We start from the raw sequence: 115,343 nt of genomic DNA on the forward strand, positions 1-115,343 counted from the left end.
GGTCTGGATGGCTCCTCCAACTGGAGATTCACCACCCATCTTGCAAACATGCCGATTTACTGGGAGCTGACCGAGAAGGGCGTTACCACCGCAACCTCTCTGGACGGAACCTATGTTGGAAATTACAAGAACCTGATTGACCTTTACTTCACAGATTCTACCTGCGACCCGGCTCTTCTGAGCGGTAAGACCGGCGACGACTCTCTTGCAGAGTTCTGTGACGAGATGGCAGTATTCTACCAGAACGGTACATGGGCATGGACCGAGGATGGCGATATCGCTTCTATGAACATCGCATTCCTGCCGCTGTACACAGGCGTTGAAGGTGAGGAAAATATCGGTGTCTGCACAGGTACAGGTAACTACTGGTGCATCAACAAGAACTCCAGCGAGGAAGATATCCAGGCAACACTTGACTTCCTTGAGTGGGTAGTTTCCTCTGATGAAGGAAAAGATACTCTGGCAGGCAAGATGGCATTCAACGTACCGTTTGACACCTTCGCAGATTATGAACTGGCTAACCCGCTGTTTGTAAGCGCAAACGCATACGAAGAAGCAGGCAAGACCGCAGTTTCATGGATCGGTACCGAGAATCTTCCGACTGAGAACTGGAAATCCGAACTGGGCTCCGCTCTGATCGAGTACTCCCAGGGAACCGCAGACTGGTCCGTTGTTGAGAAAGTATTTACCGAAGACTTTGCTACTGAGTGGGCAAACAGATAAGTAAATCCGGAATAAGACGATAGGATAGAAAAAAGAAAAGAATAGCTGTAACCTGGCTATTCTTTTCTTATAAAGAGGTAATACAGGTGAAAGCCCGCGGATTGCCCTGCGCCCTGCACGGAGAACGGGTCTTCATAGCGAATAAGGAGAATGTATCATGGAAAAAGCGTTAAAGAAATATTTACCGGTTTTCACATTCCCCACAGCAATCGCGTTTCTTATCGGTTTTATTGTACCGTTTGTTATGGCTGTTTATCTGAGCTTCTGCTCCTTTACAACAGTAAATGACGCGAAATTTGTGGGAATCAGCAATTATATTGAAGCAATTAAGGACCCGGTATTTTTACACTCGGTAGGCTTCTCGGCAATCTTTACGGTTGTCACAGTAATTCTGATCAATGTGCTGGCGTTTGCCGTTGCACTTGCTCTGACACAGAAGATTAAAGGCACCAACCTTTTCCGTACCGTTTTCTTCATGCCGAACCTGATCGGCGGTATCGTACTCGGTTACGTATGGCAGCTTCTGTTCAACGGTATTCTGGCATACTTCAACCGTACCCTGACGTACAGCTCTGTGTACGGCTTCTGGGGTCTGGTAATCCTTCTCTGCTGGCAGCAGATAGGTTACATGATGATTCTGTACATCGCCGGTCTGCAGAACATTCCGGGCGATATGCTGGAGGCGGCGCAGGTGGACGGCGCGACCGGCGTGCAGCGTCTGTTCAAAATCATTATCCCGTCCATGAGACCGACGATTGTAATCTGTACCTTTATGTCTCTCACAAACGGCTTTAAGCTCTTCGACCAGAACCTCGCGTTAACAGCGGGCGAGCCGTCGCACGGCACAGAAATGGTGGCGCTGAATATTTACAACACCTTCTACGGCAGCACGGCGACATACCGCGGCGTCGGACAGGCGAAGGCAGTTATCTTTGCGGTTGCGCTTGCACTGATTGGCGTACTGCAGATGAGACTGACCGCGGGAAAGGAGGAGTAACAGCAACATGAAATCGAAAAAAGCAAATTACAAGACAGTCCTCACGGTGGTATTCAGTATTATTTCGGTGCTGTATGTATTCCCGATCGTGCTGGTTATTATCAACTCCTTTAAGAAGAAAACGAGTATCAACCTGAGACCGTTTGAGCTTCCGACCGAAAAATCCTTTGTCGGGCTGGACAATTATATTAATGGTATTGAAAAAGTTGAATTTTTCAAGTATTTTGGATATAGTTTATTTATCACGGCGGCGTCTGTTATCGCGATCCTGCTGTTCTGCTCCATGTGCGGCTGGTATGTGACCCGTGTGAAAAATGCCTTTACAAAAGCGTTGAAGTCTGCGGCGATCTTTTCTATGGTAGTGCCGTTCCAGATGATTATGTTCACGCTGGCAAAGACGGCGGATACGTTGCATCTGAATACGCCGGTAGGTATCGTCGTTGTGTACCTGGGCTTCGGCGCCGGTATGGCGATTTTCATGTTCTCCAATTTCGCGCAGAGTATGCCTATCGAAATTGAGGAAGCGGCAAATATCGACGGTTGCAATCCGCTGCAGATGTATTTTAAAGTAATTCTGCCGATTATGAAGCCGACCTATGTATCGGTAGGTATTCTGGAAATCATGTGGATCTGGAACGATTACCTTTTGCCGTATCTGGTACTGGATATTAAGAAATATAAGACGATTCCTATCGTTATCCAGTATCTGAAGGGCGGATTCGGTTCTGTGGATATGGGAGCGATTATGGCATGTATCGTGCTTGCGATTATTCCGGTAATCGTTATTTATGTAATCTGCCAGAAATACATTATCGAAGGTGTTGCGGCAGGCGCAGTAAAGGGCTGATTACGAACCGGGCTATCCGGCGAGAGCAGACCTGTAACCTGGAAACAAAGGGGGAAAGGGAATGAAAAGACAATGCGGTATGCTGCTACCGATAGCCAGTCTGCCATCTGAATACGGAATCGGGTCTTTCTCAAAAGAGGCATATGCTTTTGTGGATATGCTGCATGAGACGGGGCAGAGCCTCTGGCAGGTTCTGCCAATCGGACCGACGGGCTACGGGGATTCTCCCTATCAGTCGTTTTCCACATTTGCGGGCAATCCGTATTTTATCGATCTGGAGCAGGTGATCCGGGACGGGCTTCTGACGGAAGAGGAATGCCAAAGCTTTGACTGGGGCAGCGATCCGGAGATAATAGAGTATGACAGAATTTATGCTTCCCGCTTTCAGATTCTCAGAAAGGCGTACGGGCGCTATCATACAAAGGAAGACAGGGAGTTCCTGGAATTTCAGCAGAAAAACAGCTTCTGGCTGGAGGACTATGCGCTGTTTATGGCGATTAAGGACAGCCGCGGCGGACAGTGCTGGGCGCAGTGGGATGAGGATATCCGGATGAGAAGACCGGAGGCGGTAAAGAAGTACAGGGAAGAGCTGGCGGAAGATATTGCATTTTACATGTTTGTGCAGTATCTGTTCCAGAAACAGTGGCTGGCGCTGAAACGCTACGCAAATGAGCGGCAGGTAAAGATTATCGGAGATATTCCCATCTATGTGTCTTTTGACAGCGTGGATGTGTGGGCAAATCCGGAGCTGTTCCAGCTCGATGAGGCGCATATGCCGGTGGCGGTTGCCGGCTGCCCGCCGGATGCTTTTGCGGCGGACGGACAGCTCTGGGGAAATCCGCTGTATGCATGGGATTATCACAAAAAGACCGGGTACCGCTGGTGGATCGACAGAATGCGGGCCCTGTATGAATTGTTTGATATTGTGCGCATCGACCATTTCCGCGGCTTCGACCAGTATTACTCCATCCCGTACGGCGATAAGACGGCTGTCAACGGGCACTGGGAGCAGGGAATCGGCGCGGATTTGTTTAAGGAGATTAAAAAGGCGCTGGGCGATACGGAAATCATTGCGGAGGACCTCGGCTACGTGACGGATTCTGTCCGGCAGCTTCTGCGGGACACCGGCTATCCGGGCATGAAGATTCTGCAGTTTGCATTTGATTCGCGGGAAGAGGGCTGCTATATGCCGTATAAATATCCAAGAAATTGTGTGGTTTATACGGGTACGCACGACAATGACACCGTCCGGGGATGGTATCAGAGTATCAGCGAAAACGACCGCGCGCTTGCACAGCTTTATATGAACAATAAAAACACGCCGGACGAACAGATTCACTGGGATTACATCTGCTGCGCGCTGGCGACGGTGGCGGACATCTGCATCATACCGGTACAGGACTATCTTGGACTTGGAAGCGAAGCGAGAATCAATATTCCGTCGGTTCCTTCGGGAAACTGGAAATGGCGTATGAAAAAAGAGGCGTTTACGCCGGAATTAAAGAAGAAAATCCGGTCCCTTGCCGAAGTGTATGGAAGATATTGACGCTTCCTGAAAAAAAGTGTATAATAATAAACAGGTTCTGGTGCTGTGCTTCATGGTATGGAAGTACAGCACTGTTTTATCTTAGAAAAATCTGGAAAATTCTTGTTATTTTATTTGGAAGGGACGACGGTTATGGGGGCTTTGACAATTAAGGATATTGCGAAAATTTGCGGGGTAAGTGTTACCACGGTGTCGAGAGCGCTGAATAATTATCCGGGTATCAATCAGGAGACGAAGGATAAGATTATGGAGGTCGTCCGTGAAAAGCAGTTTATACCGAATAACAGCGCGCGAAATCTGAAAAAGCTTGAGAATCATTCCATTGCCGTTCTGGTAAAGGGGGTAGGAAACCCGTTTTTCCAGCCGATGATTGCGACGCTGGAAAAATTTGTACATAAGCAGAAATATACGTTTATTTTGCAGAGCGTCAATGATAATGAGGATGAAATAGAGGTGGCTTCCCAGCTCAGTCTGGAGAAAAAGCCGAAGGGGATTGTTTTTCTCGGCGGTTACTTTAAGCATACGGAGGCGAAGCTGCGGCAGCTCGACCTCCCCTGCGTCATCTGCGCGGTCGGAAGCATTGATGAAAAGAGCAGCAATGTCTGCTCCTCCGTGCATGTGGATGATATCCGGGAGAGTTACCGGATCGTAGATTATCTCTGCAAGGCGGGGCATAAGCGGATCGCTATTTTTGCCGCCACGCGGGAGGATAAAAGTATCAGTGCGCTCCGCCTGGAGGGATACCGCCGGGCGCTGGCGGACAATGGGCTGCCGGTGTGCGAGGAGCTGATCCGCTACAGCAATGAGGGCGAAAATATTTATTCGATGGAGCGCGGCTACCATGATATGAAGAAGCTGCTGAAAGAGCGGGATGATTTCACCGCGATCTATGCGATTTCGGATAATATGGCGATGGGAATCTGCCGGGCGCTGAAGGAAGCGGGGAAACGTATTCCGGACGATTATTCCGTGGCGGGCTTTGACGGTCTGGATATGTCGTCGTATTATATCCCGACCATCACGACGGTGAAGCAGCCGGTCCGCGAAATGGCGGAGGCGGCAGCGGAGATTCTGTTCGACACGATAGAAAACGGACGCGGCGTCCAGCATCGCACGTTTGAGGGCGAGATGCTGATACGCGAGTCTTCCAGAGCGATTAATTAAGGCATCAGACCTTTTTTGCCCGGTATTCCTTCGGGCTCATCTGATAACGTTCTTTAAATTTCCGGCAGAAATAGCCGGCGCTGGCAAAACCTGTTTCCTGGGCAATCGCGGAGACAGGTTTTCTTGTTGTATAAAGCAGACCGGCAGCCTGCGTCAGGCGGTACTGAATCAGGTACGCCACGGGGGAAAGATGAATGCCGGAGTGGAAAATCTGCAGGGCGCTGCTTTTGCTGACAGAGGCGGCGGAGGCGATCTGCTCCAGGGTGAGTTCCGTCCGGTAATTGTCGTGTATGTACTGCATCATTATCTGAAGCCTTGCCTGGCGGTGGTCCGGCCGGGCGAGCGCTTTTTCGCCGTCCGGGATATCCAGATTCCGGACAAGAATATCCCAGAGCTTCAGAAGCAGCCGGAGCGTGGCAAGCTCCGTGTCCGTCTCCTGCTCCTGCAGACGGTAAATCTGCGCGAGAATATCAAGAATCTGCCCCTGCCATGCAATCTGCGGGGAAAAAAGCTGCCAGGAAATCCGGGAGTGCAGGACGGGCAGAATGTATTTCTGATATATCAGACTGTTTTCCGGGGCAAGCAGACCGGGCGAAAAAACAATATTTGGAATCAGAGCGCTGGCGGTGGCTTCGAAGCGGTGCAGCACGCTGCTGTTGATAAACATGCCGCATCCGGCTGGAACCTTCAGCATGTCCGTTCCGGCATAGCAGATAGCGGTGCCCTCCACAACGGAAATAAATTCCAGTTCATGGTGCCAGTGCCAGTCCATGCAGTGAAAATCAAAATCCCAGATATTTTCCAGATAATAGGCGAACGGGTAAGCGGCATTTCCGTGCTGTACTGTTTCTTTAAGGGTGTCATCGGTCCTGATAGATGTCCAGTTATTCATGGCGGTTTCCTTTCTGTGCGGAAGTCATAATGCATTAGTATTGTACACGCCAGCCTCAAACACCTGCTGTTTGAGGCGTGAGAACGTGATTCAAGTGTGAGCAAATCCCATTCGCGAAGCGAATTTTAAATGGATTTGCGAAGGTTACTGCGAACGGAGTGAACAGTAACAATTTTGTGATATTGTACCATAAATATGTGATTCTGTGCAATGATTTACCGGAAAAAATGCGATATAATCTCAGAGATTTGTAACAGGACGGCGTATTTGCGCTGCCTGACCGGAAAGGAGAAAGTGTTTATGAAAAATGAGTATAACAAAACGATTACAGCCTGCTTTACAGCATATATTGTGCAGGCGATCGTAAACAATTTTGTTCCGCTTTTATTTCTGACATTCCAGCGGAGCTACGGGATTCCGCTTTCGCAGATTACGCTGCTGGTGACGTTTAATTTTGGCGTGCAGCTTCTGGTGGATCTGCTTTCGGTAAGCTTCGTTGATAAAATCGGCTACCGTGCGTCCATGATTATTGCACATGTGCTGTCGGCGGCGGGGCTGGCTCTGCTGACCATTCTGCCGGAGGTGATGCCGACGCCGTTTGCCGGCATTCTTATCGCGGTGATGGTCTATGCAATCGGCGGCGGACTGCTGGAGGTTCTGGTGAGTCCGGTGGTGGAAGCATGCCCGTCCGACAACAAGGAAAAGACGATGAGTATGCTGCATTCCTTTTACTGCTGGGGACATGTGGGGGTCGTGCTGCTGTCCACGGCGTTTTTCCAGGTATTCGGCACTCAGAACTGGAAGGTGATGGCGCTGTTGTGGGCGATTGTTCCGGCGTGCAATGCGTTTGCGTTTACGCGGGTTCCGATTGCGAGCCTGATGGAGGAGGGCGAAAAGGGTCTGACGATCAGAGAACTCTTTGGCATCAAAATTTTCTGGGTGCTGCTGATTATGATGGTCTGCGCGGGGGCGAGCGAGCAGGCGGTGAGCCAGTGGGCGTCGACTTTTGCGGAGAAAGGACTGGGTATTTCCAAGACGCTCGGCGACCTGGCGGGACCGATGATGTTTGCCATTCTCATGGGAGCTTCCAGAGCTTTTTACGGGAAGTATGGCGACCGCATCAATCTGGATAAGTTTATGATTTACAGCAGTTGTCTTTGCATTCTTTCCTACCTTGGCGTATCGCTGCTGCCGGTTCCGCAGCTCAGTCTGGCAGCCTGCGCCATCTGCGGGCTTTCCGTGGGTATTATGTGGCCGGGCACCTTCAGCAAGGCGTCGGCGGCTCTGCCGCGGGGCGGGACAGCGATGTTTGCACTGCTTGCGCTTGGCGGAGACCTGGGCTGCTCCGGCGGACCGACGCTGGTCGGCATGGTATCCAGCGCGCTGGGTGACAATCTGAAAATGGGTATTCTGGCAGGCATCATTTTCCCGGTGCTTCTGCTGACGGGCGTTGTGCTCTGCCGGAAGATGTGCAGATAACGGTCGCAGACCTGTGACTGGATGACTGAACAGTTACGAAAATAGCAGGAGAGGGCAGGATGACTGCCCTTTTAATTTTTGCCCATAACATCGATATTGATAGTAACTATTTATTTATAAATAATCATATATCATCTTGACATCATCATAAAAACATGATAAAGTATCTATACATTTCAAAGAGTCCTGGTTTTCGCCACACATACCAGAGGTTATTAAAAAGCAACAGAATATGTTTAAGGAGGAAGAGGAATCATGAAGCCTGGTAAATTCATGAGGCGCCGTATGCTTGCCGGTATTCTGGCAGTGATGATGGCGGCCGTTTCCGCCACCCCTGCGCAGGTGGCAGCGCAGGGGCTGGCAGGAATAGAGACAGAGAGAAAGGGAGAGACAGAAACAAAGCAGGAGACGGCAACCGGTTTGTGGGAGAGTGAAACAACCTCCGTACCGGGTACGGAACGGAGAGAAGGAGAGACAGACGGCAGTCCGGATACAGGGCTGTGGGAAGGCGAGACGGGCGCTATTCCGGATACAGAAATGGGGAAAGGAGAAGCGGGCGGTGCCCCGGATACAGAGATGGGGAAAGGAGAAGCGGGCGGTGCCCCGGATACAGAAATGGGAAAAGGAGAAGCGGGCGTCGCACCGGATACAGAAATGGGAAAAGGCGAGGCCGGCGGTACTCTGGATACAGGGGTGCAGGAAGGCGAAACGGGCATCATACCGGATGCGGGGCTGCAGGAAGGCGAGACAGGCGGCAGTCCGGATACGGGGCTGTGGGAAGGAGAGACAGGGAATAATCCGGATACGGGACTGTGGGGCGAGACAGGCGGCACTTCGGATATGGAGCTGCCGACAGAGCCGGGAACGGAGACCGCGGCGGATGTTGTGCTTGCCGACACAAATGGAGACGCCAGGGCCGCCGTTTTCCTGCAGGATGGCGGGACATTCCCGGAGGGAACCAGCTTCCGCCTGCTGTGTGTTGAGGATATTATCGGGGAAACGGAAGACAAAGAGACGCGCTGTCGTAAGCTGAAGGAGGAACTGCTGGCAGCCTGGAGCGATGCACTGCCGGAGAAAACGGCAGAAAATGTGCGGACATTTCTCCCGTATTATCTGTTTTTTGCCGACGCGCAGGGAAATGAAATTACGCTTCCGGGCGAGGTGAAAATCCGTCTGACGATTTCCAAAGAAGCTTTCCGAAAAGAGGACAGTGATACCGGGAAAGGCGGTGCAGAGATAGGCGGCGCAGAGAGCAGTGGTGTAGAGATAGGGGGTGCAGAGATAGGCGATGCAGAGAATGATGCGGCAGAAGGCACAGAAACCGGAGCGGGCGGTGCGGCGGCATTTCCAGCGGATACAGAACAGGCGGCAGAATTTTCCGTTGCCTGGCAGGGAAAGCTGGATGCGTTCCGGGAGATTTCAGAAAAAGAAATGATACTGGATGAGGAGGCGCATGAAGTCACCTTTATTTTCCGGACGAAGGAAGCAGGCTGGTTTTCGATTTTAGAGACGTTTGAAAAAACAGAAACCCAGGAGGGGACAGTAGAAAGCGGAGAACCGGGGGAGAGCAATGGAAAGGAAGACCTGGGAGAGGCAGAAGGAACAGGACAGGGAGAGACAGAAGAAATTACGGAGAACAGAGAGGAATCTACAGAAGAGACGGAAGAAACTACGGAGAACAGAGAGAAGTCCACAGAAGAACCGGAAGTGATGGCGGATCCGGAAACCGGAGAGGAGCCGGGCATCGGTCTTGAAAGTCTCTCCGGAATACAGCTTTTTGCCGTGGCAGGTTCCCTGGCGCCCAGCGGCACGCTGGTGACGGCGTCCGGAAGCGGCTTCCGGCTGATGAGTACCGCAGAGCTGGATGGCGCCTGCAGGACGGCATGCTGGTACAGCGGAATTTCTTCTTTTGTCCCGTTCAGCGCGGCGGGGAGCTCGGTAAAGGCAATGAGCGGCAGCGCGAACGGAGGCGCATATATCTTTTATCCGACAGACAATACTGCCGCCGGAAAATTTGGCGGTATTTATCAGAAGGTTCTGTTTCAGGAGGGTGTCTGGTATGATTTGAAAATGACCGTATCTTCTTATACGAACAAAACATGGGCGGGGAGCGACGGTGCGCAGGTGGCATCGTATCCGCCGATCGGCTTCAGTCAGAATAAGATTGCCTGGTGGCTGAAGCCGACGATGGGAGAGTACGTGTTAAAGATGGAATATTTCCGTCACGGCGATGCAAAGCAGACGCCGGTTGCGCTGAACAGCCGTTTCCAGTGGTGGGAAATAGACAATTCCCAGAGATTCGGCATCCGCGTGGAAAACGGCAGCATTGCCAAAAAGTTTTACCAGTCGGCAGGCTCCGCGGTTTACTATAAATCGCAGGCGGCAAAGGCGGACGGAAAGACGTATCTGTTTTTAACTGCGACGGAGGATATGCTGGCGAATGACCCGAAGGGAAATGTAGGATTTGTTTTGCAGAATTGCTCCAGATATTACGTTGCTGTCGGCTACCGGGATCACATCCAGGACAGTTCGGACTACCGGGTGAGCAAGGCGACGATTGAGAAATGGAACACCTCTCTGAAAAACGGAAAGCCGGACGAGGTGACGCTGGGGATTCTGGTGCAGACAGGGCTGGATGTGCCAAACCCGCCGGACCCGTCGTATCCGAAGAAATATGTGTCAAACGACGGCGCCTCCTGGGCGCAGTCCAATACACTGCCGGGGACGACGGCGGAATATTATTATAAGATTGAACAGTACATTCCGTGGCAGACGCCGAACAATTATTATGAGCAGATGGTTCTGGAGGATGTGCTTCCTGTGGGAGCAGATTACGTGGGTCCTGTGACGATTACCTGCATGGAAAGCGGGCAGGATGCCTCCGGAAGCTTCCGGTGCGTGCAGAAAAATGATACGGTAAGCATTACGCCAGTCAATCTGAAAAATGAATCGCTGTACGGGAGAACCTATGCCTTTGTATTTAAGGTGCGGATGAATCCAGAGGAGCTGCAGCCGGAGCAGACGCAGAATACGGCGGTCTATAAGGTGATAAACAGTGCGGCGCTTGCGTATAAGCACAGCGGGCAGACTGCCGTTTCGATGGCGTCAAATAAGGTCACCACACAGGCAACGGTGCAGCGGCAGGCGTTTCCGGCTCCGGTAAAGGGATTGGACGGGCAGGAAAATCTGCGGGAAAAAGAGCTTTCCGGCGACGGCGAAGCGATTGTATTCAGCATTTTTCAGACAGTCCCGCACAACGAAAAAGCATGGCAGCCTGTGCAGATGATACTTACAGACGAGCTGGAGCCGTGTCTGGAATATGTTTCCGCGGAGGTTTTCTGTAAAGGAACAGGCGGTTACACACCGGCCCCGCAGTGGAAAGCGCAGGCTCAGGGACAGAGCATCACAGTTTCCGGAAACTTTCAGACGAATCCGCCGGCGCCGGATAACCAGACCCTGCGGTTTGATATTACCTGTCGTCTGAAAAAGGATTATGATATGAAAACCTATGCGCAGACAGCCGGAAACCGGCGCTGGTATGTCGTGCCGAATAAAGCGCGCATGAAAGTTGTCTGGGCAAAGGGCAGTCCGTCGTCTGAGGAAAAGGAAACAAATGAAGTGAAGGTAAAGCTTCTGGCGGGTGCGGTGGAGGCGCAGCTTCGCATTACGAAGGAGATAGATGCCGCCGATATTGTATGGGCGCATGGAAATCCGACGTTCACCTTCTGCATAAGCGGGGAGGATGTGCTGGGAGGCAGGCATACCTGGTACCGGACCGTAGAATTTACGCCGGGCAGTGCGCAGGCGTCGGGAGGTACGCAGACGCCCGGCAGCACGCAGGTAGCAGGAGGTACGCAGACGCCCGGCAGCACACAGGCGTCGGGAGGTACACAGACGCCGGGAGGTACGCGGGCGTCGGACAGCACGCAGACAACGGCCGGAAAGACGTCGCTGTCGGTCTTACTGACAGTGCCGGCGGGATGGTATACTGTTTCCGAAGAAAAAACGATGCGTTACCGGCTGCAGAGCATCCACAGTCTGGAAAATGGGATTCTCTCAGGAGAGACCGCCGTCTTTGATGTGAGCGGGGGACAGACCGGAAGTGCCGTATTTTATAATCAGAAAACGACGGATGAGAAAGAGAGCCACAGTGCTTTTGTAAAAAATGAAATAAAGAAGTAGGGCATGTCGGGCACGCCGTGGAAAATATCTGTCGGGCACGCCGGGAAAAATATCTTGCATGATTATACATTTTCGTGTAATATGGAAAAGAATTACAGAGTTTCCTGCTGACACAGCTTACGGTGATATGCGGTAAGAGGTGCTCTGTGCATATGAGGAGGTGCTTTTTATGCAGGATGTTGAAATGACGAGTATTGAAAATCTGAAAAGTGACTGGGATAGTCTTGAAAGTGCGCTTTTGCACGGACACCGCATCGACCCGAATCTTTATGTCGAGTATGATGTAAAACGGGGTTTGCGTGATTCTGCCGGCAAGGGTGTGCTCACCGGACTGACGGAGATTTCCGACGTAGTGGCGTATGATTTGGTCAACGGACGCCAGATTCCTGCGGAGGGGGCACTGTACTATCAGGGAATTAATGTATATGATATTGTCAAAGGATTGCAGGGACGCAAGTACGGCTTTGAGGAGACGGTTTATCTGCTGATTTTCGGCAAGCTTCCGACAAAGCAGGAGCTGGATATGTTCCTCGGCGTGATGTCCGAGCTGCAGGAGCTGGGCGGTCGTTTTGTGCGCGATGTGGTTATGAAGGCATCCAACGGAAATATGATGAATGCCATGCAGCGCTGCGTACTGACGCTGTATACCTACGATGAAAATCCGGAGGATATCTCCGTGAGAAATGTTCTGCGCCAGTGTCTGGAGCTGATTGCCAAGCTTCCGCTTATTGCGGTTTACTCGTATCATGCCTACCGTCATTTCCGCAAGGACGACACGCTGCTGATACGGAATCCGAAAAAAGGACTGTCACTGGCGGAAAACATCCTTCTGATGCTGCGTCCGGACGGAGAATATACCGAGCTGGAAGCGAAGGTGCTTGATATCGCGCTGATTCTCCATGCCGAGCATGGCGGCGGAAATAACTCCACCTTTACGACGCATGTTGTCACGTCCTCAGGAACTGACACCTATTCTTCCGTGGCGGCTTCTATCGGTTCGCTGAAGGGACCGCGTCACGGCGGCGCCAACCTCAAGGTGCAGAATATGTTTGCCGATATCAAGGCGCATATTTCCGACTGGACCAACGAAGGGGAGGTTGCGGATTATCTGAGAAAGATACTGAATAAAGAAGCCTTCGACAGATCCGGTCTGATTTACGGAATGGGTCATGCCGTATATACGCTGTCCGACCCGCGTGAGGTTATTTTAAAAAGCTTTGCGAAGGACCTGGCGCAGGAAAAGGGCATGATGGAGGAATTTGCCCTCTATGAGCTGGTAGAGCGGCTGGCGGGGCAGCTTGTCATGGAACAGCGCAGGCTTTTCAAGAATGTCTGTGCAAACGTCGATTTCTACAGCGGATTTGTATATTCCATGCTGGACATCCCGCAGGAGCTGTTTACGCCGATTTTTGCAATCGCGCGTATGCCGGGCTGGAGCGCGCACCGGCTGGAAGAGCTGATTAACGCCAACAAGATAATCCGTCCGGCGTACAAATATGTCGGCACCCACACCGATTTTGTGCCGGTAGAAGAGCGCGTGTAATGCTCCGGATGCTTTGGCTGCAGTAATATGCCGGAGCAAATACTGGTTCTATGCCGGTGGAGAAGCGCGTATGACAAAAAATTATCAAAGTTGACAAGCGCTCTGTCTTGTGTTATGGTTAATAAGGTTAGTGGTTATGCCGTCGGACGGCGGAGCCATCATCATAAGTGAATATGTGCAGGCTGATATAGCCGGGAGAAAGGTATACCTTCCCGAAGGAGTAACACTCACAGGGGTCTGGTGTCCGGGTAGCAGGGCATCGGGCAGGACCGGATATGGACTGCACTCTGGAGAACCCCACAAAGAGGTGGGTGCCGAAGGTGCAAAGCACACTGTGCTAATCTCTCAGGCGAAAGGACAGAGAATGCAATCAGATTACTGATTTTATTTGATTATTTCAGGCGGGAGAATAAGGTTCTTCCGCCTTTTTGCGTTGCCATGCATCCGTAGGGAGCTGCCGGTGGCAGGTGCAGTCGGCGGAAACGGAAGACTGTACTGCGGCGGTGTCCGCGCGCAGGGCGCATTCTTTTTGTGCCGGGGCTTTTCAGAAGGAGGCGGCTGCCTGGATATGCGGCGGCAACAGGCGGGACGGGTTGTACTGTTGCAGACGGCGTATACGGTACTGCGGCTGCAGATTATGAAAAAAGGAAAGAGGGAAAAACATTATGATTGAGGTAATTACCAATGTGAACAGTTTTGTAAACGGTCTTGTCTGGGGATGGCCGGCGCTGGTGCTTCTGGGCTTTGTCGGCGTGCTGATGACGTGTATGACCAAATTTTTCCAGATATCCCATTTCGGGCACTGGATGAAGCATACCATCGGTGCGATTTTCGGTGATAAGCACGTAACAAAGCACACGCAGGACCATTCGATATCGCAGTTCCAGTCGCTGTGTACCGCGCTGGCGGCCACGGTCGGCACCGGAAATATCGTCGGTGTGGCAGGCGCGATTGCAGTTGGCGGTCCGGGCGCGGTGTTCTGGATGTGGCTGATTGCTTTCTTCGGAATGATGACCAACTATTCTGAGAACGTGCTTGGTATCCTGTACAGACGGAAAAATACAAAAGGTGAATGGGCAGGCGGCGCCATGTATTATCTGCGCGACGGTCTGGGCAGCAAAAAGGGCTGCAAAACCATCGGCGTGGTTCTTGCCGCTCTGTTTTCCTGCTTCTGTCTGCTGGCGTCCTTCGGAATCGGAAACATGAGCCAGGTAAACAGTATGGTAACCAATGTATACACGGCATTCCATATTCCGCAGATCGTAACGGGAATTATCCTGTTTGTAGCGGTAGCGGCGGTAGTGCTTGGAGGTCTGAAGCGCATTGCCTCCATCACAGAGAAAATCGTACCGTTTATGGTAATCATTTATCTGTTAGGCACACTGGTTATTATTATTATGCACGCGGGTACGATTCCGGCAGTGTTTGCATCTATCTTCCAGGGAGCCTTCGCACTGAAGTCGGCTGCCGGCGGTGTGGTCGGCGCAGGTATTGCGATGGCGATGCAGATGGGCTTCAAGCGCGGTGTATTTTCGAACGAAGCCGGTCTTGGTTCTTCTGTTATGGTGCATTCCAGCTCCAACGTAAAGGAGCCGGTGCGCCAGGGAATGTGGGGCATTTTTGAGGTGTTTGCCGATACGATTGTTGTCTGCACACTGACGGCGCTGACTATTTTAAGCTCCGGCGCCATTGATCTGACGACGGGTGCCATGACGGAGGCGGCGGAGGCAGTCGGCTCCAGCTCTCTTATGAGTTATGCTTTTGAGCAGACCTTCGGACGTCCGGGCGCATGGTTTATTGCGATTGCGATTCTGCTGTTTGCATACTCCACGGTACTTGGCTGGAGCCACTACGGTTCGACTGCCTGCCAGTATCTGTTCGGGGAAAAATCCGTTACGGTATACCGCATCATTTTTGTGATTATCGTGCTGGCGGGTTCTGTTATGGAAGCGCAGCTTGCATGGGATATTTCTGATACCTTCAACGGAATGATGATGATTCCGAACCTTATCGGCGTGCTTGTTCTGTCGCCGGTCGTAATGAAATGCACAAAGAACTATGTGGACCGCCGTATACGCGGCAAAAAGGTAAAACCGATGCTTTCCATGTTCGAAGATATCCAGGCGGAGCAGGAGCGGTCACTCTCTGAAGATGACTGACAGAGTGATGCACGCGGCAGAGGCTGCGCAGCAGGAAGGCGGCTCTGCTGGAGAAAATTGATGATACATAAAATGCCAGGGGCACATGACCTCTGGCATTTTTCAGAATTACCGTTCTATATTTTTGCGCCGCACGGCTGGCATTTTACAGTCCGTGCCTCATACGACTACCGTTTTTCAATTCTTACCACGCCAGCGCCGGCGGCATTGATTCCGGTATGGCAGGCGATGCTGCAGGAGAGCGGACTGTAGCGGATATTGTAATCCGGGAAGGCATCCTGCACAGCCTGCCGCCAGCTTTCGGCATCCGCGGGATTTTCGAAGGTTCCGGCGGTCGCCACGACGAGCTGCCCGTGCGGGATATCGGAAAAACGTGTCCGGATATCGTTCTGCAACGCTTCAATCATTTTCTTTTCGCATAATTTCATCCCGCGCATTTTGGCAAAGGAATCCAGCTTGTCGCCCTGGATGGTGAGCACGGGCTTCAGGTTGATGACCGTTGCAAAAGCAGCGGCGGCGGGAGTGATTCTGCCGCCTTTTTTCAGATACTCCAGAGAATCCACGCTGATGTAGATGCTGGCGTCGTATGCGTGCCGCTCCAGCCGGTCTTTGATTTCTCTGCCGGTCAGCCCGCAGTCCGCCATATATTTTGCATCGAGAACCGACGTTTCCAGAGTGACAGAAATGCGGTGATTGTCCGCAACGTAAACCCTTCCGCCGTAATCCTCTGCGAGCGCGGCGGCATTGTGGCAGGAGCCGCTCAGTCCGCTGGACATGGGAATATAGACAATCTCGTCGTAGCCCGATGCAAGGATGGAATTCCAGAGATCCGTCACAAAACCGGGCGAGGGCTGGGAGGAGGAAATATCCAGATGACGGCGCATGGCGCGGTATAAATCATCGTGCGTGATGCTTTTATATTCCAGATACGTATCCTCTCCGATGACAACGGGCATGGGAATGATAAAAATGCCCAGTTCTTCTGCTTTTTCCAGGGAAATACCGCTGTTGGTATCGGTTAAAATGGCGGTTCGCATAAATGTTGTTTCCTCCATGTTTCACACAAAAATAGTGTACTTTGTTCCGGGTATTATGATACAATAAACGTGAGACAAGTGTATCATGTTGCCGTGGGCTTCGCAAGAACGCAATGTGAGACAATTTCCGGAAAAACGTATCAGATGTTACTGCGAAGGGAATAAACAGCAACTATCAGATGCAGCAGGGCGGTGGTCCGGCCGGACGTTGTCAGACGGAGGAGATATGGATAAAAGAACACAGGAGAACATGCGCGTAAAAATGTGCATTACCGATGCGCTGTTTGATTTGATGCAGGAGAAGAGTATTTCTGATATCACCGTGACGGAGATTATCCGCAGGGCAGGCGTGGCGCGGGCGTCCTACTACCGGAATTACGATTCGAAGGAGGACGTGCTGGTAACGCTGATACGGGACGTTCTGGAGCATTTCCGGCTGACGATGGATTATGACCTTGCCGATGGCATCACCCGTGAGCATGTGGCGCGCTGCTTCGCATTTTTTAAAGAGTTTGGAACGTATGCGCTGAATCTTTACAAATCCGGTTTTGCCGCGCTGATGCTGGAGGAGCTGAACCAGTTTCATGAAATGATTGCCGGCACGATGCCCGCCAGCTCCATTGAGCGCTATGAACTGTATATGTATATGGGCGCGCTGTTTAATACGGCGATGAGCTGGCTTCAAAGCGGGGCGAAGGAAAGTCCGGAGGCGATGGCGGAAATGTTCTGCCGCTGCGCGCGGGCGCATCCGCAAGTCAGGACTTTGCATTCACTGCAAAGTCCGTAAGAAAGTGATACAGGCGTGAGCAAATCCCATTCGCGGAGCGAATTTTAAATGGATTTGTGAATGTTACTGTGAACGACGTGAACAGTAGCACTTTTTCCTTACAGTTCCTGCCGCCGGAAGCATACAATTCTTGCAAATGCTATCCGGAAATGTTAAAATGAAAAAGCAATGTTATTTCAGAAAGGATGGTCGGATTATGTATACAGCATCGCCCGGACGTTACCAGTCCATGCCTTATCACCGCTGCGGAAACAGTGGGCTGAAGCTGCCGGCAATATCGCTGGGGCTGTGGCACAATTTTGGCGACACGGCTTCTTATGATAATATGAAGCAGCTCTGTTTTACCGCATTTGATAATGGGATTACTCATTTTGACCTGGCAAATAATTACGGTCCTGCTCCGGGCAGCGCGGAGAGCAATTTCGGACGTATTCTGAAAGAAAATTTCACGGCTTACCGCGACGAGCTGATTATCAGCACAAAGGCGGGGTACGATATGTGGGAAGGACCTTACGGAAACTGGGGAAGCCGCAAATATCTGCTGGCGAGTCTGGATGCGAGCCTCAGGCGCATGGGACTGGAGTATGTGGATATTTTCTATCATCACCGCATGGACCCCGGCACCCCGCTGGAAGAGACGATGGGAGCGCTCGCCCAGGCTGTTTTTTCCGGCAAAGCGCTGTATGCGGGGCTTTCTAACTATGACGGGGAAACGCTGGAGCGCGCATCCGCGATTTTGACGGAGCTGCACTGTCCGTTTATCATCAATCAGAACCGGTATTCCATTCTGGACAGGACGATTGAGCAGAACGGATTAAAGGAGACGTCAGCCAGACTGGGAAAGGGAATCATTGCTTTCAGTCCGCTGGCGCAGGGGATGCTCACCGGCAAATATCTGAACGGAATCCCGGCGGACAGCCGTATCCGGACAGACGGGCGGTTCCTTGGGGAAGCGGCGCTCACAGAGGAGCGGATGTCGCAGATACGGAAGCTGAACGCAGTGGCAGAGGAGAGAGGGCAGAGCCTTACGGAAATGGCGCTTAGCTGGATTCTGCGCGACGGCATTGTGACCAGCGTTCTTATCGGCGCATCCAGACCGGCGCAGATTCTGGAAAATATCCGCGCCGTGCAGAATACGTCATTTACGGAGGAAGAGCTGCGCAGGATAGATGGGACGATTGGAGACAGAGGATGAAATCATATACGCATAAATATACGCCGGAGTATCCGATCTCGGTAAGACCGATGGGGGAAATCGCCGGATTTCCGGTGCGTCCGGGCTCTTTTGAGATGAACGGAGCGACTGCGCTGCCGGTCGGCGTAAACTTTACCATTCATACACACGACGGCACTTCGGCGGAGCTTCTGCTGTTCCATAAGGGCGAGGACGAGCCCTATGCGGTGCTGCCGTTTCCGGAGGAATACAAAATCGGGGATGTGTATTCGATGGTCGTATTCGGGCTGGATATTGAAAAATTTGAATATGCCTACCGCATCGACGGTCCGTACCAGCCGGAAAAGGGGCTGCTGTTTGATAAAAACAAGATTCTGCTCGACCCGTATGCGCGTGCCGTCACCGGGCAGGGCGTATGGGGATGCCCAAGTGAGAACCACTACCATGCCCGTGTCGTAAAGGACGTTTTCGACTGGGGCGAGATGCGTCAGTCAGACCGGGAAATGAGCGATCTGATTATTTACGAACTGCATGTGCGGGGATTTACGAAGCACGAATCCTCCGGCGTGGAGCACAAGGGCACCTTTGCCGGACTGCGCGAGAAAATACCGTATCTGAAGCAGCTTGGCATTAACGCGGTAGAGCTGATGCCTATTTTCGAATTTGACGAGACTATGTCGGTACGGGAAGTGGATGGAAAACGTCTGCTGGATTACTGGGGATATAATACGGTCAGCTTTTTTGCGCCGAACAGCAGCTACGCGTCGACCACGGAATACAACCGGGAGGGCACGGAGCTGAAGGAGCTTATCCGGGATCTGCACAACAACGGCATTGAGGTGATTCTGGACGTCGTGTTCAACCATACGGCGGAGGGAAACGAACAGGGACCGTCCTTTTCCTTCAAGGGTTTTGACAATAAGGTGTATTATATGCTGACGCCGGACGGAAATTATTATAACTTCAGCGGCTGCGGCAATACGCTGAACTGCAATCATCCGATTGTGCGGCAGATGATTCTGGAATGTCTCCGTTACTGGACGATCAGCTACCGCGTGGACGGCTTCCGGTTTGACCTTGCAAGCATTCTGGGAAGACGGGAGGACGGTTCGCCGATGAACAATCCGCCGCTTCTTGAGCTGCTTGCGAATGACCCGGTGCTCAGCAATGTCAAGCTGATTGCGGAGGCGTGGGATGCGGGCGGCATGTACCAGGTGGGAAGCTTTCCGGCAAGCTGCCGGTGGGCGGAGTGGAACGGCAGATACCGCGATTCCATCCGCGGCTTTCTGAAGGGAGACTGCTGGGAGTGTGAGACGGCAGCCTGGAGCATCTGCGGTTCCGGCGATTTATATGGCGGATTTTATCAGGAGCACAACGGCCGCTATGCCGGCTATAACTCCTGCATCAATTTTCTTACCTGCCATGACGGTTTTACACTGTACGATTTGTATGCTTACAATGAAAAGCACAATGAGGGCAACGGCTGGGGCAACACCGACGGCAGCAATGATAACCGGAGCTGGAACTGCGGGGCGGAGGGAGAGACGGACGACCAGGCGGTGCTGGATCTGCGCTTCCGGATGATACGAAATGCCTGCGCCGTGCTGATGTGCAGCCGGGGAACGCCGATGTTTCTGGCGGGTGATGAATTTGGCAATACGCAGTATGGAAACAATAATGCATACTGCCAGGACAATGAAATTTCGTGGCTCGACTGGAGCCTTCTGGAGAAGAACCGGGACCTTTTTGAATTTTTCTGCTTTATGACGCATTACCGGCAGGAGCACACGGTCATCAGCCGGAAGCTGCCGGATGCTGTCTGCGGGATGATGGCGATGCATACGCACGAGACGGATGCGGATAAGGAAACTGTTCTGAATAATGACAGGGCATTCGGCGTCTGTTTTGCGGGCTATGACCGCAAAAAGGGCGGGGATGATATTGTTTATGTGGCGCTGAACACATACTGGGAGGACGTGACGATCACGCTCCCGAAGATAGGCAGCAACCGGGGCTTCTGGTATCTGAGCGTGAATACCGCCGGCGACGGAAGAGGCCGCTATTTTTACCGGAAAGAGGAAGAGGTAAGGATTAATCACGAGTTTGTTATGCGTCCGCGGTCTGTGGCTGTTTTTACGGGAAGGACGCTGTAAAATTAAAAGGAAAGAAAAGGGAGGAACATTTTATGAGAGGTGTTGAAACACGAATCAGGGAAATCCGTCACCGGATTTTCCGCGAAGTAGCGCGCATGGCGTACCATACCGAGTGGTCGGTGGAGAAGAGAATCGAGGAGCTGCCATACGAGATTATTCCGGGGGAAGTCGGCAATTTCCGGAACGACGTATTCCTGGAGCGTGCTATTGTGGGGGAGCGTCTGCGTCTTGCGATGGGACTTCCGTACCGCAGTGCGGCGGAGCATGCGCCGCTGTCGGATAATATTTCGGCGGCGGACAAGGCGGAGACGTATTATACGCCGCCTCTTATCAACATTATTAAATTTGCCTGCAACGCCTGCCATGAAAAGCGCGTGTTTGTGACGGACGGCTGCCGCGGCTGCCTTGCGCATCCCTGCGTGGAGGTCTGCCCGAAGGGGGCTGTGACGCTGGAGCGCACCAACGGGCGCTCGGTGATTGACCAGGACAAGTGTATCAAGTGCGGAAGATGCGCGGATGTGTGTTCCTATCACGCTATCATTGTGCAGGAGCGTCCGTGTGCGGCGGCGTGCGGTATGGATGCCATCCACACAGATGCAAACGGAAAGGCGGATATTGATTACGAAAAATGCGTATCCTGCGGCATGTGTCTGGTGAACTGTCCGTTCGGAGCGATTGCGGACAAGTCGCAGATTTTCCAGGTAATCCGTGCGATCCAGACCGGCGAGCGTGTTTATGCGGCGGTTGCGCCCGCGTTTGTCGGACAGTTTGGACCGAAGGTAACGCCGGGCAGACTGCGTGCGGCGATGAAGGAGCTTGGCTTTGCGGATGTCTTTGAGGTGGCGATCGGAGCGGATATCTGCGCGGTGCAGGAGGCGGAGGACTTTGTAAATGAGGTTCCCGAAAAGCTGCCGTTTATGGCGACCTCGTGCTGTCCGGCGTGGTCCACGATGGCGAAGAAGCTGTTCCCGAAGCATGCAAACTGCGTTTCGATGGCGCTCACCCCGATGACGCTGACCGCGCGTCTGATCAAGAATCAGAACGAGCGCGCGAAGGTCGTATTTATCGGACCGTGCGCGGCGAAAAAGCTGGAGGCTATGCGCAGCGATATCCGCAGTGATGTGGATTTTGTGCTTACCTTTGAGGAGATGGCGGGCATCTTTGACGCGAAGCATATTGATATCGAAACGATTCCGGAGGACCCGGAGGGCGTCAACGACGCTTCCACAGACGGACGTAATTTTGCGGTATCCGGCGGTGTGGCGCAGTCGGTTGTAAACGTAATCAAAGAAAAGTACCCGGATAAGGAAATTAAGATTGCAAATGCGGAAGGTCTGAAGGATTGCCGCAAGCTGCTCACAATGGCAACGAAGGGCAAATATAACGGCTATCTGCTGGAGGGTATGGCGTGTCCGGGCGGATGCGTGGCAGGAGCCGGAACCATGCAGCCTATTAAAAAATCACAGACGGCAGTAAATCTTTATGCTTCAAAAGCAAACCATAAGACGTCAAGCGAGACAGAAGCGGTCAAGGAGCTGGAGAAGCTGGTAGATTAAAAAGAAAAATTTAAGAAGAAATATACAGGCATGATAAAGAGCCACCCGATAACTGATTTCTTATCGAATGGCTCTTTATGAATTTGAGACTTCCATTGGACTGTACCTTCTCTTTCTGAGATTTTTCCTTTGGCGTTTTCGATTTTATCCTTTTATGAATCTGCTTTTTATACGTTTGTTTTTCCTGTATTCGCAGATTTTATTTTTCATAACTCAGATAAAATCTTTTCTATGGTATTTTTTTAAAAGGTTTTGTTCCTTTATTATTTAAAGAATGTCCTCCTTTTATTTTCTGGGAAACCGGATTCCTTTTCCACTTCTTTCTGTATGCTAAAGATTAATTTTTATTTCCAGAAAAACCGGCTTTTTTAAAATCTGCATTTCCACTTAGGAAACGAATCTTTTTCGAAGTACACTTTTTCTTTTTTTAAAACCAACCTTTTTCTGAGATTCTGCTTTCTGTGAAATCCACTTCCCATTTAAAGCTTTCTCTTTTAGAGAGTTCTTTAATTTTTAAAGGATTCTCTTCTTTAATTTTCTTTTTTTAAAAGGTTTTTATCCTTTGTCATTTATTTTTTTGAAAGGTTTGTTTCCTTTTCCGGTTCGTTTTTTTAAAAGGTCGATTTCCTTTTTGAGGGTGTTACTTTAAGTTTTCGGTGGTCCGTCCTCCTTATCTGTTGTTTTTGTATTTGTTTTTGTTGAGATTATAATAACAGATAAAGAATGGTTTGTCAACAGGAAAATTGAAAAAAATTAAAAAAAGTTTTTGAAGACAGATTAGAGTGACGGAATTGCATAAATTATCAGAAAATATTAAAAAGTACGGAATATAAAAATAGTTATAAAAATTCCTTCGGCGTGTCATGCGCCGAAGGATTCTGAGAAATGAACCTCTGCCGGTTTCTTATAAAAAGCTATATACACAGTATCCCGCATAAATCAGCAGCAGCGCAAGTCCCTGCAGGCGGTAGCCGCGTTTCTTTACGAAGAACGGCACCGTGAGCACCAGCATGACAGCCATTGAAACTGGCACATCGATGAAGGTGGTCTGACGATCTACCGCAAAGCCGGAGATAGTGGAGGGAATGCCGATGACAAGCAGCAGGTTTAAAAGGTTTGCGCCGAGCACGTTCCCCAACCCCAGGCTGGCATAGCCTTTGATGAGGGAGGTGATGGTGGTGACGAGCTCCGGCAGTGAAGTGCCGAGCGCAATAAAGGTGACAGCAATCACGCGCTCCGGTACGCCCAGATTTTCGGCAATGATGGTACCGTTGTCTACCAGCAGCCTTGCGCCGATAAACAGGGCAATGGCAAAAAATACCAGCATGAGCAGCGCTGTGGGCAGCGGGGTGTCATCCTCCTCCTGTTTCTGCAGGGATGCTTCCGCAGAACCACTTCCGGCAATCCGTATGTAGCCGATTGTGTAAATCACAAAGCCGGCCAGCAGGATAATCCCGGTCAGACGGGAAACGCCGCCGGTAAAATACTGCACAGCGAACAGGAAGATGCTGAACAGGAAAAACAGCCCCACGTTCCAGGTAAAGGACTTTTTGTCGATGCCCCTGGAGGGACGGCAGAGCTGGCTGATGCCGGCAATCAGCGCCGTGTTGCAGATAATGGAGCCGTATGCATTTCCGGTGCAGATGGAGGCGGAGCCGTTAAGCGCGGCGGTAGTAGACACGAGCACTTCCGGAAGGGTAGTGCCGATGCTGACAATAGTTGCGCCGACCAGGATTTCGGACATGCCGAGCCGTTTCGCAACGATGACCGCGTTATCGACAAATTTGTCGCCGCCGATGCAGATGATTGCCAGACCGAGAATAAACAGTATAACGGGAATAAGCATGGTGGATTCCTCTTTTCTTTTTTTAATAAAATTGCCTGCGGCTCTGAAATGGACAGACCGCAGGAATACCTTGTTTATTATAATAAGAAACGTATATTTTTGCAAGGGCTTCCGGGGTAAAATGTTTGTAAACGTTTGTAAAAAATAGACAAAAACAAAAGGCAAATTTCTACTGGTATACTAGTAGACAGTTGTGGACAGACAGGGAAGCAGTATGGTAAACTGATAGTATCAAACAGCAGTTGTTCAGAACGGCTGCGGAAAAATTACTGGAAAAGGAGAAAATAACTATGAAAATGACATTTCGCTGGTATGGCGAGGGACGCGACAACATCACGCTGAAGCAGATCAGACAGATTCCGGGGATGTCCGGACTGATGGGTGTGCTGGATGAGAAGGCTGCAGGAGAAGTCTGGGAAGAGGACGAGATCAAGGCTTATGTTGAGCATGTACATGAGGCTGGTCTTGAGTGCGAGGTTATCGAGAGTGTAAACGTACACGAGGATATCAAGATGGGACTTCCCACCAGAGACAAGTATATCGAAAATTACTGCACCACCATCCGCAATCTTGCAAAATACGGCGTAAAGGTAATTGTTTACAATTTCATGCCGGTATTTGACTGGCTGCGCACCGACCTGGCCCGCGTGATTCCGGAGGATGGCTCCAACAGTCTGTATTTCGATGAAAAAGAGCTGGGCGACATGACGCCGGTTGACATCGTGCGCAAGACGATCGAGGACTGCAACGGATTTTCTCTTCCGGGCTGGGAGCCGGAGCGTCTGGCGGAGCTGGAGACTACGCTGAAGCGTTACGAGTCCATCACGCCGGATGATCTGAGAGCAAATTACAAATATTTCCTGGACGGCATTATTCCGACCTGTGAGGAGTGCGGCGTGGTAATGGCATGTCATCCGGACGACCCGGCATGGCCGATTTTCGGTCTTCCGAGAATTGCTCACAGCCAGGAGGACTATGATAAGATTGTCGCTCTGCATGATTCACCGTGCAACACGCTCTGCCTGTGCACCGGTTCTCTGGGTTCCAATCCGGACAACGATATCCCGGCAATCATCCGTCACTTCGGCGAGATGAACCGCATCGGCTGTCTGCACGTGCGCAACGTAAAATACCTTGGCTACCACAAATTCCGCGAGGCGGCACATCTGTCCAGCGACGGAGACCTTGACCTGTACGAGATCATGAAGGCGGTATATGATACATGCCCGGATACCTACATCCGTCCGGACCACGGCAGAATGATCTGGGACGAGGTCGGACGTCCGGGATACGGTCTGTATGACCGTGCACTCGGCGCTACCTACATCAACGGTCTGTGGGAAGCAATCTGCAAGGAAAATAAGAACAAATAAATGCGTCTGCTGGAACGATATCCAAGGGAGAACGGAAGAGAATACGCGCTCCGCGTGATCAAAAATAATATCATCCGGCTGGAGCTTGCGCCGGGAAGCCGCGTCAGCGAGAAAAATCTTGCCGATGAAATGGGGCTTTCGCGCACGCCGGTGCGGGAGGCGCTGATCGAGCTTGCCAGGGGCGGAATCGTGGAAATTTATCCGCAGAGAGGCAGCGTGGTGTCGCTGATCGACTACTCGCTGGTGGAGGAGGCGCGCTTTATGCGCGGCGTCATGGAAAATGCGGTGATAAAGCTTGTCTGCGAAATGGCTTCGCCGGCGGATATTTTAAAGCTGGGGGAAAATCTGAAGCTGCAGGAATTTTATCTGGACAGCGCGGATAATGGCAGGCTGATGGAGCTGGATGACGAATTCCATAAGCTTTTGTTTGATATCGCGCAGAAGAGCCGGAGCTATCTGCTGATGCAGAATCTGACGCTGCATTTTGACCGTGTGCGCAACATGGCGCTCTCGGCGGTGAAGGAGCTGAAAATCGTGCAGGACCATCAGGCAATCGTGGAAGCCGTCCGCAGACACGATGCCGCGGAGGCGGGTGCTCTGATGGAGACGCATCTGTCCCGGTACCGGATAGACGAGGAAGCAATCCGCCGGAAATATGATGCAAAATTTTTTAAGTGACATTACAGCTTCCGGGTGCGCAGCAACCGGAAGGCATCAGGAAAACAGATATTTTAAATGGGACTGCTCAGGCAGTCCCGTTTTTGAAACGTGGAAAAAGGAGGCGGCGGGATGGACAATGGGAGCCTTTTTAAAATCGGAGACGTAGCGCGGATGTTTCATATAAGCGCCGGAACGCTGAGGCATTATGAAAAAGCCGGGGTTCTGGAGCCGGAATATGTGGATGAGAAGACGGGCTACCGGTATTACAGCACGCGGCAGTTTGAGTGCCTCAATACGATCCGGTACCTGCGCGCCCTGGACATGCCGCTGGAGCAGATCGCGGATTTTCTCAGAAACCGCGATGTCGGGCGCATCCAGGAGCTGCTCCGGCAGCAGAAGGAGACGGTTATCAAAAAGCAGCAGGAGCTGCAGATTATCGAGCGGAAGATTGACAACCGTCTGAAACAGCTTCAGGATGCGCTCTCTTCAGAGCTGGAGGTTATCCGCATGACGGAAATTGCGCCGCGCCGTATCGCGTGGATCCGTAATCAGCTTTCCCCGCAGACGTACCTCGATCTGGAGACGTCGATCCGCGAGCTGGAGCAGGAACAGGGGGACGCGGTGGTTTTTCTGGGCAAGGTCGGCGTCGGAATCGGAAAAGAGCATCTTCTCAGGAAAGCATACGACCGGTACGATATGGTATTTCTGCTGCTGGATGAGGAGGATGTCTACAACGGTGCCGTGGAAGAGCTTCCGGCAGAGATCTGCGTGACAATCCGTTTCTGCGGAAGTCACCGGGACGCTCCGGCGTATTATCAGAAGCTGGAGGCGTACATCGCGGAAAACGACCTCTGCATTGCGGGATTTTCGAAAGAAATAACGATGATTGACGATGGCTTTACCAGTAACACAGACCAGTTTGTGACCGAAATACAGATTCCCGTGCGGCGGAAAAAAGCGGGCGGGACGGAGCACAACTAAAATCGGCACTATATAAAATAGAATAAGTTTTCTTGCTTGCGCAAATCTCTGCTGCCTGTTCAGAATGGTCAGCAGAGATTTTTATATCTTTAGAAAATAATACTTGCAAAAAGATAATTTATCATATATAATATAGGACTACAAAGAAAATGAACTTGACATACGTGCTGATACGTGCAATAATAGAAGGAGAAATAAGTGAAAACATCGGAATTAATAAGAATGTTAAAGAAATATGATTGCTTTTTTGTTGAACACGGAAAGGAACATGATAAGTGGCATAGCGTGATAACTGGAAAAGATTTCCGGATTCCGAGCCACAGAGGAAAGGAGATTCCGATGGGGACGGTAAGCCGTATTTTAAAGGATGCTGGTCTGAAGTCATAATTTTTGCTGTAAAACAGAGAATCTGATAATCATGGAAGGGAGAAAAGAATGACAAAATATGTGTATCCGGCTATATTTACACCTGAAAAAGAAGGAGGCTTTTCTGTAAATTTTCCGGATTTGGAATCGTGTTATACGTGTGGAAAGGATATAAAAGACGCTTTGCTGATGGCAGAGGATGTACTGGCGTTTGTTTTGTATGATTATGAGCGTGAGAATCGAGAGATTCCGGTGCCGTCGGACAGGGAAACGTTTACACTGGCAGAAGGAGAATTTGTAAACTATGTGTTGTGTGATACGATGGAATACCGCAAAAGAAATAATAACAGAGCAGTAAAAAAGACACTGACAATACCGGAGTGGCTGAACGAGACAGCAGTGGCGATGGGATTGAATTTTTCACAGATTCTGCAGCAGGCATTGCTGGACAAAATTAATTCAAAACAATAGCTGCTGCGGCGGATGTCCGGGAATGGCGAAAATATACATCTGTTTTTTGGGACATAAAAAAGAAATGGTTGACATTTAAGAAAAATAAGCGATTGACTTCCGCCCGTCTCTTTTGTATTATAAAAAGAGTTAGGAAAGGCTAATTGGCAAAGCAGCGGGGAGAACAGCCTGGAATGTCCGGGCTGTTCCGGGTAGAGACAGAAATGGGGCGGGATTGTGACACAGACCAGAAACGTGAGCTGGCAGGACGATAAAATAAATATGGCGGTGTATGAGCCGTTTCCGGGGGTGCAGGTGATGAAGGTTTCCGTGCGGGCGCCTGGCTTTATAGAGGAGCGCAGGAAAAGTAACCGGCTGGAAATCAATTTCTGTGTAAGCGGCAGGTTTGAGTGCGAGTTTACAAAACGGGACATCGCTATATTAAAGCCGGGCGATATGGCAATCAGCCTGTTTGACGGGGAGAACGGAATAAACTCATACTCCCGGTTCCCGATGGATTTCTACGAGGGCATCAGCATACTTCTGGATTGTGATATTGCTGAAAAATGGCTGAAGGAGCATCTGGAGATTTTTGACATCCATCTGCAGATGCTAAGAGAGCGGCTGCTGAAAGCGCACTGGTACTGGGCGGGAGAGGCGGGAACCCGCTGCGAGCACGTATTCCGGGAGCTTTACGACAGTATAGAATACGAAGAGACTGCCTATATCCGGCTGAAAACGGCGGAGCTTTTTATGCTGTTGTGCCGGTCTGTGCAGCCGCAGCGGGAAAACGGTTATCTTCCGGGAGGACAGGTGGAGCTGGTGAAGCATATCCGGGACCATATGATCACAGACAGCGACGGTTACTCCTCCACAGAACAGCTCGCCAAAGAGCACGGGATGACGTCCGCGCAGCTTCAGAAGCTGTTCCGGGAGATTTACGGGATGCCGATCTACCGGTATCTGAAGGAATACCGTCTGGAGCGGGCGGCAGTAGAGCTGATAAACACCAGCCATCCGGTGATGGAGGTTGCCTTAAACGCAGGCTTTACCAATGCCAGCAAATTTTCAGAAGGATTCCGGAAACGGTATAAAATGACGCCTACCGCATACCGGAAGCAGTATAATTTAAATAGAAAACGGGATAGTTCTGTGAAAATGGAGTAGAAAAAGGAAAAACGACTGCGTATAATGTTCTTCGAAAGTTAGTAATACCTAACCAAAAGGAGGACATCTATATGAAAAAGAAAAATCTGGCGTATTTACTTTGCAGCGCAATGATGCTTACCGCGACGGCGGGATTTACGGCAGGCGCAGAGGAGACGGAAACCGAGGCTGTTCTGGAGGCGGAGAGTGTCCAGGAGACAGAGGAGGCGCAGGAAACAGAAGCTGCGCAGGATGCGGACTTCCTCAGTAAGATACAGGGCAGCTATATCGAACTGTTTCCGGAAATGGCAAAAGAAGAATACCGTGATATCTGGCTGGAAGAGACCGGAGCGATTGTCGGGGAGGACAAGGCGGAGGAGACTACAGATATGCTGCTTGGCATGTGCATGGCGGAAATTTACGGGCAGGAAGCCATCGACGCTTATGCAGAGGACCCGGACAGCATGGCGTTTGACTGCTACTTCCTCGGTGGCGTCAGCGAATTTATAGTAGACGGGGATACCATCAGCGGCGTTGACGAAGAAGGAAACGAGGTTTTCAGCCATACATACGATTATCTGGAAACAGATGAAAACGGATTTTATCTTTATCAGAGTGAAGATGCAGACTCTGGACAGTTCACTTATTTCGCCTTCGCGCCCGATACGATGGACGAGACCTGGCATCTGGAATTCCGTTACGCGGAGGATTTAAGCGATCTGGCAAGCTGGTATGAAGGCGCGTACGCATATTGGAATGTAGGGGCAATCGCGGCGGATTACGACGCGGAAGATATGGAGGATGTCATTCATCTGTTTGCGACAGAAAATCTGGAGTAAATGCTGCGCCGGAATGATACCGGCTCCTGACATAAACTATATCGCGGACAATCTGTATGAAAAATTGAAATAGAATCCGCCCGCCATATGTCATCCGCAGACGATAGGCAGCTTTTGCAGATTTTGCGAGCAAGCGGCAGCAATTTTGTCCGACCGGCTTTTATGGAGGCAAAATTGCTGCCAATAAGCGGCGCAGCAAAATCCCAAAAGCAACGTGTCTGCGGATGACATATGGCGGGCGGATTCTTTACGGAAAATTTTCATACAAATTATTCATATGGATGCGCACGCAAATGCAGAAGAAAAATATACTTATGCATTTGCGGCGCCCAATCCCGCAAGGCGGGCTTTTTTTGATTACAGATTAAATCCGAAATATCTCACAGCATTGTTATAGCTGATGCCCTTGATGATCTTTTCCAGCGCTTTTTCATCATCCGGATATTCTCCGTTTTCCACCCAGCCGCCAATCAGTTCGCAGAGAATGCGGCGGAAATATTCGTGGCGCGGATAGGAGAGGAAGCTTCTGGAATCTGTCAGCATACCCACAAAATTGCTGAGCATACCGAGGTTTGCCAGCGATGTCATCTGTTCCATCATGCCGGTCTTGTTGTCGTTGAACCACCATGCGCTGCCCTGCTGGATCTTGCCGATAGCGGAGGAATCCTGGAAGCAGCCGATGATGGTGCCGATTGCCGCGTTGTCCACCGGATTCAGGGAGTAGAGAATCGTCTTCGGAAGCTCATCGGTGGAGGCAAGCGCGTTCAGAAAATCAGCAAGCTGATCCGCCGGGGTATAATTGCTGATGCAGTCAAAACCGGTATCGGGACCGATTTTGCCAAACATGCGGGAATTATTATCGCGCTTTACGCCATAATGAAGCTGCATTACCCAGTTCAGACGATGATATTCCCTGCCGGCAAAAATCATAAAGGCGGTCTTATACTTTGCAACCTCGCAGGCGGAAAGCGTGCCGCCGGAGAGACGTTTTGCAAAGATTTCTTCAATCTCCTCATCGGAAGCCGGAGCGTACATCACATAATCAAGACCGTGGTCGGAAACGCTGCAGCCTCTCTCATTGAAGTATTCCATACGGTTTACGATCGCCTTCTTTAAATCAGCGAAGCTCTTAACCGGAATGCCGCTCACTTCGGAAAGCTTTGCAACGTAATCCGGGAACGCCGGTTTCTCGATGCCGGAAGCCTTATCCGGACGCCATGCCGGGAGCACCTGCACATCGAAGGTCTCATCTGCCTTGATTTTTTCATGCCATTCCAGAGAATCTACCGGGTCGTCGGTGGTGCATACGAGTGTGACGCCGGAGCGTTTGATCAGCTCGCGTGCGCTCATATCCGGCTGTGCCAGCTTTTCGTTGCAGAGATTCCATACCTCTTCCGCAGTATCGGCGCAGAGATGACCGGTATAGCCGAAGTATCTCTGCAGTTCCAGATGGGACCAGTGATACAGCGGATTGCCAATCAGTTTTTCCAGCGTCTCCGCCCATTTCTGGAATTTCTCGCGCGCCGGAGCGTCGCCGGTGATATAATACTCTTCTACGCCGTTTGAGCGCATCTGACGCCACTTGTAGTGGTCGCCGCCGAGCCACACCTCTGTGATATTCTCGAAATGCTTATCCTCCGCGATCTCCTGCGGATTCAGATGGCAGTGGTAGTCGAGAACAGGCATAACCTCAGCGTAATTGTGATACAGTTTCTTTGCGGTTTCTGTGGAAAGCAGAAAATCTTTGTCCATAAATGGTTTCATTGCAAAACCCCTCCTTGAAAATATTTATATGCGTTCCGCGGAAGCGTATCAACAGGCGCTTCCGCTTGCGCGAAGAACCCTGCGGGCTCTTGCTGCCTGGGAGAAAAGCTGCCGCACGGAATCATCCGTGTTACTGTTCAAAGTAACTCATCCGTACCCTGCAGAGCGGCTGTTATCAGAAGAAATCGGTCGTTCCACGCTGCAGGATATTTGCGGAGAGCATGGTCTTGCCGGGGGCAGGCTTGCCGTCCAGCACGCTCATCAGCGCGGCGACTGCGTTGTTGCAGCAGAATTCAAGCTGATTATCTATTGAAGTAAGCTCCGGTTCGCAGCAGATGCCGAGCTGCGAATTGTTGTAGCCGATGATAGCAAACTGCGATGGAATGTCAAAATTCATAGCCTTGGCGTATTTCAGCGCTCCGATTGCCAGCTCATCATCCCCGGCGATGACCGTGTCGAACGTGAGCCCCTCGGAAGCAAGGGAGAGAAGCTTTTCCTTTGTCTCCGGAATGCTGCCGTTAAACAGCACGATGCGCCGGGAGTCGAGCGGGAGAGAGGCGGCTGCGAATGCCTCCTTAAAGCCCTCCAGCTTGCGTCTGCCGCTGTAGGAATCCGCGCGGTAGAGGAAAAGAAGCTCCTGCCTGCCGTGCTCCAGACAGGCAGAGGCGGCCTGCTGGATAATTTCCTGGTCGTCGCAGAGCGAGCAGTAAACATTCGGCGCTTTCAGATAGCCGTTTAAAATAATGATGGGCACCTCGGCGGCGGCCTCGATGATGTAGCGGTTGCGCTCCGGCACCGCCTCGATAAAGCTGGAACCGATTAAAATGACGGCGTCCACTTTTTTGGCGAGCAGCCGTTTCAGATACTCCGTACGGGTATCGTAATCGGGACCGGTACAGCTTAAAATGGCGTCATAGTGGTTGGCGCGCAGCGCGCGCTCCAGATAATATACTGCGCGGGAGAAAAACTGGTCGGAAGAATCCGCGCAGAGCAGTCCGATAGTCTGCATGGTATTTAAACCGAGCCCGCGCGCAAAAGCGTTCGGCGTATAATCATTTTCTGCGATAATGTCCAGGATTTTCTGCCGGGTCTTTTCGCTGACGCGGGCATTTCCGTTCATGACACGCGACACGGTGGCAATGGAAACACCGGCTTTTTTCGATATATCGTAAATATTCATAAGCAACCTCCGGTATCTGGAATGCCCGCGGCGGGCATGGCGCATCCATTTCTGCCATCTGACGCATGACTGGATGAGTAAGAAATGTAAGCGCTTACACAAAACTGTTTTTCTGACTTAGTCTATATTATACAATAGAAAAAATAAAATAGCAATGCGTTTCTGCGGATTTTAGAAATTTCCTTTAAAAACATAAATAATGCTTGACGTTTGCCGTTAAGGGAATTATAATGATTGTAAGCGCTTACATGGGCGAAAAATTAATCATAGAGACCACCGGATTTTATCCGGAAAGGGAAAGGAGAAAGGTATGCAGTTAAACGAACAGGGTTTGACAAACAGACAGGAATGGCTGGATAAGGGGTATAGCCTTCCGGAGTTCGACCGCGAGGCGGTTAAGGCAAAAACAAAGGAGGCGCCGCGCTGGATTCATTTCGGAGCGGGCAATATCTTCCGCGCATTCCAGGCAAATGTGCTCCAGGGACTTCTGAATAAGGGAATCTGGGACAGCGGTCTGGTAGTTGCAGAAGGCTTTGACTATGAAATTGTAGAAAAAATGAATATTCCGCACGATGGCTACACCGTTCTGGTGACGCTGAAGGTGGACGGCACCGTGGAAAAGACCGTGGTAGGCAGCGTTGTGGAATCTCTTACGGTAAATCCGCAGAATACGGCAGATTTTGACAGACTGAAAGAAATCTTCCGCGCAGATTCCCTGCAGATGGTCAGCTTCACCATCACAGAGAAGGGCTACAGCCTGGTGAACGGAGCAGGCGAGCTGCTTCCGGCAGTGAAGGCAGACATGGAAAAAGGACCGAAGCAGGCGGACAGCTACATCGGAAAGGTAGCTGCGCTTCTTTATGAGAGATATCTGGACGGACAGAAGCCGGTTGCTATGGTGAGCATGGATAACTGCTCCCACAACGGAGACAAGCTGTACGCGGCAATCGACAAGCTGGCAAGAGTATGGGCGGAAAACGGCGTTGCAGAGGCAGGCTTTGTAGATTATGTAAACGATAAATCAAAGGTAAGCTTCCCGTGGACCATGATTGATAAAATCACACCGCGTCCGAATGCAAAGGTAGAAGAGATTCTGAGAGCAGACGGACTGGAGGAGCTTGAGCCGGTTATCACCTCCAAGAATACCTATATCGCACCGTTTGTAAATGCGGAAGAGTGCCAGTATCTGGTAATTGAAGATTCCTTCCCGAATGGCAGACCGAACCTGGAAGAGGGCGGCATCATCTTCACCGAGAGAGAAACCGTGGATAAAGTAGAGAAGATGAAAGTCTGCACCTGCTTAAACCCGCTGCATACCTCACTGGCTGTTTACGGTTGTCTGCTTGGCTATGAGCTGATCTCTGAAGAGATGAAGAACCCGGTTCTCAAGAAAATGGTTGAGACCATCGGTTACAAGGAAGGTCTTCCGGTAGTTGTAAATCCGGGCATCCTGGATCCAGAGAAATTTATCGGCGAAGTTATCAATACCAGACTGCCGAATCCGTTTATGCCGGATACACCGCAGCGTATTGCAACGGATACTTCACAGAAGCTGGCGATCCGTTTTGGCGAGACAATCAAGGCATACGCAGCTTCTGACAAGCTTAACGTGGCAGATCTGAAGCTGATTCCGCTTGTACTTGCAGGATGGGTACGCTATCTGATGGCAATCGACGATAAAGGAAATGCGTTCACACTCAGCCCGGATCCGCTTCTGACTACCGTTTGCCCGCATGTAGAGGGCATTAAGCTTGGCGAGACAGAGGGCGTGGAAGAGAAGATCCGTCCGATCCTGGAGAATCAGGCAATCTTCGGCGTAGATCTGTATGCACTTGGCATCGCTCCGCTGGTAGTTTCTTACTTCAAGGAACTGATCGCAGGACCGGGAGCTGTAGCTGCAACACTGGAGAAATACGTAAACGCATAGTATGATGTCAGGGCGCTGGATGCGCCGCAATCTGCAGGCATCATATCCGGGGGTTTTTGCCCCGGCATTATATGATAAAAATAGAAACGGCAATGCCATATCAGGGAGGAAAAAATGAATTTAAATTTAAGACCGGCAAATGAGTGCAAATTTGATGCAGTATCTCTGGGCGAGGTTATGCTTCGTCTTGACCCCGGTGAGGGAAGAATCCGCACCGCACGTTCGTTCCGTGCATGGGAAGGCGGCGGAGAATATAATGTAGTGCGTGGTCTGCGCAGATGCTTCGGCATGAAAACGGCTGTCATCACAGCGTTTGCAGACAACGAGGTTGGTAAGCTGATGGAGGATTTCATCCTGCAGGGCGGCGTTGATACGTCTCTTATTAAATGGATGAAAACAGACGGTATCGGCAGAATCTGCAGAAATGGTCTGAACTTCACAGAGAGAGGCTTCGGTATCCGCGGCGCGGTTGGATGCTCTGACCGTGCAAACACCGCAATCTCCAAAGCCACACCGGAGGATTTCGACTTCGATTATATCTTTGGCGAGCTGGGCGTGCGCTGGCTGCACACCGGCGGTATCTACGCGGCACTTTCCGAGCAGTCCTGTGAGACTGTTCTGGCAGCGATCAAGACAGCGAAGAAGTATGGTACCGTAATCTCTTACGATCTGAACTATCGTCCGTCCATGTGGAGCGCGATCGGCGGACAGGCAAAGGCGCAGGAAGTAAATAAAGAAATCGCGAAATACGTAGATGTTATGATCGGCAACGAGGAAGACTTTACCGCTTGCCTTGGCTTTGAGATCGAGGGCAACGACGAGAATCTGAAGGAGCTGAATCTGGACGGTTACAAGAAGATGATCAACGAGGCTGCAAAGACCTACCCGAACTTCAAGGCGGTTGCTACCACGCTTCGTGAGGTTAAGACGGCTACTGTAAACGACTGGAGCGCGATCTGCTGGGCAGACGGCGAGATCTACAAGGCAAAGGACTACAAGGGACTGGAGATCATGGACCGTGTAGGCGGCGGCGATTCCTTTGCATCCGGTCTTGTATATGGCCTGATGACCACCGGCGATGCAGAGCTGGCAGTAAACTACGGCGCAGCGCACGGCGCACTGGCGATGACCACACCGGGCGACACCACGATGGCAAGCAAGAAGGAAGTAGAAGCGATCATGGGCGGCGCAGGTGCGCGTGTGCAGAGATAAAAATTTTATTCCCCCCGCGGCATTGGTCAAATGCCCGTGCCCGAAAGGACTAGCCCTTGCAGGGTGTCGCAAGCACGGCGCCTGGCTCATTGCCCGCGGGTATAAAAACGGCGCATGCTTTTGTATGCACAAACGCCACCAGACTGTTTCTGACGATCTGGCGGCGTTTTTTTAAAGGAAGGCATTGTTGTTTCTCGTTTCGCGTCTGACGCTGCAGAATGAGCCTGCATTTCATCAATCATGTACTGCACGGTGTTGCGGTCGAGCTCCTGCAATTCTTTTGAAAATAATCCCATAATCTTCGCCATATTCTGGCACATATCATAGACATGTCCGTACAGTGGCTTGATTTCAAATGCAGACCGCTGTTTGATTTCTGCTGAAAATAATGCAGATATACATCTGGATAAAGCTGTAAATTTTGACAAAGCAGGCATGAAATGCTATGATTATCAACAAAGCTTACTTTTTGATTATTATCAGCGGAGGGTCTTATAAAATGAAGCGATGTGAGCAGAAAATCGAAGATACCTGGAATATGCAGGATATGTATGAAAATGAAGAATTAATGGCGCAGGATGTGGAGAAACTGCGGGAGCTGATGAAGGAGTTTGCGTCCCGGCAGAATAGTCTGGCCAAGAGCGGAGAACAGCTTTTGCGGGCATTGAAGCTGCAGGAAGAAATGAACTGTCTGTATGAAAAGCTCCATGTCTACGCGAATCAGAAATACCATGAGGACACGGCGGAGGCGAAGTACCAGAAGCTGAGCGGCGAGATGCAGATTCTTGGAACAGAGCTTTCAGGGTGTACTGCCTGGCTGGAACCGGAGCTGCTTGCGCTGCCGCAGCAGAAACTTGCGGAATTTTTTGCAGAGACGCCGGAGCTTGCGGATTACCGCTGGGTGGTGGAGCAGATCGTCCGTCAGCGGGAGCATGTGCTGGATGTGCAGACGGAGGAGCTGCTGGCGAAGCTTTCGGAGCTTGGACAGGCGCCGGCAAATATCTTCTCCATGTTTAATAATGCAGACATCCGCTTCCCGGACGCGGTGGACAGCGCTGGAAATGCGCATCCGCTCACGCAGGGAAACTACATTCCCATGCTGAAGGACAGCGACCGGGTGCTGCGCAGATCGGCGTTTACGGCGCTTTACGGCGTATATGCGCAGTATTGCAACACGCTTGCGGCAACCTACTACGCAAATGCGAAGCAGGCGGATATTTTTGCGAAGCAGCACAAATTTGCCGGAGCGATGGAGCAGGCGCTTAGCGCAAATGCGATTCCGATGGCGGTTTACGAAAATCTTGTAAAAACCATCCGTGAGCATCTGCCGCTGATGCACCGCTATACCGGGCTTCGCAAAAAGATGCTTGGGCTGGATGAATTGCATATGTACGACAATTATGTGCCGATCGTGGAGATGCCGCAGAAAAAATATCCTTTTGCGGAGGCAAAGGAGATTGTGAAAAAGGCGCTTGCTCCGTTGGGAGAGGATTACACGGCGCTCCTGCAGGAGGGCTTTGACAACCGTTGGATCGACGTTTATGAGAACGAAGGAAAACGCACCGGCGCCTATTCGTGGGGCGCTTACGGAACACATCCGTATGTTCTCCTGAACTACCAGGGGACACTCAATGCGGTGTTTACGCTGGCGCATGAAATGGGTCATGCCCTGCATAGCTGGCATTCCGATCACAGGCAGCCCTACCGTTACGCCGGATACCGCATTTTTGTGGCGGAGGTGGCTTCCACCTGCAATGAGGCGCTGCTGATCCACTATCTGCTGGAAAACAGCAGCGATGAGACGGAGCGGAATTATCTGATTAATTATTTCCTGGATCAGTTTAAGGGAACGATGTACCGCCAGACGATGTTTGCGGAATTTGAGATGATGACGCACCGCGATATCGTGCAGGAGGGAGGCGTCCTGACTGCCGAAAAGCTCTGCGGCATCTATCATAAGCTGAATAAGGATTACTTTGGCGAACAGATGGTTTCAGATGAGGAGATCCAGTATGAATGGGCGCGGATCCCGCATTTTTACACGCCGTTTTATGTATACCAGTATGCGACCGGTTTTGCAGCGGCAATCGCGATCAGCAGCAAAATACTGGCAGGTGAGCCGGGCATTGTGGAAAAATACAAGGAATTTTTAAGCGGCGGCAGCTCAATGGATCCGATCGACCTCCTGAAGATATGCGGCGTGGATATGTCCTCTCCGGAGCCGGTGGCGGCTGCGCTCAGGGTATTTGAGGAGTACCTGGGGATGCTGGAGAAGGGCAGTCTGGCAAAGTAAAGGTCTGATGCAATCATAACCTGTATGAAGAAGAATTTATGCGATGACGCCACCAGACTGTTTTTAACAATTTGGCGGCGTTTTTTGCCATCATAAAAACAATCCATATGCGGGGAGGAAGAGCAAATGTCAGAATTACGTTTTGAAAAAATGAATATACGTGGAGCAAATCTTGGAGAGGAATCCTGTGTGCCGGATCTGCTGGGCGAGCATATCCTTCAGAATCATCTGGAGTTTCGCCTGGATGAGAGCGATGAGATTTACGAGGGCTATGGGCGGAGAAAGAATGCCTATCCCTACCGGCAGTATAACAGCTATACAAGAAAGCTGGAAGAGAAAGAGGTAAAGACAGCCGTACTGGAAAACCGGTATTTAAAAGCAGTGTTTTTACCGGAATACGGCGGGCGGCTCTGGGAGCTGTGGGATAAGCAAACGGGCAATAATCTGCTGTATACGAATGATGTCCTGCGGTTCAGCAACCTTGCTGTAAGAAACGCCTGGTTCAGCGGCGGTGTAGAGTGGAATGTGGGAATCATAGGACATAACCCCTATACCACAGCGCCTCTGTATACTGCGACGGCGAAAACCGGGACCGGAGCGCCTGTTCTGCGCATGTACGAGTATGAGCGGATACGTAAGGTTCCGTATCAGATGGACTTCTGGCTGGAGGAGGAAGATAAGGCGTTAAACTGCAGAGTCAGGATTGTCAATGAAAGCGACAGCGTCATTCCGATGTACTGGTGGAGCAACATAGCGGTGCCAGAATATGAGGGCGGACATATAACGGTTCCGGCGAAAAAAGCATTTACTTATGCGGACGGCGCGGTTTTTAAGGTGGATATTCCCTTTGTGAATGGAATTGACGTTACAGATTATAAAAAGATTCCCAAATCGGTAGATTACTTTTTTGATATCGACGACCGGAAACCAAAGTATATTGCGAATTTAAACAAGGACGGTTATGGACTTTTACATACATCCACGCAGCGTCTGAGAAGCAGGAAGCTGTTTTCCTGGGGAAATGGACAGGCGTCTGACCACTGGCAGGAATTTCTGACAGAGGATGCGGGGCGCTATGTTGAAATCCAGGCGGGAATTGGAAAAACGCAGTACGGCTGCATTCCGATGGCCCCGCACACCGCCTGGGAATGGCTGGAGCAGTACGGTCCGGTGAAGCTGGAAAAGAACAGCTCTTCGCACCGGGAGAGAGAGGAGCAGCTTACCGGGATGCTGGAAGCCGCGGGCATCCCGGAGAGCATGGAGAAAAAACTGCGGGAGACGGCTTCAATGGCGAAGTCAGAAGCGGAGCTGGTGATGACGGGCAGCGGTTACGGAGCGCTGAAAAAACAGGGACGGTGGACAGAGCATCTGACGTTTGTCATGGAATCGGATTCTCTGAAACAGTGGAGCGCGTTCTTTGAAACCGGAGTGTTGCATAAGCCGCCGGTGGACCGTGTCCCGGACGAATTTCTGATTGAAGGGGACAACCTGGATTTTCTTGTAAATACGCTGGAGACCGTAAACAGAGAAAACTGGTATGCTTATTATCAGGCGGGAACCGGCTGCTTTGCCGGAGAGGATTATGATCACGCAGAGAAATATCTGCTGCGGTCCTGGGAGCTGGAAGCAAGTGCATGGGCCTGTCACGGACTTGCGTGTACGTATCTTCTGAAAGGACAGCGCCGCGAGGCGGCAGCATGGATGCTGGAAGGGCTGAAAATAGAGCGCGGAAATGTTTCTTATTTAAAAGAGGCTTTAAAAATTCTGAACCTGTGCGGAGCTTATGAAGAGACAGTTACTTTTTTTGAGGAACAGGGCAGAGAAACACAGGAAGTGGGAAAACTGAAATTTTATTATATCATTGCGCTGCATCAGCTTGGAAAAGACGAAAAAGCCTACAAAATTCTGGAAGAGAACGGAGGTCTTGTCATGGATGATATCCGTGAGGGCGAGGACTCTGTCGCCCAGCTCTGGAGCGAGCTGCACGAAAAGGTATGCGGCGTGAAAGCGCCGGTTCCGTACCGGTATGATTTTAAGGCGTTTTAGGAGTGCTTCCGTATTGCAAAAAGAGAAGAGGTGTGATAGTCTGGTTTGCAGACGGAAGCTTTGCCGGAAAAAATCTGATCCGGGAGAGCGGCTTTGGGAAAAGATTTTGCAGGAAGAACACGGAGACGGGATATTATGAGGACGGCGGAAAAGACACAGAAAAACGGACACGGCAGACTGCACGGAGGCGCGGCGGGAGAGAACATCACGGAGGGCGTTATCTGGAAGCAGCTTCTGATTTTTTTCTTCCCGATTTTGATCGGTACCTTTTTCCAGCAATTATATAATACGGTAGATGCGGTTGTGGTGGGCAGATTTGCCGGCAAGGAGGCGCTGTCCAGCGTGGGCGGCTCCTCCAGCCAGATCATCAATCTGGTAGTAGGATTTTTTACCGGGCTGTCCTCCGGGGCAACGGTCATCATCTCGCAGTATTTCGGTGCGAAAAAACGGGAGGAGCTTCAGCGGGCGCTCCATACCGCCTATGCCTTTGCTGCCTGGTTCGGAGTACTGATCGGGCTGGCTGGCGTGGTGCTGACGCCGCTGCTGCTTACGCAGATGAACACGCCGGCGGAGCTGATGCACGATTCTGTGATGTATGTGCGGATTTATTTTGCCGGGCTGGTGTTTGTGCTGATTTACAACATGGGCTCTGCAATTCTGCGTGCGATCGGTGATTCCAGAAGACCGCTCTATTATCTGATCATCTGCTGCATTATCAATATCGTGCTCGACCTTGCGCTGGTGCTTGGACTGCGCCTTGGCGTGCTCGGCGTGGCGGCTGCCACTCTGTTTTCCCAGGCGGTCAGCGCTGTGCTGGTTACGCGCGCACTGATGTACCATACAGAGGAAATGGAGCTGCGGCTGAGAGAGATCCGGATACAGAAGGACATGTTGGGCAAGATGCTGCGCATCGGACTTCCCACCGGTATTCAGTCGAGCATGTACAGCATTTCGAATGTGCTGTTGCAGGCATCCCTGAATAATCTTGGCGTAGATACAATGGCGGCATGGGCTGCTTTTGGAAAAATCGACAGCATTGTATGGATGATCAATGGAGCGTTCGGTATTTCGGTGACAACCTTTGTCGGACAAAATTTCGGCGCCGGAAAGTGGGATCGTGTGCGCAAGGGAACGCGGGACTGCCTGCTGATGACAGTGGGCACGGAGATGGCGCTCAGCGCGCTGATCGTATTTGTCGGGCAGTACCTGTTCGGCGTTTTTACGTCGGATGCCGGTGTTGTGCAGATCGGAATGCGTATGGTGCGGATTATTTCGCCTACCTACTGGCTGTTCGCGTTTATCGAGATCTATTCCGGCTCTTTGCGTGCACAGGGCAGCGTGCTGGTGACAACCATTATGACGCTGGTTGGCGTTTGCCTTCTGCGTGTGATCTGGGTGATGTTTATTGTGCCGAACGGAACGCTGGAGCAGCTTATCGCCTGCTATCCGGTTACCTGGGTGGTGACCGCAGGGGCGATGATCATTTATTATTTCTATAAGCAGAAGCGGATTGTACGGTCGTATACGGCGTAAATGGTTCCGGTCCCGCAGGTGGGAACGGGCTTATAGGTCCGGATGGTGCGTTTCCAGAAGGAAGTGCAGCCGGGAACGGGTTTATAGGTCCGGATGGTGCGTTTCCAGAAGGAAGTACAGCCGGGAATGGGGCTGGAGGTCCGGGTGGCGGTTTTTTAGAAAGGGGTGGCGGCGGTATGGTTTCCTTTGAGAAATTTCAAGATATGATGGAGGAAATCCTTCAGACCTTTCCGGAAGAGTTTTTCCGGGAGCTGAACGGCGGCGTTTTTGCGCGCAGACACCCGAAGTACCATCCGGAGGGAATCAATCACGACCTGTTTATTATGGGCGAATACTGTGTGCAGCACCACCTGGGGCGTTTTATTGTGATTTATTATGGATCTTTCATGCAGGTATATGGGTATTTGTCTGAAGAAGAACTGGCGAAGCAGCTGCGCAGGGTATTACTTCATGAATTCCGGCATCATCTGGAATCGCTTGCCGGAGAATATGATCTGGAGATTGAGGATGCGATAGAAATTGCAAAGTACCGGGAGCGGAAGAAGCAGTAGGGGTATGGGCAGGCACTGGTGTGGGCAGGGAGTGTAAAGCTTTCTGCCTTTTTATATTGAATTGTTTTTGGATGTAAAATATAATGAGAAAAAACGAAAGGAGCGCGAATCTATGAGAAAATTTTTTGCGGCGAAATCGCCGGAGATAACAAAACGGGAACTGGAGCATATGGAACTGGCGCGCGCTGTGGCGGGCGAGTGTATGGTTCTGCTGGAAAACGACGGGACGCTTCCTCTGGCAGCAGGCGGAAAGCTTGCGCTGTACGGGATGGGAGCACGTCATACGATAAAAGGCGGTACCGGCTCCGGGGACGTAAATACCAGAAGCAATGTGACGATTGAGCAGGGTCTGGCGGAGGCTGGTTATACGATTACGACCGGCGGCTGGCTTGACCGCAATGAGCGGAAGCGGACGGCAGAGAAGGACGCATACCTGCGGTGGATGACGGAAGAGGCGGAACGCCGCGGTTGTTCCCCGTTCCTGGTGAGCTTTTCAGACCCGTTTGCGGAGCCCGCTCCGGAGATGATTACAGAGGAAGACTGGCGGGCATCGGAAACGGATACGGCAGTTTATGTGATATCCCGGAATTCCGGGGAGGGTTCGGACCGTTACGACAGACCGGGGGATTACCGGCTGTATCCGGAGGAAAAAGAGCAGCTTGCATTTCTGGGGCGCTCCTATGCAAAAGTAGTGCTGGTGCTGAACATTGGCGGTGTGATGGATTTGTCGGAGATAAAGGAAATACCGGGCATTGGGGCGGTGCTTCTGATGACACAGCTTGGCAACATCGGCGGGCAGGTTCTGGCGGATGTGCTGTCCGGCAGGGTGACGCCGTCCGGAAAACTGACGGATACCTGGGCAAAGCGCTATGAGGATTATCCGTCTGCGGCCGCCTTCAGCCACAATGACGGCGATGTGGACGACGAATATTATACCGAAGGAATTTATGTCGGCTATCGCTATTTTGATACTTTCGGGGTGAAACCACTGTATTGCTTTGGCTATGGAAAATCATATACGGAGTTTGCCATCCGCACAGAAAATGTAGTTGTGAAAAACGGACAGGTAATACTTTCTGTGCTTGTGAAGAATACGGGAAGTGAGTATGCAGGCAAAGAGGTCGTGCAGGTTTATTACTCTGCTCCGGAGGGAACGCTGGAAAAGCCGTATCAGGAGCTGGCGGCATTTGCCAAGACGGGACTTCTGGCACCGGGAGAGAGTGAGAAGCTGGAAATCGCCTTTGCGGTGCGCGATATGGCTTCGTACTGCGAAAAATGCGCATCCTGGGTGCTGGAAAAGGGCGATTATATCCTGCGTATTGGCAGCAGCTCGGCGGACACACAGGCTGCGGCGGTGCTGACGCTGAAGGAGACAGTAAAGACAGAGATTCTGAAAAATCTGTTTGCGGATGCAGAGCTGCCTGAGGAACTGCACGCAGACTGCACCGGAGCGGTCACGGATGACCTGTGCGATGCTGAAACAATGGAAGAGCCGGGCTGCGATGAGGGCGCTGCTGAAGCAGTGGAAGAGAACGGATGCGGCAACAGAGCGGCAGAAGAGCCGGGCTGCGGCGCGGGCGCTGCCGGGGGCGCGACACAGATACCGCACATCCTGTTGTGCGCGGCGGAAATTGAAACGAGGCAGGCACAGTACATGGAAGAGCGTGAGCTTTATACCACAGACCAGACGAGGATGCTCACGCTTGCGGATGTGAAAAACGGCACCTGCACCGTGGAGGAGCTGACGGCGCAGCTTACTGTGGAAGAGCTGGCGGAGCTGTGCGTTGGAACGCTGCGCGCGGACGGCGGTTCGATTGTCGGCAATGCGTCTTATACGGTTCCGGGCGCAGCAGGTGATACAAGTGCGCTTCTGCAGGAGACGCGCGGCATAAAAAATATGATTCTGGCGGATGGACCGGCAGGCCTCAGACTGCAGCCGGTCTTTAAGACGAACAAGGACGGAGAACTGCTTCCGGGCGGGGAGATTCTGGGAGACAGCTATGTGTCGTTTGACAAAAACCTGGAAGAATCGCAGACAGATACTTATTATCAGTATTGTACGGCTATCCCGATTGGCTGGGCGCTGGCGCAGTCCTGGAATCTGCCGGCACTGGAGCGGATTGGAGCAATGGTCGGAAGAGAGATGGAGGAATTTGGCATTGACCTCTGGCTGGCTCCTGCGCTGAATATCCACCGGAATCCGCTGTGCGGACGGAATTTTGAGTATTATTCTGAAGATCCGTATGTGAGCGGAAAAGCCGCCGCGGCGATTACAAAGGGTGTGCAGAGCTGCGCGGGAAAGGGAACGACCATCAAGCATTTTGCCGCTAACAGCCAGGAGGACAACCGCTACTTTACTAATTCACACGTCAGTGAGCGGGCGCTGCGGGAAATCTATCTGAAAGGTTTTGAGATTGCGGTGAAGGAATCGCAGCCGTTTTCTATCATGACCTCCTATAACCTGATAAACGGAACACATACGGCGAACAGCCGCGATTTGCTGCAGGCAGCGGCGCGGGATGAATGGGGATTTGAGGGCGTGATTATGACGGACTGGTTCACCTCGCAGGAGCAGCCGGCGCTTACCGGGGAGGCAAAGGTAAAATATCCGATATCAGCGTCAACCGGTTGTATTTATGCCGGAAATGATATTCAGATGCCGGGCTGCCAGAAGAATGTGGATGACATTACGGAGGCAGTGAAAAGCGGCAGGGAAATAGACGGTTACAGCGTTACGCTGGCAGATTTGCAGTACAATGCGGCAAATGTTATCCGGGCGGTGTGCAGGACTTCGCGATGAAAATACAAAACGCCAAAACATTAGGTACCTTGACAAATAAATGGGAAAGTGCTACTATTTAGGAAGCAAAAAGCAAATCATGCAGGTTTTAAGCAACAGAGGTAGCACATGAAAAAATATAAAAATGCAATCCGGAAAAATTTATATTGTTTTATTTTAGGTCCTTTTTTTATGATTATTGAGGCGTGCGGCGAGTTTATCCTGCCGTATCTGAATGCAAATATCATTGATACGGGGGCGGCGAACGGCGATATTTCGTATATTCTGCGCAACGGCGTGTATATGATTCTGCTGGCGCTCGTCATGCTGGCAGGCGGTGTGTTCGGCGCGTATTTTGCGATTAAGGGGGCGGCGCGCGTTGCCGCGGATGTGCGGATGCAGACCTTTGTGCAGATTCAGAAGTTTTCTTTTGCCAATATTGATGATTTTTCCACTGGGTCGCTGATTACCCGTATTACAAATGATATCACGCAGATTCAGAACTTTATCCAGACGCTGCTGCGCGGCTGTTTTCGCAGTCCGGTGATGCTGGTCGGCGGCATCTGCATGTCCTTTGCGCTGAATGCGCGTCTGGCGGTCGTGATCTGCATCGTTATTCCGCTGCTGGCGGCGGCTATCTTTTTCATTATCCGGACAGCGGCGCCGCGCTACACGATCATGCAGAACCGGCTGGATGCTGTAAACAACCGGATAAATGAAACGATTACAAATGAACGGGTGATTAAATCCTTTGTCCGGGAGGAATACGAGAAAGAAAAATTCTCCGGGGTAAACGAAGAGCTGATGGAAAAGAGCATCCGTGCGCTGAAAATGATGATTTTAATGCAGCCGGTGTCTGCGCTGGCGGTCAATGTGACGATGCTCGCCGTGGTATGGATCGCCGGCAGGCAGATTATGATAGGGGATATGCAGATCGGTACGCTGACGGCGTTTATTACCTATCTGTCCCAGATTCTGACGGCGCTGAATTTTCTGGCAAATATTGTTCTCCAGGGCACGCGGGCGGCGGCTTCTGACCGTCGTATCACGGAGGTATTGGAGGCGGAAATTACCTTAAACGACAGAAATGCATCGGAAAAAGAAAAAACGCTGCAGCGGGGAGATATTGTATTCCAGGACGTGTCCTTCCGTTACTTTAAGCAGAACCACGAAAAGGTACTGAATAATATTAATCTGGAAATCCATCATGGAGAGCAGGTCGGCATCATCGGTTCCACAGGAAGCGGAAAGACAACACTGGTTTCACTGATCCCGCGCCTGTATGATGTGGACGAGGGCTGCGTCCTGGTGGACGGCACGGATGTGCGGGAGTGGTCGATGGAAAAGCTGCGCGCGGGCGTGGCGGTCGTGCTTCAGAAAAACACGCTGTTTTCCGGAAGCATTGCGGAAAACCTGCGCTGGGGCAGTGAGGACGCCAGTCAGGAGGAGCTGGTGTGGGCATGCAGGACCGCGCACGCGGAAGAATTTATCGAAACCTTTCCGGAAAAATATGAGACTGTGCTGGAGCAGGGCGGCAGTAACCTGTCCGGCGGACAGCGTCAGCGCCTCTGCATTGCGCGGGCGCTTCTGAAGCATCCGAAAATACTGATACTGGATGATTCTACCAGCGCGGTGGATACGGCGACGGACGCCTGTATCCGGAAATCCTTCCGTGAGGAGCTGCAGGACACCACCAAAATCATCATTGCCCAGCGTATCCACTCCGTGATGGATTCGGATAAGCTGATTGTGATGGATGATGGAAAAATTGTAGATGCGGGTACGCATGATGAACTGCTTATGCGCTGCCGGGAGTACCAGGAAATTTATTATTCACAGGTAAGTAAGGAGGAGTGACAGATGGATGCAGAAAGAGCCATGCGTTTACAGAAGAAATATGGTCATTCTTCCGTGGAAGGAAATAAAAAAGAACTGAATGTGGGACCGGGAGCCGGCCGCGGGCGCGCAATGGGAGCGGTGGGGAAGCCGCAGAATCTAAAGGATACAGTCGTGCGTCTGTTCCGTTATCTCGGAAAAGAACGCAGGCAGATGGCGCTCGCCATGATAACGGCAGTGATTTTTTCGATTTCATCGCTGGCGGCGTCGTATCTGCTGCGGCCGGCAATCAACCGTTTTATTTATTACGACCCGGCAGACGCGGATATTTCCATCCGGATATCGGGACTTTTCGGGGCGCTTGCGGTGCTGGCGCTGGTATATGCCATCAATATTTTTTCGCAGTGGCTGCAGCAGCGTCTGATGCTGGATGTTTCGCAGCGTTCACTGCGGCGTATGCGCGAAGAATTATATGCAAAGCTGCAGACGCTTCCGGTTTCCTACTTTGATAATCATGCGGTGGGGGACGTGATGAGCCGCTTTACAAATGATGTGGATGCCGTCGGGGAAATGCTGAACACCACGCTTATCCAGATTATTTCCGGAGCGATTTCGATTGTCGGAACCGTTGTGCTGATGCTGTACACCAATGTAATTCTCGGTCTGATGACAATTATTCTGACACCGCTGCTGGTACTGGTGAGCAGATGGTTTATCCAGAAAGGCAGAAAAGCATATGTTGCGCAGCAGCAGAAGCTGGGGGTCTTAAACGGTTTTGCACAGGAAATGATTACCGGGCAGAAGATTATCAAGGTATTCAATCATGAAGAAACGGCGACGGAGGAATTCGGATATTTAAACGAACAACTGATGGAAACGCAGATCCAGGCGCAGTTCCAGGCGGGTGTGATGGGACCGGTGACGCATCAGCTCTGCAACGTGATTTATGCACTGACGGCGTGCGTGGGCGCTGTGCTGGTAGTGAAGCGGGGATTCGACCTTGGCGGACTGACAGTTTCCGTTAATTATACCCGGCAGTTTAACCGTCCCATCAATGAAATCGCCATGCAGATGAATAATGTTTTTTCTGCGCTTGCAGGTGCGGAGCGCGTCTTCCAGGTGCTGGATGAGGAACCGGAGCGGGAAGAGCAGGAGACAGTGCCGCTGAAAGAAATCAGAGGGGATGTGGTCGTCTCCCACGTGAATTTTGGTTATTGTCCGGGAACGCCGGTTCTGCACGATATTTCCCTGTATGCAAAGCCCGGACAGAAGATTGCTTTCGTTGGCTCCACCGGAGCGGGAAAAACAACCGTCACCAATCTGCTTTCGCGCTTTTATGATATAGAGGACGGCAGCATTACGATTGACGGTGTTCCGATTGAGAAAATCGAGCGCTCCTTCCTGCGCCGGAATATCGCTATGGTGCTTCAGGACACCCATCTTTTTACGGGAACGGTGCGGGAAAATATCCGTTATGGGAGGCTGGATGCCACAGATGAGGAGGTGGAGCAGGCGGCGAAGGTTGCCTCCGCCCATTCTTTTATCATGCATCTGGAAAACGGCTACGATACCATCCTTGAGCACGACGGCGCCAATCTCTCCCAGGGACAGCGCCAGCTTCTGAATATCGCCAGAGCGGCAATCTCAAAAGCGCCGATTCTGATTCTGGACGAGGCGACCAGCTCTGTAGATACCAGAACGGAGCGCCATATTGAGGAAGGCATGGACGCCATTATGACGAACCGCACGACCTTTGTAATTGCGCACAGGCTCTCCACCGTCCGCAAATCCAATGCCATTATGGTGCTGGAGAAGGGACGGATTCTGGAGCGGGGAACGCATGAGGAGCTGCTTGCCCAGGGCGGAAGATATGCCGACCTGTATCATGAGATCGCACAGCTTGAATAAGGCTTATTTATACAGCTTATGATGCTAAAAGAAAAGAGGGATTCCGGATGAGAGATTATGACAGGAAAGATGATCTGATGTGTGGGGAGCATCACAGAAAAGGCGGCTTTCATGGACGCATAGAAGGGTTTCATATCGAAGATGCTTCCCTGCAGGAGCTGTTAATCAGAGCCGGCTATATTGCAGAGCGCAAGAGCGGAAGACAGAGAGGACAGAACCGCATCCTGAGGATTCTGCTGGAAAATCCAAAGATGAGCCAGCGGGCGCTGCAGGAGCGGCTTGGGATAGAGCCGGGGTCCATGAGTGAGATTCTTGCAAAGCTGGAGGAAAAGGGCTTTCTTGTGAAAGAAAAAGACGAAAATGACCGGCGCAGAATGATTCTTACGCTCACGGAAGAGGGAAAAGCGGTCGCCGGGGCTGAGAGCGGAAATGGTGAAAAACCGGATAAAGAGGAAATCTTTTCCTCCCTGACACCAGACGAGCAGAAGCGGTTGAAGGAAATGCTGCGAAAGCTTCTGACGCAATGGCGTATGGAAAGGCGGCAGCGCAGCAGGGCGGCGGGTCTGAACGATGACAGAGCAGAGACGGAAAAAGAATCTGGAGGATCAGAGGAAGAATACGGAAAATAATGGAAAAATGAGGGAGCACACGTTATGAAAAGAGATTATAAGAATTTGCTATATCGTTGCCTTATTATGCTTGTGGGTCTGGTAATTGCTCACTTTGGTGTTACCATATATCTTCTTGCAGATCTGGGAGCGGATCCGTTTAATGTGTTTGTACAGGGAGCTTTTCGCAGCCTGCAGTCTTTGACGGACAGTGCGTTTCTGACACATGGAAGAACGCACATTGCGATTTCTCTTTTGATTATTTTCATACTTCTGGCAGTGGACAGGACATACATAAAGATTGGCACTATTTTGTGCATGATATGCGGAGGACCGATTATAGACTTTTTTACGATGCTGTTTTCGCCTGTTTTTGCAATCAGTCATCCGGTGTGGGCGGACATACTGGCGGGAATTATTGCCTGTGCGATTCTTGCTTTTGGGATGACGATCGTGATAAAGTCCGATGCCGGAACCGGACCAAATGACCTTGTAGCGGTCGTTATCAGCGATAAGATCCACCGTAGCTTCAGCATTGTGCGTATTGCGGTTGATGTGGCATTTGTGGCAATTGGATTTATCCTGGGCGGCTCTTTTGGAATTGGAACTATTATCTGCGCGTTCCTGGTCGGACCAGTCGCAGGCTTTTTCCTTCCGTACAGCGAAAAATATATAAACGTATTATTAAGATGCCAGGGTCAAAAGGTCTAAGCCCACATGAGCCAGCTCTATAGTGGGCGTAAGACCTTGGGACCCGCCCCGATATGAGCATAAAAGTGGGATGTATATCCCACGATATGCGAATAGCGGGTAGGATTGTGGGAGTGCGAAGCACGTAACAATCCGTAGGCATCATATTTAGGGCTTTTGACCCAACATCATTATTAAAAAAATAGATGTTTAAGCTAGATAATATAGCCAATATGTGTTATACTTAAACTCGTATTCACGAGGGAATCAATTAGATAAGGAAGGTGAGCGATTGGAAAACTATACCAAGTATAAGTTAAAAAGCAACGAAGAACTGGTGTCCCTGCTGGCCGGGAAGGACAACCTGTTTATTGTTGCCTGTAACAAGTGCTTCAAAGAGTTTGAAACCGTTGACGAGCCGGATTGTGACGAGCTTGTAAAGCTTGTAGCCGAACAGGGCAAAACAATCACAGGCAGCGCCAGGGTTGATTTTTTATGTAACAAAATCCAGACAGAGAAAAAGATGCAGGGCATGATTCCGGAAGGAACGGAAAATGTTCTTGTGATTTCCTGCGGTCTTGGCATCCAGACGGTTGCGGATATGGCAGGAAAGCCCGTATATGCGGCCAGCAATTCACTGAATTATACGGGGCATCACGGCATGGCGCTGACAAAGAAGAGCTGTGATGCGTGCGCGCAGTGTTATCTGAACATCACCGGCGGTATCTGTCCGATTGTTGACTGTTCCAAGAGCCTTGTAAACGGACAGTGCGGAGGCGCGAAGGACGGAAAATGTGAGGTAGACTGCAATAAGGACTGCGCATGGGAGAAAATCTACAGAAGACTGGAGAAGCAGGGACGTCTGGAAGAGTTTCTGAACCAGCCGGTGCAGATACGTGATTATTCAAAGGTGAACTTTAAGGTCATCAATGATTATGTGAAATCTGTCCGCGAGAGCCGTCTTGCGGGCTATTACGGCGGCGTTCATCCCTCGGAGCGCAAGGAATATACAGAGCATCTTCCGCTTGAAAGATTCCCGGAGCCGGAAGAAGTGGTTATTCCGCTGTCCATGCATGCCGGTGCTCCGGCAAACCCGGTTGTGCAGGTGGGCGACACCGTGAAGGTCGGACAGAAGATCGGCGAAGCGGCAGCCTTCATCAGCAGCCCGATCCACTCCAGCGTGAGCGGAACGGTCGTTGCGATCGAGCCGCACGGACATGCGACAAGAGGCGAATGTCTTTCCGTTGTGATCCGTTCAGACGGAAAAAATACGCTGGACGAATCCGTAAAGCCGCATAAATCTCTTGATGAGCTTACCCCGGACGAAATCGTTGAGATTGTCCGCGAGGCTGGAATCGTCGGCATGGGCGGAGCCGGATTCCCGACATCTGTAAAACTGAAACCGCCGAAACCGATCGACACGATCCTGCTGAACGGCTGCGAGTGCGAGCCGTATCTGACGGCGGACCACCGGGTACTCCTGGAGTTTGCAGATGATGTTATCTATGGCCTGAAAGCAATCATCAAAACCGTCAATGCGGAAAAAGGTCTGATCGTTATTGAGGACAACAAGCCGGACGCTATCGAGCTGATGCAGGCAAAGACGGCGGACTGCGATAATATTGAAGTAGTCGTAGCAAAAACAAAATACCCGCAGGGCGCTGAAAAAATGCTGATCAAGCGCGTGATGGGCAGACAGGTGCCGCGCGGAGGGCTGCCTGCAGATGTAGGCTGCGTTGTCAGCAATATCAGCACCACAAAAGCGATTTCCGACGCCATTCAGAAGGGTATGCCGCTGATTGAGCGCGTTGTGACAGTGACCGGTGAGAGAGTGAAGAAGCCGGGCAACTATATTGTAAAGATCGGTACCAATACAAAGGATCTGATAGACTACTGCGGCGGTCTGGTGGGCGATGATATCACCATCAAGGCGGGCGGTCCGATGATGGGCTTTGTACTGAAGGATACAAACGTACCGATTATGAAAGGTTCCAATGGCATTATTGCGATTGATACCGATTACTCTGTGGAGCAGCCGTGTATCAAGTGCGGACGCTGCGTGGACGTATGTCCGATGGAGCTCTCCCCGCTGTATTTCTCAAAATATGCGGATGAGCAGAACTGGCAGGGAATGAAAGATATGAATGTCATGGACTGTGTGGAGTGCAGAAGTTGCGAATATATCTGTTCCTCCAGAATCCCGTTGGTGAGCAAGATAAAAGCCGGAAAAAGTGCGGTAAGGGGGATGAAGTAATATGTTAATTACCCAGTTAAAATCCAAAGAGACAATCGCATCACTGGTAGATGGGAAGGTTTTTATCATTCACTGCCACGGATGCAAGGAAGTGCATTTCCCGGAAAAGGAAGCTCTGGAGCTTCAGAAGGAGCTGGAAGCAGAAGGAAAGCTGACGGGAGCGATTACAACGGATTATATCTGTAATCCGGATAATATGAAGCTGCGTCTGGAAAAACACAAAGACGAGATCGCGGAGGCGGACATGATACTGGTGCTCTCCTGCGGCGTTGGCGTGCAGACGGTTGCAGAATACTTTGAGGATAAAAAGGTTTGCGCCGCGTGCGATACATATCCGCTGCCCGGATTCCAGGGTGTGACACCGCTGGAGTACGACTGCAAACAGTGCGGCGAGTGTTATCTGAATCTGACCGGCGGCATCTGCCCGATTACGGCATGTTTCAAGAGCCTTGTGAACGGACAGTGCGGAGGATCGAAAAATGGTATGTGCGAAGTGGACGGCGACATGGAGTGCGGATGGGAACGCATCTACCGGCGTCTGGCGCAGATTGGTCGGCTGGATGTGCTGAAATGTCCGACGCAGATACGCAATTTCGCAACTGACGACGAAGTTTCTAAGAGATAAGAAACGAAATTTTTTAATGAGTAGGAGTAATGTACAATGAAAATTACGGAATTATTTGAACGTGGTGAATTTGTAGTTTCTGCGGAAGTAGGACCGCCAAAAGGATTTCATATTGAAAATATTCTGGAAGAGGCGAAGACATATCTGAGCGGCATTACGGCTGTCAATGTGACGGATAACCAGTCCTCCGTTATGCGTCTTGGTTCCCTGGCGGTATGTAAGGCGCTGAAGGATGAGGGGCTGAATCCGATCTTCCAGCTCACCTGCCGTGACAGAAACCGTATTGCACTGCAGTCTGACCTTCTCAGCGCAGCGATGTTCGGCATTGATAATGTGCTCTGTCTGACCGGCGACCATACAAAGATGGGCGACCATCCGCAGGCAAAACCGGTATTTGACCTGGATTCTGTCTCCCTTCTTCATACTGTGACGAAGCTGGAATCCGGCGAGGACCTTGGCGGAAATCCGCTGATTGGCGAGCCGCCGAAGTTTGCAAAGGGCGCAGTTGTTTCTCCGTGCAGCGATTCTGTGGACGCACAGCTTGCAAAGATGGAGCGCAAGGTGGCAGCAGGCGCAGACTACTTCCAGACACAGGCAGTATTCGAGCCGGAGAAGTTCATCAAATTCATGGAGAAGGCAAAACAGTTCGGCAAACCGGTGCAGGTGGGTATCATTATCCCGAAATCCGCCGGAATGGCGAAGTTCATGAACAACAATGTTGCCGGTGTCCATGTTCCGGATGAGATGATTGAGGAGCTGAAGGCGGACAAGGAAAAGACAAAGGCGGGCATCACCGGTGTGGAGATTGCCGCACGCATTATCAAAGAATGTAAGCCGTACTGCCAGGGCGTACATATCATGGCGCTTGGCTGGGAGTCCAAGGTACCGGCGCTTCTTGAGCAGGCAGGACTTTAAGCGGACGGCAGTGCCTGACGGTTAATTTGTGAAATAATACAGGGGACGAAAGGTTATCTTACGATCTTTCGTCCCCTTATTTATGCGTCATGCTGTGCCAGGCACGGGCATTCGCAGTCGCCGTGTATGCCGGTGGCAGGTCCTGTAGGTAATAATCTGGCTATATGGCTCTGTTACCTGAAAAATCCATTCAGAATCGCTTCGCTGTATCAGCACAGTTCTGCGGCAAGCTTTTTTACAATCGCTTCCATATCGCTTCGCTTCGCTTCCATATCGCTTACCAGCTTAAACTGCGTGCGCGCGCGGTCCAGATTGTGATTTTCCCGGTGGATTTTGAAGTAATGGTCGCCCTCCAGATGGTCTGTGAGGAAGCGGATACCGCATTCGAGCGTCATCATGATGGCGCCGTCAATCAGACTGTCCAGCTCGGCGGGCGTGAGCGCGCCGCCGCAGCCTTCAAGGAAGCCCTTTGTGTACGCTTCAAAAAGCTCCAGACTGCAGGATACCTTTGTGAGGTCCGGCTCATCCTCGGCGCCCGTGCTGGCGCCGAAGCGGATGGAATCCCCGAAATCATTGACAGAAAGTCCCGGCATTACGGTATCCAGGTCGATAACGCAGATACCCTTTCCGGTTTCATTATCAATTAAGATATTATTCAGTTTGGTGTCGTTGTGCGTAACGCGAAGAGGCAGTATGCCGGATGCCTGCTTATCCACCAGGGTGTGGACATATTCTCTGCGCGCTGTCACAAAGGCGATTTCCTCCCGGACGCTGTCTGCCCGTCCGGCACTGTCCGCCGCGACAGCCTTCTCAAAGGTGGCGAACCGCACCGGCGTATCGTGAAAATGCGGAATCGTTTCGTGGAGCGTATGGGCGGGATAATCTGCCAGCAGGCGCTGGAAATGTCCGAAGGAGAGCGCGCTCTGGTAGAAATCCTCCGCCGATTCAGACTGGCTGAAGCAGGAGGTATTTTCTATAAAATCGTATACGCGCCAGTAACCGCCGGAAGCGTCCTTAAAAATCGGCTTTCCGTCTGCGGTAAGACGCAGATTCAGAGTCTCCCGCGCCGGGTCGCCGCCCTCCTCTGTAATTTTTTTACGCAACCAGCCGGTGACGCCCTGGATGTTCTCCATCAGCTCTTCGGGATGCTGGAAAATCTCGCTGTTTATGCGCTGCAGGATGAATTTGCCGCTCCCGGAGGAGCCGGAAGCTTCTACAAGAAAAGTATCGTTAATGTGCCCGTCTCCATAGGAACGGACATCTGCCAGACTGGTGCCGGGAAAAAAGGTATTCAGCACTTCCTGCGGTACGGTTTTCTGATTCATGATGTTTCCTCCTGATAAATCAAATTGTGTTTCGTTACAGTCCGGTGAACAGCCTGCCTGAGCAGGCGATCTGCGGCCTGCATGGCATCGGAAAGTAATGCTCTGTCAGCTATTATAACGTATAAGACAAAGAAATTCAAATAAATAATCGGAATAAGTATACAAATTTTTTAGAGCTTTTAAAAAATAATTTATCAAATTTAATAAAAAGATTGATTTTTTCTGGATGATATTATATAATTTGACTACAAGATGTGTGTCGCAGCAGCGTGAGCTTTGGACACCTAATTTCACATCAAAAGGAGGATATTACCTATGAACAAAAAATTTTTGGCAATGGCGGCAGTTGCATCCGTAGTGGCGGCTGTTCCGGCGGTCTGCTCGGCAGAGGACGTGGAAATCAGTGTGATAGCGGCAGAGTACGGTCAGAACACAGCAGAGTGGTGGGCGAACTTTGTAGAAGAATTTAACAATGACAACGCGGGCATCAAGCTTACCGTGGAAGTGGTTTCCTGGAACGATATTTATACCGTGGTAAATACCCGCATCCAGGGCAATAATGCACCGGATATTCTGAACATCGACGTATTTGCGGATTACCAGGCGGACGGTCTGCTTCTTCCGGCGCAGGATTATGTATCTGAAGAGACGTATGCAAAGATGTATCCGTCCTTCCTTGAGCAGTCGGTAGTGGACGATGTGGTGTGGGCAATCCCTGACCTCGCTTCTGCGCGTGCAATGTATTACAATGCAGATATTCTGGAAGCGGCGGGCGTAGAGGTTCCGACCACCTGGGATGAGCTGACGAAAGCCTGCGAGGCAATCAAGGCATACGACGACAGCATTTATCCGTGGGGCATTGATATGACAACGGACGAAGGACAGGCGGCATTTGCATATTACACCTGGAACAATGGCGGCGGCTTCGTTGACGAGAACGGCGACTGGGCGCTGAACAGCGATGCGAACGTAGAGGCGATTGAATATGCAATCGGTCTTGTGAACGCAGGCTACACCAATACAGACCCGGCGAACAATACCCGTTATGATCTGCAGGATATGTTCGGAGCAGGTCAGATTGCAATGGTTATCGCACCGAACAGCCTTCCGACCTACATCGCAGACGGCGGACATGAAGTAAACTATGGCGTTGCTTCTATCCCGACCAACACCGGTGAATCCGTATCCGCAGGCGTTATGGACCGCTTTATGTGCTTCGACAACGGATATTCCGAGGAAGAGCTTGCAGCAATCACCACATTCTTCGATTATTTCTATGATGATGACCGTTATTCAGACTGGGTTCTGATGGAAGGCTTCCTTCCGGCAACGATTGCAGGCGGCGAGGCAGTTGCAGCTGCTGACGAGAGCATGGCGGCATGGGTTGATATCGTAGGTTCCAGCAAATTCTATCCGACAGCAAAGACGGAATGGGCGGATGTGAAACAGGGCGTTATCGATGTTGAGCAGAGAGCGCTCCTTGGCGAGGATGTAAGAACGCTGCTTGATGAACTGCAGGCAGATATTGCAGGTTAAGTCAGAAAATCACAAAGGAACTGCGCAAACCGGGAGCCGGGCTGTATAAAGGCCCGGCTCTTTGCACAGATATGCTTTGAATTGGTGGTGAAACATGAAAAAAAGAAAGATATTAAAAACGGCGGGACCGTATCTCTGGCTCCTTCCCAGTATTTTGTTAATGACAGTTTTTATTCTGTTCCCGATTTTTGAGGTATTCCGCACATCCTTGAGTGAAGTGAGCAAAGCCGGTATCATCAAGGGCTTTGCAGGACTTGACAACTTTAAAAAAGTGGTCACAGGTTCTACCTTCGGGCTGGTGCTGAAGAACACATTAATCTGGACAGTCGTGGTGGTAGGGCTGTCTACGGTCATTGGTTTTGCGCTGGCGCTGGTGTTGAACAATGAATTCCACGGCAGAAAGATTGCCCGCGCGATTGTGGTTTTTCCGTGGGCGACATCGCTGATTATCCAGGCGGGCGTCTGGAAATTTATTATCAACGGGGATTATGGTACTTTAAATACCCTGTTTATGAAGCTGGGGCTTATCAGCAGCAATGTAAACTGGACGCCGACGCCGGGCGCGTATTTCGCCTGGGAGTGCTGGGTTGGCATTTTCGTAACGGTACCGTTTGTTACCTTCTGTGTGCTTTCGGGTCTGCAGAGCATCGACGCGTCCTATTATGAATCGGCAACGGTGGACGGCGCCGGCTTCTGGCAGAAGCTTTTCGGCATCACGCTTCCGCTGGTGCAGTCCTCCCTCACAGTCAGCACGGTGCTGAATATTATTTACGTGTTTAATTCCTTCCCGATTATCTGGACGATTACCAAGGGAGACCCGGCGAACCGTACCGACACCCTTGTTACCTATTTGTATAAACAGGCGTTTTATAAAGGAAGAACCGGCGAAGCAGCGGCTATTTCTGTAATCGGATTTCTGATTCTCTGCGTCTGCGCTTCCGTTTACATGATTCTGTCTCTGAGAAAGGAGGAGCAGGATGCGTAAAGAAAAAATGTACATAAAAAAAGCGAAAACTCCAAAAGACAGGGTGCTGCGCATACTGCTTTACCTTTCCGTAATCGTTCTGGTACTGGTGGTACTGTATCCATATTTTGTGATGTTTACCACGGCGCTGAAATCCCGTGCGGAAATTTATTCCATGCAGGGCACGCTGCTTCCGATTGAGTGGCAGTGGGAGAATTTTGTGGAAATCTGGAGCATTGCTCCGCTGGCTCGCTACTTTGTAAACTCCATTGTGATATCTGCAGGAGCGACGGCGATTGCGATTATCTGTGGGATTCCGGCAGCGTATGCGCTTTCGCGCATGAAGTTTAAAGGAAAGAAATTTTTCCTCGGACTGGTAATCGTTTCCCAGATGTTTGCACCGGTCGTGCTGCTGGTTGGTATTTATAAGGTCATGAGCGTGCTTCATATGACGGACAGTCTGCTGGGGCTGATTTTTATCAACGCCGCGTTTAACCAGGCGTTTGCCATCTGGCTTCTGCGGGGCACCTTCATGTCTATTTCCGCGGAAATGGAGCAGGCGGCGACGATTGACGGCTGCAACCAGGTGCAGGCGATGACGCGCGTGCTGCTTCCGGTAGCGGCTCCCGGCATCGTGACGGCTCTTATTTTTGTATTTATCAATGCATGGAATGAGTACACGGTTGCGCTGACGCTGATTTCCAGCGACCTCTTAAAGCCGCTGACGGTCGGCATTACCGTATTTAACGGCTATAATATGATTGAGTGGCAGTATCTGTTTGCGTCGTCTCTCTTTGCCACCATACCGGTTGTCATTCTCTTTATCTGTATTGAGAAGCATCTGGTAGGCGGTCTCACAAGCGGCGGTGTGAAAGGATAGAGGTCAGAAAACAGTTTGTGATTATAAAACAGGGTACGCCGTCATCTGGCAGGGCTTCCGTGGTATGCGGGAAGCCGGGGCAGATGGCGGCGTACCGTTTTAAAGAAGTTTTTTTGCAATCGCTTCCGCGGCGGTTGCCTTTGCGGCGGCGTAATAGCCGGGGCTTTTCAGACAGAAGCCGTGGAAAAGGCAGTCGATAATGAGCATCTGCCCCATTCTTGCGGCAATGGAGCCGGATTGCAGGGGGCTTTCGTTGTAGCCGCACAGAAGGGTTACATCCGCAAAGGCGGCCGCCTGCGATTTTGGAAAATGCGTGACAAGAATCACGGGGATTTTCCGCTTGTGTGCGATGTTCATAATGTCCTCCATGTCGCGGGTGGCGCCGGAGTAGGAGAAAAACAGGATAACATCCTGCGGAGTGGCGAGTGCGATGGACAGCATCTGCATATGGGAATCTGCAATGTGGATAAAGCGTGTGGAAGCAGTGCTGAACCGCGCCCACGCCTCCATCGCCATCACAGAGCTGCTTCCGTTGCCGAGGCAGTAAACGTGATGCGCGCCGTAGAGCAGATCGACTGCGCGGGAAATTTCTTTCTCGTCCAGCAAATCAAAGGTTTCCGTGAGAGACAGAATATTTGCGGACAGCAGCTTCTGGAAAATATCCGGCAGACTGTCCTGGGAGGTGATGGTGGAGGGCGAACCGGACGGTTCCCCCATATCTGTCACATGGTCAGATTTTGCAATGGCAAGTTTGAAATCGTTGTAGCCGGACAGACCGAGCTTGCGGCAGAAGCGCGTGATGGTGGCTTCAGAAACGCCGCTGTTCTCTGCAAGGGCAGAAATCGAAAGATACTGTGTTTCCGTTGTGTTGGCAAAAATGTAATCGGCAAGCTTTTTGCCGGAACGGGTAAGGGTGGGGTACTGCTCGGTAATCAGATCCAGTATATTAGCAGACATGGCAAGCCTCCTCTTATTGTATTTTGTGCCCGTTTGACCCTGGCGTTGGCAGGTCCAAAGGTCCGGCAGCTGTTTATGGGCAGGCTCTTGTGGGTCCGGACCCCTGTCCCATGATTTATATATTATTATATTGTAAATTTTTTTTGTCCGCAAGAGAGGATACCGGGATTTTTTGGATATTTTTTACAACGGATGGATGATGAAATGAAATTTCAAAGACAATTTTATTGAAAATAATTTTCTTTTGGGGTATAATACGGGTAACAGGAACAATTTGTTCACAAAAAAAGGAGAGGAAGGGATAATATGAGTAATGTGGAGAAGTACCAGGGCATCATTCCGGCATTTTATGCGTGCTATGATGAGAACGGGGAGGTAGACGGAGCACGGGTGGAAGCGCTGACACGTCACCTGGTGAAAAAAGGTGTGAAGGGCGTTTATGTGGGCGGCTCTTCGGGCGAATGTATTTACCAGACGGTTGCGGACAGAAAGCTGACGCTGGAGCATGTAATGAAAGCGGCGGAGGGAAAGCTGACCGTTATAGCGCATGTTGCCTGCAATAATACTGCTGAGAGCCAGGAGCTGGCGCGTCACGCGCAGAGCCTCGGAGTGGATGCGATCGCGGCGATTCCGCCGATTTATTTCCATCTGCCGGAGCACGCCATCGCGCAGTACTGGAATGATATTTCCGCAGCGGCACCGGATACAGATTTCGTGATTTACAATATCCCGCAGCTTGCGGGCGTTGCGCTGACGATGCCTCTTTTCCGGGAAATGAGAAAAAATCCGCGGGTGGTTGCCGTAAAGAACAGTTCCATGCCGACGCAGGATATCCAGATGTTTAAGATGGAAGGCGGCGAGGGCTTTGTTGTATTTAACGGTCCAGACGAACAGCTTGTTTCCGGTCTTGCCATCGGGGCGGACGGCGGAATCGGCGGTACCTACGCGGTGATGCCGGAGCTGTATCTGAAGATTAAAGAGCTTGTGGATGCCGGAAACATCAAAGAAGCGCAGAACGTACAGAATGCGGCGGATGCGATTATTTATGAGATGTGCGCATGCCACGGTAATCTGTACGCTGTGATGAAGCAGATTATGAAAATACGCGAGGGGTTGGACCTTGGCGGCGTGAGAAAGCCGCTTCCGTCCCTGATTGCGGAGGATATGCCGCGCGTAGAGAAATGCGCAAAAATGATTGACGAGGCAATCGGCAGATTTTGCTGATGCCGGATGATACATAGCGGGGGCGGAGGGGCTGCCGCCTCCCGGACTGCAGGCCGCGCCATACGCGGTATGGGAGAGAAAATATGAAAATCTGTGTACTGGACATTGGCGGAACGGCAATCAAAGCCGGCATCTGCGAGAATGGAGCTTTAAGTGATCTCCGGGAATTTGCCACAGAGGCAAAGCTTGGAGGAATGCACGTTGCAGAGCGCGCACAGGAAATTATTGAAAGCTACCGGCGGGAGCACGAGTTTTCCAGAATCGGCATCAGCACGGCGGGACAGGTGGACCCGGTGCAGGGAAGCATTATCTGGGCGAACGAAAATATTCCCGGCTACACCGGAATGCGTCTGAAGGACAGGATGGAGGAAGCGTTTGGGATACCGGTCGACGTGGAGAATGATGTAAACGCGGCGGCACTCGGAGAGGCGGTGTTCGGCGCAGGAAAAGGGCTGCGGGACTTTGTCTGCCTCACCTACGGGACGGGCGTCGGCGGCGCGCTGTTTCTTGACGGAAAGCTCTACGGCGGCAGCAGTTATTCCGCGGGCGAATTCGGGGCGGTGGTCACACACCCGGAAAAGCGCGACCTCAGACAGGGCTTTTTCAGCGGCTGCTATGAGAAATACGCTTCCGCGACGGCGCTCGTAGAGCGCGCAGGGGCGCTGGATGCTTCCCTTACGGACGGGCGCGCCATCTTTGCCAGAAAAGAGGAGCCGGCGGTGGCGGAGGTGATTGACGCGTGGATAGAAGAAATCGTGTACGGTCTGATTACCATCATCCATATGCTGAATCCCGCCGGGGTGATTCTGGGCGGCGGCGTGATGGAGCAGCCCTGTGTTCCGGAAAAAATCAGGGAAAGGCTGTACGAAAATATCATGCCAAGCTTTCGCGGCGTGCAGATAAAAAAAGCGGAGCTGGGAAACCGCGCGGGGCTGCTTGGCGCATCGGTGCTGCATGAGAAGAGATAGGCGGGCCGTAACAGCCCGGACGGACCGGACTGCTGCAGCCGCGTAAAAAGGGCGGCTGTGCAGGCACGCTGTATAAAAAGATAGTAGGGAGGAATATCACGTGAAAAAAGAAGAACTTTTTGAAAGAATAAAAGGGAAGGTTATCGTATCCTGCCAGGCGGTGCCGGGCGAGCCGCTGTACGTGGAGGAGAAATCCATCATGTATCTGATGGCAAGAGCGGCAAAGCAGGCGGGCACGCCGGCGATCCGCACCAGCAGTATCCGCGATGTGGTTGCGATTAAGGAGGAGACCGGACTGCCGGTGATCGGACTGGTCAAGATAAAATACGACGGCTTTGAGAGCTACATCACGCCGACCATGAAGGAAGTGGACGACCTGGTGGCAGCGGGCTCCGACGTTATTGCGCTGGACTGCACCGACCAGAAGCGCGGGGACGGAAAGTCCATCAGCGAGTTTATCACAGAGGTGCGCACGAAATATCCGGAAGCGGTTCTGATGGCGGATATTTCTACATATGAAGAAGGAATCCGCGCGTGGAAGCTGGGGATGGACATTGTCGGCACTACCATGAGCGGCTACACCAGCTATTCCCCGAAGCTTGACGGTCCGGATTTTGAGCTGGTGAAAAAGCTTTCGTCAGAGCTGGATATCCCGGTTATCGGCGAGGGCAGAGTGCATTCGCCGGAGCAGGCGGTGCAGATGCTGGATGCCGGAGCGTTCGCTGTGGTGGTCGGCGGAGCGATTACCAGACCGCTTGAGATCGCGCAGCGTTTTATCAAAGCGGTGGAGGCAAGATAGTATGAAACATATTGTTTGCTTTGGTGATTCCAATACGCATGGCTATCGTGCGGAGGATAACGGCAGATTTGACGAAACACAGAGGTGGACGCAGCTTCTGCAGAAAAAGCTGGGCGGGGATTACCTCGTGATCGAGGAGGGCCTAAGCGGCCGCACGACCTGCTTTTCGGACCCCATCCATGAGGGACTGAATGGGCTGGATTATATCTATCCCTGTCTGATGAGCCATGAGCCGGTGGATCTGCTAATTATCATGCTGGGAACGAATGACACCAAGGAGCGCTTCGGTTCCTCGGCGGCATGTATCGCGCTCGGACTGAAGCGCCTGATCGCGAAAGCGATCGCCACGACGGACTGCTGGCGCGGCGGAAAGCCGGAAATCCTGGTGGTGACGCCGCAGAATATCGGCAGGGAATACGCGGATACAGAGGTGGCGCTGACGATGGGCAGAGGCTGCGCGGAAAAATCAGAGGGGCTCGCCGCGCAGTATCAGCAGATCGCAGAGCTGATGGGCTGTCATTATCTGGATGCAAACCAGGTGATTTCCGTGGGACCGAACCAGATAGATTATATGCATCTGACGGAAGAGGGACACAGACAGCTTGCACAGGCGCTGGCGGAGAAAATCTCCACGATTTTGTAAAATATTTTCAGAAAATGAAAAAATGAAAATATTTTGAAAAAATATGTTGACAAATTGCCCAAAGAAATGTAGAATATAGGTACAACATTTATAAAGAATGAACAGGCACACACCTGTTCATTCTAATAATTAAAGGGAGGGCGGTTAATATGAAATTCCGTAGAATCTTAGCACTTGCACTTGTTGGAACGATGGCATTATCTGCAACTGCATTTGCTGAAGGAGAAACAACAGAGATTACAATGTGGACTTATCCGGTTGGAGACTGGGGCAATGCGGAAGTTATGGATGGTCTGATTGCACAGTTCAATGAGGCACACCCGGAAATCAGCGTGAAGGTAGAATATCTGGACTACACGAACGGTGATGACCAGGTAAATACCGCAATCGAAGGCGGACAGGCGCCGGATATCGTTTTTGAGGGACCGGAGCGTCTGGTAGCAAACTGGGGCGCAAAGGGGCTGATGGTAGACCTTGCGGATCTCTGGACGGACGAAGCAAAAGAAGCGATCTACGATTCCGTAGAGGCGGCATGCCAGAGCAACGACGGCGTATTCTATGAGTACCCGCTCTGCATGACAGCACATACAATGGCGATTAACAGAGACGTTTTTGAGGCGGCGGATGCTCTTCAGTATCTGGATGAAGAGACACGCACCTGGACGACAGAAGGCTTTATCAATGCGGTAAAAGCGGTTTATGAGAGCGGACAGGACCCGGTTGGCGCAGTATACTGCAGCGGACAGGGCGGAGACCAGGGTACACGTGCACTGGTAAACAACCTGTACGGCGGCACCTTCACAAATGAAGACCACACCGCTTACACACTCGACAGCGAAGAGAATATCAAAGCGCTCCAGCTTCTGGTAGATACAGACGGCATCAACTTCGACGCATCCATCGCAGGCGGCGACGAAATCCAGCTTTTCTGCAACGGCACGCTGGCAATGGCATTCTGCTGGAACGTTGCACAGGAAAAGAACAACGCGGAAATCATTGATTTCGACGTACTGCCGATGGCATTCCCGTCTGAGAGCGGCGAACCGCAGCTTTGCGGCGGTATCTGGGGCTTCGGTATCTTCGACAACGGCGACGAGGCGAAGATTGCAGCGGCTAAGACCTTCATCGACTTCATGGCAAACGACGAATCCATCGCGGCAGACAGCGTAAAGGCTTCCACATACTGGCCGGTTAAGGATCTTGGAAACATTTACGAAGGCGATGAGCTGATGACAGAATATGCAACCTTTATCCCGTACATGGGCGACTACTACCAGGTAGTTGGCGGATGGGCAGAGGCCCGCACCGCATGGTGGAACATGCTGCAGCAGATCGGTACCGGCGCAGACGTTGCTACCGCAGTTGCAGACTTCCAGACAACAGCAAACGCAGCGGCGGGACAGTAAACCTCCCGGAGGCTGCAGAGGATTGATTATCTGCATGATAGCTGAATAATATTTAGGACTCGTGCACCCTTCCTGCTTTGCGCGCGGGAAGGGTGTTTTTTATTATGAAAGCCCGGACGGCAGCCGTGAATGAGCCATGCCTGCGTCAGCGGGTTTACGGATATCGGACTTTCATATGTGGTGATGAACGAACGTTCAGAAAGAGAAAGGGGGAGGCTTCATGGCCGGTAAAGCAAAGAAAGCCACTGGCTACAGCATGAGCAGAGCGCTGGTGCGCAGAGAAACGATTGCGGGCTATGCGTTTATGCTGCCGAATCTGATATTTTTTGTCGGATTTGTTATTTATCCGATGATTCAGTGTGTGATTACCAGCTTCTTTGATTCCACAATGAACCGGGCGGACATTTTTGTGGGTCTGGGGAATTATATAGAGCTGTTCCAGGACGGCGTGTTCCTGCGCGCACTGTGGAATACCATCATTATTGTAGTAGTTTCCGTTCCCGTAACCTGCATTTTCTCACTGTGGGTAAGCTCGATTATTTACGATTTAAAGGGGCCCCTGTGTTCCCTGCTCAGATGCGTATTTTATCTCCCGGTCGTTACCGGTTCCGTGGCGGTCGCAGTGGTATGGAAATGGATGTACAACAATTACTACGGTATTTTCAACTACGTCGGCAAGGGACTGGGTCTGATTGATAAGAATATCAACTGGCTCGGTGATGAAAGATTTGCCCTTGGATGTATTATTCTGATTCTGCTCACGACCTCCGTAGGGCAGCCGATCGTGCTCTATGTGTCCGCGCTGAACAATGTGGATGTTTCTCTTGTTGAAGCGGCAGAGGTGGACGGAGCAAACAAGATGCAGTGCTTCTGGAAAATTAAATGGCCGCAGATTATGCCGACCACGCTTTACATCCTTGTTATCACGACCATCAACAGCTTCCAGTGCTTTGCTCTGATACAGCTTCTGACGAGCGGCGGACCGAACCACAGCACGGATACGATCATGTATTACATCTATCACACGGCGTTCAAGCTGTACCGCTATGGCTATGGCAACGCGATGGGCGTTGTGCTGGCAGTGATTATTGCTGTGCTTTCTGCTGTCCAGTTTAAGATGGCACAGTCAGATTAGGAAGGAGGTCCGGAAAATGAATAAGTCGACGTCAGTACGAACCAAATGCTATAAGATTATATCGATAGCAGTGATTATTCTTTTGGCGATTGCGTTTGCGTTCCCGCTTTACTGGATTATTACCGGCTCCTTTAAGACGGCGAAGGCAATCAACTCCACGACCCCGCAGTGGATACCTGATGAGTGGGTTCTGGATAATTATAGAAAGCTGTTCAGCAAGCAGACGGCGCCGCTCTGGTCCCTGAGCATCCCGTTTACCGGTATTACCTTTGCGGGACCGATCGTTCCGGCTTCTATCCGCTGGCTGATGAACACAATATTTATGGCGGTCATGTCCATGATTCTTACCTGCGCGACCTCTGCGATGGCGGGCTATGCGCTGGCAAAAAAACGCTTTATCGGCAGAACGGTGCTGTTCTCGCTGATTGTCTGTGCGATGGCGCTGCCAAAACAGGTTATTCTGATTCCGCTGCTCCGTGAAATGTCGGCGCTGAATCTGTATAATACCATCTGGGCGGTAATCTTTCCGATTGTGGGATGGCCGTTCGGTGTATTTCTGATTAAGCAGTTTGCGGAGGGCATACCGGGAGAAATGATGGAGGCGGCGCGCATCGACGGTGCGAGCGAGTGGAAGACCTTCACGAACATTGCGCTGCCGATGATTAAACCGGGTATCGGCGCGCTGGCGATTTTCACGTTCATCAATTCCTGGAACGACTACTTCATGCAGTTGATTATGCTGTCGAGTACGGAAAACGCCACCATATCCCTTGGTATCGCACGTATGCAGGCGGAGAACTCCACAGACTTCGGTCTGATCATGGCAGGCGCTGCGCTGGCGGCGGTTCCGATTATCGTGGTATTCCTGATCTTCCAGAAATACTTCACAAAGGGTATTACGATGGGCGCGGTAAAAGGTTAAGAAAAAAGCTCTCAAAAGAGCGTATCAAAAATGATAAAAAATGTAATCGGGAGCAGGGGCAGAATAAAACTGCCCCTGCTCTGTTTTGTCTGCGGAAGCCATAACGGCACTGACCGCGGCAGGCAGGTTACCATGAGCAAAGGGAACAGTACAGCAGGCAGTGGCCTGCAGAACAATCCGTTTGCAGATACTTGACAATAATGTGGTTTCACTGTTATAATTAATTTCATTATAATGATGAAAGCGATGATAACAGTGAAAAATATTTTTGTAAAAGAACAGGAAATTGTTGCGGAAAAGTTTTTAAAATTGCCGGTTGTTCAGAAATATGAAATAACAGGCAAACGAAAAGACGGCTTTTTTGCGGAGGTAGAGCTTGATGACGGGGATGGATTTATTCTGTATGTATGTGTTATGAAAGACGCATATCCGGCGTTGGTAAAAGAAAAAACAAAAAGCCTGCCGGAAAAGAAACGGGATGAGAGCTTTATTATTATAGCGCCGTATATTTCGGACGAAACAGCAGAAATCTGTGAGACAGCGGGAATCGGATTCTTTGATTATGCAGGAAATTGCCTGTTCTGCAGGCATTCGGTTTATTTGCGCGAAAAGGGAAATAAAAATCCGCAGCCGAAAAAACGCGGACAAAGCTCCGTTTTTGAGCGGTCATCCGAAGTATCTTCCGCGATTCTCAGAGAGATGTTTCTGGATGTCAGCCGGCCGTGGAAACTGAAGCATCTGGCGGAAAAGGTAAACTGCAGCATTGGTCAGGTATCTAAAGTAAAAGACTTTCTTTGCCGGAATGCATGGGCGGAAATGACAGGGGATGGGGTGAAACTGGAGCAGCCGGAAAATATCCTGCGTGAATGGAGTAAGGTATACGGGAAAACGAAAATTCCTGCTGTCTCCTGCTACTCGCTTGACGGTGTGGCTGACCTGGAAAAAAAACTGAGAAAAATGAAGGAACATACAGGAATGGACTACTATTTGACTGGTTTTTCTGGCGGGGTAAGGTACGCACCGGTAGTGAGGTATAATCGGGTGCATGTTTATCTTGAACCGGAAAACATAAAAGAAGCAATGAATTTTCTGGAATGTAAAGAAGTGGAGAACGGACAGAATTTCGTTATATTTCCAATAGAAAAGGAATCCTGTATAAGGGATTCAGAAGAGAAACAGGGATACAGCGTGGTCTCTCCGGTTCAGATATATTTAGACTGTATGCAGATAAAGGGACGGGGAGAAGAGATGGCAGAAGCAGTAATGCGAAAGGAGATACTGAAGTGATAAAAGAAGAAGACCTGCAAAGTTCTCTGGACTATTCGGAGGGACAAAAAGAAGCGGCACACCGGATTCTGGTTGAATTGACGAATTTGTTTGATGTGTATCAGGATGATATCCGTGTGGTTGGCGGCTGGGTTCCGGATTTGCTGTTCCCAGGCGAGGGACATATCGGAAGTATAGATGTAGATTTGCTGATTAATCATCTGACACTTAAGGACGCCGGATACCAGAATATGGCGCTTATTTTAAAACGGAACGGATACAGGGAACATCCGGACAAATATTTTTCTTTTTTGAAGGATGTAGAAATTGATGGAAATATATATCCGGTAGATGTGGATATATTGGCAGGGATGTATGGCGGAACACAGATAAAGAAAAGAAGCCAGCATATTCAGGGGATAAAAGCTTTGAAAGCGACGGGCGGAAACTTTGCGTTTGAGTTTGCGGCACAGGAAGTGCGTCTGGAAGCAAGGAGACCGGATGGCGCTATGGATGTAGCGCATGTGAAGGTAATCGCTGTCGTACCTTATTTGATTATGAAAGCTTCTGCACTGGGGCGGGGAAAGGCAAAAGATGCTTACGATATTTATTTTTTGATGAAGCATTATCACGGAGGCGTCAGGGCCCTGGCAAAAGAGTTTGAAGAGGTGTCAAAGCTGCAGATTATTCGTGATATGAAACAAAAACTGCAGGAGAAATTTGCATCCGAAAATCATGCGGGGCCCCAGGATGTTGCAAATTTCCTTGATTTATCAGATGATGAAGAAATTGCTATTATAAAGAGGGATGCCTTTGAGCAGGTCCAGGCGTTGCTGAATATGATTTAATCTATGCGGGCGGTTGTCCTAAGGGCAGCGACAGGAAGAATGTCGCTCCGCCGCCGGGCGTATCTTCAAACCATACTTTTCCGGACAGTATTCCGGACAGCTCTTTTGCAATACTCAGTCCCAGACCGAAGTGCGATTTATCGGTGCGGGATTTATCAGCGCAGTAAAAACGGTCGAAAATAAACGGTTTATCCTCCTCAGCAATGCCGCTTCCATGATCTGCGACAAGAAAAATCAGTTCTCTGGCAGTCTGCCTCGTTTTTATTTCAATGGAGCTGTTTTCCGGCGAGTAATAGACTGCGTTATCCAGAAAGATGCTCAATATCTGGAAAACACGTTCCTGGTCCGTAAAAAGAGGCGGGTAGCTTTTTTCATCCAGCTCCAGCTTCAGACGGATATTTTTTTTCAGACATACGGGCTCATAGGCTTCGAACAGCGTAATCAGCAGCGTATCCACATCCGTCAGAGTTTTCTGAAGGGTCCACTGGTCGGCATCCGAGGCGGCAAGGAGCAGCATATCACGTATCAGTCCGGACATCCGGGTGCATTCCGCGTCGATGATGCCAAGGCTCTCCCGCACCTGCGGGGAGGTCTCACCGGCATCCTGGATGGCTTCCGCGTTTGCCATAATGACTGCCAGGGGGGATTTTAATTCGTGGGAGGCGGCGGCAATAAAGTCCTTCTGCCCCTCAAGCACCTGCTCTGTGGGGGCGAATGCCCTGCGCAGCAGAAAACGGCTGACAATCAGAATGCCCGCAAATGCCAGCAGCCAGATGGCGCAGTATGCCGGAGCCTGTTCTGCCAGCAGGCTGCCGGCGGAGGGCTCCTCATAAAATAAAATCAGAGAGAGCAGCTTTTGGGACTTTGTGAGAATGCTGGCGCAGATGGCAAGATAATGGTCGCCGTTGTCACCGGAAATCTCCATATACCCGCTCTGTTCGGTAACGGCGGGACTGCCAAGGATCCCGTCAGTCGTCCGGGCGGACATGCTTTTCTCTGCCGTTTTCCACAGCGTATCAGGGCCTGTGCGGGTAACCGGGGCGCTCCGGAACAGGACAGAGCCATCTTCGTCCGTCAGGAGGCTGTAAACGTGCATTTCGCTTTCATAGTCGGCGAGGAGCGTTTCCGGTTCTGAGGAATCTGCTTCCAGTTGATAAATAATAAGAGACGCTATGCGCTGGATATAAGTGATATCGGCAGTCTGCTGCGCCTGCCGGATGCTGTGGAAGGAAAAGCAGAGAATCAGCGTGACGATTGCCATAAAAACGACAATCAGAAAAATACGCAGGCGGTTTTGCAGTCGTTTAAGCATGTGATTCCTCCAAACGGTAGCCGGTACCGTAAATTGTTTTAATCTGGCAGGCGCTCCCAAGCTCCCGGAGGCGTCTGCGAAGAAAAGAAATATAGTTGTCCACATTTCCAGGTTCAATATCAGAATCGCTTCCCCATACCTTCAGAACAAGCTGCTCCCGTGAAAATACAGCTTCCGGCTGCCTCATCAGTGTGCCGAGAAGCTCCGCTTCTTTTGCTGTCAGCGCGACCTTTCGCTGACTGCATTGAAGCGTCCGGGTGGAGGTATCGAACCGGAGGTCGCCGCAGGTGAGTAACTCTGCATCCTGCATCTGATGCGGCCGCCGCGTCAGCGCGCGCACCCTCGCCAGCAGCTCGCGGATGTGAAAGGGCTTTACCAGATAGTCGTCCGCCCCACCGTCCAGACCGTCCACCCGGTCGTCCAGAGCGGACATTCCCGTAATGATGATGACAGGAATCTGGATATTTTTCCGGCGCATTGCCCGGATGATGGTCAGACCGTCGACGACCGGCAGCATACGGTCCACGATAGCGATATCATATCCATAATCGGTATTCAGCGCATAGAACATCGCCGTCTCCCCGTCGCTGCAGCATTCCACCATATAGCCGTTTTTTTCCAGCTCCCGCCGGATGGAGCGGCACAGCTCCCGGTCGTCTTCTATAAGTAATATTTTTATCATATCATTGTATTCCTTTCGTTGCGGGTGGCTGAACATGAAGAAGGCTGCCATTTGTCACTTAACTCCTATAGTATACCAGAGAAATCCTCTAAAAGTTATCAAAATCCAGGGGATTTCCTTTTTCTTTTTTCTGAGGATTTTTAGAGAAGTTTTCCATTATGATAGGCGCGTAAAAACAAACATCCCGAAAAGGGAGTGCCGGGATGCCGCCGGGCGTGCAAAAGCCGGCAGATAAAGAAAGGAGAGATTTCTGATGAAATACAGGAGAACAATAACGGTAACAGCAATTCTGCTCTGCGCACTTGCGCTGACTGGCTGCCAGGGCTCTGTCGCCGGACAGAACGGGAAGAGTGACACAGCAGCGCAGAGCCAGGAGGAAAACGAGACAGAGGGCGGAATGACTGCACAGAGCCAGGAAGAAACCAAGACAGAGGGCGGAATGACTGCACAGAACCAGGAAGGAAACGGAACGACTGTGCAGAACCGGGAGGAAACCGGGACGGACGGCGAAGAACAGAATCCGCAGAATCTGGATGAAATGCAGGCGTCTGCAGTTCTGATTGGAAGCGTATCTGATTTCCGGGACGGGAGCTTCCAGGTGGTTCCGGAGCAGAGCACAGAGGATACGGCAATCCAGGCGGCAGCCGGTTATGAGAGCGGGATGGACAGTACCACTGTTTCTTATGGGGAGGACTGCCTTTTTCAGATTGCCAGCATCAGCACCACCACCGGGGAAATTACGCTTAAGGACGCCAGCGCGGCGGACGTGAAAAAATCCACCGGTGTCGCCGTCTACGGAGATACACAGGAAAACGGGGAAATTCATGCCGTAAAGGTGCTGATTACCCGCTATCAGTGACGGGAGGGAGAAAGCGATGCCTTTTTATCGGAGAGGGTTCCTTTATCTGAGAAGGAACCCTGCGAAGACGGCTCTTTTGTTTCTGGTATTTCTTTTTGTCAGCGGCATGATTCTGGGCACGACGATGCTGCTGGAAGCCGCAGAAGCCACGGAAGTGTCAATGCGGGAAAAAACGAAAGCCAGAGTTATCTGCGAGGCTTCGGATACTGCGCATCCGGTTACGGAGCAGGAGGCGGAAAGCATCCGGAGCCTGGAAGCGGTAACATCCGTCAACCGGATGGGGCAGCAGGCGGCATACGCGGCCGATCTTACGCCGGTCACCGCCAGCGATTCCAGGGAGCCTGAGAACCGGCGGGTCAGTCTGTACGCATATGACGACCTGGAAAGCGAAGGACCTTTTGCGGAGCAGTCCTTCCGGCTTACGGAGGGCAGCCTGATTGATGCCCAAACCCGCCGCGGTGTTTTGGTGAACGCCGGATTTGCGGATGCAAACGGTCTTTCGGTTGGCGATATGATTTCGCTGGAAGCAGAGGATGGGAATGTCGTGACCGTAGAAGTGACCGGAGTGTACCTTGCCGGGAATGAAAGCCGGCAGGAAAACGACACTCCCGCCCTTTACCGGCTGGAGAACCGCATTTATATCGACAGCACGACGTATCTGGATCTGACCGGCGGCGGATTTTACCAGGTAACCGTCTGCACCGGGCAGCCGGAGCTTCTGGATACGCTGGCGGAGGAGATAGAGGAAATTCTGCAGGGAAAAGCGGAGATTACCACATCGGACGCCCTTTACCGGCAGATGAAAGCGCCGCTTACGCAGATGACCGGGATGGTGGGGCTTATGAGGATACTCGCTTTTCTGACCGGCATCACGGTCGTCTCCCTGCTGCTCTGCATGTGGATGCGCGGAAGAAAGAAGGAAATGGCGGTATTTCTGAGCATGGGCGAACGGAAGCTGTTTATTTTTCTGCAGGCATTTCTGGAATCGGCCGCTGTATTTGCGGCTGCCCTGTGCGCCGCCTGTATCCCTGGAAATCTGGCGGCGGGGAAGCTGCAGGCGCTTCTGATGACTTTTGCAAAGACGGAGGTATCCGTGCAGATATCCGTGCGGACAGCCGATATCGCCCTTCTGGCGGGAAGCGGCATTCTGGTGGTGCTGGCGGCTGTTCTGCTGTCAGTGCTGCCGGTACTCATGACAAATCCGAAGGACATTTTGTCAGAAATGGAGGAATGATACCATGAATTTATTTCAGAGAGCAATCCGCTCCTGCCTCAGAAAGCCGGTCCGGAGTATTCTGCTTTTGCTGGTCGTGTTTCTGGTCAGCCTGCTGTTTTTATCCGGCATGGCGGGGCGCTCGGCAAATATCGCCGTAAAGGACAGTACAAGACAGGCAATCGGCGCCGGGTTTTTGCTGGAGGAGAATCCGGAGAACCGCAGCAGGCGAATAGAGGAAGCCAGCCGGAAGATAGAGGAGCTGTCCGCGGACGGGCAGGGAGAATACGATGGCTACCATCAGCAGAAGACTACGGTAAACGGCAATGAGGTATGGCAGAGCTGGACGGATAATTCTTTTGAATCACTGAAAATGGAAGATATTGAAAAAATCGCCGCTGTGGAGGGAATTTCCGATTATAATATCACGACGGTTCCCACGGCGGTCCTGCCGGTCGGCTTTGAGCGGATTGAGGATGCAGGTACGGACCAGACCGGCGATCTGCAGGGAGTGGCGCTGGTCGGAAATCTGGATATGACGATGGATGACAATGTTCTTGGCGGAAACGTCACCATCAAAGAAGGAAGGATGACAACGGCAGAGGACAGTAACGTCTGCGTAATATCGGAGGAGCTGGCAGAGAAAAACCATCTGGAGGTGGGCGACAGTCTGAGGTTCTGCCCGGTGAAGGAGAAGGAGCCGGTGCAGGAGGCGGTAATTGTGGGCATTTATCAGGTGAAAGAGCGGATGGAGCCTTATATGTCCGGCGATACGTACCGCTCCGAGAATGTGATTTTCACGGACCTGCATTTTCCGGAAAAGGTGGAGCAGGACGATCCGCTGTATGAGAAGGCGTATTTTAAGGTGGCGGATGTCAACGAATACGATGCGGTGCGGGAAGCAATCGCGGCGGCGGATATCGACTGGCAGAGATACGATTTGATTGACAATAACGGCAGTCTGGAAACGATGGCGGCGAACTTTCATGATTTGGAAAAAATCAATAATACGCTGCTGCTGGTGGTTGCCGGAGCCGGTTTTATGATTCTGTTTTTCATTTTTATTTTCTGGCTCAGGAGCAGGACGCATGAAATTGGGATACTGCTGTCGCTTGGAATTGCCAGAGGGAAGATTCTTCTGCAGATTTCAACGGAGGCTTTCCTGGGCGGCGCGCTGGCGCTGGCACTTTCCTTTCTGGCGGCTCCGGCGGTATCGGACGCCGCCGCGGGCTATCTGACAGACTGGCAGGCGCAGCAGGACGAACTGCAGGCGGAGCTGGATGCGGGCGGAACCGCCACGGAGTACCAGGCGCCGGAGCTGACGGTAACGGATGTGGAAACAGAGCTCACGCCGGCGATGCTGCTGGCGGATGGTCTCTGCGTGGGCGCTCTGATTCTTTTATCGACAGGCGCCGCCGGTGTACTGATTCTGCGCAGAAAGCCGGCAGATATTTTAAAGGAGGACTAACTATGATTCTGGAAGCGGAAAATATCCGGTATTTTTATAAATCAAGGCGTGACAAAATGGTTCTGGAAAATGTGTCCGCCGCTTTTGAAGAGGCGGTGTTCTATGCGGTTACCGGTCCAAGCGGCTCCGGGAAAACGACGTTTCTTTCCCTGCTTGCGGGGCTGGATAACCCGGCGGAGGGAAGGATTCTTTATGAAGGGGAGGATATCCGCAAAAAAGGGCTGAATTACCATCGCAGGCATCATGTCTCTCTGGTATTCCAGAACTATAATCTGATTGATTATCTTACTGCCGAAGAAAATGTGAAGCTGGGCGGCACCAGGGACGCAGGAGAGCTTTTGCAGACGGTCGGCATCCTTTGCGGGGACTGGAAAAGGAATGTGCTGCAGCTTTCCGGCGGTCAGCAGCAGCGGGTAGCGATTGCCCGCGCTCTGGCAAGCGATGCGAAGGTGCTGCTTGCGGACGAGCCGACCGGGAATCTGGACGAAGAGACAGCCGGCGGCATTATCCGGCTGCTGAAAAAGACCGCCCATGAATCGGGCAGATGCGTTATTGTGGTGACGCACAGCAGGCAACTGGCAGACGAGGCGGATGAAGTGCTGGAAATCGGGCAGGGAACGCTTCATAGCAGCACTTTAATCCATTAGCGGCAGGGCGTCAATCTTCCGGAAATAATGCTTGCAGGCGGCGGCGGGGTCTGTTATGCTAAAAGAAAACGGCTGCGAAGGAGGCGGCCGGAGGATGTACGGTGGGGAAGATTTATGGAGAAGGATAAGGTTTATACAATTAATGATATTGCCAGGGAGCTGGGCGTCAGCAAGACGACTGTTTCCAGGGCGATTTCCGGGAAAGGGCGCATCAGCAGGGAAACGCAGGAGAAGGTGTTTGCGTTTATTGAGCAGCATGATTACCGCCCGAATGGACCGGCGCGCGCGCTGGCGCAGAGTAAAACGTATAATCTGGGACTGGTATTCCCGGCGGATTATTCTGCGGTGGATTTCCCGTTTTTTAAGGAGTGCATGAACGGCATTTATGAGACGGCGTCCAGATATGAGTATGATGTTGTGATTGCGATAGCGGATGACCAGGATTTTTCCGGGAGCCGCCACCTGGTGGAAAACCGCAAGGTGGACGGAATGATTCTGAGCCGCTCCACCGTGGGAAATTCTGCCATGCAGCATTATCTGAAGGAGAAGCAGATGCCGTTTGTGGTGGTGGGACCGGCGGAGGAGGCGGGCGCCGCCTCGGTGGACAACCAGAACCGGGAGGGCTGCTGTGAGCTTACCGGCATTCTGCTGCTGAAGGGTATCCGGCGGCTGGCGCTTCTGGGGGGAAACCGCCGGCATCTTGTAACGGAAAGCCGTCTGCAGGGCTTTAAGGATGCGTACCGCGTGCAGAAGATTCCGGAGGAGGAATCGATGATATTTTTTGATATTGAAAATTATACGGCGACGGCGGCTGCCGTGGAGCAGATTCTGGCATGGGGAGCGGACGGGATTCTGTGTATGGATGATTTTATCGCCAGTATGCTGATTGGGTGCCTGCAGGAGCGGAACATCCGGATTCCGGAGGACATGAAGCTGGCAAGCTTTTACGACAATCCCCAGTTTGAATTTTTGTCGCCGACCGTCACCAGTCTGCACTACAACACGAAAGGACTTGGCGAGAACGCCTGTCTTACGCTTCTCAGGTTGCTGGGTGAGGACGTGACGGAGGAGGAAGCGGTTCTGAACTATCAGGTGATTTTAAGGGAATCCACAAAATAGCAGATGGGCAGGTTCTTATTGGCTGTAAGGGATAACATTCGTAAATATATTAGATGTGATAGAAGGAGAGTGCAGAGATGAAGATAGGATTTATTGGATGCGGAAATATGGCAAAGGCAATGATAAACGGGATTCTGGCAGGCAATCTGGCGTCGCACGGGGAAGTGATGGCGTCTGCGAAAACGGAGGCGACCAGGCAGAAAATCAGAGAGCAGCTTGGCATTCTGGCGGCAGAGAGCAACCGCGAGGTGGCGGAGTATGCACAAATCGTATTCCTGGCGGTAAAACCGCAGTTTTTTGAGGAGGTGCTTGCCGAAATCCGTCCGGCTGTGCGGCAGCAGATTTTTGTGTCGCTGGCGCCCGGAAAGACCATTGCCTGGCTGCAGGAGCGCCTGGGGGACGGGGCAAAGATTATCCGCACGATGCCGAACACACCGGCAATGGTGGGCGCCGGTATGACCGCGCTCTGCAAAAATGAGGCGGTGACGCAGGAGGAGGCCGCTGCGGTCTGCGCTCTCTGCGACAGCTTTGGAAAGACGGAAATGGTGTCGGAGAGCATGATTGATGTGGTGACAGGCGTCTCCGGAAGCTCCCCCGCCTATGTCTTTATGTTTCTGGAAGCGATGGCGGACGCGGCGGTGGCGGACGGAATGCCGCGCGCGCAGGCGTACAGATTCGCTGCGCAGGCGGTTATGGGAAGCGCGAAGCTGATGCTGGAGACCGGCGAGCATCCCGGCGTTTTAAAGGATATGGTCTGCTCCCCGGCAGGCACCACCATCGAGGCAGTGCGCGTCCTCGAAGAAAAGGGACTGCGCAGCGCAGTCATAGAAGCGCAGCGGGCGTGCGTGAAAAAAGCGAAGGGATTGTGACGGAAGTGGCGTGCGGATGGCATATTCTATTTATTATCCTGGGGCGGGAGGCAGAGCAAAATGATAAAGTGCTTTGCTTATGAAAATTTTAAAAGCTTTGAAAAGGCTGAACTGGATATCGAGGCACTGACAACGCTGATTGGAACGAATTCATCTGGAAAAAGTAATGCGATAGAAGGAATCTCTATACTGGCAAAAACGGTGACAGGGCTTGAATTAAGTATGATTCTTGACGGAACCAAAAGTACGGGGGCTGTCGTGCGCGGAGGAAGCAGCGGCTGTGCGAGATTTAAAACAAATGCGTTTAAACTGGGATGCCTCACAGAGCTGGACTCGGAAAATGATTTGCTTTATGAAATTAAAATAGGCGTGAAAGAGCGTGCAGCAGTTGAAGAAGAGGGGATATAGTCTGCATTCGTTCTTCTGCAATTTTGCCACAGATGGCGGGAAAAGTGCGAAGAGATACAGAAGAAGAGAAGAAAACTGCTTCATGGATGGAGCATGTAATCAGGCACTTGAAAAATATCAGAATGCTGGACCCTGTTCCATCCGCAATTCGTGACTATGTGAGAATATCAGATACAGAGCTGCGGCAAAACTGTGATAATCTTTCGGCGGTGCTGAATGAAATGTGTAAAAATACCGCTAAAAAAGAGCGGTTGTTAAAGGTAGTAAGAGAATTGCCGGAGAACAGCGTGGAAGATATTGAATTTATAGAGACTCAAATTGGGGATGTTATTTTTGCGCTTCGTGAAAAGTGTTTTGATTCTGAAGAACTGGTAGATGCCCGCCGGCTGTCAGATGGCACTTTACGCTGCATTGCGGTATTAACGGCAGTTCTGATTGGAGAACCGGGCAGTATGGTTATGATTGAAGAGCTGGATAATGGTATTCATCCGGTAAGAGTTTATAAGCTTGCAGAACAACTGGCTGATATAGGCAGGGAGAGAAATATCGACATTATCATTACTACGCATAATGCAGCTCTTCTGAATGCGTATAAGAAGGATGAACTGATAGGAGTTTCTGTCGTATACAGAGATAAAGAGCGCAGTACAAGTAAGATTAAATCCTTTGTAGAAATTGACAATTTCCCGGCGATGCTGGCGGCTGGTGGTCTGGGCGATGCGATGATTGATGAAAGCCTGCTGTCGGCATTAAAACAGTCAAAAAAGGCAAAAGACTATTGAAACAGGTAACCATATAGCTCACATACCAAGCGGCAATGTCCGGAGGAAAATTGCGGGGAAATTTGGTGAGTATTTACGGAAAACGGCGGAAGGGGAAGCACCCTGGCAATTATATGGTGTTGAACTGGGGAAAGATGGACTGTTGTATCTGGCAGAGCATATTGAAGAAAATGCTATGCGGGAGATAGGAGTGGGCGATATGTCCATTATTTACGCGTATGAACAGTATAAAGAAAAAATACCGGCAATCGGAACGATTATGATATGGAGTACAGACACACATTTACAGGGGTACCGTGAAGAGAATGTATCAGCGTCCTTTCAGAAAAGACGGAAAAATAGAGATAAAAAGGTTTTAAAAAGAGTGCCGCATTTGAGAAAAATTTCTGGATGCGGCACCTTGTAACAGTTCAGCCAAGCTGCCCTGTTACATGCAAAAATCCATTTAAAATCGCTTCGCGATGGGATTTTTGCACTCTTGTATCATTTTCTTACGGTCTTTGCAGCGAGTGCAAAGACCTGTCTGAACTGTTACGGCACCTTTCTTATTAAAAAGTATGTGATGTTTTCTGACATTGACATTTTCTTTCATAAATGTTAAAATGTACTAAAAGAATTAGGACAATGATGCGGAGGGAAAACAATATGAAGAGTGTTGTGTTGGTAATGACGGCATCTGGTTCTGTAATGTTTCTTATTTTTTATGTGGTTTGTTCGATATATGGGAACAGGCTGAAGGCAAAGTGGAAGCGGTACATATTGCTGCTTGCTGCGATTTACTATCTGATTCCGTTTTCTTCTGAAAAATATACGATAAACGGCTGGCTGAGAAGGCATCGTCTTCCGATGATGTTTCCGAAAAAGCTGACGGACGGAGTGATGGACAAAGCGGATATTGTATATGTCATTGATGGGCGGGCGCGGTTTGAATATACACAGCCGCTGTTAATGTGGGGTACTGTTATATGCGGAATTGTTTCAATGATTTTCCTGCTGTATTTTATTTATACCTGTTGGTCGTTCAGAAAGAAAATAAAAGCATATAAAAGGCAGGAGGTTTCAGAGGAATGCAGGAGGGTATTTGAAAAAGCATTACACAGACTGGCGATCCGGCGGCATATTAGTCTGTATAAATCGCCTGATGTGGAAGCTCCGGCTGCAACGGGGATTTTTAAACCGTGTATCTGGCTGCCGGAAAGAATGGACACTATTTCTGAAAGCGAAATGGAAAATGTTCTGGTACACGAACTGGCTCACATAAAGCATCATGATTTGCTGATGCATATTGCCGGGCTTCTGGTGATTACAGTTCACTGGTTTAATCCGTTTTCATATTTATTGCTGCACTTTATACGCCTCACAAATGAAGAATATAGTGATGAAACTGCAGTAGAGCATATGGGACAGGAAGAGCGGATATCCTACTGCAGTACGCTGATTATGCTGGCATGTGGGAACAGGAAGAAATCCACACTGGGGCTGGGTTTTTCCAGACAGCCCCGAAAGCAGATAGAAAGGAGGATTGATTTTATTATGATGAAAAGAAAGAAAAATGTACTGGCAGCATGTATTGCCGGTGCATTTGGTATTATCGCCAGCACAGTCACAGTGTTTGCGTATGATCCACCGCAATATATTGTACAGGAAAGTGGTAAAGAGGTAAACCTGGAGGCAGAGGAAGCATTTTATGCCGGAACACTGGAGCTGGAAGTGGAAGAACTGCCGTATGATAATTTCTTCACAGACAGTGAAGGAAATATATATCCCATTACAGAAGAGCAGACAAGAAAGGAATGCAGGCACGAATATGAGCTGGGAATAAGGACGGAACATGTTCAGGATGGCAATGGGGGCTGTACGGTAAATTATTGCCGTTCGAAAAAATGTATAATATGTGGAAGTATTGTGGATGGTGAAATATATCAGGCTATTACACGTAAAGTGTGCCCGCATTAATCTGGCAGCAGGGAGTGAAAAGATGGACAAAAAATATGGGCTGACATCAACGGAATATGAGATTATGGAACTGTTCTGGGATACGGATGGAAAATTAAGCTTTAAAGAGGTTATGGAGTATTTCAATAGTACTAAGAACAAAAACTGGAAAAAGCAGACGATAAGTACGTTTTTAAAGATCCTGCAGGATAAAGGGCTTATAGCATCCGATACTTCCGGAAAGAAATATCAGTATTATGCGACCTGCACAAGGGAGAAACATATTAATATGTGGGTGCGGCAAATGATGAAGGATTCATTTGATAATTCTATGGGACAGTTTTTGATGGCTTTTTCGGGCGGACAGAAATTAAGTGAAAAAGATGCGGATGAACTGAGAGAGTATTTAAAAAAATATAGTAAAGGTGATTAAGCAAAACGACCTGATATTTTTAGCGCAGAAAATCTGAACTATTATGGAGATGAAGGGGGATGTATATGGGAAAGAGAATGGGCGTTTTTGTGCTGACTGGTATTTTATTGACAGGATGTTCTCTGCAAAACGGGGAGAGTGCCCGGATTAAGGGAACGATAGATTTTACGGTCGATAAAGATGGAAAACAAGGCGGAGAAGAAACGGAAACAGCAAAAATAACAGAAGCAACAAAAACAGCAGAAATTTATACAGAAGCAAGGGAAACAGAAAAGCCGGAGGATAAAAATGCGGCAACAGAAAAACGGGCATCGGAGAGTATTACGCCGGAAACAGATGTCGTGGAAGATACATACCAGAACACAGCTGGAACGACAATGAAAGCCTTGTTCCGGGACACGGACGGGACAATACACGGACCACAGATAGGACTGACAGAGCACGGAAGTCCGCTGTATGATTATGATATTGACCCGGATACCATACCGGAAGAGTGGAAATATGGGAATTTTACGTATTCTGCAGGAACCGAGGCGTATATGACGGAAAACGGGGAACTGCTATACCGTGACCCGGATGGAACGATACACGGACCACAGATAGGTTTGACAGAGAACGGAAGCCCGTTGTATGATTATGATTTTGACCCGGCAATCATACCGGAGGAATGGCAGTATACCGGGTAGTTATGGGGGATATTTATATGGGAGCAGCAGAAAATAAGTCGTTCGTAAGAAATAAAATAATTGTAGTGCTGGTATGTTTTTTGTGGTGTATATCCGGTATGCCGGTTATTGCTGTAGAAAATGTGACATATGATGAGTTTTTTACTGCTCCCATCAAGCAAATGCGCATGGAATTTGATGGAGATAAACGATGGTGGCCCATGACAATTACCAGTAACAATATTATTATTGGTATTTACAGCACAAAAGCCAGTATGGGATATGATGAGGTTGATGATAAGAGCTTATTTTCTGTACTTTGCTTCGATTTTCAGATATGCAATCATCATTCCGATGAGCAAAATCATTACCCCGAATATCATGAAAATAAAAAAAGGAGAATTCTGTTCTAAAAATAAAACAGGAATACCAATGATTTCAAGTACGGCTGCCGCTGTAAGCCATAATATAGATACAGCTTTATTATAACGTGCTGTATCTTCTATTTCAGGAGGCTTTACAAACGTGAAAAAACCCACTGCCTCAGTTGACTTGGGGCAGCTGATTCCGATTCCGAAAAAAACAGCGGCGACTATACTCCATCCGATAAATCCGATAATCATATTTACTTCTTTCAAAATCCGGCTGTTGTCCGGTGCCATGCGTCTATTTTAACAAATTTTTTCCTGCAAATATGCCAATTCTGAGAAATGGAGCATACGGGATTCGAACCCGTGACCTCCACACTGCCAGTGTGGCGCGCTCCCAGCTGCGCCAATGCCCCGCTTAAATCAGATCAAATACCCCGCTGCAAGCATGGCACCTGGCTCATTGCTCGCGGGAATAAAAAAATGGAAGCAAGGAGGCTCGAACTCCTGACCTTTCGCGTGTGAGGCGAACGCTCATCCCGGCTGAGCTATGCTTCCATATAAGTATATTATAACGCAAAAAACAGAAAATGCAATAGCTGAAATGTTACTTTTTTTACTCAATGAGCAACCGATTGCGCAAAAGGACTGCGCTGAAACAAAAGCGTTGTTAAAAACATACAAAAATAAAAAGCGAATTTCAGCAAAATGTAATAATTGACTAGAAAAAACATCGGGTATATACTAAAGATACGAGCAAACGGTTGCGCAAGTTGCGCAACAACACAAAAAACATATCTAAAAGGAGGACTAGTATGAAGCTCAAAAAAGTATTGGCATCTACCCTTGCTGCTGTGACAGTTCTGTCTTCAGTTGCACTTGTAAATGCAGAGGAAACCATCACCCTTACCCTGTGGGGAGCAGAGGAGGATCAGACGCTTCTCGGAGAATTGGCAGAAGAATTTAAGGCGGCATATCCGGATGTTACTTTTGATATCCAGATTGGCGTAGAATCAGAATCTACCGCAAAAGATACCATTCTGACAGACGTAGAGGCGGCTGCGGATGTTTACGCATTCGCGAGCGACCAGATTTATGACCTTGTAAACGCAGGCGCGCTCATCGACCTGGATGAATACGCAGAGGCGCTCACGATGGCAGGAAAGACACTGGACGATGTAAAAGCGGCAAATGTTGCAGGCTCTATCGAGGCGGCGACTGTAAACGGAAAACTTTACGCTTTCCCAAGAGCAGCGGACAACGGCTATTTCCTGTACTATGATTCCAACGTTCTGTCCGAAGAGGATGTCGCATCCTGGGACAGCCTTCTGGCAGCAGCGGAAGCGGCAGGCAAAAAGGTTGGTATGACACTGGCATCCGGCTGGTATAACGCTTCCTTCTTCTATGGCGCAGGCTTTACAACCGGTCTGAATGAGGACGGAACAACTACGATCGACTGGAACGGCACAAGCGCTGACGGTTACACCGGCGTTGACGTTGTAAAGGGTATGCTGAATATCGCATCCAGCCCGGCATTCATGGCAATCGCGGACGGCGATATCTCCAACCAGATCGCAGCAGGCGGTCTCTGCGCAGCAGTATCCGGAACATGGGATGCAATCACAGCGCAGGAAGCATTCGGCGACGGCTATGCGGCAACCAAGCTCCCGACTTTCACAGTTGGCGATACGCAGGTTCAGCAGGGCTCCGTGGCAGGCTATAAGTTTGTCGGCGTAAACGGCTATGCGGAGAACGCAGGATGGGCAGTTCTTCTGGCTGACTTCATCACAAACGAGGCATCCCAGCAGAAGTTCTTCGACCAGCGTGAGAGCGGTCCGAGCAACAACAATATTATCGATTCTGATGCAGTAAAGTCGAATGTGGCAATCGCAGCTCTTGCTGAGCAGGCAGAGTTTGGTAAGACCCAGACCGTCGGCGGAAAATACTGGGATCCGGCACAGACCTTCGGTGAACTGATTGCACAGGGAACTCTGAAAGCAGACGACGATGCAGGCATCCAGGCAGCACTGGATACCCTCGTAGAAGGCGTAACCGCTCCTATCGAGTAAGCGCGAAAGCATTAAGCCGTGCGAAGACACTGGCAGAACAGTCCGTGCATGCCTGCATGCAGACGGACTGGGAGGGCAGGGGCTTCATAGGGCGCAAGCCCGCGTGCGAGCAAAGCCGCAGGATTTGCGAGAAGCGCACGGCGCGAAATACGCAAAAAGGTGCGAAGCGCACGGCGTAAAATAATCAGGAAAGAACAGGCATGGGCTGCTGCGAGACTTTATACCCGCAAACAACAGGTGCAAATGTCCGCAGCGGCTCATTTTGTGTCATGGCATAGCAGGGGGCTTCCGTGACACAGCGACTCAGAGGTCATTTTTCGGGAGGAAATCGTTATGGCAAGTGAGAAAAAGGGAGCTGCCGCAGCGGTCGGCGGTTTCTTCAGAGCGATTGGCACTTATTTTTCCGAATTTGGCACGGCATTTGCAAAAGGCGACGCATTTGTAAAGCTGTCCGCACTGTGGATGGGGGCAGGCTACGCGCGCCGCAAACAGTACGTAAAAGCGATTATCATGACAATTCTTGAAATTGCCGTTATCGCATTTACCGTTACGTTTGCCATGCAGTATGTACCGAAATTCGGAACACTGGGAACGGTAAAAATGGAAAAGGTCTTCAACATGCAGACCATGAAGAGTGAGTTCAATGACTACGATAACTCATTCCAGATTTTGCTGTTTTCCCTGTTCAGTTTTGTAGTCTGGGCGGCATTTATCGTTGTCTGGATGAGAAACATTGTGAACGCCTACCGGCTTCAGCTTATGGAAGCAGCGGGCGAACACATCAATACCTTTAAAGAGGATCTGCACTCTTACATCGAAGAGAAATTCCACGTTACCCTGCTCACCCTTCCGGTGCTCGGCATCGTGGTATTTACAGCAATCCCGATTTTGCTGCTCATTTTTGTGGCGTTCACAAATTACGATCAGCAGCATATGCCGCCGACGGAGCTGTTTACCTGGACGGGCTTTACAAACTTCCTGAGCCTGTTTGGCGGCGGCGGGCTCACCTCCACTTTCAGCTACGCATTCGTGCGGGTACTTGGCTGGACGCTGGTGTGGGCATTCTTTGCAACCTTTACCACCTACATCGGCGGTATCCTGTTGTCTCTGCTGCTCAACAGCAAAAAGACAAAAGCGCCGAAATTCTGGCGTCTGCTGTTTATTATTACGATTGCTGTGCCGCAGTTCGTTTCCCTGCTGCTCGTTCGAAACTTCTTCTCAAACGGCGGTATCGTAAATACGATCTGCGCAAACATCGGTCTGACAGGCTTCCTGCGCGATATCGGTCTGGTATCCACCAGCTATATCCCGTTTTTGTCGGCGCCGGGCTGGGCACACGTCATGATTATCATCATCAACATCTGGATCGGTGTGCCGTATCAGATGCTGATCGCAACCGGCGTGCTGATGAACCTGCCGTCCGACCAGCTTGAGAGCGCGCGCGTGGACGGCGCAAAACCGTTCCAGATCTTCCGCAAGATCACGATGCCGTATATGCTGTTTGTTACGGGACCGGCGCTGGTTACGGACTTTGTAAAGAACATCAACAACTTCAACGTAATTTACCTGCTGACACAGGACGTGTATACGACCACCAACCAGGCAATGGCGAACTCGCAGGCAAAGGAGGTCGACCTGCTGGTAACCTGGCTGTTCCGTCTGACGCAGGATTACTACAACTACAAGATGGCATCGGCAATCGGTATCATCGTCTTCATTATCTGTGCGGTATTTACGCTGATAGCCTTTAACCGCATGATAGGAAACGGAAAGGAGGAGGACTATCAATAATGAAAAAGATGAAAGGAAACCGTTTATCTTCAATCGTACTGCACAACCTGCTGATTGCGGTTCTGGCATTTATCTGGCTGATTCCGATAGTATGGCTGGTGTGCACCTCCTTCAGCTCCTATTCCGGCATGAACACGAGCACCTTCTTCCCGAAGGAGTGGAGCGTTATCCACTATATCAAATTATTCCAGCCCGATACGGTGGCGCAGTTCCCGCAGTGGTTTATGAACACCTTTATCATTGCGTGCGTTACCTGCGTGATTTCCACGGCGTTTGTGCTGATGGTGGCATATGCGATGTCGGTAATGCGTTTTAAGGCGCGCAAGCCGCTGATGAACTTTTTCGTTATCCTGAACCTGTTTCCGGGTATGCTGGCAATGATTGCGGTGTACTTCACATTAAAGAGCTTCAATCTGACCAACAGCTATGCCGGTCTGATCATGGTGTATTCCGGCTCGGCAGGTCTGGGTTATCTGATCGCGAAGGGCTTTTTCGACACGGTTCCGCGTGCGCTCTGCGAGGCGGCGCGTATTGACGGATGCAGCGAGGCGCGCATCTTTGCGCAGATCGTTATCCCGATGAGCCGTCCGATTATCGTTTATACTGTAATCAGCAGCTTCCTGGTTCCGTGGATGGACTTCGTTTATGCGAAGATGATTCTGAACGCGGGTATCTCGGAGAAGTACACGGTGGCGATCGGTCTGTACAAGATGCTGGATAAGAGCCTTATCAACAACTACTTTACCATGTTCTGCGCAGGCGGTGTGCTGGTATCCATCCCGATTTCGATTCTGTTCATGATTATGCAGAAATTCTACGTAGAGGGAATTACCGGCGGCGCTGTGAAGGGATAAGGATGGCTGTACCGGAAGGCGCTCTTGCGGGCGCCCTCCGGAATCAATGAAACTTGAAGAAAGGAATGTACCTGTTATGGAACAGTTTATTGTAAATATTATCCACCGGCCGGAAATGGTTCCGGAATATGCGGAAAAAGTGACCGGACACGGTCAGGCGGAGGATATCGGGCGCAAGGCGCTGCTGACAGAAAGTCTCGACATTTTTAAGACGCAGCAGGAATGCGCGCACAAAAACGGTTTAAAAACGACAATCCAGATGACGTATGCCAGTCTGTTCAATGACGAGGCTGTGGCGCTCGCAAAGGAGCATCACGAAAAATACGGCGACGAAATCGGACTGACGCTGCTGGGTCTTCCGTGCAAGGAATTCCGCGAGAAATATAAAACGAAGGATTTCTGCATCTGGATGTTTTCGATGGAGGACAAGAAGGCGATCGTAAAGGACGTCTTCGAAAAATTCCATGAGCGCTTCGGCTTTTATCCGGAATCGACCGGCTCCTACTATATGGATGCGGAGCTGACAAATTATATCAAAGAGCAGTATCCGTCCGTGAAATGCGCGGTTGCGACCTGCTGGGAGGAAGGTCCGAAGGCGTACCACACCTGCAATAACAGCTGGTATACCTTTATGGACGGCGGTCCCTGGGCGCCGTGGATTCCGTCGAAGCAGAACACGCACGCACCGGCGGCCAATGAGGCGGAGGATTCCGGTATTGTGGCGATTCCGCATCTGAGCCGCGACCTGATTGCCTGCTACGACGGCAACGGCTCCAATTTCGGAACACATCCGCAGAACGTTCTGCGCGGTATGATTTACGACACTGAGACCTGGGAATATCCGTATCTGTATAATCTGATTGACCAGTTCCGTTATCAGGCGAAATTCAATAACGGCTACGCTTACAACATGATGTTTGTGGGACCGGGCTGGATGAACAAGATGGGACGCTGGGAGGCGCCGTATGAGCTGCTGCTGAAATCCTATGAGGACGGCTGCGCATATTACGGAAAGCTGAAAAAGGAAGGAAAGCTCACGGATATGACGATGAGCGAGTTCGCGGATTTCTATCGTCAGAAAAAATCTTACACCGAGCCGGAGTGCGCGCTGTGGAGAGATATTCTGTATGGCAGTAAGAAGCAGGTGTTCTGGTACTGCGACCCGTATATGCGCGTGGGCGTAAATATGGACCAGGGCGGTGCAATCGTCGACCTGCGCCCCTATGCCGCAAAGCTGAACTGGCCGGTGGGCATCGGCACGCCGCACATCCAGGATGCAAGCTATCCGTTCCTTATCCAGGAAAAGTACCGTGCGGGTTACTTTACGCATTATGCGGGCGAGGGAACCGTGCGCAGCGCCAAAATCTGTCACAACGGAGAAGAGGTTGACCTGTGCCTGTGCCGCACGAAGGCTCATTTTTCGCAGGACGGCAAAAACCGCGTGCTGACGCTTGACCCGGTGGAAATTGAGTTTTCCGATCTGACGGTGAAGCTGCAGACCGTATTGACATTCATAGAGGGAACCGGTACGATTAAGACGGAGCGACGGGTACTGGAGATGAGCAATCCGGAGGCAGAGGTGACGATTAACGAATACATGGTCGGCTGCTACGGGACGACCGAGTACACCGAGGACATGAGCAGCCTGACGCTTGCCATCGAAAAAGCGGGCGAAAAAGAGACGCTTTCCTATGAATATAAGTGCCGCGAGGTTTCCATGCCGGAGGCTGAAAAGGTAAGCTGCACGCTTCCGCCGATCGAGACGGTGGTTTCCATGAACTGTGAGGGCAGCGACAAGGAAGGATACTTTAAAGAAGGCTATGCGTTCAGCCCGATGTTTACCATCGGATATAACGGAAAATTAAATGACAAGGAGGTCTTCACGACATGGCTCAATCTGGAAAAGGCAGATTAAATTACCGTTGTCCGTCGTGCTTTATGCGTGACCTGGACCTTGATATGTTTTACGATAAGGATAAGAAGGAATATTATTGCCTGCGCTGCCAGTACAGAGGCACGGAGGAGGACGTCCTGGCGAAAAACCAGATGGCGCGTTTCCGCTACGGCGATATGATGACAAGATTCACCGAAGAGGATTTTGAAAACTTTTAAGTTTTAAAACAAAGCCGTGCAGGGGCATGGAAACATGAGGCTGCACGGCATTTGTTGCAATGTATCCGAAGAAAGCTGCCAGCGGCAGCTCCTTCAGGAAAAGCACGGTTTTAGTTACTGTGCACGACGTGAACAGTAACCGGTTTTATGCGCAGCGGGGTCTGCGCCGACAGACAGATTACAGTTACTTGCGAGGTGTGCGATGAAAAATCAATGGATTACCGGTATGGATCTTTCCACCCTGCTGGAGGTGGAGCGCTGCGGCGGAAAATTTTATGACGGGGGAGCCCGCCGCGATGCGATGGATATTCTGAAGGATTATGGGATGAATATGGTGCGGCTGCGCCTGTGGAACGACCCGTTTGACGAAAACGGAAATTCTTACGGGGCGGGCGGCAATGATATAGAGACGACACTTGCGCTGGCGAAGCGCGCGAAGGAAAAGGGAATCGGCTGGCTGCTGGATTTCCATTACAGCGATTTCTGGGCGGATCCCGGAAAGCAGATTCCGCCGAAGGCGTGGAAGGGAATGAACGCAGAAGAGCTGACAGTGGCGGTTCACGATTATACTGCGCAGGTGCTGCAGCGCTGCGCAGCGGAGGATATCCTGCCGCAGATGGTTGCGGTTGGAAACGAGCTGTCCAACGGGCTGCTCTGGCCCTGCGGAAAAACGCCGGATTTTAAAAATATCGTAAAGTTTATCAACGCGGGTATCCGCGCTGTGCATGAGGCGGCGCCGGAAATCCCGGTGATGCTTCATCTGGATAACGGCGGCAACAATGCGCTTTACCGCGGCTGGTTTGACGCGTACTTTGCGGAGGGCGGGGAGGACTTCACCTATATCGGGCTGTCGTATTATCCGTTCTGGCACGGAACGCTGGAAATGCTGCGGGAAAATATAAACGATATCGCGCAGCGGTACGGGAAAGATCTGATTATCGCAGAGGTTTCTATGGGCTACACGATGGAGGATTATCAAGTCTATGAAAAGCTGGACGACAGCCAGAGAAAAGGCATGGCGACCAGAAAAGAGCTTGTGGAAAAGATTGCTTATCCGATGACCCGGCAGGGACAGGCGGATTTTATGCGGGATGTCCTGCAGGTCATCCGGGAGGTGCCGCAGGGACATGGCAGGGGCTTTTTCTACTGGGAACCGGCGTGGATTCCGGTGCCGGGAAGCGGCTGGGCGACGGAAGAGGCCTGCGCGTACATGGGCGAGCAGGGACCTGGCGGAAATGAGTGGGCGAACCAGGCGCTGTTTGATTACGACGGCAATGCGCTTCCGGCGCTGGATGTAATCCGCAGCTTTGCGCAGAACGCCGGGAACGACGGGCAGCCTGCCGGAATGTAAACAGAGAGTGGACAGACGGTCTGCCGGATTTTGAGCGGAAAGCGGACGGAGCACCCGCCGGGGGTTCGCGGGAAAAACGGATGAAATAACATGCTTTCACATGGAAAGCGGACGAAAACAGCGGTTTGTATACGGAAAACAAAAAGAGAGAAGGCGTCCGGCGGCAAAAGGAAAATTGCGCCGGGCGTTCGTGGAAGGGAGAAGAACAGGAAATGGCTGGTATGACAGGAAGAAGAAACGTAGTCTGGAAGACGCCGGAGATTACCTCCTTCGGGCTGAAGATGTTCGCCTGCGCGGCAATGCTGCTGCAGACAATCGGGATTACCGTAGTGCAGAACGGAATCATTCATCTGGGCAGCTACACGCAGGAAGGATTATCAAAGGCGATGGAGGCGGATTCCACCCTCATGATGCAGGCGGGAATCGGCTCCGTCCTGCAGCTTATAGGGGGACTGGCGGTGCCGGTATTTGCGTTCCTTCTGGTGGAGGGCTTTTTAAATACCTCCAGCTACCGCAATTATCTGCTGGGCATGGTCATCTTTGCGCTGCTCAGTGAGATACCTTACGACTACGCCGTCAGCCAGAAGCTCATCGACTGGTCTTCCCAGAATGCGCTGGTGACAATGAGCATCTGCCTGCTGATGCTTTACTTCCTGCGCATGTGCAAAGAGCGCGGCGGCGCCGCAGGTAATCTGATGCAGGCGGTCATCGTGCTCTGCGCAATCGCCTGGGTGACGGTATTCCGCTCTGCGTATGGCCTTTGCATGGTACTGCTGGTGGCAGACTTCTACATCTTCTACACAAAAAATGTGCTGAAAACCATACTCGGCGTAATCGCAAGCCTGCTGTACGTCACAGGACCGCTTTCCTTCTATCCCATCTGGTGCTACAACGGCGTGCGCAAAGACAAATTCTCCAAATACGTCTTCTACGCCTTCTATCCGCTGCACCTGCTCGTACTGGGACTGATTGCGAATCTGCTTCTGTAATGCAGGCAGGATTATTGTAGAGCCTGAGCAGGAAAATAGGGAACGGGAAGACTATGGAAAGCAGCTTTCAAAAGAATTAACACAAAAGTTCGGAAAAGGGGTTTCGCGTTCTGATTTGCAAAATATGATATCTTAGCTACGTTAAGTTTTATATTGATGTATAGCGGAAAATGTGGGAGAATGAAGAGGAGTGTTCGGTAGGAGATTCTTAAATGAAAAAAATTAAGTGCTTTGAAAAGATGATAATGTGATTACAGGAGGCGTAATGGGGAAAATAATTAAAGATACAATTCATGCAAATGGAATCGATATCGGAATTTATACGCAGGATTTTGAAAATGAATTTATTTCATTGACGGATATTGCCAGATATAAGAGCGATGACCCAACGGCGGTTATTCAAAATTGGATGAGAAATCGGGATGTGATAGAATTTCTGGGACTATGGGAAAGGTTACATAATCCAGATTTTAAACCCCTCGAATTCGAGGGGTTTAAAAAGCAGGCAGGAGCAAACGCATTTACAATGTCGCCTAAGAAATGGATAGAAGCTACGGATGCTATTGGTATTGTTTCAAAAGCGGGGCGTTACTGAGGAACATATGCTCATAGCGACATTGCCATGTCTTTCGTAACCTGGATTTCTCCCGAATTCCAGTTATATATTATGAAGGATTATAGGCGATTAAAAACAGATGAAAACAGCCGATTATCTTTGAATTGGAATTTAAACAGAGAGATTTCTAAGTTAAATTACAGGATACATACAGATGCAATTAAAGAAAATCTGCTTCCGCCGGAATTGACATCTTCACAGATAGCTTATACATACGCTAATGAAGCAGATATGTTGAATGTTGTTTTATTTGGAAAAACCGCAAAACAGTGGAAAGATGAAAATCCGACTTCTAAAGGGAATATGAGAGATGCAGCGACATTGAATCAGTTGCTGGTGCTTGCAAATCTGGAAAGCTATAATGCGGTTTTGATTAATCAGGGGAAGAATCAAAAAGAGCGTATGGAATTGCTTCGGCAGTTGGCAATACAGCAATTGCAGACGTTGGAAACAGTAAGTTTAAATAATCTGCCACAATTAGGAAAGTAATTAACGAGAAGAATAGAGCGATAAGAAAAATCAGAAATGTGTATAGAAAGCTGTTTTGGTGATCAATGGCAGCAAAAGCAAGCAATGGTTGCCATTGATTTAAAGATTAATGAATTATGTTTGAGGGCGAAGAAAAGTTAATACTTTTTTTATGGGTATAACGCTTGTTTTGAAAAATGTTTTCCGGTATACTAATACTGTATTAAGATTGTATAAAGATTCATTATTAGTTAGTGCGGGAGGAAGTGCCGATTGCTGTATACGCCGGGGACGAGAGAAAAACTAAAAGAAAAATTAAGGGAGAAGCTGAAGGAATCGCTGCAGGCAGTGCTGCCGATTGTCGTAATCGTGCTGATACTGTCTTTTACCATCACACCGATTTCTCCAAGCATTCTCCTTTGTTTTTTAATAGGCTCGATTCTGGTCATTATCGGGATGATGTTTTTCACGCTCGGCGCGGAGCTTGCCATGTCGCCGATGGGCGAGCGCATGGGTGTGTGCATGGCAAAGACGCAGAAGCTGGGGATGGTTGTTGTGATTTCCTTCCTGCTCGGCTTTATCATTACCATATCGGAGCCTGATTTGCAGGTGCTGGCGCAGCAGGTGCCGTCGGTGCCGAATATCGTGCTGATTATAGCGGTGGCGTGCGGTGTCGGGCTGATGCTTGTGGTGGCGATTCTGCGTATGCTGTTCGGCATCGAGCTTTCGCGGCTTTTGTTTGTCTTATATCTGGCGGTTTTTGTGCTGGTGTTTTTTGTGCCGGAGAGCTTCCAGAGCATTGCGTTTGATTCCGGCGGCGTGACGACGGGACCGATGACAGTGCCCTTTATTATGGCGCTGGGCGTCGGCATCGCCTCCATCCGCAGCGACCGCCATGCGGCGGACGACAGCTTTGGTCTTGTTTCGCTCTGCTCGGTGGGACCGATTATTGCCGTGCTGCTGCTCGGCATGATTTATCATCCGCAGGAGGGCGCCTATGCACTGCAGGAAATTCCGGAGATAGCAGATTCAAAAGAACTCTGGGCGTTATTTGGCGAGGGCTTTCCGGTATATTTCCGGGAGATTGCCCTGTCGCTGCTTCCGATTGTACTGTTTTTCGGTATCTTCCAGATTCTGTTCTTAAAGCTTTCGAAGAAAAATATGGTAAGGATTCTGGTTGGTCTTGTCTATACTTATATCGGGCTGGTGCTGTTCCTCACGGGAGCCAATGTGGGCTTTATGCCTGCCGGAAACTATCTGGGACAGGTGCTTGCGAGCCTGAATCATCCGTGGATTCTGGTACCGATCGGTATGCTGATTGGTTTCTTTATCGTGCGCGCCGAGCCGGCGGTCTACGTGCTCAATAAGCAGGTGGAGGAGATTACGGACGGCATGATTTCTGCGGGAACGATGGGGACGGCGCTCTCCATCGGTGTGTCGGTGTCCGTCGGAATTGCCATGATACGTGTGCTCACCGGTATTTCCATTTTGTGGTTTGTGATTCCGGGCTATGCGATTGCCCTGGGAATCTCCTTCTTTGTTCCGAAAATTTATACGGCGATTGCGTTTGACTCCGGCGGCGTGGCGTCGGGACCGATGACAGCCACCTTTCTGCTGCCGCTGGCGCAGGGTGCCTGCATCGCGCTCGGCGGAAATATTGTCACCGATGCCTTTGGCGTAGTGGCGATGGTAGCGATGACGCCGCCGATTACCATCCAGCTCCTCGGACTGTTTTCACAGCTCAGGGCAAAACAGCCGGAGGTTGCAGAGCTGGGAGAGCTGGACGACGATGCGATTATCGAACTGTAGCGCTATAGACGGGGACTGCGTGAATGCGGCATCCGGTATGGGAGAAACGGGCATTTGCGCGCCGGATATCCGGTGCGGGGAAAGCCGCCGGATGTGCGTGCCGGGCGGCAGATGCGGGAGGAAAATATGAGCGAACTCTATATGATGGTATCTGTTTTAAATAAATATAAAGTAAAGAAGATTTCGGAATTTTACAATCAGCAGGGAATCAGCGTGATAATGTGGCTGATGGCGCGGGGAACCGCCGCCGGGGAGATTCTGGATTATTTTGGTCTGGAGGAATCGACAAAGGTGGTGCTGATTTCGCTGGTCACGCGCGAAACCTGGAATGAGGTGAAAAAGGGGCTGCGCGGGAAGCTGAATATCGAGGTGCCCGGCACAGGGATTGTCTTTATCATTCCGGTGAGCAGCATCGGCGGGAAAAAACAGCTTCAGTTTCTGACGGAGAACCAGAATTTTGTGAAGGGGGAGGAAAGCAGCTTGAAGGATACAAAGTATGAACTGCTGGTCGTTGTTTTAAACCAGGGATATACAGAGCTTGTCATGGATGCGGCGCGCGATGCGGGCGCGGGCGGCGGAACTGCGATTCACGCCAAGGGAACCGGAATGGAGGGGGCAAAGAAATTCCTCGGCGTTTCCCTTGCGGAGGAAAAGGAAATCGTACTGATCGTAGTGAAAAGCGGCGACAAAAACAGTGTGATGCGGGCGATTATGAATGAAGCGGGTCTGGAGAGCAAGGCGCGCGCCATTGTGTTTTCCCTGCCTGTCACAAGCGCGCTGGGGATGCGTCTGATGGAACCGGAGCCGGAGGAATAGAGAAGACGGGAGCTGTAACCGGGAGCCGTGTTATCGTTCGGGCGTCAGCCATGCACAGACAGAACTCAATATGTTTAGCACAGACAGAACTCAATATGTTTAGCGGTTGACACATTATCGGGGAAATGGTACAATAATGGGGGCGGATATTTCCGTCCCCATTGATGCCTCCGGAGGGCATCATGGTATTTGCGAAAACGACAGAGAAGGTGAAACAATGGCGACTTTAAAGGATGTTGCGCGGGAGGCGGGGCTGACCGTCGGCACGGTGTCGAGAGTGCTGAATAACAGGGGGTATATCAGCGAGCAGACGCGGGAAAAGGTGTATGATGTAATGAAGCGGCTGAATTATCAGCCCAATGAAATGGCGCGGTCGCTTTCCAAGCAGACCAGCAATACGATTGGCGTGATTGTTCCGCATATCGTTCATCCCTTTTTCTCGAAGGTAATCAGTAATCTGGAGCAGGCGGCGTACAGCAGCCAATATCGGATACTTCTTTTTAATTCCAAGGAAAAAGAAGAAAAAGAAGAAGAATACATAGAGGCGTGCAGGAGCAACCGGGTGGCGGGGGTCATCCTGTGCAGCGGCTCTTTCAATACTGCAAAATTTAAAAATCTCGGTTTCCCGCTGATTACGATTGAGCGGTTTCTTGACGAGGGGACGGCGGGAATCGAGTGCGACAACTACAGCGGCGGCGTGCAGGCGGCGGAGCATCTGATTGAAAGGGGCTGCCGGCATCTTCTGCACATCGGCGGTGTCAATGAGCTGCCGATGCCCGCGGACAGCAGAAAAGCGGCATTTGACGAGGTGTGCAGGCGGCATGGCGTGGAGCACCATGCGGTAGACCCCGGACAGGTATTTTATGACGACATGAACTATTATCCGGTTATCCGAAGCGCGCTGGAGCAATACCCGGAGACGGACGGGATTTTCGCCAGCTCCGATGTGATTGCGGCGCAGGCGATCCGGGTATGCCACGAAAAGAACATCGAGGTTCCGGGGCAGATGAAGATAGTTGGTTTCGATGATGTGAACATTGCCTCACTTACCTATCCTGCTATCACAACCGTCAGACAGCCGGTAAAGGAAATGGCGGAGGCGGCCGTTTCCGCGGTGGTGCGTTCCGCTGCGGGAGAAATGGTTCCGGCAAGAAGCGTCTTTCCGGTCAGCCTTGTGATAAGGGAGAGCACGTAAAAGCGAGATAAAAACGGTGCGGCTTGTTCTTTTTGAAATTGCCTGCTATAATAGGTGCAGAAAACGAAGAGGGGGGGATACGCGTGACGATTTATGATATTGCGCGGGAGGCAGGGGTATCTGCCAGTACAGTCTCACGGGTTATCAATCATAAGCCGGGAATTCGGGAAGAAACCCGCAGGCGTATTCAGAAGCTGCTGGAAGAGTATGATTATACGCCGGATATTGCCGCCAGAGGGCTTGCGACGCAGGCAACGCGGTTTATCGGTATTTTGATTGAAGATATCCGCGTTTCACACCATACAGAATCGGCATATGTGATTGAACAGGAGATGACACGGCGGGGATATACCTGCATTACTTTCAGCACGGGACCGGACTCCTCCCGCAAGGCGCAGTATATTCAGATTTTGGAGCAGCGGCGTGTGGAAGGCGTCATACTGATTGGCTCCATGTTTGCAAATGACGAAGTGCGCCGGAGCCTGGAACGTTGTCTGGCAGACATTCCGGTTATGCTGGTGAACGGTGAAATGGATTTGCCCAATGTTTACAGTGTTCTGATTGATGAGGAACGCGGGACAGAAGAATGCGTAAAGATGCTGGTCGAAAAAGGCTGCAGACGGCTGGTATATCTGATGGATGTGACGACGCCTTCCAATATAAAAAAACAGAGGGGATTTTGCACGGGACTGCTCCGCTATGGGCTGGAGGCGGGAGAGAATCGCATTTTTACAGCACCGGATGCGGATACCAGTCCGGGCGGCTCTATCAGACGCGGACGCCAGGGAACCTGCCGGCTTCTTGAGTCGGTGCCGGAGGTGGACGGGATTATCTGCGCCACGGATTTACTGGCAATCGGATGTCTGCAGGAGCTGCAGAAGCGTGGGATCGCAGTGCCTGGGCAGGTTTCTCTGATAGGCATCGATAATACGCTCTATGGTCAGCTTTGTACGCCGGCGTTGACTACGCTGGACAACAAGATGGCGCAGGTTAGTTTATCGGCTGCACGTATGCTGCTGGATGTACTGGATGGCAGAACGGTGAATCAGAAGCTGATGCTTTTTACAGAGATTATCAGACGCGAAAGCGCCTGAAGGGAGAATGTGCATAGCGCATTCTTTTTCTTTTCTATAGAATGCAATCGGTTGCAAATAAATGACGTATAAAGATAAGAAATTAGTAGTTTTTCACAAAATAAACAACGAAAATTTGGCTATTATACGGATTGAAATTGGCAAAATATACTGTTAATATAGTACCAGATCGAATCGCAACCGATTGCAAAACAAGGAGGAAAACAATGATATACGGAAACATTCATGCAAAGGAAACAGAAACAGCTTATACGTCTGTTATCCGCAAGGCGCTGGAAATCCTGCGCACTACAGATGTAACAAATATGCATCATGGAAAATATCCGTTGGAGGGGGACAGGCTGATTCTGCAGATCAATGAGGTGACCACCGGTCCGAAGAACACAAAGCGTCCGGAGGTCCACAGAGACTATATTGATGTGCAGTATATGGTTCATGGGCACGAACTGATCGGGTTTTATCCGGACTGCGGGGACGGCGCTGCCCTGGAGGACAATCTGGATTCTAATGACGTGCTGTTTTATCAGGAGCGGGAGGATAATCATGAAATCATGCTGCCTATGACAGACGGATGCTATGCAGTATTTTTTCCGGAAGACGTTCATCGTCCCTGCTGTATGATGAACGGGCCGGAGGAAGTAAAGAAAATTGTATTAAAAATTCGTGTGGACAGCCTGTAAACGGCGTCGGAGAGGGAGGAAAATTTATGCGTGTACCTTATGAAACAATGTTATCAGAATTTGAGCGTGTGCTGAAAAAATATGGATTTACCCCGGACAAGGCGCATGACTCCGCGGAGATTTTTGCTCAGAATTCTCTGGCTGGCGTATTCAGTCATGGACTAAACCGGTTTCCGGTGGTGGTAGATTATCTGCGCAAGGGCGGGATTGATCCGAAGGCAGAAGCAGTCTGCACGGCGAGCTTTGGCGCGATGGAACGCTGGGATGGTCAGCGCGGCTTTGGCCCGCTGAACGCGAAACGGGCGATGGACCGTGCCATTTCCCTGGCGAAGCAGTTTGGCATCGGCATGGTGGCGCTTGGCAATAATAATCACTGGATGCGCGGCGGCACATACGGCTGGCAGGCAGCGGACGCCGGCTGCATCGGTATCTGCTGGTCGAATACCTGCCCGAACATGCCGGCGTGGGGTGCAAAGGATAATCACATCGGCAACAATCCGTTGATCCTGGCGGTGCCGAAATCTGACGGAGAGCATATTATGGTGGACTGCGCGCTCAGCCAGTTCAGCTATGGAAAGCTGGAAACAACCCGTCTGGCAGGGAAAAAGCTTCCGGTGGCAGGCGGTTATGATGAGGAAGGCAGGCTTACCACCGACCCGGCGGCGATTGAACGTACCTGCCGTATGCTTCCGATTGGATACTGGAAGGGCAGCGGCCTTTCGATCCTGCTGGACATGATTGCGACGGTTCTCACAAATGCGAATTCTGTTGCCAGAATCGGCACGTTCGGGGATGAAATTGGTCTGACTCAGATTATGATTGCCATTGATCCATCGAAATTCCAGGATGCGTCTGTGACAGACAGTATCGTGGATGCGATCGCGGCTGATGTGATGAACAGTGAACCGGTGGAGGAAGGCGGAGAGGTACGCTGCCCCGGTATGGGTGAGCACCGCAGTCGCCGGGACAATCTGGAGAACGGCATTCCGGTAGCGGAGGAAAAATGGAACCAGGTCCTGGCAATGTGACGGAAGGGTCTGCAAGACAAAGGAGGAGCCTATCGTGAAGAAAAAACATGTTCTGGTCCTGCAGGCGGTGCTGGGGATGGCTCTGCTGACCGGATGCGGTGTGATAAATGAGGAGGAAGAGAAGACGCAGATTATCCGTGTGGCTTTCAACCAGCCGGAAACACATGCCGAATATATTGCGCTCGCTGATTTTGGCGAAAAGTTTGAGAAGGCTACGGATGGACGATATGAAGTGCAGATTTATCCCAATGCAGTTCTGGGCGACCAGGGACCTGTGACAGAGATGATCCGTACCGGAGCGCTGCAGCTGGCAGTAGTGCCGGTTTCGGTGCCGGAAAGCTACAATGAGGATTTTGCCATCATAGCGGCACCCTATCTTTATGACGATCTGGAACAGATGGAGACGGCTGCCCGCGAAGGCGTATTCGACTCACTGTTTACAACGACGGATAAATTTAACTTTGAAATTGTCAGCCTGTATACTTCGGGCGCACGCCATATCTATACGGATAAGCCTGTTGTCACGCCGGAGGACCTGAAGGGTTATAAAATACGTGTGCAGGATTCGGAGGTCTACATTCAGATGATGAATATGATGGGCGGCGTCGGAATTCCAATGGCGCAGAGCGAGGTCTATGCAGCGGTGCAGCAGCATGTCATCGAAGGCGGTGAAAACTCAGAGGTAGTTTACGACAATTTCAAGCATTATGAGGTCTCGCCTTATTTCAGCTATACGAACCATCTGGTTATGACGGATGTGGTAATTGCTAATCGAGATTTTCTTGATAAGATGGATCCTGAGACCCGCCGGATTTTTGATGAACTGATAAAGGAATCGATGGAAGTGGAATTTGCAGCCTGGGACGAAAATATTGAGCATGCGAAAAGCACGCTGGAAAAGCAGGGGGTTACGTTCGTGGAGTCTGATACAGAAGCTTTTCGGGACAGGTGCGCGCCGCTTCTGGAGTCGATTGCCGGCCGCTCCGATATGACACGCGAGGTGTATGACCGGATTATGGAGATTAAAGCAAGGGAGGAGAATGGGGAATGAAACGATTGCGAAACGCTATCAACAAGCTGGTAGAGGTTTTTTCGGTACTGCTGATCGCGGTCATGGTACTCCTGGTATTGTGGCAGGTAGTAGCGCGCTATATGCTGAACAGTCCCAGCGCTTTCAGCGAAGCGCTGACACGGTATCTGTTTGTCTGGCTGGTCCTGGTCACTGCAACGTATGCCTTTGGAAGCCGGGAACATATGTACATATCGGCGCTCAATGATAAGCTGCGCGGCGGTGTGAAAACGGCTGTCGGCATTGGGATCGAGGCGCTGACGATCCTGTTTGCCGCCTGTGTGATGATATACGGCGGAAGCAGCATTACCGCCATGCAGATGGTTTCCCTTGATTCCAGCCTGCATATTCCTATGGGAATCGTTTATGCCATTATTCCTGTCTGTGGAGTAATTACTGTGTTCTACTGCATGTGCAATATTGCAGAGGAACTTGGGAGAAGAAAGGAGAGTGCCTGATATGTCCCTTGCTGTTCAAACTGCCATTGTCATGGTTGTACTGCTGGTCATTATGCTGGCTATGGGTGTTTCCATCAGCGTATCGGTGGGATTGTCAAGCGCCGTGGCGATGCTCTGTATGCTGCCCGCCGACGTTTCTTTTACAACCAGCGCCCAGCGGCTTTTTGCCGGCGCCAACTCGTTTTCACTGATTGCGATCCCGTTCTTTATACTGGCGGGGAATCTGATGAATAACGGCGGCATCGCGGAGCGTCTGGTGAATGTGGCAAAGGTCATCGCAGGAAGGATGCCCGGCGCGCTGGCGCAGACAAATATTATCGGAAACATGATGTTTGGTGCGATTTCCGGCTCCGGTGCGGCGGCCGCCGCTGCTATGGGCGGAGTGATCGGTCCTATGGAGAAGAAAGAAGGCTATGACGACGCCTATAGCACAGTGGTCAACATTGCCTCTGCTCCCACCGGAATGCTGATACCGCCGTCTAACCTGATGATCGTGTATTCTACCGTTGCAGGCAGTGTTTCGGTTGCGGCGCTGTTCATGGGCGGGTATCTGCCCGGTATCCTGTGGGGAGCGGCTGTTATGGTGCTTGCGGGCATCACTGCCAGAAGGCGGGGATACGTGATTAAAGAAGCGGTAACTGCCAGGATGGCATTAAAAGCGGTTCTGGATGCGATTCCGAGTCTGCTGCTCATTGTTATTATCATTGGCGGCATTCTGTGCGGCGCATTCACCGCTACCGAGGCAAGTGCGGTGGCTGTAGCTTATGCTGCCATACTGGGATTGATCTATAAGGGATTCACAATCAGAGATTTGCCGCGCATTATACTTGCCTCCGCCAAAATGACAGGTATTATCACGTTGATGATCGGGTTATCCTCAATTATGTCGTGGGTGATGGCATTTACCGGTCTGCCGGATATTATTGCAGGCGGGATTCTCTCGATGACAGACAATAAGTACGTGATACTGATGCTGATGAATGTGATTTTACTGGTGGTGGGAACCTTCATGGATCCTACGCCGGCGGTACTTATTTTTACTCCCATATTCCTGCCAATCTGCCAGACTTTTGGCATGCATCCGGTGCAGTTTGGCATCATGGTCAGCATGAACCTCTGTATTGGCACCATTACACCGCCGGTCGGTTCTATTCTGTTTACCGGTTGTAAGGTGGGTGGTATAAAGATTGAGAAGGTAATCAGAGAACTGCTGCCTTATTTCGGTGTAATTCTCATCGCCCTGCTTCTGGTCACCTATATTCCGTCCATTTCTATGGCGCTGCCGGAAGCTGCCGGACTGATTAAATAAAGGAAAGAATAAGGAAAGGAGAAGCCGTCTTGTGGACGGCTTTTTTGTTGCCATGCATCCGAAGGGAGCTGCCGGTGGCAGGTCCTGTAGGTATAGGAATATTGCCGGATTTCCTTTTGAAAACATAACATGCGATGAACATCTATAAAAATGGGATAAAATATCGAGTAATCACTTTTTTGACAAAATCAATGGTAAAATCATACAAAAACGGAAATGAGTTTTCGTGAATATGTACTGAAAATGCAAAAATGGGGCGATTTTATTGTGACAAACGGTTGACATATAAAGTAAGGTATGCTAAGATACGATTATCAAAAAACAAACAGAAAATCTGAAGGAGGATTACAAAATGAAAAGAAAAGTATCTCTGGCAATGGCGGCTGTTATGACAGCTTCGATGGCGGCCGTAGGTTCCGTACCGGCAGCGGCGGCGGATGTATCTATCACGATCTTCAATTCCAAGATGGAGATTCAGAGCCAGCTTGAGGAGAAAGCAGCAGAGTATGGCGAGCAGGCAGGCGTAGATATCGAGGTTTACTACTCCAACGATACGGTTTCCGCCCACATGGCGACCAGATACGCATCGGAGGACCCGTACACACTGGCAATGGTAGACGCGAAGGATATCTACTCTCTGGCAGGAGAACATGCTATTGATTTAAGCGACCAGGAATGGGTGAAGGATACCAACTATGCAATCGGTGTAAACGGACAGATCAACGGCTTCCCGGTATGCGTAGAGGCACGTGGTATCATCTATAATGCAGACGCGATCGAGGCTATCACAGGCGAGACCTTCAATCCGGAAGATTACGCGACACTGGATGCGTTTAAGGGACTGCTGGATACGCTGGTTGCAGGCGGCATGGAATCTCCGGTCGGCATTATGAAGGAGGACTGGTCACTTGGCGGACACTACCTGGCTGAGATTTACGAGCAGCAGGAGGATGTGGATGCGTTTGTGGATTCTCTCTATGCGGGAACCGCGGACCTGATTAACAATGAAAAATTCAACTCCATGATGGACACGTTTGATACACTGATGCAGTACAATTACGCGAAGGATTCCGCGATTGCGGCAGAGCGTGAGGTAACAGAGCAGAAGCTGGCGGAAGGCGAAATCGCGTTCATGTTCGGCGGCAACTGGGACTGGTCCGTAATCAATGCGTATGAGTACAGCGAAAACATGGGTATGATGCCGATTCCGCAGAATACGGAAGACGGAACAAATGCAAAGCTTGTAGGCGGCGGTTCCAAATATTTCTTCATTGATTCTTCCGATAATACCAGCGACGAACAGCGTCAGGCTGCAAAGGATTTCCTCAACTGGCTGGTATACGATGAGGCTGGACAGAGCTTCCTGGTAAATGACTGCGCACTGGTTCCGGCTTACTCCAACATCACACTGGAAGTAGCAGACCCGCTGGGACGTTCCGTAAAGGAATTTGTTGATACAGATTCTCTTATCGCCAACTACGATTATCTGCCGGATGACCATTACTCTATCTGCGGCGCTTCCTTCCAGAAGTATCTGGCAGGCCAGAGCGACCGTGCCGGCTTTGCAACCGAAATTGAAAACTACTGGAAATCTACGACTCCTGTTGAAAAATAAGAAACATGAAGTGTGAGACGCCGGCTGCGTGCCGGCGCCCCGCATCAGAGAGCGTCCCTTCCGTGGGACGGCAAAAAGAAGGAGGAGAGAGAAAGCATGAAAAGAAATACCATGTCGTACAAGATTAAACAGTACGTGATGTTTGCGGGTCCGGCGACGATTCTGTTTGTCGCGGTTGTGCTTCTTCCGTTTGTTTATGGTCTGTATCTGACATTCACAAGCTGGGACGGTGTTTCAAAATCCAAACCATTTGTCGGCTTTGCAAACTATATCGCGGCATTCCGGGATACGGCATACTGGCAGGCGCTTGGAAGAACACTGATTTACTCGGTAATTGCAGTTATTCTGGTTAATGTGGTGGCATTTTTCCTGGCATACCTTGTAACGAGCGGAATCAAGGGACAGAACTTCTTCCGCGCAGGCTTCTTTATCCCGAACCTTATCGGCGGTATCGTACTTGGTTATATCTGGAAATTTGTATTCAACCGTGCGCTGGTGGCGCTGGGACAGGCACTTTCTGTCGGCTGGCTCTCCACCTCGTGGCTGGCGACGCCCAACGGAGCGATGGCATGTCTGATTATCGTATCGGTATGGCAGTACGCCGGATATATGATGCTGATTTATGTCGCCGGTTTTATGAGTGTTCCGAAGAGCCTGATGGAGGCGGCGCAGATAGACGGCTGCACAAAGTCACAGGCAACCATCAACGTAACGATTCCGCTGATGCGTTCTTCTTTTGTACAGTGTCTGTTCCTGACAATCACACGCTGCTTTATGGTTTACGATGTGAACCTTTCTTTGACAAAGGGCGAACCGTTCGGTTCCTCGGTGATGGGTGCCATGCACGTATACAATCAGGCGTTCACATACAAGAATTACGGTACCGGTCAGGCGGAAGCGCTGATTCTGTTCGTTGTCTGCGCAATCGTAGGTGTGACACAGGTTTATGTTGGTAAGAAAGGGGAGGTGGAAGCATAATGGATGCGAATAAGAAAGCGGCGCAAAAGAAAACGGTTTCGCACGTTATCATGATGATTGTGCTTGTAATCCTGCTGTTTTTATTTATCTTCCCGTTCCTGCTGGTTGTAATCAACGTATTTAAAACGAAGGCGGATATTACTTCCAACCCGTTGGCACTGATCGGTGAGCACGGCTTTACGCTGGCGAACTTCCCGGAAGCGATGAAAAAGATGAATTTCCTCACGGTATTCGGAAACTCGCTGCTGGTTACCTCCGTTTCCACGGTGCTGACACTGCTGGTATCCTCGATGGCGGCTTTCGTTATCGTCCGCAATAAGTGGAAAGCGTGCAACATCCTGTTTTCCGGAATGATTGCTTCGATGGTCATCCCGTTCCAGGTACTGATGATTCCGCTGGTATCTCTTTACGGTGGTATCTTCGGAGTGCTGAACAGCCGCACAACGCTGATTCTGATGCATGTCGGTTTCTCGCTGTCGATGGCAACCTTCATGTTCCACGGAGCGATTCACACCAATATTCCGCTGGAGCTGGAGGAAGCGGCGCTGATAGATGGCTGTACCAGATGGCAGACCTACTGGAGAATTGTATTCCCGCTGCTCAAACCGACGATTGCAACGGTTGCGATTATCGACGCGATGGCGTTCTGGAATGACTATCTGCTTCCGAGCCTTGTACTTGGACGCAAGGAACTGTATACGATCCCGATTGCCACCCAGGCTTTCTACGGTACATATTCTACCGATATGGGGCTTGTAATGGCGGCGCTGCTCCTGGCGATGCTGCCGATCCTGATTCTGTACCTGTTCCTGCAGAGATATATTGTAGAGGGTGTAACCTCCGGTGCAGTAAAAGGCTGATGCGAAAGGGTTTTTCTGACGCAGCGGGAAGTGTATCTTGCATTCCCGCTGCGTTTTGTTTATGATATAAATGGTAGAATTGCGGAAGTGCGCAGCACGAAGCAATTCGTCTGGCATTTATGTATAAAGAAGAAACCAAACAGCTTAATGGAGGACACGATGATGGAATATAGTATGGAAATGAAACAGAAGTACCTGGGAATCCCGGTTTATGCAGAGGAACAGGAGGAAATGCTGGAGATTTTTGACGGCGGGGAGAAAATATTTGAATTCCAGGTGCCGGTATGCCAGGACGGAACGGGCAGAAAATGTGATTATTACAGCTATCTGAATATAGAGAAATACCGCGGGCGCACCCTGGTTCTGCGGGGAAATCTGCCGGAAGGATTTTTCGGGGAGATCTGCCAGACGGACAGCTATGCGCAGGAGCCGCTGACAAGACCGCTGATTCATTTTACGGCGCAGAGAGGCTGGATCAACGACCCGAACGGTCTGGTGTATCACAACGGCAGATATCATCTGTTTTTCCAGTACAATCCGATGAATACGCGCTGGCAGAATATGTCGTGGGGACATGCCATTGGTAAGGATCTGCTGCATTTTGAGCAGGTGGAGGATGCGCTCTATCCGGATGAGCACGGTACGATGTATTCGGGCTGCGGGCTTGTCAACGAGCGGGGAATGCTGAATCTGCCGAAGAATGCGCTGCTGTTTTATTACACGGCGGCAGGCGGCATGAATGAGTGGAGCAAAGGAAAAGAATTTACCCAGCGGATTGCTTACAGCACAGACGAGGGGGAGACGCTGGTAAAGCTTCCTGAGGAAGCTGTCGGCGTGATTGAGCAGGACAGCCGGGACCCGAAAATTTTCTGGCATGAGGAGACGCAGGCGTACATTATGGTACTGTGGCTCTGCGGGAATAAGTTTGGCTTTCTGCGCTCAGAAAACCTGAAGGAATGGAACATGACGGACAGCATCGAGCTTGCTGAGGCGTGGGAGTGCCCCGACCTGTTCTGCCTGGAATGCGGCGGCGAGCCTGTCTGGGTGTTTATGAGCGCGGACGGATTCTATTATCTGGGGCAGTTTGACGGCTATCATTTCCGGACGGACGGCGTGCAGAAAAAAGCGTATATCACCGGTCTGCCCTATGCGGCGCAGACCTACAGCGGGACGGCGGACCGCATCATCAGTGTGCCCTGGCTGCGCACGCACAATGCAGGAAAACTTTATACCGGCATGATGGGGCTTCCGCGGGAGCTGCATCTTGAAAAGCGCGGGGAGGATATCCGGCTTGCGCTGCTTCCGGTGCGCGAATATGAAGAAACAAAAGAGACGGCGGCGGAATTTGCGCTCGGCGGGGAGGGCTTTTCTCTGGAAACTGCAGAGGACGCGGTGACGGAGATCGTTCTGGAGCCGTCGGAATGTAAAAATATTTCCATGAAATTCTTCCATCAGGAGCTGGCTATCCGGGACAGAATGATTTTCTGCAAAGAGGAGCGGACATCGCTGCCGGAGGAGATTAAGGATATTCATATCCTGATTGACCGGGGAGTTCTGGAAATTTATGCGAATAACGGGACGCTGAACGTTTATTATGAAACGGATTCGGATGTCCTCAGAGGGAAAATTGAAATTAAGGGCGGAAAGGGGACGGGCAAAATCTGTACCTGGAAGCCGTAAGGAGGAGACCATGCAGACGCAGAAGGAGAAAAAAGGACAGGGCTTTGAGGAAGCGGAGTATCAGAAACGCTTTCAGAGGCATCTGGATGAGCTGAAGTGGCTCTATATGGAATTATATCAGAACGACTGGATGTTTGACGAGCTGTGCGGACAGATGCAGCGGTTTTACCGGGAGCGGCGCGAGGGTCTGAAGGAAATGGACCGCAGGCGCGAGAAAAATCCGGAATGGTTTAAACAAAATGACATGATGGGCATGATGCTGTACGTGGATAATTTTGCCGGCAATCTGCAGGGCGTGCGCGGAAAGCTTGATTATCTGAAGGAATGCGGCGTAAACTATCTTCATCTGATGCCGCTGCTGGAGAGCCCGAAGGGACGCTCGGACGGCGGTTACGCGGTAGCGGATTTCCGGAAGGTGCAGCCGGAGCTGGGCACGATGGAGGACCTCGAAGAGGTGGCGGATGCCTGCCATGAGAAAAAGATGAGTGTATGTATGGATTTTGTGATGAACCATACGTCTGAGGACCATGAATGGGCAGTGCGCGCGCGCCGGGGCGAGGGCGAGTACATGAGCCGCTATTTCTTCTTTGACAATTATGATATACCGGCGCAGTATGAGCGGACGGTGCCGCAGGTATTTCCGACAACGGCGCCCGGCAACTTTACTTATCTGCCGGAAATCGGTCACTATGTTATGACAACCTTTTACCCGTATCAGTGGGATCTGAATTACCGCAATCCGCGGGTCTTCAACGAAATGATGTACAATTTCCTGTTTTTTGCCAATGTGGGAATTGACGTGATTCGCATCGATGCGGTACCGTATATCTGGAAACAGCTTGGCACGGACTGCCGCAATCTTCCGCAGGTCCACACCATTGTGCGCATGATGCGCATGATCGGCGAGATCGTCTGCCCCGGTGTCGTATTGCTGGGCGAGGTGGTGATGGAGCCGTCCAAGGTGGCTCCGTATTTTGGAACGGTGGAGAAGCCGGAATGCCACATGCTGTATAACGTGACGACGATGGCGACGATGTGGAATTCGCTGGCGACCAGGGATACCCGTCTTTTGAAACGGCAGATGGATATTCTGGCAGGTTTGCCGAAGGAATATGTATTTCTGAATTATCTCCGCTGTCATGATGACATTGGCTGGGGACTGGATTATGCAACGCTGCAGTGGTGGGGCATGGAGGAGCGGTCCCACAAGCAGTATATCAATGACTTTTTCACCGGAAAGGCGGCGGGCAGCTACAGCCGCGGCGAGCTTTATAATGCGGATCCGGTGACGGGGGACGCCCGCTTCTGCGGAACGGCGGCTTCCATGTGCGGTGTGGAGAAGGCGGGCTTCGAGCAGGATGATGAGCAGATGACGTATGCAATCCAGCGGGATTTGATGCTTCATGCGTTTATGTTTACGCAGTCCGGCATTCCGATGCTCTATAGCGGCGACGAGGTGGGGCAGACGAATGATTACGCATACAGGGATGTCCCGGAAAAAGCGCCGGATTCCCGTTACGTTCACCGCGGAAAATTCCGTTGGGAGCTGGTGGAAGAGATAAAGCAGCCTGGCACGGTCTCGGAGCGGATTTTCCACGGCCTGCAAAAGCTGGAAAAAATCCGCGCGAACGAAAAGGTATTTACCTCAACGGCAGAGTTTTATACGCTGGAGACCGGCGAGCAGGCGATAATTGGCATCGTGCGCAGGTATGAGGGAGAGAAGCTGATAGGGCTTTTTAACTTCAGCGAATTTGAAAAGACCGCCTGGATTGAAGAGACGGACGGGGAATACAAAGATTTGGTTACCGGGAAGAATATGACGGCATCGGCGGTGAAGGTGCCCGGAAACGGATTCTTCTGGCTGAAAAGAGTAAAATGATAAGGAGAGGCATAGCAAATGGCTATTTTATATAATGAGCAGGCAAAAACATTTACGCTCCAGACGGCAAAGAGCACCTATCAGATAAAGGTGGATGAGCACGGCGTGCTGCTGCACACGTATTATGGCGCGCCCGCCGGTGAAAGTGATTTTTCTTATCTGATCGTTCCGGAGGACCACGGTTTTTCCGGGCAGCCGGGCGATGTAAATGACCGTACCTACTCGATGGATTATTATCCGCTGGAGTATGCGGTTTACGGGAACGGCGACTTTCGCGTCCCGGCGATGAAAGCGGGCAGAGCGGGAGCTGTTCCGGCTCTGGATCTGCGCTATGTCTCGCATCAGATTTATGATGGAAAATACGCGCTGCCTGAGCTTCCGGCGATGTTTGCCGGGCAGGAGAGCGATGTGCAGACACTGGAGATCACGCTGAAGGATTTATATGAAGAGATTTATGTAAAGCTTTTTTACGGGGTGTTTGCAGAGAAAAATGTGATTACCCGCGCGGCGGCGGTGGAAAACCGGGGCACATCTACGGTGGAGCTTGGGCGCATGATGAGCATGTCAATGGATTTTCCGGACGAAGAGCTGGAGCTGCTGCATTTTTACGGAAAGCACGCGGGAGAGCGGCAGGCGGAACGCAGAGCGCTTCCTCACGGCATTACGGAAATTAGCAGCGGACGCGGAACGTCCAGCCACCAGCACAATCCGTTTGTGATTCTCTGTGAGAAGGGCGCGACGGAGGATGCCGGCGGCTGCTATGGAGTTTCGCTTTTATACAGCGGCTGCTTCCGCATTCAGATGGAGCGCGATCAGTTTGACAGCCTGCGCCTGGTATGCGGTCTTTCCGATGACGAATTTTCCTGGACGCTGCAGCCGCAGGAGTGCTTTTATACGCCGGAGGCAGCGCTTTCCTACACGCCGGATGGTCTGACAGATCTGTCGCAGTGTCTGCAGCGGGCTTATTTCGACTGTCTGATACGCAGCCCGTGGAAAAACAAAAAGCGCCCGGCTCTGGTAAACAACTGGGAAGCGACATACTTTGATTTTAACGCGGAAAAGCTGCTGGCGATCGCACGGCAGGCGGCGGACCTCGGACTGGACATGATGGTGCTGGACGACGGCTGGTTCGGAAAGCGCGACGACGACAATTCCGGGCTTGGCGACTGGTATGTGAATGAAAAGAAGCTGGGCTGCAGCCTGAGAGAGCTTGTGGAGGAAATAAAGAAGCTGGGACTGAAATTCGGTATCTGGATAGAGCCAGAGATGGTTTCCGAGGACAGCGACCTCTACCGCGCGCATCCGGAATGGGCGCTGACGATTCCGGGAAGGCAGCCGGGACGCGGCAGAAACCAGCTTGCGCTGGATCTGTCAAACCGGGAGGTGCTGGAATATCTGAAGGGCTGTATCGACCGGGTGATGCAGAGCGCGGATATTTCCTATATAAAATGGGATATCAACCGCTGCATTGACAATATTTACAGCAATGCAAACCCGCAGCTTTCCCAGGGAGCGATCCGCCATCTTTATGTGCTGGGGCTGTACGAGCTGCAGGAATATTTGATTACGCGATACCCGGACGTTCTTCTGGAGGGCTGCAACGGGGGCGGCGGAAGATTTGACGCCGGAATGCTTTACTACGCCCCGCAGATTTGGTGCAGTGACAATACGGATGCAATCGAGCGTCTGCGGATACACTATGGAACCTCCTTTGGCTACCCGATGTCGGCGGTTGCCGCTCATGTGTCGGTATGCCCGAACCATCAGAACGGACGCGTCACGCCGTTTCAGACGCGTGGAATCTGTGCGATGCAGGGGTCGTTCGGCTATGAGCTGGATCTAAGCCTGCTGTCTGAGGAGGATAAACAGGAGGCGCGCAGACAGATTGAATTATATAACAAATACAGCGCGCTGTTTCAGCAGGGGAATTACTACCGCCTGAGCTCGCCGTTTGAAAACCGTGATTTCACCGCATGGAGCTATGTGTCGCAGGATAAAACGTGCGCCTCGCTGAGCGTGGTATTTACGGATTTACATGCAAACCCGAAGCCGCTGCGCGTAAAGTGGAAGGGACTGTTAAAAGATGCGCTTTATGAGGTCGGCAAAGAAACATACACTGGCGCGGCGCTCATGCAGGGCGGGCTGGTGCTGCCGAAACCGCGGTGCAACTACGATTCCTATATGATATGCATTGAGAAAAAATGAATATGCTGCCAGTCCTGCGTGGTGCTGCGGGTGAAGCGGGCATGAAATAAGATCCGGGGTGCCGGGTCTTATTTTAATTGCCATGCATACGACAAAAACGTCCGGTGGACGTTTTTTGGTGAACAAAAATATTCATCCGGATGGAAACGGGAGATTGACATTGCCGGTATTTCGGGCATAATAAAAATGTAAGAAAAAGAATGGACGGGTATATTATGCGAAAGACACAGACGAGAAATACAAAGGGAAAAATTATCGCGGCGGCGTGGAAGCTGTTTTATGAGCAGGGTTATGAGGACACTACGGTTGATGAAATCATCCGTGCGGCACAGACCTCAAAAGGCTCCTTCTATCATTACTTCAGCGGCAAGGACGCGCTTCTGAGCACGCTGGCATATCTGTTTGATGAAAAATATGAGGAGCTGCTCGGTGAAATGGATGAATCTATGGGCAGCTTCGAAAAGCTGATTTATTTAAACAATGAATTGTTTACGATGATCGAGGACAGTATTTCCATTGATTTGCTCGCGCGCCTCTTGTCCACGCAGCTCATCACGCGCGGGGAAAAGTCGCTGCTGGACCGCAACCGCCTGTATTACCGCCTGCTCCGCCAGATAATATCCGAAGGGCAGGAGAAGGGGGAGCTGCGCGCCGATGTTTCCGTGGGCGAAATTGTAAAAATCTATGCGCTCTGCGAGCGCTCCTTTCTCTACGACTGGTGCATATCGGGCGGCGAATACTCCCTGCGCAGCTACTCCCAGCGTATGCTGCCGATGCTGCTGGCGGATTTCCGCTTGTAAACCGGGACGGGATGCGGAGACAATCTGCATAAGGCGGCGGACCAGACTTGCCGCAGAAAGCTGATGTTTAAATGAATTTGCGAAGCTTACTGTGAACGGAGTAAACAGAAATAGGACCTGGGATACCGGAAGTTTATTTGGTATGTTTCCGGATATTGTTCTTCATAATCAATAAGAGAAATGAAAATGAATATTTATAGGACTATAAAATATAATTGACATTTCAAATGAAATATGATATCATCAAAATACCTCTAAAACATTTGTAACAGTTCTGGCATCTCGCCATTATTACAGGAATGAACAGACAGCTATGGGGGATGCAGGAACGCAGAACAGAAGCGTGCCGCCCTCAGAAAAACAGAGACGAAAGGGAGCGCGTAAATGGGACGGAAGAGAGCGCTGCAGTGGCACCCGGCTTTTTTCGCTGCGTTGAGAGCAATGGAGGAGAAAAAGCAGTGCGGTCTGCAGATACAAAGGGAATATAATCTGGGGACGAAACCCAGGCAGATCGATGTTCTGATTACGAAGAATAATCCGGAAAATGAAGCGCGAAGTGGCATCGGAAGGATTTTCAGAAAACATAATATAGTAGAGTATAAGGGACCGTCAGATAAATTAAATTGTAACGACTTTTATAAGGTATGCGGCTATGCGTGCTTTTATATAGGGGATGCGCGGCGGGTACTGGAAATTGACCCGGCTGAGGTTACGCTTACCTTCGTGTGCAGCAGTTATCCGGTGAAGCTGGTACGTCACCTGGCAAAACAGTATGGTATCCGGGTGAAAAAAGAGGAAGCGGGAATTTATTATTTAAAGGGGAGCTGTTTTCCGGCACAGATTATTGTCAGCCGCAGGCTGAATCCGGAAAAGTATCTGTGGCTGTATGCACTTCGCAGTGATTTGGATGCCGGTGAGCTTAAAATGGTCCTTGGAGATTACGAAAAACACCGGGAATCAGTGGATTACCAGTCGATGATGGATATTATCATCCGGGCAAACCGGGAGAGAATGAAGGAGGACGAAATGTGTGAGGCGCTGAAGGAATTATACGAGGAAATATATGCGGAAAAACTGGAAGAGGAATTTGCGGCAAGGGAAAAGCTTGGCGAAGAACGCGGAGAAAAGCGTGGAGAGAGGCGCGGAGAAAAGCGTGGTGAGAGGCGCGGAATCAGGCGCGGCGAAATGATTATGGGCAATCTGGTAAGTGTTTTACTGGAGAGCGGACGCACAGAGGATTTGCAGAGGGCGGCGGAGGATCAGACTTACCGCAGAAAGCTGATGAAGGAGCTTGGAATATCAGGAAGGCGGTCTTAGAAAATGGTTCTGATAATGTTGTACTACAAAAAATACAATAACGTATAAGAAATATTTTTTATTTCGTCTGGTCAAAAAACACTTTAAATAAAAGAAAAAATAAAGATAATATGAAAAATAGTATAGAATTTGGTCTGAACTTCGTTCTGCTTGCGGTACAGAAGCCGCTGTGTTATACTTTCAGAATACGAGCTGCCGGGCACGGCGGTCTGAGGGAGGAGAACGATTATGACAATGATAACACCAAAGGTCTGTATTCTGATTGCGATAGTGGTTTATCTGGCAATGGTGCTTTACATAGGCTACCGCTGTTCGAAGCAGAATAAGAGCACAGATGATTTTTACCTTGGCGGAAGAAAGCTGGGACCATTTGTTACGGCGATGAGCGCCGAGGCTTCGGATATGAGCAGCTGGCTTCTGATGGGACTGCCGGGTGTGGCGTATCTGACCGGCGTTGCGGATGCCGGCTGGACGGCGATTGGGCTTGCCATCGGTACCTACATTAACTGGCTGGTTGTGGCAAGAAGGCTGCGCCGTTATTCACATATTGCGAATAATTCCATTACCCTGCCGCAGTTTTTTAAGAACCGTTACCATGATAAGCATGCGCTGCTGACGATTTCCGCGGTTATTATCGTGATTTTCTTTATTCCGTACACGGCGTCCGGATTTGCGGCGTGCGGAAAGCTGTTTTCCAGCCTGTTCGGCGTGGATTATTTTGCGGCGATGGTGGTCAGTGCGGTCGTTATCGTGGGCTATACGATGCTTGGCGGATTCCTGGCGGCGTCCACCACAGACTTTGTACAGAGTATCATCATGTCTGTTGCGCTGATTGTCGTGCTGGTGTTCGGCGTAAGCGTGGCGGGCGGTTTTGACGCGGTGCTGGAAAATGCGAAGGCACTGCCGGGGTATTTATCTTTCACACAGACCTATGACCCGGTTACGCAGACGGCAGGACCTTACGGAACGATAACCATCTTTTCCATGCTGGCATGGGGGCTTGGCTATTTTGGAATGCCGCATATTCTGCTGCGCTTTATGGCAATCGAGGATGAAAAGAAATTATCCCTGTCCCGCAGGGTGGCAAGCATCTGGGTGGTGATCTCTCTTACAGTTGGCGTTGCCATCGGAATTATCGGCTATACGATGAGCAAGGTCGGGGCGCTGGAGGTGCTGGAAGGCTCGGCGTCGGAAACAATTATTGTAAAAATTGCAGATTTACTCAGCCAGAACGGAATTATCCCGGCGCTGCTTGCGGGGCTGATTCTTGCGGGAATCCTGGCGTCCACGATGTCCACGGCGGATTCGCAGCTTCTGGCGGCATCCTCGGCAGTTTCCTCCGACCTGCTGGGGGAACGTCTGGGGAAAAATGATAAATCCGGTATGCTGGCGGCGCGGATAACACTGCTGGTAATTGCTGTGATCGGTATTTTTCTTGCAAGAGACCCGGACAGCTCGGTATTTGGCATCGTGTCCTTTGCGTGGGCGGGCTTTGGCGCTTCCTTCGGACCGGTTGTGCTGACTGCGCTGTTCTGGAAGCGCTCCAACAAATATGGTGCGCTGGCGGGCATGGTAGCAGGCGGCGTGATGATTTTTGTCTGGAAATATCTCGTGAGACCGTTGGGCGGCGCATGGAATATCTATGAGCTGCTGCCGGCATTTCTGGTTGCGCTTGCCGCTATTATTGTGGTGAGTCTGCTTACTCCGGCGCCGGAGAAATCGATTCTTGAGGAATTTGAGCGCGCCCGCAGCGGAAAACAGGTGTAAAATAACTCCGTAATCAGGCAGATGGCTGGTTACTGTTTGCGTCAGCCTCAGACGTCCGGTTGGTTACTGTTGGCACCAGCCTCAGGCACCCGGTTGGTCATTGTTTGCGCAAGTTTCGGACGCCTGCTGTGAAATCTGTCCGCTGCAAAAATAAAGGGGTTTGAAAGAAACGGGAAATATGGTATGATATGGCTGTCACAGGAAAACTGCGGCAGCCTTTTTGGATATATTCGGAAAGATAAAATGCCGGAAAGACGGTGTGTCGGGGAAACAAAAAATCTTTGTGTACAGAGCGTATTTTATATAAATGACAGGAGGGGCAGAAAATGGGGACTCGTTTTTATAAACTGGCGGCGGTACTTTCGATGTGCATGCTGCTTGCCGGATGCAGGGACAAGGGACCTTCAGAGGTGGAGCTTGCGCGGGATGAGGGAATCAGCTATATGGAGCAGGCGGACTATCAGAATGCCATTACCGCTTTTGAAAATGCGTACAGCCTCTGCGACGAAAAAATGCCGGAGACCAAAACGGACATCAGTCTTTATGAAGCGGCATGTCAGTTTAAGATGGGGGATTTTGAAGGAGTAAAGGATACCTGCAGCAGAATTCTGGAGCTTGCTGAGAATGTGGATGCCTATTACATGCGTGGCGCCGCCTTTTTAAAGCTTGGCGAGGCGGAGCTGGCGAAAGCGGATTTTGATGCGGCATCGCTGCTGGCGCCGGAGGATTACGGGCTGTTTTTAGATATTTATAAGCAGTACGAAGAACAGAACCAGTCGGCTGTCGGGGATGAATATTTGCAGAAAGCGTTAAATATTCCGGGCGAAGAGATGGAAGACTATTATCAGAAGGGAAGCATTTATTTTTATCTCGGAGAATA

95 protein-coding genes, 2 tRNA genes, 1 pseudogene and 1 riboswitch (2 of these 99 cut by a window edge) are annotated in these 115,343 nt (G+C 50.8%); of the genes and pseudogenes, 86 read left to right on the forward strand and 12 right to left on the reverse strand.

What is annotated here, in order from left to right; all coding sequences use genetic code 11:
- The 5 genes from NQ534_RS11780 to NQ534_RS11800 form a co-directional block, all read left to right on the forward strand.
- Window positions 1-723, forward strand: the 3' portion of a protein-coding gene (locus tag NQ534_RS11780; RefSeq protein WP_006859942.1) for an ABC transporter substrate-binding protein. It extends 570 nt beyond the left edge of the window; only the last 723 of its 1,293 coding nucleotides appear in the window; the start codon falls outside the window, past its left edge; its stop codon occupies window positions 721-723.
- 157 nt (window positions 724-880) lie between these two features.
- Window positions 881-1,720, forward strand: coding sequence for a carbohydrate ABC transporter permease (locus NQ534_RS11785; protein ID WP_006859943.1), 840 nt, complete (start codon window positions 881-883; stop codon window positions 1,718-1,720).
- Between the two features lie 7 nt (window positions 1,721-1,727).
- Window positions 1,728-2,567 carry a carbohydrate ABC transporter permease gene (locus NQ534_RS11790; RefSeq protein WP_006859944.1) on the forward strand — a complete coding sequence of 280 codons (840 nt, stop codon included), beginning with the start codon at window positions 1,728-1,730 and terminating at the stop codon, window positions 2,565-2,567.
- A gap of 61 nt (window positions 2,568-2,628) precedes the next feature.
- Window positions 2,629-4,113, forward strand: coding sequence for a 4-alpha-glucanotransferase (gene malQ / locus NQ534_RS11795; RefSeq protein ID WP_040781256.1), 1,485 nt, complete (start codon window positions 2,629-2,631; stop codon window positions 4,111-4,113).
- 132 nt (window positions 4,114-4,245) lie between these two features.
- Complete coding sequence (locus NQ534_RS11800; protein ID WP_040781372.1) at window positions 4,246-5,277, forward strand: LacI family DNA-binding transcriptional regulator; 1,032 nt, start codon at window positions 4,246-4,248, stop codon at window positions 5,275-5,277.
- 4 nt (window positions 5,278-5,281) lie between these two features.
- On the opposite strand, the gene NQ534_RS11805 is transcribed toward NQ534_RS11800, so the two are convergent.
- A complete protein-coding gene (locus NQ534_RS11805) occupies window positions 5,282-6,169 on the reverse strand; it encodes an AraC family transcriptional regulator (RefSeq protein WP_006859947.1) in 888 nt (295 codons plus the stop codon).
- Between the two features lie 300 nt (window positions 6,170-6,469).
- Between NQ534_RS11805 and NQ534_RS11810 the strand changes: the two genes are divergently transcribed.
- From NQ534_RS11810 to NQ534_RS11830, 5 genes are all read left to right on the forward strand, one after another.
- Complete coding sequence (locus tag NQ534_RS11810; protein WP_040781374.1) at window positions 6,470-7,648, forward strand: MFS transporter; 1,179 nt, start codon at window positions 6,470-6,472, stop codon at window positions 7,646-7,648.
- A gap of 255 nt (window positions 7,649-7,903) precedes the next feature.
- Window positions 7,904-11,830 (forward strand): hypothetical protein, encoded by a 3,927-nt coding sequence (locus NQ534_RS11815; RefSeq protein ID WP_006859949.1) that lies wholly within the window; start codon window positions 7,904-7,906, stop codon window positions 11,828-11,830.
- A gap of 169 nt (window positions 11,831-11,999) precedes the next feature.
- The gene (locus NQ534_RS11820; protein WP_006859950.1) at window positions 12,000-13,373 is read left to right on the forward strand and encodes a citrate/2-methylcitrate synthase; all 1,374 of its coding nucleotides are present in this window, start codon (window positions 12,000-12,002) and stop codon (window positions 13,371-13,373) included.
- Window positions 13,374-13,650: 277 nt separating this feature from the next.
- Window positions 13,651-13,744, forward strand: a riboswitch (glycine riboswitch).
- Between the two features lie 89 nt (window positions 13,745-13,833).
- Window positions 13,834-14,046, forward strand: a complete 213-nt coding sequence (locus NQ534_RS11825; protein WP_040781261.1) for a hypothetical protein — start codon at window positions 13,834-13,836, stop codon at window positions 14,044-14,046.
- A complete protein-coding gene (locus NQ534_RS11830) occupies window positions 14,039-15,532 on the forward strand; it encodes an alanine/glycine:cation symporter family protein (protein ID WP_006859952.1) in 1,494 nt (497 codons plus the stop codon). Before NQ534_RS11825 ends, NQ534_RS11830 begins: the two co-directional genes overlap by 8 nt.
- Window positions 15,533-15,699: 167 nt before the next feature.
- Here the strand turns inward: NQ534_RS11830 and NQ534_RS11835 are convergent, their stop codons facing one another.
- The gene (locus NQ534_RS11835) at window positions 15,700-16,569 is read right to left on the reverse strand and encodes a DegV family protein (protein ID WP_040781264.1); all 870 of its coding nucleotides are present in this window, start codon (window positions 16,567-16,569) and stop codon (window positions 15,700-15,702) included.
- 226 nt (window positions 16,570-16,795) lie between these two features.
- Between NQ534_RS11835 and NQ534_RS11840 the strand changes: the two genes are divergently transcribed.
- The 4 genes from NQ534_RS11840 (at window position 16,796) to NQ534_RS11855 (ending at window position 22,239) form a co-directional block, all read left to right on the forward strand.
- A complete protein-coding gene (locus NQ534_RS11840; protein ID WP_040781267.1) occupies window positions 16,796-17,356 on the forward strand; it encodes a TetR/AcrR family transcriptional regulator in 561 nt (186 codons plus the stop codon).
- Window positions 17,357-17,552: 196 nt separating this feature from the next.
- A complete protein-coding gene (gene mgrA / locus NQ534_RS11845) occupies window positions 17,553-18,551 on the forward strand; it encodes an L-glyceraldehyde 3-phosphate reductase (RefSeq protein WP_040781377.1) in 999 nt (332 codons plus the stop codon).
- Complete coding sequence (locus tag NQ534_RS11850; RefSeq protein WP_006859956.1) at window positions 18,548-20,683, forward strand: glycogen debranching protein; 2,136 nt, start codon at window positions 18,548-18,550, stop codon at window positions 20,681-20,683. The genes mgrA and NQ534_RS11850 overlap by 4 nt, the downstream gene beginning before the upstream one ends.
- Before the next feature lie 32 nt (window positions 20,684-20,715).
- Complete coding sequence (locus NQ534_RS11855) at window positions 20,716-22,239, forward strand: 4Fe-4S dicluster domain-containing protein (protein WP_006859957.1); 1,524 nt, start codon at window positions 20,716-20,718, stop codon at window positions 22,237-22,239.
- Between the two features lie 904 nt (window positions 22,240-23,143).
- Here NQ534_RS11855 and NQ534_RS11860 read toward each other — a convergent pair.
- On the reverse strand, window positions 23,144-24,085 hold the full coding sequence (locus NQ534_RS11860; protein ID WP_040781380.1) for a calcium/sodium antiporter: 942 nt from the start codon (window positions 24,083-24,085) through the stop codon (window positions 23,144-23,146).
- Between the two features lie 290 nt (window positions 24,086-24,375).
- Between NQ534_RS11860 and uxuA the strand changes: the two genes are divergently transcribed.
- The 7 genes from uxuA to NQ534_RS11895 all read left to right on the forward strand — a co-directional run bounded on the left by uxuA (window position 24,376) and on the right by NQ534_RS11895 (window position 29,900).
- Window positions 24,376-25,458: a mannonate dehydratase gene (uxuA, locus tag NQ534_RS11865; RefSeq protein WP_040781271.1), complete on the forward strand. Its 1,083-nt coding sequence runs from the start codon at window positions 24,376-24,378 to the stop codon at window positions 25,456-25,458.
- Entirely contained in the window at window positions 25,459-26,136 is a 678-nt protein-coding gene (locus NQ534_RS11870; RefSeq protein ID WP_006859962.1) for a GntR family transcriptional regulator, read from the forward strand.
- 111 nt (window positions 26,137-26,247) lie between these two features.
- Window positions 26,248-27,099: a MerR family transcriptional regulator gene (locus tag NQ534_RS11875; RefSeq protein WP_040781275.1), complete on the forward strand. Its 852-nt coding sequence runs from the start codon at window positions 26,248-26,250 to the stop codon at window positions 27,097-27,099.
- Window positions 27,100-27,297: 198 nt separating this feature from the next.
- Window positions 27,298-27,486, forward strand: coding sequence for a type II toxin-antitoxin system HicA family toxin (locus tag NQ534_RS11880; protein ID WP_040781276.1), 189 nt, complete (start codon window positions 27,298-27,300; stop codon window positions 27,484-27,486).
- Between the two features lie 48 nt (window positions 27,487-27,534).
- Window positions 27,535-27,936 carry a type II toxin-antitoxin system HicB family antitoxin gene (locus tag NQ534_RS11885; RefSeq protein ID WP_006859966.1) on the forward strand — a complete coding sequence of 134 codons (402 nt, stop codon included), beginning with the start codon at window positions 27,535-27,537 and terminating at the stop codon, window positions 27,934-27,936.
- Between the two features lie 216 nt (window positions 27,937-28,152).
- Window positions 28,153-29,082 carry a helix-turn-helix transcriptional regulator gene (locus NQ534_RS11890; protein ID WP_006859967.1) on the forward strand — a complete coding sequence of 310 codons (930 nt, stop codon included), beginning with the start codon at window positions 28,153-28,155 and terminating at the stop codon, window positions 29,080-29,082.
- A 71-nt stretch (window positions 29,083-29,153) separates the two neighbouring features.
- Window positions 29,154-29,900, forward strand: coding sequence for a hypothetical protein (locus NQ534_RS11895; RefSeq protein WP_006859968.1), 747 nt, complete (start codon window positions 29,154-29,156; stop codon window positions 29,898-29,900).
- Between the two features lie 357 nt (window positions 29,901-30,257).
- Here NQ534_RS11895 and uxaC read toward each other — a convergent pair whose 3' ends face one another.
- A complete protein-coding gene (gene uxaC, locus NQ534_RS11900; protein ID WP_006859970.1) occupies window positions 30,258-31,664 on the reverse strand; it encodes a glucuronate isomerase in 1,407 nt (468 codons plus the stop codon).
- Window positions 31,665-31,839: 175 nt separating this feature from the next.
- Window positions 31,840-32,844, reverse strand: coding sequence for a LacI family DNA-binding transcriptional regulator (locus NQ534_RS11905; protein WP_006859971.1), 1,005 nt, complete (start codon window positions 32,842-32,844; stop codon window positions 31,840-31,842).
- A 310-nt stretch (window positions 32,845-33,154) separates the two neighbouring features.
- On the opposite strand from NQ534_RS11905, the gene NQ534_RS11910 reads away from it, so the two are divergent.
- Complete coding sequence (locus NQ534_RS11910; RefSeq protein ID WP_006859972.1) at window positions 33,155-34,771, forward strand: mannitol dehydrogenase family protein; 1,617 nt, start codon at window positions 33,155-33,157, stop codon at window positions 34,769-34,771.
- A 114-nt stretch (window positions 34,772-34,885) separates the two neighbouring features.
- Window positions 34,886-35,983, forward strand: a complete 1,098-nt coding sequence (locus tag NQ534_RS11915) for a sugar kinase (protein ID WP_006859973.1) — start codon at window positions 34,886-34,888, stop codon at window positions 35,981-35,983.
- An 86-nt stretch (window positions 35,984-36,069) separates the two neighbouring features.
- Here the strand turns inward: NQ534_RS11915 and NQ534_RS11920 are convergent, their stop codons facing one another.
- The gene (locus tag NQ534_RS11920; protein WP_176944188.1) at window positions 36,070-36,291 is read right to left on the reverse strand and encodes a hypothetical protein; all 222 of its coding nucleotides are present in this window, start codon (window positions 36,289-36,291) and stop codon (window positions 36,070-36,072) included.
- A 137-nt stretch (window positions 36,292-36,428) separates the two neighbouring features.
- On the opposite strand from NQ534_RS11920, the gene pepF reads away from it, so the two are divergent.
- The 12 genes from pepF (at window position 36,429) to NQ534_RS11980 (ending at window position 54,021) form a co-directional block, all read left to right on the forward strand.
- Window positions 36,429-38,276 carry an oligoendopeptidase F gene (gene pepF, locus NQ534_RS11925; RefSeq protein ID WP_006859975.1) on the forward strand — a complete coding sequence of 616 codons (1,848 nt, stop codon included), beginning with the start codon at window positions 36,429-36,431 and terminating at the stop codon, window positions 38,274-38,276.
- A gap of 126 nt (window positions 38,277-38,402) precedes the next feature.
- The gene (locus tag NQ534_RS11930) at window positions 38,403-40,322 is read left to right on the forward strand and encodes a DUF5107 domain-containing protein (RefSeq protein WP_006859976.1); all 1,920 of its coding nucleotides are present in this window, start codon (window positions 38,403-38,405) and stop codon (window positions 40,320-40,322) included.
- A gap of 135 nt (window positions 40,323-40,457) precedes the next feature.
- Window positions 40,458-41,855, forward strand: a complete 1,398-nt coding sequence (locus NQ534_RS11935) for an MATE family efflux transporter (RefSeq protein ID WP_006859978.1) — start codon at window positions 40,458-40,460, stop codon at window positions 41,853-41,855.
- Window positions 41,856-42,031: 176 nt separating this feature from the next.
- A complete protein-coding gene (locus NQ534_RS11940) occupies window positions 42,032-42,406 on the forward strand; it encodes a metallopeptidase family protein (RefSeq protein ID WP_006859979.1) in 375 nt (124 codons plus the stop codon).
- Between the two features lie 112 nt (window positions 42,407-42,518).
- On the forward strand, window positions 42,519-45,206 hold the full coding sequence (locus NQ534_RS11945; RefSeq protein WP_040781282.1) for a glycoside hydrolase family 3 protein: 2,688 nt from the start codon (window positions 42,519-42,521) through the stop codon (window positions 45,204-45,206).
- Between the two features lie 108 nt (window positions 45,207-45,314).
- Entirely contained in the window at window positions 45,315-47,042 is a 1,728-nt protein-coding gene (locus NQ534_RS11950) for an ABC transporter ATP-binding protein (RefSeq protein WP_074679986.1), read from the forward strand.
- A 3-nt stretch (window positions 47,043-47,045) separates the two neighbouring features.
- A complete protein-coding gene (locus NQ534_RS11955) occupies window positions 47,046-48,929 on the forward strand; it encodes an ABC transporter ATP-binding protein (protein ID WP_006859982.1) in 1,884 nt (627 codons plus the stop codon).
- Window positions 48,930-48,976: 47 nt separating this feature from the next.
- Window positions 48,977-49,558: a MarR family winged helix-turn-helix transcriptional regulator gene (locus NQ534_RS11960; protein WP_006859983.1), complete on the forward strand. Its 582-nt coding sequence runs from the start codon at window positions 48,977-48,979 to the stop codon at window positions 49,556-49,558.
- Window positions 49,559-49,582: 24 nt separating this feature from the next.
- Entirely contained in the window at window positions 49,583-50,248 is a 666-nt protein-coding gene (locus tag NQ534_RS11965; RefSeq protein WP_006859984.1) for a YczE/YyaS/YitT family protein, read from the forward strand.
- 271 nt (window positions 50,249-50,519) lie between these two features.
- On the forward strand, window positions 50,520-52,481 hold the full coding sequence (gene rsxC, locus NQ534_RS11970; RefSeq protein WP_074679991.1) for an electron transport complex subunit RsxC: 1,962 nt from the start codon (window positions 50,520-50,522) through the stop codon (window positions 52,479-52,481).
- Between the two features lies 1 nt (window position 52,482).
- The gene (locus NQ534_RS11975) at window positions 52,483-53,106 is read left to right on the forward strand and encodes a methylenetetrahydrofolate reductase C-terminal domain-containing protein (protein WP_006859986.1); all 624 of its coding nucleotides are present in this window, start codon (window positions 52,483-52,485) and stop codon (window positions 53,104-53,106) included.
- Between the two features lie 36 nt (window positions 53,107-53,142).
- Window positions 53,143-54,021 (forward strand): methylenetetrahydrofolate reductase, encoded by an 879-nt coding sequence (locus tag NQ534_RS11980; RefSeq protein ID WP_006859987.1) that lies wholly within the window; start codon window positions 53,143-53,145, stop codon window positions 54,019-54,021.
- 209 nt (window positions 54,022-54,230) lie between these two features.
- Here the strand turns inward: NQ534_RS11980 and NQ534_RS11985 are convergent, their stop codons facing one another.
- On the reverse strand, window positions 54,231-55,346 hold the full coding sequence (locus NQ534_RS11985) for a phosphotransferase enzyme family protein (RefSeq protein WP_006859989.1): 1,116 nt from the start codon (window positions 55,344-55,346) through the stop codon (window positions 54,231-54,233).
- Between the two features lie 315 nt (window positions 55,347-55,661).
- Between NQ534_RS11985 and NQ534_RS11990 the strand changes: the two genes are divergently transcribed.
- From NQ534_RS11990 to NQ534_RS12000, 3 genes are all read left to right on the forward strand, one after another.
- Complete coding sequence (locus tag NQ534_RS11990; RefSeq protein ID WP_006859991.1) at window positions 55,662-56,882, forward strand: ABC transporter substrate-binding protein; 1,221 nt, start codon at window positions 55,662-55,664, stop codon at window positions 56,880-56,882.
- A 94-nt stretch (window positions 56,883-56,976) separates the two neighbouring features.
- Window positions 56,977-57,867, forward strand: coding sequence for a carbohydrate ABC transporter permease (locus NQ534_RS11995; RefSeq protein ID WP_006859992.1), 891 nt, complete (start codon window positions 56,977-56,979; stop codon window positions 57,865-57,867).
- Window positions 57,860-58,726, forward strand: a complete 867-nt coding sequence (locus tag NQ534_RS12000) for a carbohydrate ABC transporter permease (protein ID WP_006859993.1) — start codon at window positions 57,860-57,862, stop codon at window positions 58,724-58,726. Before NQ534_RS11995 ends, NQ534_RS12000 begins: the two co-directional genes overlap by 8 nt.
- A 99-nt stretch (window positions 58,727-58,825) precedes the next feature.
- Here the strand turns inward: NQ534_RS12000 and NQ534_RS12005 are convergent, their stop codons facing one another.
- Window positions 58,826-59,683 carry a MurR/RpiR family transcriptional regulator gene (locus NQ534_RS12005; protein WP_040781284.1) on the reverse strand — a complete coding sequence of 286 codons (858 nt, stop codon included), beginning with the start codon at window positions 59,681-59,683 and terminating at the stop codon, window positions 58,826-58,828.
- Window positions 59,684-59,989: 306 nt separating this feature from the next.
- Between NQ534_RS12005 and NQ534_RS12010 the strand changes: the two genes are divergently transcribed.
- The 9 genes from NQ534_RS12010 to NQ534_RS12050 all read left to right on the forward strand — a co-directional run bounded on the left by NQ534_RS12010 (window position 59,990) and on the right by NQ534_RS12050 (window position 68,894).
- Window positions 59,990-60,907 carry a dihydrodipicolinate synthase family protein gene (locus NQ534_RS12010; protein WP_006859995.1) on the forward strand — a complete coding sequence of 306 codons (918 nt, stop codon included), beginning with the start codon at window positions 59,990-59,992 and terminating at the stop codon, window positions 60,905-60,907.
- 83 nt (window positions 60,908-60,990) lie between these two features.
- Entirely contained in the window at window positions 60,991-61,875 is an 885-nt protein-coding gene (locus NQ534_RS12015) for an ROK family protein (protein ID WP_006859996.1), read from the forward strand.
- A gap of 100 nt (window positions 61,876-61,975) precedes the next feature.
- Entirely contained in the window at window positions 61,976-62,674 is a 699-nt protein-coding gene (locus tag NQ534_RS12020) for an N-acetylmannosamine-6-phosphate 2-epimerase (RefSeq protein WP_006859997.1), read from the forward strand.
- Window position 62,675: 1 nt separating this feature from the next.
- Window positions 62,676-63,317, forward strand: a complete 642-nt coding sequence (locus tag NQ534_RS12025) for an SGNH/GDSL hydrolase family protein (RefSeq protein ID WP_006859998.1) — start codon at window positions 62,676-62,678, stop codon at window positions 63,315-63,317.
- 149 nt (window positions 63,318-63,466) lie between these two features.
- On the forward strand, window positions 63,467-64,723 hold the full coding sequence (locus NQ534_RS12030) for an ABC transporter substrate-binding protein (RefSeq protein WP_006859999.1): 1,257 nt from the start codon (window positions 63,467-63,469) through the stop codon (window positions 64,721-64,723).
- 220 nt (window positions 64,724-64,943) lie between these two features.
- Window positions 64,944-65,858: a carbohydrate ABC transporter permease gene (locus tag NQ534_RS12035; protein ID WP_006860000.1), complete on the forward strand. Its 915-nt coding sequence runs from the start codon at window positions 64,944-64,946 to the stop codon at window positions 65,856-65,858.
- A gap of 16 nt (window positions 65,859-65,874) precedes the next feature.
- The gene (locus NQ534_RS12040; RefSeq protein ID WP_006860001.1) at window positions 65,875-66,780 is read left to right on the forward strand and encodes a carbohydrate ABC transporter permease; all 906 of its coding nucleotides are present in this window, start codon (window positions 65,875-65,877) and stop codon (window positions 66,778-66,780) included.
- A gap of 246 nt (window positions 66,781-67,026) precedes the next feature.
- On the forward strand, window positions 67,027-68,067 hold the full coding sequence (locus NQ534_RS12045) for a type IV toxin-antitoxin system AbiEi family antitoxin (RefSeq protein WP_040781285.1): 1,041 nt from the start codon (window positions 67,027-67,029) through the stop codon (window positions 68,065-68,067).
- The gene (locus tag NQ534_RS12050; RefSeq protein ID WP_006860004.1) at window positions 68,064-68,894 is read left to right on the forward strand and encodes a hypothetical protein; all 831 of its coding nucleotides are present in this window, start codon (window positions 68,064-68,066) and stop codon (window positions 68,892-68,894) included. Before NQ534_RS12045 ends, NQ534_RS12050 begins: the two co-directional genes overlap by 4 nt.
- A gap of 1 nt (window position 68,895) precedes the next feature.
- On the opposite strand, the gene NQ534_RS12055 is transcribed toward NQ534_RS12050, so the two are convergent.
- Window positions 68,896-70,206 (reverse strand): sensor histidine kinase, encoded by a 1,311-nt coding sequence (locus tag NQ534_RS12055; RefSeq protein WP_006860005.1) that lies wholly within the window; start codon window positions 70,204-70,206, stop codon window positions 68,896-68,898.
- Entirely contained in the window at window positions 70,199-70,888 is a 690-nt protein-coding gene (locus NQ534_RS12060) for a response regulator transcription factor (RefSeq protein ID WP_040781398.1), read from the reverse strand. Before NQ534_RS12060 ends, NQ534_RS12055 begins: the two co-directional genes overlap by 8 nt.
- A gap of 253 nt (window positions 70,889-71,141) precedes the next feature.
- Here NQ534_RS12060 and NQ534_RS12065 point away from each other — a divergent pair, with 253 nt between their 5' ends.
- From NQ534_RS12065 to NQ534_RS12120, 12 genes are all read left to right on the forward strand, one after another.
- Window positions 71,142-71,747 (forward strand): hypothetical protein, encoded by a 606-nt coding sequence (locus NQ534_RS12065; RefSeq protein ID WP_006860008.1) that lies wholly within the window; start codon window positions 71,142-71,144, stop codon window positions 71,745-71,747.
- Between the two features lie 16 nt (window positions 71,748-71,763).
- Complete coding sequence (locus NQ534_RS12070; protein WP_006860009.1) at window positions 71,764-72,981, forward strand: ABC transporter permease; 1,218 nt, start codon at window positions 71,764-71,766, stop codon at window positions 72,979-72,981.
- Between the two features lie 4 nt (window positions 72,982-72,985).
- On the forward strand, window positions 72,986-74,428 hold the full coding sequence (locus NQ534_RS12075) for an ABC transporter permease (RefSeq protein WP_006860010.1): 1,443 nt from the start codon (window positions 72,986-72,988) through the stop codon (window positions 74,426-74,428).
- A 2-nt stretch (window positions 74,429-74,430) separates the two neighbouring features.
- Window positions 74,431-75,075, forward strand: coding sequence for an ABC transporter ATP-binding protein (locus tag NQ534_RS12080; protein WP_006860011.1), 645 nt, complete (start codon window positions 74,431-74,433; stop codon window positions 75,073-75,075).
- Between the two features lie 114 nt (window positions 75,076-75,189).
- Window positions 75,190-76,194 carry a LacI family DNA-binding transcriptional regulator gene (locus NQ534_RS12085; RefSeq protein WP_040781407.1) on the forward strand — a complete coding sequence of 335 codons (1,005 nt, stop codon included), beginning with the start codon at window positions 75,190-75,192 and terminating at the stop codon, window positions 76,192-76,194.
- A gap of 77 nt (window positions 76,195-76,271) precedes the next feature.
- Window positions 76,272-77,063, forward strand: coding sequence for a pyrroline-5-carboxylate reductase (proC, locus tag NQ534_RS12090; protein ID WP_006860013.1), 792 nt, complete (start codon window positions 76,272-76,274; stop codon window positions 77,061-77,063).
- Between the two features lie 60 nt (window positions 77,064-77,123).
- Window positions 77,124-77,471: an AAA family ATPase gene (locus NQ534_RS12095; RefSeq protein WP_006860014.1), complete on the forward strand. Its 348-nt coding sequence runs from the start codon at window positions 77,124-77,126 to the stop codon at window positions 77,469-77,471.
- Between the two features lie 44 nt (window positions 77,472-77,515).
- Window positions 77,516-78,253 carry an AAA family ATPase gene (locus NQ534_RS12100; protein WP_157200708.1) on the forward strand — a complete coding sequence of 246 codons (738 nt, stop codon included), beginning with the start codon at window positions 77,516-77,518 and terminating at the stop codon, window positions 78,251-78,253.
- A 645-nt stretch (window positions 78,254-78,898) separates the two neighbouring features.
- Complete coding sequence (locus NQ534_RS12105; protein ID WP_260042644.1) at window positions 78,899-80,209, forward strand: M56 family metallopeptidase; 1,311 nt, start codon at window positions 78,899-78,901, stop codon at window positions 80,207-80,209.
- 22 nt (window positions 80,210-80,231) lie between these two features.
- Entirely contained in the window at window positions 80,232-80,621 is a 390-nt protein-coding gene (locus NQ534_RS12110; protein WP_006860483.1) for a BlaI/MecI/CopY family transcriptional regulator, read from the forward strand.
- A 65-nt stretch (window positions 80,622-80,686) separates the two neighbouring features.
- Window positions 80,687-81,307: a hypothetical protein gene (locus NQ534_RS12115; RefSeq protein ID WP_143115817.1), complete on the forward strand. Its 621-nt coding sequence runs from the start codon at window positions 80,687-80,689 to the stop codon at window positions 81,305-81,307.
- A 17-nt stretch (window positions 81,308-81,324) separates the two neighbouring features.
- Window positions 81,325-81,699: a hypothetical protein gene (locus tag NQ534_RS12120; RefSeq protein ID WP_143115818.1), complete on the forward strand. Its 375-nt coding sequence runs from the start codon at window positions 81,325-81,327 to the stop codon at window positions 81,697-81,699.
- 298 nt (window positions 81,700-81,997) lie between these two features.
- Here NQ534_RS12120 and NQ534_RS12125 read toward each other — a convergent pair.
- Window positions 81,998-82,070, reverse strand: a tRNA-Ala gene (locus NQ534_RS12125).
- Between the two features lie 68 nt (window positions 82,071-82,138).
- Window positions 82,139-82,212 (reverse strand) — tRNA-Val (locus tag NQ534_RS12130).
- A 257-nt stretch (window positions 82,213-82,469) separates the two neighbouring features.
- On the opposite strand from NQ534_RS12130, the gene NQ534_RS12135 reads away from it, so the two are divergent.
- From NQ534_RS12135 to NQ534_RS12265, 27 genes and pseudogenes are all read left to right on the forward strand, one after another.
- Window positions 82,470-83,723 (forward strand): extracellular solute-binding protein, encoded by a 1,254-nt coding sequence (locus NQ534_RS12135; protein WP_006860479.1) that lies wholly within the window; start codon window positions 82,470-82,472, stop codon window positions 83,721-83,723.
- Window positions 83,724-84,056: 333 nt separating this feature from the next.
- Complete coding sequence (locus NQ534_RS12140; protein ID WP_006860477.1) at window positions 84,057-85,514, forward strand: carbohydrate ABC transporter permease; 1,458 nt, start codon at window positions 84,057-84,059, stop codon at window positions 85,512-85,514.
- Window positions 85,514-86,368, forward strand: a complete 855-nt coding sequence (locus NQ534_RS12145) for a sugar ABC transporter permease (protein ID WP_006860476.1) — start codon at window positions 85,514-85,516, stop codon at window positions 86,366-86,368. The genes NQ534_RS12140 and NQ534_RS12145 overlap by 1 nt, the downstream gene beginning before the upstream one ends.
- 76 nt (window positions 86,369-86,444) lie before the next feature.
- Window positions 86,445-88,283 carry a DUF3863 domain-containing protein gene (locus NQ534_RS12150; protein WP_040781615.1) on the forward strand — a complete coding sequence of 613 codons (1,839 nt, stop codon included), beginning with the start codon at window positions 86,445-86,447 and terminating at the stop codon, window positions 88,281-88,283.
- Window positions 88,256-88,480, forward strand: coding sequence for a hypothetical protein (locus NQ534_RS12155; protein WP_040781612.1), 225 nt, complete (start codon window positions 88,256-88,258; stop codon window positions 88,478-88,480). Before NQ534_RS12150 ends, NQ534_RS12155 begins: the two co-directional genes overlap by 28 nt.
- Window positions 88,481-88,682: 202 nt before the next feature.
- Window positions 88,683-89,831, forward strand: a complete 1,149-nt coding sequence (locus NQ534_RS12160; protein WP_006860473.1) for a glycoside hydrolase family 53 protein — start codon at window positions 88,683-88,685, stop codon at window positions 89,829-89,831.
- A 221-nt stretch (window positions 89,832-90,052) separates the two neighbouring features.
- Window positions 90,053-90,820 (forward strand): TraX family protein, encoded by a 768-nt coding sequence (locus NQ534_RS12165; protein ID WP_143115819.1) that lies wholly within the window; start codon window positions 90,053-90,055, stop codon window positions 90,818-90,820.
- 265 nt (window positions 90,821-91,085) lie between these two features.
- Window positions 91,086-91,925, forward strand: a pseudogene (locus NQ534_RS12170) (KilA-N domain-containing protein).
- Between the two features lie 252 nt (window positions 91,926-92,177).
- Window positions 92,178-93,713, forward strand: coding sequence for a DUF1538 domain-containing protein (locus NQ534_RS12175; protein ID WP_006860469.1), 1,536 nt, complete (start codon window positions 92,178-92,180; stop codon window positions 93,711-93,713).
- A 126-nt stretch (window positions 93,714-93,839) separates the two neighbouring features.
- A complete protein-coding gene (locus NQ534_RS12180) occupies window positions 93,840-94,529 on the forward strand; it encodes a P-II family nitrogen regulator (RefSeq protein ID WP_040781820.1) in 690 nt (229 codons plus the stop codon).
- Window positions 94,530-94,746: 217 nt separating this feature from the next.
- Entirely contained in the window at window positions 94,747-95,724 is a 978-nt protein-coding gene (locus NQ534_RS12185) for a LacI family DNA-binding transcriptional regulator (protein WP_040781818.1), read from the forward strand.
- 83 nt (window positions 95,725-95,807) lie between these two features.
- Window positions 95,808-96,818, forward strand: a complete 1,011-nt coding sequence (locus tag NQ534_RS12190; protein WP_040781608.1) for a LacI family DNA-binding transcriptional regulator — start codon at window positions 95,808-95,810, stop codon at window positions 96,816-96,818.
- A gap of 206 nt (window positions 96,819-97,024) precedes the next feature.
- Window positions 97,025-97,498 (forward strand): NanQ anomerase/TabA/YiaL family protein, encoded by a 474-nt coding sequence (locus NQ534_RS12195; protein WP_006860465.1) that lies wholly within the window; start codon window positions 97,025-97,027, stop codon window positions 97,496-97,498.
- Between the two features lie 26 nt (window positions 97,499-97,524).
- Window positions 97,525-98,526 (forward strand): 3-dehydro-L-gulonate 2-dehydrogenase, encoded by a 1,002-nt coding sequence (gene yiaK / locus NQ534_RS12200; RefSeq protein WP_040781606.1) that lies wholly within the window; start codon window positions 97,525-97,527, stop codon window positions 98,524-98,526.
- A gap of 34 nt (window positions 98,527-98,560) precedes the next feature.
- Window positions 98,561-99,577 (forward strand): TRAP transporter substrate-binding protein, encoded by a 1,017-nt coding sequence (locus NQ534_RS12205; RefSeq protein ID WP_006860462.1) that lies wholly within the window; start codon window positions 98,561-98,563, stop codon window positions 99,575-99,577.
- Entirely contained in the window at window positions 99,574-100,053 is a 480-nt protein-coding gene (locus NQ534_RS12210; protein ID WP_006860461.1) for a TRAP transporter small permease, read from the forward strand. The genes NQ534_RS12205 and NQ534_RS12210 overlap by 4 nt, the downstream gene beginning before the upstream one ends.
- A 1-nt stretch (window position 100,054) precedes the next feature.
- Window positions 100,055-101,362, forward strand: coding sequence for a TRAP transporter large permease (locus tag NQ534_RS12215; RefSeq protein WP_006860460.1), 1,308 nt, complete (start codon window positions 100,055-100,057; stop codon window positions 101,360-101,362).
- Between the two features lie 352 nt (window positions 101,363-101,714).
- Entirely contained in the window at window positions 101,715-102,977 is a 1,263-nt protein-coding gene (locus tag NQ534_RS12220) for an ABC transporter substrate-binding protein (protein WP_006860459.1), read from the forward strand.
- Between the two features lie 96 nt (window positions 102,978-103,073).
- Entirely contained in the window at window positions 103,074-103,955 is an 882-nt protein-coding gene (locus NQ534_RS12225) for a carbohydrate ABC transporter permease (protein WP_040781599.1), read from the forward strand.
- A complete protein-coding gene (locus NQ534_RS12230) occupies window positions 103,955-104,815 on the forward strand; it encodes a carbohydrate ABC transporter permease (RefSeq protein WP_006860457.1) in 861 nt (286 codons plus the stop codon). Before NQ534_RS12225 ends, NQ534_RS12230 begins: the two co-directional genes overlap by 1 nt.
- A 159-nt stretch (window positions 104,816-104,974) precedes the next feature.
- Complete coding sequence (locus NQ534_RS12235; protein WP_050778264.1) at window positions 104,975-106,495, forward strand: glycoside hydrolase family 32 protein; 1,521 nt, start codon at window positions 104,975-104,977, stop codon at window positions 106,493-106,495.
- A 10-nt stretch (window positions 106,496-106,505) separates the two neighbouring features.
- Complete coding sequence (locus tag NQ534_RS12240; protein ID WP_006860455.1) at window positions 106,506-108,374, forward strand: alpha-amylase family glycosyl hydrolase; 1,869 nt, start codon at window positions 106,506-106,508, stop codon at window positions 108,372-108,374.
- Window positions 108,375-108,392: 18 nt separating this feature from the next.
- Entirely contained in the window at window positions 108,393-110,579 is a 2,187-nt protein-coding gene (locus NQ534_RS12245; RefSeq protein ID WP_006860454.1) for an alpha-galactosidase, read from the forward strand.
- Between the two features lie 215 nt (window positions 110,580-110,794).
- Window positions 110,795-111,379, forward strand: coding sequence for a TetR/AcrR family transcriptional regulator (locus tag NQ534_RS12250; protein WP_040781814.1), 585 nt, complete (start codon window positions 110,795-110,797; stop codon window positions 111,377-111,379).
- Between the two features lie 384 nt (window positions 111,380-111,763).
- The gene (locus NQ534_RS12255; RefSeq protein WP_006860452.1) at window positions 111,764-112,696 is read left to right on the forward strand and encodes a hypothetical protein; all 933 of its coding nucleotides are present in this window, start codon (window positions 111,764-111,766) and stop codon (window positions 112,694-112,696) included.
- 234 nt (window positions 112,697-112,930) lie between these two features.
- Window positions 112,931-114,463, forward strand: coding sequence for a sodium/proline symporter (locus tag NQ534_RS12260; RefSeq protein ID WP_040781811.1), 1,533 nt, complete (start codon window positions 112,931-112,933; stop codon window positions 114,461-114,463).
- Between the two features lie 326 nt (window positions 114,464-114,789).
- On the forward strand, window positions 114,790-115,343 hold the 5' portion of the coding sequence (locus NQ534_RS12265) for a tetratricopeptide repeat protein (protein ID WP_006860449.1). Its footprint extends 403 nt past the window's final position; 554 of the gene's 957 nt are visible here — the first part of the coding sequence; its start codon is at window positions 114,790-114,792; the stop codon falls past the right edge of the window.

It is taken from the genome of Marvinbryantia formatexigens DSM 14469, assembly GCF_025148285.1.
Lineage (GTDB): Bacteria > Bacillota > Clostridia > Lachnospirales > Lachnospiraceae > Marvinbryantia > Marvinbryantia formatexigens.

Excerpts from the sequence above, each read along its gene's own strand:
- NQ534_RS11785 (WP_006859943.1), top strand. The coding sequence starts at position 881 with ATGGAAAAAGCGTTAAAGAAATATTTACCGGTTTTCACATTCCCCACA.
- NQ534_RS11790 (WP_006859944.1), top strand. The coding sequence starts at position 1,728 with ATGAAATCGAAAAAAGCAAATTACAAGACAGTCCTCACGGTGGTATTC.
- malQ (WP_040781256.1), top strand. The coding sequence starts at position 2,629 with ATGAAAAGACAATGCGGTATGCTGCTACCGATAGCCAGTCTGCCATCT.
- NQ534_RS11800 (WP_040781372.1), top strand. The coding sequence starts at position 4,246 with ATGGGGGCTTTGACAATTAAGGATATTGCGAAAATTTGCGGGGTAAGT.
- NQ534_RS11805 (WP_006859947.1), bottom strand. The coding sequence starts at position 6,169 with ATGAATAACTGGACATCTATCAGGACCGATGACACCCTTAAAGAAACA.
- NQ534_RS11810 (WP_040781374.1), top strand. The coding sequence starts at position 6,470 with ATGAAAAATGAGTATAACAAAACGATTACAGCCTGCTTTACAGCATAT.
- NQ534_RS11815 (WP_006859949.1), top strand. The coding sequence starts at position 7,904 with ATGAAGCCTGGTAAATTCATGAGGCGCCGTATGCTTGCCGGTATTCTG.
- NQ534_RS11820 (WP_006859950.1), top strand. The coding sequence starts at position 12,000 with ATGCAGGATGTTGAAATGACGAGTATTGAAAATCTGAAAAGTGACTGG.
- NQ534_RS11830 (WP_006859952.1), top strand. The coding sequence starts at position 14,039 with ATGATTGAGGTAATTACCAATGTGAACAGTTTTGTAAACGGTCTTGTC.
- NQ534_RS11835 (WP_040781264.1), bottom strand. The coding sequence starts at position 16,569 with ATGCGAACCGCCATTTTAACCGATACCAACAGCGGTATTTCCCTGGAA.
- NQ534_RS11840 (WP_040781267.1), top strand. The coding sequence starts at position 16,796 with ATGGATAAAAGAACACAGGAGAACATGCGCGTAAAAATGTGCATTACC.
- mgrA (WP_040781377.1), top strand. The coding sequence starts at position 17,553 with ATGTATACAGCATCGCCCGGACGTTACCAGTCCATGCCTTATCACCGC.
- NQ534_RS11850 (WP_006859956.1), top strand. The coding sequence starts at position 18,548 with ATGAAATCATATACGCATAAATATACGCCGGAGTATCCGATCTCGGTA.
- NQ534_RS11855 (WP_006859957.1), top strand. The coding sequence starts at position 20,716 with ATGAGAGGTGTTGAAACACGAATCAGGGAAATCCGTCACCGGATTTTC.
- NQ534_RS11860 (WP_040781380.1), bottom strand. The coding sequence starts at position 24,085 with ATGCTTATTCCCGTTATACTGTTTATTCTCGGTCTGGCAATCATCTGC.
- uxuA (WP_040781271.1), top strand. The coding sequence starts at position 24,376 with ATGAAAATGACATTTCGCTGGTATGGCGAGGGACGCGACAACATCACG.
- NQ534_RS11870 (WP_006859962.1), top strand. The coding sequence starts at position 25,459 with ATGCGTCTGCTGGAACGATATCCAAGGGAGAACGGAAGAGAATACGCG.
- NQ534_RS11875 (WP_040781275.1), top strand. The coding sequence starts at position 26,248 with ATGGACAATGGGAGCCTTTTTAAAATCGGAGACGTAGCGCGGATGTTT.
- NQ534_RS11885 (WP_006859966.1), top strand. The coding sequence starts at position 27,535 with ATGACAAAATATGTGTATCCGGCTATATTTACACCTGAAAAAGAAGGA.
- NQ534_RS11895 (WP_006859968.1), top strand. The coding sequence starts at position 29,154 with ATGAAAAAGAAAAATCTGGCGTATTTACTTTGCAGCGCAATGATGCTT.
- uxaC (WP_006859970.1), bottom strand. The coding sequence starts at position 31,664 with ATGAAACCATTTATGGACAAAGATTTTCTGCTTTCCACAGAAACCGCA.
- NQ534_RS11905 (WP_006859971.1), bottom strand. The coding sequence starts at position 32,844 with ATGAATATTTACGATATATCGAAAAAAGCCGGTGTTTCCATTGCCACC.
- NQ534_RS11910 (WP_006859972.1), top strand. The coding sequence starts at position 33,155 with ATGCAGTTAAACGAACAGGGTTTGACAAACAGACAGGAATGGCTGGAT.
- NQ534_RS11915 (WP_006859973.1), top strand. The coding sequence starts at position 34,886 with ATGAATTTAAATTTAAGACCGGCAAATGAGTGCAAATTTGATGCAGTA.
- NQ534_RS11920 (WP_176944188.1), bottom strand. The coding sequence starts at position 36,291 with ATGGCGAAGATTATGGGATTATTTTCAAAAGAATTGCAGGAGCTCGAC.
- pepF (WP_006859975.1), top strand. The coding sequence starts at position 36,429 with ATGATTATCAACAAAGCTTACTTTTTGATTATTATCAGCGGAGGGTCT.
- NQ534_RS11930 (WP_006859976.1), top strand. The coding sequence starts at position 38,403 with ATGTCAGAATTACGTTTTGAAAAAATGAATATACGTGGAGCAAATCTT.
- NQ534_RS11935 (WP_006859978.1), top strand. The coding sequence starts at position 40,458 with ATGAGGACGGCGGAAAAGACACAGAAAAACGGACACGGCAGACTGCAC.
- NQ534_RS11940 (WP_006859979.1), top strand. The coding sequence starts at position 42,032 with ATGGTTTCCTTTGAGAAATTTCAAGATATGATGGAGGAAATCCTTCAG.
- NQ534_RS11945 (WP_040781282.1), top strand. The coding sequence starts at position 42,519 with ATGAGAAAATTTTTTGCGGCGAAATCGCCGGAGATAACAAAACGGGAA.
- NQ534_RS11950 (WP_074679986.1), top strand. The coding sequence starts at position 45,315 with ATGAAAAAATATAAAAATGCAATCCGGAAAAATTTATATTGTTTTATT.
- NQ534_RS11955 (WP_006859982.1), top strand. The coding sequence starts at position 47,046 with ATGGATGCAGAAAGAGCCATGCGTTTACAGAAGAAATATGGTCATTCT.
- NQ534_RS11960 (WP_006859983.1), top strand. The coding sequence starts at position 48,977 with ATGAGAGATTATGACAGGAAAGATGATCTGATGTGTGGGGAGCATCAC.
- NQ534_RS11965 (WP_006859984.1), top strand. The coding sequence starts at position 49,583 with ATGAAAAGAGATTATAAGAATTTGCTATATCGTTGCCTTATTATGCTT.
- NQ534_RS11975 (WP_006859986.1), top strand. The coding sequence starts at position 52,483 with ATGTTAATTACCCAGTTAAAATCCAAAGAGACAATCGCATCACTGGTA.
- NQ534_RS11980 (WP_006859987.1), top strand. The coding sequence starts at position 53,143 with ATGAAAATTACGGAATTATTTGAACGTGGTGAATTTGTAGTTTCTGCG.
- NQ534_RS11985 (WP_006859989.1), bottom strand. The coding sequence starts at position 55,346 with ATGAATCAGAAAACCGTACCGCAGGAAGTGCTGAATACCTTTTTTCCC.
- NQ534_RS11990 (WP_006859991.1), top strand. The coding sequence starts at position 55,662 with ATGAACAAAAAATTTTTGGCAATGGCGGCAGTTGCATCCGTAGTGGCG.
- NQ534_RS11995 (WP_006859992.1), top strand. The coding sequence starts at position 56,977 with ATGAAAAAAAGAAAGATATTAAAAACGGCGGGACCGTATCTCTGGCTC.
- NQ534_RS12000 (WP_006859993.1), top strand. The coding sequence starts at position 57,860 with ATGCGTAAAGAAAAAATGTACATAAAAAAAGCGAAAACTCCAAAAGAC.
- NQ534_RS12005 (WP_040781284.1), bottom strand. The coding sequence starts at position 59,683 with ATGTCTGCTAATATACTGGATCTGATTACCGAGCAGTACCCCACCCTT.
- NQ534_RS12010 (WP_006859995.1), top strand. The coding sequence starts at position 59,990 with ATGAGTAATGTGGAGAAGTACCAGGGCATCATTCCGGCATTTTATGCG.
- NQ534_RS12015 (WP_006859996.1), top strand. The coding sequence starts at position 60,991 with ATGAAAATCTGTGTACTGGACATTGGCGGAACGGCAATCAAAGCCGGC.
- NQ534_RS12025 (WP_006859998.1), top strand. The coding sequence starts at position 62,676 with ATGAAACATATTGTTTGCTTTGGTGATTCCAATACGCATGGCTATCGT.
- NQ534_RS12030 (WP_006859999.1), top strand. The coding sequence starts at position 63,467 with ATGAAATTCCGTAGAATCTTAGCACTTGCACTTGTTGGAACGATGGCA.
- NQ534_RS12035 (WP_006860000.1), top strand. The coding sequence starts at position 64,944 with ATGGCCGGTAAAGCAAAGAAAGCCACTGGCTACAGCATGAGCAGAGCG.
- NQ534_RS12040 (WP_006860001.1), top strand. The coding sequence starts at position 65,875 with ATGAATAAGTCGACGTCAGTACGAACCAAATGCTATAAGATTATATCG.
- NQ534_RS12045 (WP_040781285.1), top strand. The coding sequence starts at position 67,027 with ATGATAACAGTGAAAAATATTTTTGTAAAAGAACAGGAAATTGTTGCG.
- NQ534_RS12055 (WP_006860005.1), bottom strand. The coding sequence starts at position 70,206 with ATGCTTAAACGACTGCAAAACCGCCTGCGTATTTTTCTGATTGTCGTT.
- NQ534_RS12060 (WP_040781398.1), bottom strand. The coding sequence starts at position 70,888 with ATGATAAAAATATTACTTATAGAAGACGACCGGGAGCTGTGCCGCTCC.
- NQ534_RS12065 (WP_006860008.1), top strand. The coding sequence starts at position 71,142 with ATGAAATACAGGAGAACAATAACGGTAACAGCAATTCTGCTCTGCGCA.
- NQ534_RS12070 (WP_006860009.1), top strand. The coding sequence starts at position 71,764 with ATGCCTTTTTATCGGAGAGGGTTCCTTTATCTGAGAAGGAACCCTGCG.
- NQ534_RS12075 (WP_006860010.1), top strand. The coding sequence starts at position 72,986 with ATGAATTTATTTCAGAGAGCAATCCGCTCCTGCCTCAGAAAGCCGGTC.
- NQ534_RS12080 (WP_006860011.1), top strand. The coding sequence starts at position 74,431 with ATGATTCTGGAAGCGGAAAATATCCGGTATTTTTATAAATCAAGGCGT.
- NQ534_RS12085 (WP_040781407.1), top strand. The coding sequence starts at position 75,190 with ATGGAGAAGGATAAGGTTTATACAATTAATGATATTGCCAGGGAGCTG.
- proC (WP_006860013.1), top strand. The coding sequence starts at position 76,272 with ATGAAGATAGGATTTATTGGATGCGGAAATATGGCAAAGGCAATGATA.
- NQ534_RS12095 (WP_006860014.1), top strand. The coding sequence starts at position 77,124 with ATGATAAAGTGCTTTGCTTATGAAAATTTTAAAAGCTTTGAAAAGGCT.
- NQ534_RS12105 (WP_260042644.1), top strand. The coding sequence starts at position 78,899 with ATGAAGAGTGTTGTGTTGGTAATGACGGCATCTGGTTCTGTAATGTTT.
- NQ534_RS12110 (WP_006860483.1), top strand. The coding sequence starts at position 80,232 with ATGGACAAAAAATATGGGCTGACATCAACGGAATATGAGATTATGGAA.
- NQ534_RS12115 (WP_143115817.1), top strand. The coding sequence starts at position 80,687 with ATGGGAAAGAGAATGGGCGTTTTTGTGCTGACTGGTATTTTATTGACA.
- NQ534_RS12120 (WP_143115818.1), top strand. The coding sequence starts at position 81,325 with ATGGGAGCAGCAGAAAATAAGTCGTTCGTAAGAAATAAAATAATTGTA.
- NQ534_RS12135 (WP_006860479.1), top strand. The coding sequence starts at position 82,470 with ATGAAGCTCAAAAAAGTATTGGCATCTACCCTTGCTGCTGTGACAGTT.
- NQ534_RS12140 (WP_006860477.1), top strand. The coding sequence starts at position 84,057 with ATGGCAAGTGAGAAAAAGGGAGCTGCCGCAGCGGTCGGCGGTTTCTTC.
- NQ534_RS12145 (WP_006860476.1), top strand. The coding sequence starts at position 85,514 with ATGAAAAAGATGAAAGGAAACCGTTTATCTTCAATCGTACTGCACAAC.
- NQ534_RS12150 (WP_040781615.1), top strand. The coding sequence starts at position 86,445 with ATGGAACAGTTTATTGTAAATATTATCCACCGGCCGGAAATGGTTCCG.
- NQ534_RS12155 (WP_040781612.1), top strand. The coding sequence starts at position 88,256 with ATGGCTCAATCTGGAAAAGGCAGATTAAATTACCGTTGTCCGTCGTGC.
- NQ534_RS12160 (WP_006860473.1), top strand. The coding sequence starts at position 88,683 with ATGAAAAATCAATGGATTACCGGTATGGATCTTTCCACCCTGCTGGAG.
- NQ534_RS12165 (WP_143115819.1), top strand. The coding sequence starts at position 90,053 with ATGACAGGAAGAAGAAACGTAGTCTGGAAGACGCCGGAGATTACCTCC.
- NQ534_RS12180 (WP_040781820.1), top strand. The coding sequence starts at position 93,840 with ATGAGCGAACTCTATATGATGGTATCTGTTTTAAATAAATATAAAGTA.
- NQ534_RS12185 (WP_040781818.1), top strand. The coding sequence starts at position 94,747 with ATGGCGACTTTAAAGGATGTTGCGCGGGAGGCGGGGCTGACCGTCGGC.
- NQ534_RS12195 (WP_006860465.1), top strand. The coding sequence starts at position 97,025 with ATGATATACGGAAACATTCATGCAAAGGAAACAGAAACAGCTTATACG.
- yiaK (WP_040781606.1), top strand. The coding sequence starts at position 97,525 with ATGCGTGTACCTTATGAAACAATGTTATCAGAATTTGAGCGTGTGCTG.
- NQ534_RS12210 (WP_006860461.1), top strand. The coding sequence starts at position 99,574 with ATGAAACGATTGCGAAACGCTATCAACAAGCTGGTAGAGGTTTTTTCG.
- NQ534_RS12215 (WP_006860460.1), top strand. The coding sequence starts at position 100,055 with ATGTCCCTTGCTGTTCAAACTGCCATTGTCATGGTTGTACTGCTGGTC.
- NQ534_RS12220 (WP_006860459.1), top strand. The coding sequence starts at position 101,715 with ATGAAAAGAAAAGTATCTCTGGCAATGGCGGCTGTTATGACAGCTTCG.
- NQ534_RS12225 (WP_040781599.1), top strand. The coding sequence starts at position 103,074 with ATGAAAAGAAATACCATGTCGTACAAGATTAAACAGTACGTGATGTTT.
- NQ534_RS12230 (WP_006860457.1), top strand. The coding sequence starts at position 103,955 with ATGGATGCGAATAAGAAAGCGGCGCAAAAGAAAACGGTTTCGCACGTT.
- NQ534_RS12235 (WP_050778264.1), top strand. The coding sequence starts at position 104,975 with ATGATGGAATATAGTATGGAAATGAAACAGAAGTACCTGGGAATCCCG.
- NQ534_RS12240 (WP_006860455.1), top strand. The coding sequence starts at position 106,506 with ATGCAGACGCAGAAGGAGAAAAAAGGACAGGGCTTTGAGGAAGCGGAG.
- NQ534_RS12245 (WP_006860454.1), top strand. The coding sequence starts at position 108,393 with ATGGCTATTTTATATAATGAGCAGGCAAAAACATTTACGCTCCAGACG.
- NQ534_RS12250 (WP_040781814.1), top strand. The coding sequence starts at position 110,795 with ATGCGAAAGACACAGACGAGAAATACAAAGGGAAAAATTATCGCGGCG.
- NQ534_RS12255 (WP_006860452.1), top strand. The coding sequence starts at position 111,764 with ATGGGACGGAAGAGAGCGCTGCAGTGGCACCCGGCTTTTTTCGCTGCG.
- NQ534_RS12260 (WP_040781811.1), top strand. The coding sequence starts at position 112,931 with ATGATAACACCAAAGGTCTGTATTCTGATTGCGATAGTGGTTTATCTG.